The sequence below is a fragment of the Pseudomonas sp. 910_21 genome (assembly GCF_052850735.1).
Genome location: NZ_VXCY01000007.1, coordinates 1 through 112,395, shown reverse-complemented (window position 1 = coordinate 112,395; position 112,395 = coordinate 1). Strand labels below are relative to the sequence as shown.

Here is a 112,395-nt window from a genome sequence, read left to right as displayed (position 1 = left end):
TGCAGCGCATGGAGGCCCTGTACCAGCGCTCGCAACAGAACGGCCTGAAGGTGGAACGCCTGGACGCCGAGCAACTGCGCCAGCGTGAGCCGAACATCGTCGGCCTCGGCGGGCTGTTCCTCGACGCCACCGGCATCGTCGACTACCGCGAAGTCTGCGAAACCATGGCCCGGGTGATCCGCCGCGACGGCGGAGAAATCTGCCTCAGCCAGACCGTCACCGCGATCCAGGAGAGCGCCGACAGCGTCATGGTCAACAGCCATGGCGGCAGTTGGCAGGCGAAGAAACTGGTGGTCTGTGCCGGGCTGCAATCGGATCGCCTGGCGACCCTGGCCGGGGTCAGGATCGACCACCAGATCATCCCCTTTCGCGGCGAGTACTTCCGCCTGCCGGCCTCGAAGAACAACATCGTCAATCACCTGATCTACCCGATCCCTGATCCGGAGCTGCCGTTCCTCGGGGTGCACCTGACCCGCATGATCGACGGCAGCGTCACCGTCGGCCCCAACGCGGTGCTGGGTCTGGGCCGGGAGAACTACAAGAAGTTCTCCATCAACTGGCGTGACGTGGCGCAATACGCCAGCTTCCCCGGTTTCTGGAAAACCATCTGGCAGAACCTGGGTTCCGGCACCACCGAGATGAAGAATTCACTGTTCAAGTCCGGCTACCTGGAGCAGTGCCGCAAGTACTGCCCGTCCCTGGAGGTCTCCGACCTGCTGCCCTACGAGGCGGGGATTCGCGCCCAGGCAGTGATGCGTGACGGCAGCCTGGTGCACGACTTCCTGTTCGCCCAGACCCCACGCATGTTGCACGTATGCAACGCCCCCTCGCCCGCCGCCACGTCGGCGATCCCCATTGGTTCGATGATTGCCGACAAGATTTTCAAGGCCGACTGAAACACAGCGCATCACGCCTTCACATTCAGCGCTCCGGCACTGTCTGCGGGGCGTCGTGCCGTCGCAATAAACCGCCAGCCCCGCTCCAGGGCCGGCAGGGCAAGACCCGCGTCAACTCGACAATAAATACAATGATCCAAGAGGATGTACACAATGAGCGCAGTTGAAACCAGCAGTACTGCAGCGGAAACCCCACAACAAACCAAGAAACGCCTGCGCAAGGTGGCGGCGGCCACCATCTTTGGCTCGATGCTGGAGTGGTACGACTTCTACCTCTACGCCACCATGGCGGCCATCGTTTTCTCGAAGATCTTCTTCGATAACAGCAACCCGAAAAGCGCCACGCTGATGGCCTTCTCCACCTTTGCCATCGGCTTTATCGCCCGTCCCTTCGGCGGCATCCTGTTCGGCTACCTGGGGGACAAGTTCGGCCGCAAGCAGGTGCTGGTGCTGACCTTCTGCCTGATGGGCGTGTGCACCGCGCTGATCGGCCTGATCCCCAGCTACGCCTCCATCGGCATCTGGGCGCCGATCCTGCTGGTGGCGATCCGCATCATCCAGGGCCTGGGGGCCGGCGCCGAACTCTCCGGCGCTGCGGTCACCTCCTATGAACACGCCAGCGAAGGCAAGCGCGGCAGCCAGGGTGCCTGGCCGGCGCTGGGGCTGAACCTGGGCCTGCTGCTGTCGTCGCTGACCATTTACCTGCTGACCATCAACGGCAACGACTTCCTGCTGGCCGGCGGCTGGCGCATTCCCTTCGTGTGCAGCATCGTCCTGGTGGCGGTCGGCCTGTGGGTGCGCAACAGCATTCCGGAAACTCCGGAGTTCAAGGAGCTGAGCAAGGAGAGCCAGAAGGCCAAGGCCTCGCCCCTCAAGGCGCTGTTCAAGAACGACCTCAAGGGCCTGGCGGTGGTGTTCTTCGTCGCCATTGGCTACAACGCCCTGAGCTACATCTTCAAGACCTTCTCCCTGGCCTACCTGACCCAGTACAAGAATGTCGATGTGCACGTCACCTCGCTGTCGGTGACCATCGCCAGCCTGATCGCCATCGTCGCCGTGCCCTTCTTCGGCTGGCTCTGCGACAAGTGGAGCAGCAAGACCGTGCTGATTCTGGGCGGAGTGTTCTCGCTGCTGTTCGCCTACCCGTTCCTGGCCCTGCTCAACACCGGCGAGAGCCTGATGATCTACATCGCCATCGGTGTCGGTACCGGCATCCTGGCGCCGATGATGTTCGCGCCCCAGGGCTCGTTCCTCAGCCGCCAGTTCCCCACGGCCACCCGTTCCTCGGGCTTTGGCACCGGGCGCGAGATCGGCACCGCCATTGCCGGCGGCCTGGCGCCACTGGGGGCCCTGTCCCTGGTGACCGCCTCGGCCACCCACTCCACCGACGGCGTGGTGATCATTCTCGCGGTCGCCGCCGTGCTGGTGATGGTGTTTGCCCTCTTCGACCAGGGGCGCAAGCACTCGGCGTTCAAGAACTGACAGCCCGTTGAGCCGTCCGCAGGCCATCCTGGGGCAGCTCAGGCCAGCAGCACCTCGATCCCCAACTGGCGATAACCTTCGACATCCATCTCGGGCACTTCCCGCTCGGTCACCAGCCGTTGCAAGCGGTTGCACGGCGCCACCACAAAGGGCTCCATGGCGCCGAGCTTGTCGGCGGTGGTCACGGCAATCACCTGGGCGGCACTGTCGAACATCGCCTGCTTGATCGGCACTTCGTCGAAATGCAGGGAGCTGATGCCAATCTCCGGGTGAATCGCACAGACCCCGGTGAACATCAGATCGGCCTTGATCCCCTGGATCATCCGTAGCGCTTCATGGCCGCTGGCGGACAGGGTCGCCGGATTGAGCTGGCCACCCGCAAGGATCACCTTGACCTTGGGGTATTCGGCCAGGGCCACGGCAATCATTGGCGAGGCAGTAACTGCAGTCAGGCTGATATTGGCGGGCAGGGATTGGGCGATATGCAAGGTGGTGGAGCCGGAATCGAACAGCACTGTCTGGCCGTCCCGCACCCATTGCACGGCAAACTGCGCCAGGCGCAGTTTCGCCTCACTGGTTTCGCCCAGCCGGGTGAAGTAATCCTTGCCGCTGTCCTTGGGCCGCGGCAGCGCACCGCCATGGACCCGTTGCACCAGGCCATTGGCATCCAGCTCGGCGAGGTCGCGGCGGATGGTGTCTTCTGAGACCGCAAAGTGCCGGCTCAGCTCGGCGGCCATGACCTTGCCGTCACGTTCCAGCAGTAGAAGGATCTTTTGTCGACGCAGGGAGGGCAGCTCGGCTGCCGGGTGCAGGTTTTGCATGTTCTTGCCCGTTTTTGCCTGTTTTCGCGAGATTAGCCATGCCCTATCGCGAACACAAGCAGGCGCGGTCAGGAGATCAACTGTGGGGGGCGCGCGTTGTACAGCGCCGCCTCACCCAGGCGCTCGCGCACCAGTGTCTGGGCCTGGCGGGTCATCTGATCCAGCTGGCGGTCGCGCTTTTTCTCCGCTTCCAGCATGGCCTTGCGCCCGTGCTGGGCCAGCAGGTAGGTGTGAATCTGCCGTACTTCCACCGATTGGTAGATCGGTGCCACATCCAATACCGCCAGCAAGCCATCGCTGCCATGGTCTCGGGTATTCATCAGCACTTGCGGACCGCGGGCGCCCAGCACCTGAAAGCCCAGGGCCTCGAAACACTCCACTTTGGCCACGTGACACGCCAGCTCGGCATGGGGATAGCGGGCACGCAGCGTCTCCAGCATCTGCCGGGCAATGCCCTGGCGCCGATGACTTTGCAGCACCGCCATGTAGGCCACGGCGCAGGCCTGGGGGTCGTCCTTGACCGGCAGATACAGGGTAAAACCCAGCACCTTTTCGGGGTCCTGGCTGTCGCTGGCCACCAGCAGTTCCACCTCGATATTTCGCGAACCGTCCATGGCCTGCAGGTACAGATGCACCTCGTAGCCGACGCCGTACTGGTACAGGTTGTACAGCGGGTTGCTCGGGGCAATGGCCACCGCGCTGATGTCGCTGATGTAGTCCACGACCATTTGCTGGATCTGGCTCTGGATGGCTTCGGGCGGCGGGGCTTGGAACAGGGTGATGCTGGACATCGAGGCAGTGACTCCGAGGATTGAGGCGTGCCCGCAACGGCGGGCGCGGCAATCATACCGCGTCACGGGAAGGCACAGGCAGACAACAAGACGCTCGAGTCGGGCTCAAGCCTCATTGAGAAAGATAAGGAGATGCTGCTGCAGAGATACCGGCAAGACCGGCCGGTTGCGACGACATCAGGGATATCGCCGCACCCATGCAAGATACGGCTGCACGATGGCAGCCGCTGTGCCCCGTCCGACGAACGCGGACGGGGCCGAGGCTTACAGCGCCATGTCGGCCGCTGGGTTGCTCTGTGGCTTGGCCATGCTGGCCGGAGCCTGAGGTGCAGCACCCTTGACCGGTGGAGGCGTGGTCAGTTGCAGCACTTCGGCGGTGTAGGCCCATTCTTTGGCCACACGCTCAGGGCTGTCGTTCAGGGCAGTGCCGTAGCTCGGTACGATCTGGTGCAGTTTTTCCTGCCAGGCCGGGGTCGCCACTTTGTCCTTGAACACCTTCTCCAGCACGCTGAGCATGATCGGCGCGGCGGTCGAGGCACCTGGGGAAGCGCCCAGCAGGCCGGCGATGCTGCCGTCCTGGGAAGCGACGATCTCGGTGCCCAGTTTCAGCACGCCGCCCTTCTCTTCGTCCCGCTTGATGATCTGCACGCGCTGACCGGCTTGCCACAGGCGCCAGTCTTCTTTCTTGGCGTTGGGGAAGTATTCCTTCAGGGCGTTGAAGCGGTCGTCATCCGACAGCATCAGCTGGCCGGCCAGGTATTCCACCAACGGGTACTGTTCGATACCAACTTTGGTCATCGGCCAGAAGTTGTGGGTGGTGGTGCTGGTCAGCAGGTCGAAGTACGAACCTTCCTTGAGGAACTTGGTGGAGAAGGTGGCGAATGGGCCAAACAGGATGACCCGCTTGCCGTCCAGCACGCGAGTGTCCAGGTGCGGTACGGACATCGGCGGAGCGCCCACCGAAGCCTTGCCGTAGGCCTTGGCCAGATGCTGCTCGGCAACGCTGGCGTTCTCGGTCACCAGGAACGAGCCACCCACCGGGAAGCCGGCGTATTCGTTGGCTTCAGGAATGCCCGACTTCTGCAGCAGGTGCAGGGCACCGCCGCCGGCGCCGATGAACACGAACTTGGCGTCGGTTTCGGTTTTCGAACCGTCTTTGAGGTTCTTGTAGGTCACGCGCCACGAGCCGTCTTCATTGCGCTCGATGTCCTGCACTTCGCTGGACAGCTTGAGGGCAAAGTTCGGCTGGGCCTGCAGGTGGGCGACGAACTGGCGAGTGATCTCGCCGAAGTTGACGTCGGTGCCGATCGGGGTCCAGGTCGCAGCGATCTTCTGCGCCGGATCACGACCTTCCATCATCAGTGGAACCCACTTCTTGATCTGCTCGGCATCTTCGGAGTACTGCATGCCGCTGAACAGCGGGCTGGCCTGCAGGGCCTCGTAGCGGGCCTTGAGGAACTTGATGTTGTCATCGCCCCAGACGAAGCTCATGTGCGGCGTGGAGTTGATGAACGAACGCGGGTTCTTCAGAACGTCGTTCTTGACCTGCCACGACCAGAACTGGCGGGAAATCTGGAACGCTTCGTTGATCTCGATGGCCTTGGCGATCTCGATCTTGCCGTCCTTGCCTTCCGGGGTGTAGTTCAGCTCAGCCAGCGCGGAGTGACCGGTACCGGCGTTGTTCCAGCCGTTGGAGCTTTCTTCAGCCACGCCATCCAGGCGCTCGACCATCTCCATGGACCAATCGGGCTGCAGCTCATTGAGCCAGACCCCGAGGGTCGAACTCATGATGCCGCCACCGATCAGCAGCACATCCACTTTCTTTGGCTCAGCCGCGTGCGCGGACGTGAGGCCTATCGACATCGCCAGCCCGATCAGGGCCGTGTTCACTTTCTTCAACATTCTGTAGTACCTACGATAGAACGCCATCCGCCGCCCCATCCTCGATCCTGCGAACTCAGTGCATTGCGAAACAGGCATTTCGCAGGTCCTGGATGAACGCATTCAAAAGAACTGGAGGGTGGGCACACAAGGCCGACGAGACTGGCTCGACCTCAGTTTTATATCGCTCCGGCGCTGACTTCTTGTCGTTTTTGGCTTCAGCTACTTGAGTGACACTTGTTTCTCAGGACACGTCACGGGACGCAAACCAACGGGCAATAACGCCCCACTCCTTTCACCGACACCGGACTGGGCTCGACGCACAACACTGACACCCGTCTACACGGGGCCAGCAGGACAAAGAAGGGTCGGGGTCAACCAAAGGAGGTAGACGAACACTGCCTGACATTGCATTCGGCGAGTTTGCCCAGACACTCCCGCACGCTTGCAAGGACCCGATCAGGCCACTTGAAGCAAAGCATAGGGGAGGTATTTCTGCACAAACGATGAACCGATTCAGCGCAAGAATATCATTACGGCATCAGCCTGTCTTGGCCGGAGCGGCTGCCCCGGCCCTCGGAAAAACCGCGACGCACTACGACACTCGCCACAATCAATGCGTCACAAAGACGCTGGCCGGCCGCTACGCCGCGGCACTGCACTGAGCCTTGGCGGTCAGCAATGGCACAGGCATCATGGCCGATCGCAAGACCTGCCAGACCATCGTCAAGGACAAGAAGAACAACCATGCACGAGACTTCCCTGCAAGACACTACCGCCCCCGAGGGCGTCTGTTTCGGCTGCGGCAGCAGCAACCACCACGGCCTGCACATCAAGAGCCACTGGCATGCAGACGGCGTGCACGTGGTCGCCGAGCACCTGCCCGATGCCAAGTACTGCGGCTGGCCGGACCTGGTCTACGGCGGCCTGATCGCCATGCTGGTGGACTGCCACTCCAACTGGACCGCCATGGCCTACCACTACCGCAACGAGCAACGGGAACCGGGCAGCCTGCCGCGCATCGATTGTGTCACCGGCAACCTGGGCATCAAGTTCATCAAGCCCACCCCCATGGGCGTGCCCCTGACCCTGCGGGCCAAGGTCGAGGGCGAAGTGGGGCGCAAGAGCCGGGTGATCTGTGAGGTGTATGCCGGCGATGTGCTTACCGCCATTGGCGATTCGGTGTTTGTCCGGGTCGATACCGGACAGTTGGCCGCCGCCGCTCATGGTCGTGAAAGCTGATCGGACAGCAGCCCCGCACCTGAGATTGGCAGGCGTGCCGAGCCACTCCTGCCCCTCCATAGCGCCATGACCGGCGAGGACTTCAGCGCTCACAGACAACGATTGCGGTCCTCCGGCGCGCCCCTGCACTATTGAGAACGATTCACACTCACATCTCGGCAGGCAACGGTGCATTCATCTTCGAGCAACAAGCTGGGCTTCTTTTTCAGCGACCATCACCGTTGGCTGCTGCAGCATATTCACAGCCGCCTGGGCAACCGCGCCGACGCCGAAGACACCGCCGCCGACACCTTCTGCCAGTTGCTCGCGGCCGAGGTCGACCCGGACAGCATCGAGCAGCCACGGGCCTACTTGTCCACCATCGCCAGGCGATTGATGTTCGATCGACATCGCCGGCGCCAGCTGGAACAGGCCTATCTGCAACGCTTGTCTGCCCTGCCGGAACTGCTGGCACCCTCCCCCGAGGAACAGTTGCTGCTGGTCGAGGCGCTGGTGGCCATCGACCGGGCGCTGGACGGTTTGCCACTGATCGTCAAGACCGCGTTTCTCTACAGCCAGCTCGATGGCCTGAGCTACGTGGCCATCGCCCGCAAGCTGGAACTGTCCGAACGCACCGTCAGCCGCTACATGAAACAGGCCTTGCGCCAGTGCTACCTGAGTGAGCTGGCCCTGTGAGCCGGCAACCCCTGGACCCGCTGACCGAACAGGCCATCGACTGGATGGTGCGGCTGCGCGCCGGCGACCCGGACCCGCGCCTGGAGCAAGCCCTGGCCACCTGGCTGGCCAGTGACCCGGCCCACGCCCAGGCCTGGAATCACCTGCAAGAACGGCTTGGCACCTCATTCAATACCTTGCGTGCTCTCGACCGACGCCTGCCGGGGCAGGCTGGCGAAGCCCGACAACTGTTGCTCAGCCCCCACCGCTCACGGCGCCAACTGTTGCGCGGCCTGGCCGGACTCGGCCTGCTGGGCGGCGGCCTATGGCTGGGAGCCCAGACTCGTTATGGCGAAACCCTGCTGGCGGATGTCAGCACCGGCCGCGGCCAGCGTCGGGACGTCACCCTGGCCGACGGCAGCCGCCTGAGCCTGAACGCCGACAGCGCTGTGGACCTGCGCTTCGACGACCAGCAACGGCTGGTGATCCTGCGCCATGGCGAGTTGCTGATCCAGGTTGCCGCCGACCCGCGGCGGCCACTGCGAGTGCGCACCGCCCAGGGCCAGGTCCAGGCGTTGGGCACCCGTTTCCTGGTGAGCCAGGAAGCCGGCGCCACCCGGGTCGTCGTGCTGGAGCACTCGGTGCGGCTGCGCCTGCTGACGGGCGATGAACGCGACCTGCAACAGGGGCAGGCCGCCCTGCTGCACTCCGAACGTATCGAACTGCTGGAGCAGGATCAGCGCTATCGCGGCGACTGGCTCAACGGTCGCCTCAACGTACTGGATGACTCCCTGGAGCAGGTGATCGCCGCCCTGCGCCCTTACTGCCGGGGCTACGTGCGGGTAGCCCCGTCGGTCGGCCATCTACGGGTGCAGGGCGTGTTCCCTCTGGATCAGCCGGAACGGGCCCTCAGCGCCCTGGCGGAGACCCTGCCGATCAGGATCGATCGCTACAGCCCCTGGCTCACTCTGATCCGCCCGCGGAACCGAGAATGAGTATTTTTTTGAAAATCACTCTTATTTGTGTCCGGTTTTCATTTCTCATCCCACCTATCTCCTGACACGCCAACACAATCAGGAGAATTCCGTGCGCAACCCTTGGTTCCATGTCCTTCCCGCTGCCTTCGCCGTGGCTGCCCTGAACAGCCAGGCCCAGGAGCAGCTCCAGTCGTTCAACTTGCCGGCGGCCCCCCTGGCCGTGACGCTCAACGCCATCGCTGGCCAGAGCGGCGCCGTGCTGGCCCTGGAACCGGCGCTGGTGCAAGGCAAGCAAGCCCCAGCGGTGATTGGCCGGATGACCGCGCTGCAGGCCATGCACAGCGCGCTGGTTGGCAGCGGCCTGCAACTGAAGCTCACCGTCAGCGGCCACTACAGCGTCGAGCCGCTACCGGCCGACGGTGCCCCCGTGCAACTGGGCACGACCAGCATCATCGAGAGCGGGTTCGACACCACCACTGAAGGCTCCGGCTCCTACGCCGCACGTGCAGTGACCATCGGCAAGGGCACCCACAGCCTGCGGGAGATTCCCCAATCGATCACGGTCATGACCCGCAAGCAACTGGATGACCAGGGCCTGACCGATCTCAAGGCCGCGGCCAACCAGACCACCGGCCTGGTGGGCGTGCAAGGGGTGGGCAAAGGCATGATCCTCTCCTCCCGCGGCTTCCAGATCGACGACTGGCAATACGATGGCGTGCCGATCCCGCGCAACACCTATTCCCTGGGCAACTGGGCGACCCAGGACCTGATCTTCTTCGACCGCCTGGAAGTGCTGCGCGGTGCCTCGGGGCTGCTGCAGGGCACAGGCAGCCCGGGGGGCGCGATCAACCTGGTGCGCAAGCGCGGCCAGAACACCCCGACCGTGACCCTGACCGGCAAGGCCGGCTCGTGGGATCACTATGGCCTGCAACTGGACGCCGGCGGCCCACTGAATGCCGCCGGTACGGTCCGCGGGCGCGTGGTGGCCGATGAGGACCAGAGCGATTCGTTCATCGACAAGCAATGGAGCAAGACCCACTCACTGTACGGGTCCCTGGACTTCGATCTGAGCGACGACACCACCCTGGGCCTGGCTGCCAGCCGCTCCGAGGCCGAATCGCGGCCGATGCTCCGCGGCTTGCCGCGCTATGCCGACGGCAGCACGGTGAACCTGCCGCGCTCGACCTACAGCGGCGCGCGCTGGAACCACTCGCAGATCAACGTCACCACGCTGTACGCCGACCTGGAGCACCGCTTCAACCAGGATTGGACCTTCAAGGTCGGTGCCGTGCGCATGAGCGAAAGCAACGACTCGATCCAGCAACGCATCCAGACCACCCTTGAGGGCGTCAACCCCGACGGCAGCGGCTTGCAGTACGCCGACTGGGTCACCGACTTCGACAACACCAAGATCGGCCTCGACATGAACCTCACCGGGCGCTTCGAGGGCCTGTCCATGGAGCAGGAAATCACCCTGGGCGGCAACTACTCGAAACTGACCACTGACGACGTCTTCGCGCGCACCTTCAACAATGGCGGCAACATCTTCGCCATCGACCACGATCGGCCGAAGATCAGCTACGACAGCCTGCTCAATACTCCCGGCGGACGCGGCACCCACAGCCGCTACGATGTCCGCCAGAAAGGCCTGTATGGCAGTTGGCGGATCAAGCCCATGGATGACCTGACCCTGGTGCTGGGTTCCCGGGTCAGCTGGTATGACTACCGCTACGACGCCACCAACTACCAGGCCATCAGCCACAAGGGCACCGCGGACGATCCGTCCACCATGACCGACAGCGGCGAAGTCACGCCCTACGCCGGCATCGTCTACGACCTGAGCCGCGAATGGTCGGTGTATGCCAGCTACACCGATGTGTTCGAGCCGCAGACCGCACGCACCGCCAGCGGCTCGGTGCTGCAACCGGTGATTGGCAGCAACTATGAAGTCGGCCTCAAGGGCGAACTGCTCGAAGGCCGGGTCAACACCTCCCTGGCGCTGTTCCGCTACGACCAGAAGAACCGTGCCGTACAGGACACCGCCTCGGGCTACGCCTGTGACGGCTGGTACTGCTCCACCGCCTCGGGCAAGGTGCGCAGCCAGGGGCTGGAAGCCGAAGTCAGCGGCGAAGTGGTCGATCGTTTGCAGCTGTTCGCCGGCTACACCTACAACACCACCACCTTCCTTGAAGATCCGAAGGATCAGGGTCGAGTCTTCAGCCAATGGACTCCCAAGCACATGCTGCGGGTATGGAGCGACTATCGCCTCGACGGCGACTGGAGCCGGGTCAGCACCGGCCTGGGCTTCACCAGCCAGAGCCACACCCTGGGCTATGAACGCAGCTACAAGGTGCCGGGCTACACCGTCTGGAACGCCCGCATCGCCTATCAGTTGAACGACGAGGTAAGCCTGGCACTGAACGCCTACAACCTGTTCGACAAGCACTACTACATCTCTGGCTACAACCAGTTGGATGGCAACAACAACTTCGGCGATCCACGCAACTTCATGCTCAGCGTGAAGTACACACCGCAGTTCTGAATCGGCCGTGTCGCAGCGCCCCTCCCTGCGGGCGCTGCAGACAGCGCCGGGCTTTTGTATGATCCGCCCTCGCCCCGCCCCTTCCTGAGGACGTTTCATTTGAGCATGGACATTCAAGACATCCAGCGCAGCCTGGCAAGACCCGCGCTAAAACTCGTCGCCGGCGGCTTTCGCCCCACCCAGGCCATGGATGAAAGCTGGCTGGGCCGCGTCTTTCTGTTTCGCGAAGACGAAGAGTTGCCGCGCAACGGCGCCGGTGAAACCCTGCTGCCCTTTGCCCAGCTCTATCTCCCTAGCCTGCCCTTTCACAGCCCGCTGCTGGAAGGCGTGCGGGTGCTGAGCGTGTTTGTCGCCAACCCCTTCCCCGAACCCTTGGAACCCATGGGCGAACGCTGGCTGATCCGCGAATACCGCGACGACGAGGTACTGGTGCACAAGGAACTGGCGGCTCCCGGAGCCTTCCTCAAACCCCTGCCGATCAAAGCCGAAGCCGTGGCCGAGGACTTTCCGCTGTGGGACGGTGGCGGCATCCCCGATGAGGTGGAGCAGGCCATTCTCGACTTGGAACGCAGTGGCCGGATCGAGTGCTACTACGACCTGATCAGCCACTGCTATGAACACAAGCTGGGGGGCTATCCGTCCTACTGCCAATCGGGGATCGATGCCGGGGACGGTTTCGAGTTCGTGATGCAGATTGCCTCCGACGCCAAGATCGGACTCAACGTGGTGGACGGCGGCAAACTGATGTTCTGGAAGCATCGCGACACGGGGGAATGGGCGCTGTACTTCGACTTCTATTGAGACCCGCCGGTGAATAGCGATTTCATCCTGCAACGGATGAAAAGCCCGGGCGCCGGGTGCATCATGAGCGCTGTCATTTTTCGGGAGATCTTCATGCCCCTGCGTCCATTGCTCTTGCCCGCCGCCGCTCTGGCGCTGGGCCTGCTGGGTTCGGCCAGCGCCGTGGCCGATGATCGGTCGCAGTTGATCGAATCGATCAACGCCTACCGCAGCCAGCCGCAACGTTGCGCCAACCAGGCCTCCTCGGAGCTGCCGCCGCTGGCCAGCGATCCGCGCCTGATCCTGCCGGTGGACAACGTCGGTGACCTGCAACAGGCCCTGGCACGGGTGGCCTATCCCATGGTCAATGTGCAGGCCATCAGCCTCTCCGGCCCCCGGGACGCCCAGGCGGCGATGCAGGCGGTGCGCGAGAGCTTCTGCCAGGTGGTGCTGGACCCGCAGTTCGTCGATATCGGCGTCAATCGCCAGGCCAACCAGTGGCGCATCGTCCTCGCGCGACCGTTGCTGGCCGCCCGCCTCGGGGATTGGCAAGCCGAGGGCCAGCAATTGCTGGCACAGATCAACAGCGCCCGCAGCCAGCCCCGGCAATGCGGCGGCCAGAGCTTTGCCGCCAGCGCACCGCTGGCCTGGAATGCCACCCTGGGCAGCACCGCCGAAGCACACAGCCGGGCCATGGCCAACCAGAACTATTTCGATCACAAGGACCATGACGGCCGCACCCCGGGCGATCGCGCCGAACTGGCCGGGTATGCCGGGCAACAAGTGGGCGAGAACATCGCCGCCGGCCAGGACAGCGTGCGCAAGGTGCTGGACGGCTGGCTGGCCAGCCCCGGGCACTGCGCCAACCTGATGAACCCGGCCTACCGCGAGCTGGGAGCGGCCTATGCGGTGGACCCGAAAAGCGATGCGGGCATCTACTGGACCGCGATGTTCGGCGCGCCTTGAGGCGCCGGCCTGTGGACCACAGCAGCCGGCAAGCCCTGGACAGGGTTCGAGCCCGGCCATGAACGCAAACGCCCCGAGCAACCGGGGCGTTTTTTTTCAGCCAGTGGTGACCTTACTGGTTGGTCGCCACCTGCCCTGCATCACCCTGGGTCACCAGTGCCTTGAGGGATGCGTCGAACTGCTTCAGCGCATTGACCTGCAGCTCGGTCTGCTGGTTGATCTGTGCGGCAATCTCCGGCGCCGCCTTGCCCCGGACCCAGACCGAAGGCAGCTCCTTGGCCTGGATGCCTTCGGCCTTGCCGATGTATTGCAGGTTGGCGTCATAGAACTTGGCGATGAACCGCGCCTCCACCTTGCTGTTGCCCTTGGTCACCAGCTGGTTGTAGGTGTCGAGCATGACCACCACATCGGGCCGGGCCTGGACCACGGCATCGAGGCTGTCATACAGAGTCACGCTGGCGAAGTGTTTCTGCAACGACGCCATCAGCCAGTTGATCGCCCGTTGCGGGTCGGAACTGTCGACGAAAGCGGCGCTGATACGCGGATCAAGGCCGGCATTCTTCGCCCCATTGAGGGCCACCGAATGGTAGTGCTGCAGATACTGCAGGGTGTTGACGGTATTTTCGCTGTACAGCACCGCCGCCGATTGGGCGTGCTGCAGATTGGCAGCACTGTCGGCGATGGGCAGGAAGTGACAGGACATGTCGTCGGCAGCGAAGGCTGTCGCAGAAGCACCGGTTCCCGCGATCAAGACAACCACAAGGGTCAATAGAGTCGAGATTCTCATCGGGTGTTTCCTTCTGCAGCCAGCACGGTGTAAGCGCCATCTTCCTCCTTTGCTGGAAAAACGGAACCTGCACTTTTTGATGATAACTATCGATTGCAGCAATGATGTAAAAGGCCTGGACACCTGAGCTGCTTTTGCATCGATCGCCCGCGCCAAGGACTGCAAAAACAGACTCTGCTTTACCGTTCCCGTCGATACTGGATAATGGCAACTCGCCATAACCGGGCAGTATTCCTCTTCCGTGAGGTCCGCTGGAAAAACTGTCTGACAAACGCCTGCAAGAACGCATGATCCAACTACGGAACAAGGAGCCAGTACCGTTGATGTCCTCTCAAGATTCAATCGCACCGTCGACCCGCACCCAGAAACTCACCTCATTGATCACTCGGGGAATGGCGGGCCTCGGGGTCGTACTGAGCGCTCTGTGGGCCCTGATTACTTATGCGGTCCCCGATCCCAGCGTCTTCGGTTTCAGCTTCATCAGCTGGAAAAATGTAGTGTTGCTGGTCAGCACCTTCCTGTTCCTGGGGGCGGTATCCCTGGGCTGGCAGATGCGCAATCTCACGCCCCTGCTGAGAGGCGTGCTGCAGTTCGGCCTGGCCTGCATCCTCTCCTTCGGCTTTTTCATCCTCGGCACCGAGTACGCCAAGCCCTCGTTCGAATTCGCCAAGCTGCAGGCCAAGATTGTCGAAAACGAAGGCAACAACCTCCTGGGCCGACGCATTGAAGTATTGGATAACGTACGTTTCGAACTGGAAGGCTGTGAAAACATCGGCCGCTTGCCGACCTGCTCATTCGAGCTGACCAACCTCAACCTTGATCGCAATTTCAGTTTCGACAATGGCACTCGCCTGTTCGACGAATCCGGCGGGCCACTAACTTTCAACTCCATTCGGGTGGGTCAGGTCGAGTCCCATTCCTGGCTGGACTTCCAGCTGATTCGCAATGTGCCGACCCGGGTTACCCTGATCTTCCAGCAAAGTAACAACAAAATGAGCAGAACCCCGGCCATCAAGCTGGTATTTCGTGATGGCAACAATGACCCGCTGACCCTCAAGTTCAGCGACGTGACCATGCAGTAAATCGACCTCGACCAACCAGCCGGTGCCTGAACACTCGATAAATCAGGAACCGTCAGCGGAGCCCCGGATGAATACCTCGCACCTGGACACCTTGCGTCGCACCATCGCTGAATGCCCCATCAGCCCGCCTCCGGAACCTTGGAAGCTGGTCACTGAGCGAGCCGCGGGCAGCCTGCTGGAAGTCGGTTTCGATCGTGATTCTGAGCTGTTGCTGGTGACCTCCAGTTCAGGACGAAGTGTCATCGACTGCCTGACGGGTGAAAAAATTGCCCGGGACTATACGCAGGACGTCGAAAGCAACCGTTACCTCGAGGCCCAGGGGATTGGGCCTCTAGCGGGCAAGTCCATTGCCATGTCGGGTATCAATGGCGGCAGTCTGCCCCTGGGTAGCAACGACGGCTGGCAGGTCGAGAGCGTCTCCCTGGCATGGCCCGAACATCACCTGCTGCTAGTGGAGCCTGGATCTTGGCTGTATGGCGTCCAGATCAATCGACCGGTGGTTTTCCACAAGCTGGCCATTGAAGCCGGATACAGAGCTTTTGGCTTTTCCTACAGCGGCCGCACGCTGATCATTGCGTCGTCCTGCGATCTGAGGGTGTATCAGCGCAATGCCTTCTAAGCGCTACTGACAATTGCCAACCTAGCGCGACACTTGCAGTCCCAAAACCGCCCAGACGCAGCCTGGAAATTTTGGCTTACAGCCTGGTGCTGCCCCCTATAGAATCGAACCCCCTTTTTCTGCAAGACGAGTCCGAACCATGGATGCTCACTCGATATTGACCTACACCCTGGTGGCGGCGATCGCCATCGCCAGCCCCGGCCCTGCCACCCTGGTGGCACTGCACAACAGCGTGGCCTACGGCGCCAAGTCGACTATCTGGTCATCCCTGGGCAATATCAGCGGGCTGTTCTGCATGTCTGCCGCGGCCATGCTCGGCCTGGGGGCGCTGATCGCCAGTTCCGAGTGGATTTTCAATGCGGTGAAGATCGTCGGTGCCGGCTACCTGTTCTACCTCGGTGCCAAGCAGCTGTTCAGCAAGAGCCAACTGCTGAGCCAAGCCAGCGCAGACAGCACCAAGGTCGGCAAGCCGCCGCGCCTCAAGCTGTTCAAGTCGGCCTTCCTGACCGCCGCCACCAACCCCAAGGCGACGATTTTCTTCACCGCGCTGTTCCCGCAGTTCATCGACCAGCACGCGGCGCTGCTGCCGCAGTTCTTCATCCTGACCCTGATCTTCATGGCCCTGTCGCTGATCTCCCTCAGCGTCTATGCCGTGCTCGCTTCCCGGGCCAAGGGCGTACTGACCCGGCCGGCACTATCCAAATGGGTCAATCGCGTGGTGGGTTCCACATTCATCTTCTTCGGCACCACCATCCTGGCGATGCGTCGGCAAACGGTCTGAGCCCTCGGACGCGATGCAAATAGACCTGCTCAAGAAATCGCTGCTGGGCCACTGGGAAACCGCTGCCGGCGTGCTGCAATGCGAATTGCAGTTCGGCAGCCGCCTGGTCTACGTCCAGCACCCCAGCAACGAACCGCCCCAGCGCCGGCTCGCGGCCGCGCAGCAAGGGGTGCAGGCCGCCTGGGACGACATCCCCCTGGCCCTGGCCTTTGCCGAGCGCCTGTGCGTGCCCGGCATGCGCAAGGTCTGGCAGCTGTATGCACGAGGCCTTTTGTCGTGCCCGCCGCTGGAGGTCTACTCGATTCATTTCGAGATCAACAGCCCTTACCCGTCCTACACCATTTCCCAGAACCCGGATTTCGACTGGGAGGCCAGCCTGATGGTGGAAGACGAGCTGGGACAGGAGCACCGTCTGTCTCTGGCCGAATACGAACCTGTGGAAGACTTCTGGCTGAGCGTGCAGCGCCTTGGCGCCGGTCAATTCCAGAGCGATACCTGATCAGCCCTTCTTTTTCTGCAAGGCCTTGAGCCGCGCACTGGCCCGCTGCACGGCGGCCATTTTTTCCGGGCGCTTCATGCGCTTCCATTTGCGGATGTCCTCCTTGGTCCGTCCGCAACTCACGCACAGGTCGCCGCTGAGCTGGCACAGGGCGATGCAGGGATTGTCGATTTCCTTGGCCATGGCTCAACCCCGTCCCGGACGCAGGCGCTTGAGGCGTTGCCCCCAGTCTCCGGCGCTGACCCTGCGGCACTGCTCCTCGCTGTCGAAGAACACATGGGCGGCCAATGAGTCCAGGCACACCTGGGCCTCGTTCAATGCCCGGGCCGTCAACTCGATCATCAGCGTGCCCTGGCCCGCGGCCAGAGCACGCTCCTTGTGCGCCTGGGTGTCGAAGACCCAGACCACCACCAGGCTGGCGGGAAAGGCCGCGTAATCCGCCTCGTGGGTCAGCCAGGCAAACCCCTCGATCTGCGCCTTGGCGCTTTCGCAAGCCTCGGTCAGGGTGACGGCCAGCAGACGCTCCATGGCGGCCTGTTGGCGTTTGTTCAATGGCATGACGACCCTCGAGAGGCAAAAAAGGCCGCACACGATACCTCAAGCTTTTCGCTCAGGGCGCATCTTTGCGTCTAGGCTTGAGCCCTCCTCCATACCTTCAAGGAAGAAAGGTCATGTCACGACCCTCACTCACGCTGCTCCTGGCCGCCATCCAGCTCGCCTGCGGCACCGCCATGGCCGCCACAGGCGCCCCGGAGGCGGATGCCATCTGGTTCAACGGCCCGATCATCACCCTCGACGACAAACACCCCAATGCCCAGGCCGTAGCGGTGAAGGACGGCAAGATCCTCGCCGTGGGCGAGCGCAAACAGATACTGCAGAACCAGGGCCCGACCACGCAGATGCTCGACCTCAAGGGCTCCACCCTGCTGCCGGGCTTTATCGACCCCCACGGCCATGTATCGATGGTGGGTTTCCAGGCCGCCAGCGCCAACCTGCTGCCACCGCCGGACGGTGCCAACAACACCATTCCCAAGCTTCAGGAAACCCTGCGCAACTTTGAACAGCAGTCGCCGATCCCCAAGCAGTTCGGCGTGCTGTTCGGTTTTGGCTATGACGACTCCCAACTCCAGGAGCAGCGTCACCCGACCAAGGACGACCTGGACGCCGTGTCCAGGGACGTGCCCATTGCCATCGTCCACCAGTCCTCGCACCTGGGGGTGCTCAACAGCAAGGCCCTGGAACTGGCGAAGATCGACGCCTCGACCCCCAACCCGGAAGGCGGGGTGATCCGCCGGGTCGAGGGCAGCCAGGAGCCCAACGGCGTGCTGGAGGAAAACGCCTTCTTCAACGCCTTGATCAAGATCTTCCCCAAGCTCACGGCCGACCAGGCGGTGGACATGCTCAGCGCCGGGCAACAGCTGTACATCAGCTATGGCTACACCACCCTGCAGGACGGCCGCTCCTCGCCGGACCAGGTCAGGACGGCGATCAAGGCCGCCGGCGACGGCAAGCTACTGGCGGATATCGTTTCCTACCCCGACATCCTCACCCCGGGCACCAAGGAACTGCTGGTCGCGCCCTGGTATCACCCGAGCAACCAGCCGGTGAGCTACGACCGGCACTTTCGCATCGGCGGGGTCAAGCTGACTCTGGACGGCTCGCCCCAGGGCAAGACCGCCTGGCTCAGCCAACCCTACTTCAAGCCGCCCCAAGGCCAGGATGCCAGCTATGCCGGCTACGGCGTGGTCAAGGACGACCAGGCACTGGCCATTTACAAGGAGGCCCTGGCCAATCGCTGGCAAATCCTCTCCCATACCAACGGCGACCGGGCCATCGACCAGTTACTGACCTCGATGCGCGCCGCAGAAAAAGCCTACCCCGGGGTCGATGTACGTCCGGTGATGATCCATGGCCAGACCCTGCGCCAGGATCAGGTGGCCGAGCTCAAGCAGTTGAAGATCTTCCCCTCGCTGTTCCCCATGCACACCTACTACTGGGGCGACTGGCACCGCCAATCGGTGCTGGGCCCGCAGCGTGCAGAAAACATCTCACCCACTCAATGGGTGCTCAAGGCCGGTCTGAAGTTCACCACCCACCACGATGCCCCGGTGGCGCTGCCGGACTCCATGCGGGTGCTGGCGGCCACGGTCAATCGCACCACGCGCAGCGACTATGTGCTGGGGCCGGATCAGCGAGTGACGCCTCTGCAAGCGCTCAAGGCCATGACCCTGTGGTCGGCGTACCAGCACTTCGAGGAGGACCGCAAAGGCTCCATCACCCCCGGCAAACTGGCGGACTTCGCCGTGCTCTCGGCCAACCCGCTGACCGAAGCGCCGGAAACCCTGAGCGAAATCAAGGTGCTGAAGACGGTCAAGGAAGGCCGGGTGATCTATGAGCGGCCGGCCAAGGTGGCGCTATTGCCGCCGCCGCTGGGCATGCATGGCGATCCGTCGCTGCCGGTGCCCCAGGGCATCAAGGCGGTCGCCCAGGGTGATGGCGACCTTGGACCGGCACTGGATGTGATCTACGACCAGCTGGCACCCGCGCAGCCTTGAAGCCACTGCGAGACGGCCCCTTGTAGGCACACGCGTGCTCGAGGAGCTGCGCGTGCCGGTTGAATGCACTGCTCTCGGGTTCATCGCGAGCAAGCTCGCTCCTACAGGAGCTTGCTGCCCAGGGCGCTGGACAGGACTTCGTCGTGTCCATAGATATCCGGCGCATAGAGCAGCTGCCCATGGCTGTCGGCCTGCACCGTCCAGTAGCTGAGCAGGATCGGCACCGGCCTGGCCAGGCGGAATTCATGGGTCAGGCCGGTGGCCAGCAAGTCGTTGGTGCGCAACCGCTCCGCCGGGCTCAGCAACCAGTCCCGCAGTTGCAGCGCCTGTTCGACCCGCACGCAGCCGGAACTGAAGGCGCGAGGCCCCTTGCTGAACAGCGCCTGGCTCGGCGTGTCGTGCAGATACACGGAGAACGGATTGGGAAAGCGGATGGCGATGCGCCCCAAGGGGTTGCGCGGGCCCGCCCCCTGGCGCAGGAGGATATTGCCCGGGCGCTCCCAGTCGACGTCCTCGGGCGCCAGGGGCTGGCCATTGGCATCCAGCACCTGCAGGTTCTGCCGATTGAGGAAGCCCTGATCACGGCGGATTTCCGGCAGTTTGTCTTCCTTGAGAATGGTCGGCGGCACGGTCCAGGTGGGGTTCAGGGTCAGGCGCGTGACCTGGGACTTCAACAACGGCGTCTGGCGCTCGGCACGCCCGACCTGGGTGCGGGTCTGCCACACCACCGCATCGTCCTGATAGAAGGTCAGTTGCGCGGCCGCGACGTTCACCAACACGATGTTGGGTTCGAAATCCTGGGCCAGCCAGCGCAGGCGCTCGAGGTTGATGCGCAGTTGCTCGCGGCGCTGGGCCGGACTGATGTTCAGCTCCTTGAGGGTGCCCGCGCCAATCACGCCATCAGCCTGCAGGGAATGACTGAGCTGGAAATTTTTCACCGCGCTCACCAGGTCACTGCTGTAGGTATTATCGGCACTGACCTCGGGGTTTGGCAGAAAGCCGCCCAGGTACAGGCGCTGGGCCAGCTCCGGAACTCGCTTGTCCTGCATGTCCGGACGCAGCAGCGGGCCACCGGCCACCGCCTGCCAACTGGGTAATGGCTGCTGGCGTTCCCGGACATACACCTGGCGCAGGTTGCGGTATTGCTCAAGGTTCGGACGGGCCTGATCGAAAGCGCCGGCGAGGTTTTCCAGCCCGGGGACGGCCATCGCCAGCAACGCCGCCTGGCGATCGTCCGCCAGCGGCTGGGCCCGCCACAAGGGCTCGAAGCGGTTCTGTGACAAGCGACCGTAGTGCAGGTCCTGCAGGGCTTGCAGGTACTGATGACTGATCGCGATATCGGTGCACAGCCCATCCCCTGCGGTGCTGCTCACCGGCAGCCGGTAGCGCCCCGGGTCCAGGCCGTCATCGATCACTTGGGCCAACTGCGCCTGCAGGCCGGCCAGCCGGTGCTCGGCAGACCACACTGGCTGTTCGCCGGTCTGGCGGTAGAACGCCTGCAACAGCAGTTGCGCGGAAGCATCCAGGCGCGGACTCAGTGCCGGGCAAGCCACCGCCAACTGGGTCAGCGTCAGTTGCATCGGACTGGCCGTCGCCAGCGCAGGGTCCTCGGCCAGCGCGACCAATGGCGCAGCGAGCAGGCACAGGCTCAAGTAACATGCGTTTTTTTTGAACAACTGCTTTACTCCAATCCGTGGCCTTCAGTGCGTTGGCCAACCGTTACGGCAGATGGGGAACAATCAGGCCTGGGATCTAAACATATAGACCAGACTGCCGGGGGAACGACAGGACGTCAGGAGCCAAAGTGATCATGGGGACGCTTTATACATGTTGAACTTCTTGTGCCGACTCTGCCTGGCGACTATCGCTCTGGGCGCCCTTTGCAGTCCTTCCTTCGCCGCCAGCAAACCCGCCCCCGCGCTGTACAGCAGCCTCGCTCACGCCGCACCGGAACTCAATCCCCAAGCCTTGAAAAGTGCCCTGAATGCGATGCAATGCGCGGTCAACAGTGGCGCCCGGCAAGCCCGGCACCTGGCGGTGATCGACTACTCGCAACCGTCCACCGCCCGGCGCCTGTGGATCTTCGACCTGCGCAGCAAAAAACTGGTCCTGCGGGATCTGGTGGCCCACGGACAGAAGTCCGGGGAAAACTTCGCCACCCAGTTCTCCAATCGCCTGGGCAGCTATCAATCCAGCCTGGGCCTGTTCCGCACCCAGGAAAGCTACGAGGGCAGCCACGGCTACTCCTTGCGCATGGACGGCCTGGAGCCCGGCTTCAATGACCGGGCCCGGGACCGGGATATCGTGATCCATGCCGCCGACTACGTGAATCCCTTGTGGAGCCAGCGCCAGGGCCGCATCGGCCGCAGCCAGGGCTGCCCGGCGGTGCGTCCCCAGGTAGCGCGCCAGGTGATAGACAAGCTCAAGGATGGCCAGTTCATGTTTTCCTGGTATCCGGACCAACGCTGGCTCAAGTCCTCGGCCTACCTCAACTGCCAGCCGCGGCAAGTGGCAAGCATCCTCGGCAGCAATGGTGGCTGAGGGCTCAGGATCACCCAGGTGCAATGTCGAGCAGCGAGCGCGCCCCTAACCGGGTTAGACTCGCCGTTCGTCTCCTGACCACCTGAAGCCGCCCCATGACGCCACCCGCAATCGACCTGTTCCCCGACTTCATCCCGGCCCCCGATGCCCTGTTCAGCCACCTCAAGGACAGCGTGCTCTGGGACGAACGCATGCGCGCGCGCAAGACCGCCAGCTTCGGCGCGCCCTACGACTACTCGCAGATCACCTACCCGGCGGTGCCGATGCCTGAGGCCCTGGAACAACTGTGCGAGCCCATCGAGCAACGGCTGGGCTTTCGTCCCAACAACTGCCTGCTCAACTTCTATCCGGACGGTCAGTCCTCCATGGGTTTCCACTCCGATGCCAACGAGCAACTGGTGGAAGGCACCGGGGTGGTGATCGTCTCCCTGGGCCATCCGCGATCCATGGTCTTTCGTCATAAGGAAACCGGCGTCACCTTCGACTACAGCTTGGCCAGCGGCTCGCTGTTGCACATGTCGGACGAGTTGCAAAAGCACTGGCTGCACGCGATTCCAAAAGCTGCGGACGCCGGCGAAAGAATCAGCCTGTCGTTTCGACTGCTCAAGGTGCAATAGTGCTGGACGCGGTCAGGATCGACCCTTGACTCGCGTCCCGCCCCATCGACAATGCCCCCCTTGTGCTAATCGCTCTCCAAGAGGCCCCATGCAGTTGCTTCCCTGGTCCTACCCGTGCCCCGAAGGTTTTACCCTGCGCGGCCTGCGCTCCGAACCCTCGGGCAAACCGCTGCTGCACTTTCTCCACGGCAACGGTTTCTGCTCCATGGCCTATCGCCCCCTGCTGGTGTTGCTGGCCGACTCGTTCGACCTGTGGCTCAGCGACGTCCAGGGCCATGGCGACAGCGATCATGGCGGCCCGTTCCTGGGTTGGAACCGCACCGCGGAGCTGGCGGCCGAGGCCTTCGAGGCCGGGCTCAAGGCCTACGGTGACGTGCCCCGCTACGCCGTAGGCCACAGCTTTGGCGGCGTGCTCACCAGCCTGATCGTCGCCGAACGACCCCAGTTGTTTCGCAAGGCGGTGATGCTCGACCCGGTGATCTTCAGCCCGTCGATGATCAGTTCACTGAGGCTGCTCTCGGCCCTGGGCCTCAACCGTCGCCATACCCTGGCACGCAAAGCCGCTGCCCGCCGCCAGCATTGGCCGGACCGCGCATCGGCCAAGGCCGCCCTGGCCAATCGAGGCATCTTCAAGGGGTGGAGCGACGAGGCCCTGAGCGCCTACGTCGAGCACGGTCTGAAAGACGACGGCCAAGGCGTGGCGCTCAAATGCTCCCCGGAACGCGAGGTGGACATCTTCAGCACCTTCCCGCGGCGCCTGTGGCGATCCCTGCGCCGGGTGCAGACCCCGAGCCTGGTGATCCACGGCCGCGACAGCTACCCCTACGTGGCCCGGTCGATCAAGCGCTGGACGGCCATCAACCAGCATCTGAGCAGCCAGGTGATCGACGGCCAGCATTGCTTCATGCAGGTGGACCCTGCAGCCAGCGCACGCGCTATCCAGGGTTTTCTCCAGAACGAAAGCCACTGAAACCCGGGTTCCTGCCGACCCGGTGACATGTCATCGTGCTATCATCGCCCGGTTTTCCAGACCGGGCCGTGCATCCCGTCACCTCTGGAAACCCTGGATAAGGCGCCGCCCAGACGCGCCTGCCACCCGCCTTGTGTGCAAAAGACCGTCGGCGCCCTGGAGCCCTGCTCCACTGTGCGCCGCACCGATGCAAACCGCGATGCCTGTCGCCGGTTGTACTTTTTGCCGCCACAAGGAACACAGTCATGCTCTTGAGAACGATGAACATTTCCCGCCGCGCAGGGTTCAGCTTTGCCCTGATCGCCCTGCTGGCACTGGGTCTGGGAGGCTTCTCCCTGCTGGAAATGCAACGCATGAACCAGCAATCCCTTGAGGTCGACCAGAACTGGCAGCCTTCGATCGTTGCCGCCAACGCCGTAGCCCTGACCAGCACCCAGATCCGAACCCTGACCCTGCGCATGCTGGTGGTACGTGATAGCAACGCCATCCAGGCGTTGCTATCGCGTATCACCGAGCTCGACGAACAACTCGACGCGCAACAGAAAGTCTATGAACAGCTGATCAACGTGGAGCAGGAACAGGCGGCCTACGAGCGTTTTGTCAGTGCCAAGGCGCTGTACATCAAGGACCAGCACCGGGTTGTCGAACTGATGCGCCAGGGTCACAAGGCAGCGGCGATCGACATCGTCGACGGCGGCCCGTTCCTGGCCAATGCCGACACCATGCTCAAAGAGCTGCTGACCATCATCGACGTCAACACCCGGGGTGGCATTGCCGCTGCGGCGCAAAGCAACCAGGTGTTCCAGGGCGCCGTGGGCATGGTCCTGCTGATCATGCTGATCGTGGTGGCCCTGACTATCGCCCTGGCCCTGCTGCTGACCCGCAGCATCGTGCGTCCCCTGGGCCAGGCCGTGGCCGTGGCGGAAACCATCGCCAGCGGCGACCTCGGCCAAAGCATCCAGGTCAGCGGCAAGGACGAACCGGCGCGCCTGCTGCAGGCCCTGCAAACCATGCAGGCCAGCCTGCGGGGCACCCTGCAGCGGATCGCCGACTCCTCCAACCAGCTGGCCTCCGCCGCCGAGGAACTGCATGCGGTCACCGAACACTCCAGCCAGACCCTGCACCAGCAAAGCAATGAAGTGGAACAGGCCGCCACGGCAGTCAACGAGATGACGGCCGCCGTGGAAGAAGTGGCGCGCAATGCGGTGAGCACCTCCGAAGCCTCCCAGGAAACCGACCGCACCGCCCATCACGGCCGCGAACAGGTGCAGCACACCGTGGACTCCATCGGCCAACTGGCGGCAGACGTGACCCAGACCTGCGAACGGGTCGAACACCTGGCAGTGGACGTGCGCAATATCGGCCAAGTGCTGGAAGTGATCCGCTCGATTGCCGAGCAGACCAACCTGCTGGCCCTGAACGCGGCCATCGAAGCGGCCCGGGCCGGGGATGCCGGACGGGGGTTTGCCGTGGTCGCCGACGAGGTGCGGGCCCTGGCCCATCGCACCCAGCAGTCGACCCAGGAAATCGAAAGCATGATCAACACCATCGAGGAAGGCACCGAGGGTGCCGTCAGCGCCATGCGCACCAGCAACGAGCGGGCGCACCTGACCCTGGAAGCCGCCCGCGCCTCGGGGCTGGCCCTGGACCAGATCACCCAGGCCATCACCGCGATCAACGAACGCAACCTGGTGATCGCCAGCGCCAGCGAGGAGCAGGCCCAGGTGGCTCGGGAAGTGGACCGCAACCTGATCAACATCCGCGACCTGTCGACCCAGACCTCGGCCGGGGCCAACCAGAGCAACGCCGCCAGTCAGGAACTGTCGCGGCTGGCGGTGGACCTGAACGGGCTGGTGACCCAGTTCAAGCTCTAAAAAAAGCAGCGGCAAGCTTCAAGTTCAAAGCTTGGAACTTGCGGCTTGCGGTTTGCGGCTTTAGAACGCGTAACGGCTAATCACTTGCCGGACCTTGGCCAACGCCTCGGGCAAATCGGCCAGGTCCACCGAACCCAGGGCCAGGCGAATGGCGTGGGGCACCGGCCCGGCGCAGACAAAGGGCTCGGCGGTGGACACCGAGACGTTCTCGCGCAGCAACGCCATGGCCACCTGATCGGCGCGCACTTCCTCGGGCAAAGGCAGCCAGAGGAAGTACGAGTTGGGGTGGCCGATATGCTCCAGTCCTGCCAACAGTTCCCGAGCCAGACGCTGACGGGCCTGGGCGTCCTGACGTTTTTCCTGCTCCAGGCGCGCCACGGTGCCGTCCTCGATCCAGGCACAAGCCATGGCGGTCATCACCCCGGGGGTGTTCCAGGTGGTGGCGCGGATCGCGCGTTCGAGCAAGGGCGCCCGGTCTGCGGCGGCCACCACGTAGCCGACCCGTAGCCCGGCGGCCACGCTCTTGGAAAACCCCGAGATATAGACCGTGCTTTCCGGAGCCAGGGCCGCCAGCGGCGGCGGTGGATCGTCCGCCAGATAGGCGTAGGCCGCGTCCTCGATGATCAGCAACCCATGCTGACGGGCCAGGGCCACCAGACGCTGGCGCCAGGCCAGATCAAGCACCCAGCCCATGGGGTTGTGCAAGGTCGGCATGGCGTACACCGCCCTCACCCGCCGGCGCTGGCACAAGCGCTCTAAGGCATCGAGGTCCGGGCCTTCTGCCGTCAATGGGATGGCCAGCAACTCCAGTCCATGGGCATCCGCCACCACCTTGAACCCCGGGTAGGTCAGGGCATCGGTGGCCACCACGTCGCCGGGCTTGAGCAGGGCCATGACCGTGGTCGCCAGGCCGTGCTGGGCACCGCTGACGATCAGCACCTGTTCGCCCTTGACCGCCAGCCCGCGACCCGCCAGGTGCTGCGCCACCGTGGCCCGCTCATGGCTGCGGCCGGCGTGGGGCTGATAACGCAGCAGGGCCTCCAGGTCCCCGCAGGACGCCAGCTGACGCAAGGCTGCGCGCAGCAACTCTGCCTGCCCGGGCAAGGACGGGTAGTTGAAGTTCAGGTCCAGGGTTCCGGCCGCCGTGGCCTGCTGATCCACGCCCTGCCCGGGCGGTAGAGCGGTTTCCCGGACAAAGGTGCCACGCCCGGTTTCGCCGCTGATCAAGCCCATGGCTTCCAGCTCGGCATACACCCGCGAGGCGGTCACCAGCGCCAGCCCTTCGCTGGCCGCCAGTTCTCGATGAGTGGGCAGGCGCGTGCCTGGGGCCAGCACACCGCGACGGATATCGGCGGCAAAGACATCGACTAACTGCTTGTAGCGGGCGCGGGCCATTGACGCTGTATCCATGACAATTTTTTGATTGTGCTGATTTTCAATCCTAGGATGAGCTGGACGCAAGCCCCAGCCCGGGCCTGCCCCTGCCAACCGTAGTGAGCACTTGTTGAATGGAACGCACATCGCACCTGCAATCCCCGCCGCTGGAAAAAACCGCCGGCGGCTGGCTGAACGGCTTTATCGGGGTGCTGATCTTCAGTGGCTCGCTACCGGCGACCCGGGTCGCGGTGCTGGAGTTCGATCCGCTGTTCCTCACCTTTGCCCGCGCCACCATCGCCGCGGTCCTGGCCCTGTGCATCCTGCTGCTGTTCAAGGAGCGACGTCCGAGCAGGCAGCAATTGCTGCCCCTGACCATCGTCGCCCTGGGCGTGGTGCTGGGCTTTCCCTTGCTGACCGCCCTGGCCCTGCAGTACGTGACTTCGGCTCACTCCATCGTGTTTCTCGGCCTGCTGCCCCTGGCCACCGCGGTATTCGGCGTATTGCGCGGCGGTGAGCGACCGCGTCCGGTGTTCTGGCTGTTCTCGGTGCTGGGCAGCCTGCTGGTGGTGGGCTATGCCCTGTCCCAGGGTCTGTCGGCGTCGCCCAAGGGCGATCTGCTCATGCTCCTGGCGGTGCTGGTGTGCGGCCTGGGTTACGCCGAGGGCGCCCAACTGTCCCGAACCCTGGGGGGCTGGCAGGTGATCTCCTGGGCCCTGGTGCTGTCGTTGCCGGTCATGGCGCTCCTGACCCTGTTCAGCGCCCCGCCCTCCTTCAACGGCATCAGCCTGCCCGCCTGGTTCAGCCTGGGTTATGTCTCTTTGTTCAGCATGTTCATCGGTTTTGTCTTCTGGTACCGCGGGCTGGCCCAGGGCGGGATCGCCGCCGTCGGCCAACTGCAGTTATTACAGCCGTTCTTCGGCCTGGCCCTGGCCGCCGGCCTGCTGCATGAACAGGTCAGCCTGGGCATGTTCGGGGTCACAGTGGCGGTGATCCTGTGCGTGGCCGGGGCGAAGAAGTTTTCCAGATAGAAGCCAGGTATCAGTGGCAGTGGCTGAGCTGCCCTGCCACTGATGGCGAAGGGAAATGAAACCGGAGCCGCGAACGGCCCCGTTTATGTCGGAGAGATAGTGGCAAGCGCACCGATAGCGATGGTCAAGGCTAAAAATCCAAACAAGAAAAACGCCATCTTAGTCATCAGGCCTCCTGAACATTAGGTTTGCGGTGCAGCGGACCGGGTCTCCAGCCAGGAGACCAAGTGGGCGCGCCATTTTCGAACCTTGGCTGTTCTGATAACAGATGCAGATGAGCGAGAAAAATACGGATCAGAGCCTGCGTTCCCGTCGCGCAACACTCAGGCTTGAGCCTGTAACAGCCACTATCGACGGGCCAGTTTGTAGCGCACACAGTCGTCGTAAAAGCTTTTGCGCAAGGCTTCGGGCCGGATCCGCGATGAGCTGTCGTAGGTCTGTTCGGTGATCCCCAGGGCCAGCATGCGCATCCAGCCCTTGCTGAACTTGTAGGCCTGGATCTTCTGCCGCGCCGCGTACAGTGACACCCCGGACAACTTCAGCTCCTGAGCCCTGGCGGCGGTACCCGCGCCCCAGCTGCAGACATAACGGTCATTGGCCTGCAGCTTCCCGGCCTGGGCCATCCCGGCCCCGCCCAGCAGGGCGCAGGAAGTCAGCATTATCAACACATGGCGCATTTATCGGTCACCTAACCACCTGAAAATAAAGTGATTTTGCCGATACCTCGGCCAGTGCGGGGCCAGCAGATTGCCTTATCGATCAAGGCAAAGTGCCTGCCACTGCTGGCCAGTCATGCGGGACAGGCGCACCGCACTATGCCAGCGGCCCGCCGCTGGGGGGCGCACGCCCGGCTTCGGCCAGCAGCCACTGGCGCAACAGCGCGACATTGGGTCGCTCCAGGGCCGCTGCCGGATAGACCAGATAGTAAGCCAGATCACTGGCCACACCCTGGGCAAGCGGCGCCAGCAGGCAGCCCTCGGCCAGTTCCCGGCGCACCAGCGAGCGGCGCACCAGGGCAACCCCCAGACCCGCCTTGGCAGCTTCTATGGCGCCATTGCTGTCGACGAACACCCGGCCCCGGCTGCCGTCGATCTGCCCGGCCCCGGCCGCCGCCAGCCACAGCGGCCAGTCGTGACGATGCTCATCGTGCAACAACGGCAGCCCTGCCAGCTCGGCGACCGTCAGGCCGGCGTCCTGCCCCAGCAGCTGCGGGCTGCACACCGGGGTCAACTGGTCATCGAGCAAGCGTTCGCTGAGCAGCCCCTCATAGCGGCCAAAGCCGTGGCGCACCGCCAGATCGACGCCATCGCGGGCCAGGTCCACCTGGCGGTTGCAGGCGCTGATCCGTACATCCACCCCAGGTGCCTGCGCTTCGAATCCCGAGAGCCGCGGCACCAGCCACTGTGTAGCGAAACTCGGCGTGCAACTGAGCACCAGTACCTCCAGACGCCCACGCCCGACTATCTGCGCCGTGGCCTCGCGCATCATCCGAAAGGCCGTGCGCAAGGTCGCGAAGTACTCCTCACCGGCCGCGGTCAGGATCAAGCGCCGGGGGCGGCGCAAAAACAGCGCGAGCCCCAGCACCGCCTCCAGTTCCTTGACCTGCAAGCTGACAGCCCCCGGGGTGACATTCAGCTCCCTGGCCGCCAGGGTCACGCTCAGATGACGCGCTGTGGCTTCAAATGCGCGCAGTGCCGCAAGGGGCGGCAAGGCCATGCTCATGATTTAGCCCTCCTCAACCATGGAGCGAAAAACGCTCGTTTGTCCGCGGTCGCAACTCGCAGAATAATTCGACACGGCAGTCATTCAAATAGCCACGGCGTCCGTGCATCGACGAGCAGGACTCAATCATTGAAACACGCGGGAGTAAGCGGCATGACCAAGCAAAAAGTCATGGGAGTGATGGAATGGGGGCAATTGCTGGTGCTATCGATCCTCTGGGGTGGCTCGTTCTTTTTTGTCGCGATTGCCGTCAAGGAGCTGCCGCCACTGACCATCGTCATGCTGCGGGTGAGCCTGGCCGCCCTCGCCCTGCTGACGCTGATCCGTATCCTCGGCCTGTCACTGCCCCGGGACCGACGAGTGTGGCTGGCGTTCTTCGGCATGGGGCTGCTCAACAACCTGCTGCCCTTTTGCCTGATTGTCTGGGGCCAGACCCATATCGCCAGCAGCCTGGCCGCCATTCTCAATGCCACCACGCCCCTGTTCGCGGTACTGGTGGCCCACGCCCTGACCACCGATGAAAAAATCAGCGGCAACAAACTGGCAGGGGTACTGGTCGGCTTTGTCGGGGTGGCGATGATGATCGGCCCCGACGCCCTGGCGGGCCTCGGGGATCATCTCGGGGCACAGTTGGCGGTACTGGGTGCAGCACTGTCCTATGCCTTCGCCGGAGTCTTCGGCCGGCGCTTCAAGGCCATGGGCGTCGCCCCACTGCTCAGCGCCAGCGGTCAGATCTGCGCCTCCAGCCTGCTGCTGATCCCCCTGGCGCTGCTGCTGGAGCGGCCCTGGAACCTGCCACTACCGAGCCTGGCCACCTGGGGCGCGCTACTGGGAATCGCCCTGTTGTCCACCGCACTGGCCTATGTGCTGTTCTTTCGGATTCTCTCCAGCGCCGGCGCCACCAACTTGATGCTGGTGACCTTCCTGATTCCCATCAGCGCCATTGTCCTGGGCTGCCTGGTGCTGGGCGAGCAGTTGCACACCAGGCACCTGCTGGGCATGGGCATGATCGCCCTGGGCCTGGCAGCCATCGACGGCCGGCTGCTCAGGCGCTTCAGGGCACGCAAGCAGGCACCGTTGGACAGCGACAGTTTTCTCGGCAAGGACATTTGATAGCGGCCGGTATTCCGGCGAGGAATGCACGGATAAAAATCGCGCATTTTATTTATCGCCCGGGATCTCTTAGCGTGTGCACTCCCCTCCTGGAGATCCCACCGTGACCGCCTCCCCCCGCCCTCGCTTGTACGTCGATGCCCAGTTCACCAGCCCCTACGCCCTGTCAGTGTTCGTGGTGTTGCGGGAAAAGGGCATCGACTTCGAACTCATCCCCCTTGACCTCGATGCCTGTGAAAATCGCGCCCCGGACTATGCCCGGCTGTCCCAGACCCAGCGGGTGCCGACCCTGGTACATGACGGCTTTGCCCTGTCCGAATCCTCGGCCATTGCTGAATACCTGGAGGAGCTGTTCCCCCAGATACCCGTCTATCCCCACGACCGACAACAGCGAGCCAAGGCCCGCCAGGTCCAGGCCTGGCTGCGCAGTGATTTGCTGCCGATCCGCCAGGAGCGCTCGACCCTGGTGGTGTTCTATGGCTGCAAGGGCGAGCCCCTGTCGCCGTCCGCCGAAGCGGCGGTGGGCAAGCTGATCGATGCCGCGCAAGGGCTGTTGGCCGATGGCCGTGAATGTCTGTTCGGCCAATGGTCGATTGCCGATGTCGATCTGGCACTGATGCTCAACCGCCTGATCCTCAACGGTGACCCGATGCCCGCGAACCTGATGGAATATGCCCGGCGCCAATGGCAACGGCCGGCGGTCCAGGAGTGGCTGCAGTTGCTGCGGCCGGCGCGGTGACGTTCATTCCGGCTGACGCAGATAGGCAAACATGTGCTGGGCATAATCGGCCTTGCCCAAGGGCACGCCGTGATGCCGCAGGATGTTGTAGGCCGTGACCAGATGGAAATAGAACTGCGGCGTCGCCCAGTTGCGCGCGAATTCCTCGCCGGTCATATCGAAGGCGATGCCAGTGTGCAGCTCGATGGCCACGGCCCGTTGTCCGCTGCTGTCGATCAACTCACGATCCACTGCCGCCAGAAACGCCAGGGTGTCTTCGATCAGCGCCTTGGCCTCGGCCATGGTGGCCGGTGCCTGCAGCACGGTCACCGGTTGTCCGCCAAGGCGCTGCACCGCTTCCCGGGCCTGGGTGCAGGCGAAACGCACCTGGGCCGCCAGGTCATGCATGTCCGGGGCCAAGCGCGATTCCAGCAGGACCTGAGGATCGAAACCCAGCTCCCGAGCACGTTCCTCGCCCTTGGCCAGCAGACCGCTCAGCGCCCGCAGCATCTGGGCGAAACAGGGAACGGTGATGGTGTAGATCGACATGCAGCTTCCTCGCAGAGTAATGGGCCCCCAACGGCACCCCTGGCAAAACCGACTGAATCCTAGCAGATCGCCGCCCCGCCTCCGGGGCCGGACAATGCCAGAAAAGTACCCGTGCGCCGATCCGGCTGGTATGGTGCGCCCCTTGGAAATACACCGTCCGACCCTGAGGAACCTGACCTTGAGCAGTGAAGCAAAAATGACCGGTGACCTGTTCGAAGTCGACAAGCGCCTGGCCCTCAAGCCCATCGTCGACTTCAACAGTTACCTGCGCGCCGCCTTCGCCGACGGCCCCTGCACCTGTGGCCGCTGCGTCGCCAGCCAGGGTGACGAAACCGGCTACGCGTACCAGCACAGCTTCAACTTCGCCGGCCGGATCGCCCACCGCCGCTTCGCCTCCACCGCTGGCAGCGACGTGCTGCTAGCCCTGAAGAAGGCCTGGCTGTCCTACACCAAGGCCGAGCTGCAAACCAGCGGCAACCTGGACCTGGCGACCGTGAAGGAATTGGTCGAGCCCGAGCTGCACAAACTGCTGGTGCCGCTGTTCGTGGCCAGCGGCTTGACCCGTGACGTGGATGGCCAGTTGCAGATTCAGGCGCAAGTGGCCGCCTGAGCCTCGCGCCTTTGCGCTGATCGTCCACCACCGCCCTTGCGGCGATGGCGGACGTTACCCGTAAAACGCTCAGCACCTGGCTGCCAAGGGCTCATGGGCAAGGACGGTTCAAGCCCTCTGAACCCCCTGCCCCGTTCGCCCCTGTTCCGTGCGGCTAACCCGGCGAATCCGCAGTATCGAGCGCCACCCGGCGCGGCCGACAAATGCGCAACGTACTGGCCAGGGTTCCAAACTGGGGACAGGCACTCCAGTCCTGAATGCTGCCAATCACATAGACCCGCGCCTTGGCACGGGTCAGCGCAACATTCAGCAAGTTGGGTTTCGACGATGCCCAGTGGCGACTGCCACCGCCTGCATCTCCTGGCGCAGACCCCAGGACAATCAGCACGATGTCCGCTTCCTTGCCCTGGAACCGATGCACGGTTCCCCAATCCACTGGCCAGTCTTTCTTGCTCATGTGAGCGCGTTTGAAGACGCTGCCACACTCTTGGGCGACTTTCCTGAAGGGCGAAATGACGAACACGCTGGCCAGCTTGCCATCGCCGTTGGTGGGCCAGTTGGCGCGCATCTTGAGCAGCACGGCCTCGAGAAAGTCCATTTCCTCGGCGACCACTTGCCCATCACTCGAGCTGCCCTGCACATCCAGCCAGGCACTGTCGCCCAACAGGCAATTGATCGATGCAGGATGTGTATTGGCCTGCACCATCTGCCCGGCGTAGGCGATATCGTTGGCGACCTTGAACATCGGATCGATACAGCGTCGGTGGGCCCGCAGGGGCAAGCCCGTCCAAACGGCTGTCTCCTGAGAATCGGGGCGACCGATCCAGGCGCCAAGGGCCATGGTTTGATCCGCCAGGGTCTGGGCCGACTCGGTGGCAGGCGACCACTTTACGTCCACCCCATGACGCCGACGCAGCTCGGCGACAATGGCACCGGGCACCGTCATGACCGGTTCGATTTGCAGCGGATCACCAATGATGACCGCGCGTTGACTGCGCCATAACGCCCCGGCTACCGATTGCACAGTGGCCTGCCCGGCCTCGTCGATCAACAGCCAGCCAATCGACTCTCGCCCAAACCCGGCGAACAGCCGATCAAAGGAAGCCAAGGTACTGGAGACCACTGGCACGGTAAAAAACAGGATGTTCCAGAGGATGCTCAATTGGTGTTCCTGAACCGGCTCCGGGGTCTCGCGCATGAGCATTTTCTTGAACGCTCGAAGGTTGGCAATGGCCTTGCCATGACTCGCCAACAAGGTGGTCTCGTGCAAACGCAGTGCGGCCAGAAACAACTGGGCGCGCAATGCATCGAATTCAGGGTTCACCCAGACACTGGCCAAGTGACGCGAAGCAGCGTCCTGCTTGAAGAACTCGCTATCAGGCACCTTGGCCCCGGTCGCCTTGAACTCACCAACCAAGCGCTCCAACTCATGCCGGCGCTGCTCGTATTGCCGGAGCTCCTGCTGCCATTGGGCCTGGGTACTCTCCAGAGTGGCACGCTCGCGTTCAAAGCCGGCGCGGCAGACCTCAAGCTGACACTGCGCCTGGATGAACGCCTGCTTGCAGCGTGCTGATTGCTCAATCGCGTCTTGCCATGCCTGCGCGGCATCAGCCCTGGCTGTGCGCAGGCGACGACTCGACTCGGCCCAGTCCCGACAACGCTGAGTGACGAAACCCAAGGCTCGCAAGCAGCGATCCCACAGAGGCAAGAGGCTGTCGCCCTGCTCCGCCTGCAAGCGATCATTGGCAATCTGCTCCTGCAAGCGTGCCCGCTGCTCCTGGTCCTCGGCCTGCTCCAGTCGGACACGAGACTGGGACAACCCGGCATCCGCTGTCGACAATCGCCCCTGCCATTGAGCCGGCAACTGCTGCAGACGCACCCGCCCCTCATCGATCTGGCGTTGCTTCGCCGCTTCCTGCTGACGCAGCATCGCCGAGTTGGCCAGCGCCTCCAGTACCTTGGAAAAGGTTGCCTGTTGCGCCTCGACCAGCCCACGCAACCGCAGGAACTCCTGCTTGGCCGCCCGCCACTGTTGCTCCGCATCGGCCGGTGGCGTCTCCAGCAGCGTCTTGATATCGGTGGGCTGGCCCGGCGTGTAAGGCTCCTTGTGATAGTCACGGAAAAAAGCATTGGCAAACTTGCGCCGGTTGTCACTGTTGCCCAACGCTGCAGCAACCAGCCCCCAGGCCTGTGTCTTGATGTCGGCCGCGGCGAATACCTGGGCCGCGACCTCCTGGAAGTACCCGGCGTCCAGGTGTTCATCCTTGGCCAGCTTGGACCGCGCAGGCAGCTCCCGGGTGATGTTCTCAACCGCCGTGTTGTTGTTGCTGGTCACCACGATTGCTGTGCCGTCGACAATCGATGGCAAGAGCGGGTAAACGCTCATGCCGCCAACGGTGGTTTTTTTCTCGAACGCGCTCCAGGGGTGATCGAGCCGGGCCAGCGCAGAAGCGCGCTGGACCACGATGTCCGCAACCACATCGCAAAGCAGGGTGGTCTTGCCGGTTCCCGGCGGGCCGTTGACCGCGATCAGTCCCCGGTCCTTGTGCAACTGAGCGCTGATCTGACCCACAGCCGCCTGCTGCGCCAACATCAGATGGTGCTGGCTGGAGGCAGGCCAGCGTCCCAAGGTCAGCTTGTCGGGGGTAATGCAACTGACCATCGCCCCATGCCGCGTCAGGATGTCCTGGCGCTGATCGCTTGCAGAGCAAGGCCCCAGATACTGGTTCAGGGTCTTCCCCAGGGACTGGCCGCTGTCGGCGGCTTTGATCAGGCGATCAAGATCGTTCAGGTAAAACGAATTGAGGAAGTCGATGTCGCTCTCTGCCTTGTCCGGCTCATTGCCCTTGCGCCGCCGACGCAAAGTCGACTTGATCACCACCTTCAGAGGAAAGTCCAGAGACACCGCCCTGAACAATGCCAATGCAAGGTTCAGTTCTTCGTTCAATTCGTCCCAGGCCAATGGCCGGGTCAAGGTTGCATCGCTGGCTGCACCGCCCGTATCGCCGCCCTGTACGCCCTCAATCTCTGGCTCGACAACCGCCACCGCCGTCACTTCCGGGCAACGTTCCTTGAAGGCTGCGGCCTGTTCCTGAATGTCGTCGTGCAAACCATCCAGTGTTTGCCGCCTCAGCAGACGACGCATACCCAGGGTGAAGCCCGCCGGCACATAGGAGTCCGCCAATCGTTGCCCCGAGCCATTGACCACAAAGGCGGCAATCCAGCCTTTGCCATTGAGTTGCTGAAGATCACCTTCACTGAGGCGAGTCTCGGGGGTCACTGCTTGCAACAGGACCCTGGCCCAGTCGCGCGCCTCTGCGACACCGAGAAAAACCGCATGACTCCACTCTTCACTGTCGCTGGACAGCAACGAGTCGCGGTGGCCCTGCTCCCAGGGCAGCCTTTGACCGGGCTGGAAATAGGCCACCTTGTTGCGGGGTTTGGACTCTCTGTCGGGAGGACTGGGAATATTGAAGATTTCCACGTCCCGCCAAAAACGCAGTACATCGATGGCACTGTTGTTACTCATTGCATTCCCTCGCACAGCTGTGCATTCCATTGTCTGTCTCATTCCTATCCGCTCGGGGAGCCTGGCGCTCTCCAACCGACACGCCCTGGCGCAGCGCCTCGCTATAGCCGGACGCCCTGATTGCCAGTGGGGAAGCGTGGGGAAATACGCCGGCGAAAATAAAGGCACAATAATATCATCTAGCGTCGCAACGGCTTTCGCCGATCAGCCAATGCCTCACCCGCCACTCCCCGCTTGAGCATCAGCGCGCATTTGTACATCCTCCAGGTTTCGACCTGATAGCCCAGCCCCCCTTGAGCACCCGACGGAACAGGCTGTCGCACCGCAGGCCCTGAAACTTTGGAAACCCTCACCATGCAAACTCCCTATCAAGGCAGCTGCCTGTGCGGCGCAGTCACTTACCGAGTGTCCAGCGCATTGAAAGCCGTCACCCACTGCCACTGCCGCAAATGCCAGAAAGGCCACGGCGCAGCCTTTGCCTCCTATGCCAGCGCGCCACATTCTTCGATCGATATCCACAACCCGGCAGCCAGCCTCAAAAGCTATGAGTCCTCTCCGGGCGTTCTGCGCCAGTTCTGCTCCCAGTGCGGCGCCTCATTGTTCTGGCGCGATACCCAGGGCGATTTTTCCGAGTGGATGTCGATTGCCATCGCCACCCTGGATACCCCCTTTACCGCGCCCAAACAGAAACACCTCTGCGTGGCCATGAAAGCCCCTTGGCACGAGATCTGCGATCAGTACCCGCAAGTGCCGTGACCGCTCGATCCATCACTAGCGCGCCGCCACATTCTTGGGTTTGTAAAACCTGAAGCTGCCGATCTCGGTGGTCTTGATGTAGGCCCTGGACCAATCCGGCGAGACGCTGCGATCGTGAAAGTACAGGGCGCCACCGGTACGGTCCTGGAGCTGCTGGTTCAACGCCTTGCGCGCGATCTCCTTGGCGATGGTGTAGCGCCCCTCCTCTTCCACTTGGTCCGGGCGACCGTCGCACCACCAGGAAAACTGGCATGGGCTCTTTTCCGAACCCTGCTTGACCACTTCACACACCGTCCCGGGAAAACCCTCATGGCCCAGACGGTTCAGGACTACATTGGCCACCGCTTCCATATCGGCAGACTCCCCTCCTTTGGCCTCCCAATAAATGGTTCGTGACAGGCAGGTAATGGCGTCGTCCACCGGGGCCTGGCCTGCGGGGTCCACCGCCTGGACTTCGGTTTTGGTGATGGGCGCGACCTGGGGCTCGGCCTTCGGACTCTCTTTGTCCGCAGCCTTCTGCTCCAGAACCTGGGCCTTGTCCTCGGCGGCGGCCTGGGCAGCAGGTTGCGGGTCGCCGGCCCAGGCCTGGGCGGCGCACAGTATCAAGGTGAAACAGATAACCCGTGCAATGAGGCGCATGATCGATCCTTCCAGCTAAATACAAAGGGCCCCCATACCAGCACTGCCCCTGGCCGAACGGCGCGGCGGCGCATTTCAATCATCTGACCGGGCCCGGTACGTTGACGCGTCGATGGGGGCGAACGGGTCATGGGGCCCATATTGAATCGACCATGGGCCATGGGAATCATTCCCTGTGGCCAGCCACGCCCGGAAAAGCGCCGGTGAAGCCAGAATGGAAATGTGCTGGTAATGATAAGAATTCTCATTAGAATGCCCACCCATTCACGCTGAGCCGTATCAGGTAGTGGGGACAGTGGGCGATGGAAATCGGAGACGACCAGCAACAACTCAGCGCGCTGTTCATTGCGCAGCGCGGGGGGCTGATCCGCATGCTTGCGCGGGTGGTGGGGTGCGCCAACCTGGCGGAGGATCTGGCCCAGGAAACCTACCTGCGCGTGGCCAAGGCGCTCAAGGCCCGCCCCATCGAGCACTTGCAGCCGTTCCTCTACCAGACCGCCCAGTACCTGGCTTTCGATCACCTGCGCAGCCAGCGCAGCAAAAGGCGCTTCGAGTACCAGCCCACAGACGGCAGCCAGCTCAGTGAAGTGCCCACCGGCGCCCCCGGCCCGGAAAGCCACGTCCAGGGGCAACAGCAGTTGCACTTGCTGCAACAGGTACTGGCGACCCTGCCCAAGCGCCAGCAACAAATCCTGGTTTTGCATAAACTGCACGATCTTTCGCAAAGCGAGATTGCCCAGCGCTTGCAGGTTTCCCTGAGCACGGTGGAAAAAGACCTGCGCCATGCACTCAATGCCTGCATCAAAGCCACCGACCGGCAGAACCCTGATGACTGAACACCTCACAGCCCTTCCCGGCGACGCCGTACGCGAGCAGGCGAGCGACTGGTTCACCCAGCGTGAGGCCATGACCCACAACGTGCTGCTACGCCAGCGTTTCGAACAGTGGCGCAACGCCGATGAGCAGCACGCCCAAGCCTACCGGGCCCTGGAGAACCTGTGGAACGCCAGCGCCTTCGAGCAGGCGCTGGAACACCTGGCGCTGAACCTGGACCTGCCGCCCGCCCCGGCCCCGGCACGCAGGCAACGTCGCCCCCAGCGCTGGCTGGCCACAGCTGCTGTGTTGCTGGTGATGCTCGGCGCCGGTTGGGTCGGCGACCTGCCCATGCGCCTGCAAGCCGATCACCTGAGCGCCGTCGGCCAGGTCGAGCGCTTCGATCTGGCCGACGGTTCCCACGTTGTCCTGGGCAGCCACAGCGCCATCAGCAGCGACTTCAGTGCCGCTCACCGGCGCATCCGCCTGCTGCGGGGTGAACTCTATGTCGAGGCTTTCCATGACCCGTCCCGGCCACTGACCATCGAGGCCGGCAGTGCCACGGTGACCGTGGTCGGCACCCGGTTCAGTGTCAGTCGTCACGCCGATGGCGTGACCGTGGCCGTGCGTGAAGGCCGGGTGCGGCTGGCCGACGACCAGGGCGAGCAGAGCCTGCTGCAGGCCGGCAACTGGCAGCAACTGCAGGACCATCACCTGCGCCCCTTGAACCCCGAGGGCGGTGAGCGGCAAATGGCCTGGGTCGACGGCCGCCTGTCCTTCCAGGACGCGCCCCTGGCCCAGGTGCTGGGGGAACTGCGGCGCTACTACCGGGCACCGATCCTGCTGTTCAACGCCAGCGCAGCGCAGCAGAACGTCAGCGGCAACTACCGGCTCGACGACCCCCATGCCATCGTCCAGGCCCTGAGCAAAGTCACCAACACCGAGCTCACCCGCCTGCCGGGAGGCGTCCTGGTCCTGCGTTGAACACCCGACCGAGGGAAGCTGAAAAAAGTTTTACGGCTTTCCCGAAGTCAACCCGTCAGGGTGTTTGCTTTTGCAAATCATTCCTATTTCGTACGGGACTTCCATGCACCTGACAACACTCACCCCTGCCCGCAGCCTCCTGGCGCTGGCCATCTGCCTGGCCTGCAGCCCGGTGGCGGCCGTCGAGCCCGCTGCCGCCCCCGGTCATCAAGCGCCGAGCGCCCACAATTTTTCCATCGCCCGCCAGTCCCTGGCCAATGCCCTGGATCAACTGAGCACCCAGAGCGGATTGCAGATCGCCTACTCCTCGGCGATGGCTCAAGGGATCGAATCGGCGGGGGTCAGTGGTCGTATGAGCGCGGAACAGGCACTGAGCACACTGCTGGTGGGCACCGGCCTGGGCTTCGAACGCAATGGCGCCAACGCGGTGCTGTTGACCCGCCTGCCCCAGAGCAGCCAGGCCGTGGAACTGGAAGCCACCCAGATCGTCAGCAACCAGCTGGGCACCGTCACCGAAGGCAGCGGTTCCTACACCCCCGGCACTATCGCCACCGCGACCCGGATGGTGCTGACCCCACGGCAGACCCCGCAGTCGATCACCGTGGTCACCCGGCAGCACATGGAAGACTTCGGCCTCAACAACGTCGACGACGTGATGCGCCATACCCCCGGGATCACCGTCTCGGCCTACGACACCGACCGCACCAACTACTACGCCCGCGGTTTCTCGATCAACAACTTCCAGTACGACGGCATTCCCTCCACCGTGCGCAACGTTGCCTACTCAGCCGGCAACACCCTCAGCGACATGGCGATCTACGACCGGGTCGAAGTGCTCAAGGGCGCCACCGGCCTGCTCACCGGCGCCGGCTCCCTGGGCGCCACCATCAATCTGGTGCGCAAGAAGCCCACGGCCCAGTTCCAGGGCCACGCCTCCCTGGGCATGGGTTCCTGGGACAACTACCGCAGCGAGCTGGATGTCAGCGGCCCCCTGACCGAAACCGGCAATGTCCGCGGCCGTGCGGTCGCGGCCTATCAGGACAAGCAATCGTTCCTCGACCACTACTCGCGCAAGACCTCGACCTACTACGGCATCCTCGAATTCGACCTGTCCCCCGATACCCTGCTGACCGTGGGCGGCGACTACCAGGACAATATCCCCAAGGGCTCCAGCTGGTCCGGGACCTTCCCGCTGATCAACGCCACCGGTGGGCACAACAGCATGTCGCGCTCCTACAACAACGGCGCGACCTGGAGCGGCTGGGAGCAATACACCCGCACCGCTTTTGCCATGCTCGAGCACGACCTGGGGAACGGTTGGGTCACCAAGCTGCAACTGGACCACAAGATCAACAGCTACCACGCCGAACTCGGCTCGATCCAGTTCGACGAACCGCAGACCAATGGCACGGCCAAGGTCAACGCGCAGAAATACACCGGCGACACCACCAGCGACTCCGCCGACCTGTATCTCAGCGGCCCCTTCAATCTGTTCGGCCGCGAGCATGAACTGGTGCTGGGTGGCTCCATTGCCAACTCGCGCTGGACCGGCAAGGGCTACTGGTCCCCGGACTTCCTCGGGGCCAACGGCAATGTGGTGGACTTCTACAACTGGCACGGCAAGATCGAGCGGCCCATCTGGGGGCTGCCGGCCCAGCGCACCGACGATACCGTGCGCCAGACCGGCACTTACATGACCACCCGCCTCAACCTGATGGACGACCTGAACCTGTTCCTCGGCGGGCGGGTGGTCAACTATCACCTGACCGGGCTGACACCGTCCTACAAGGAAAGCGGACGCTTCGTGCCTTACGTCGGCGCGATCTACGACCTCGACGAGCACTTCTCGGTCTACGCCAGCTACACCGACATCTTCATGCCCCAGGAAAGCTGGAACAAGGACCGGGACAGCAAGCTGCTCAACCCGGACGAAGGCCAGAACTATGAACTGGGACTCAAGGGCGAGTTCTTCGAAGGCCGCCTGAACAGCAGCCTGGCCTACTTCGAAGTGCACGAGACCAACCGCTCGGTGCCGGACGATGCCTACAACAACCAGACCCCGACGCCGGACAACTACGCCTTCAAGGGCGCCAAGGCCGTCACCAAGGGCTACGAGCTGGAGATTTCCGGTGAGCTGAGCCCCGGCTGGCAAGTGCAAGCCGGCTACACCCACAAGATCGTGCGCGATGACGAAGGAGCCAAGATCTCCACCTTCGAACCGGAGAATCAGGTCAACCTCTACACCAGCTACAAGCTCAAGGGCGACCTGGACAAGCTGACCGTCGGTGGCGGCCTGCGCTGGCAGAGCGTGGGTTGGTACTCGGTCTACAACGCGCCGCGCAAGATCAACGAAGACATCTCCCAGGATGCCTACTGGCTGGTGGACCTGATGACCCGCTACCAGATCACCCAGAACCTGTCGGCGACCCTCAACGTCAACAACCTCTTCGACAAGTCCTACTACACCAACGTCGGTTTCTATAACTCGGCGGCCTACGGCGAACCGCGCAACTTCATGCTCAGCACCCGCTGGGACTTCTGAAACCGTGGCCATGCCGGGCGACAGGGCCCGGCATGGCCCGGCATGGCCCGGCATGGCCCGATTCGATCCGGACTTGAGGGTATTGCACAACCGGGTCCGGACGCTTAGAACCGGTACCCCAAGCCCAGCATGTACACGAATGGATCAACGTCCACATTGACCTTGGAGCGGACCCCGAGGTTGCCATTGCTCACATAGGCATCGGTTTCAATGTCGATATAGCGCATCTGCGCGTTGAGCATCAGCCGGTCGCTGAGCATGTAGTCCATGCCCACCTGGGCCGCCCAGCCCCAGGAGTTGCTGGCGTGGAAATTGTCGAAGCCTGCGGCTGCGGCCCATCGCGACCGAGGCCCGGTCAGTCCAGCAAACCGGCGTTCTTCAGCAGTTCGCCCAAGCCCTGGGGAACCAGCGGCGTGTGCTCAGTGAAACTGGCGCTGCCATGCCAGCGGGCCACAAAGGGCGCGCCGTCGCTTTCCTGGGCCTCGAGTTGGCAGCGCTGATAGACACTCGAATCCTCGAAACGGGCGTCGTACACCTGGACGATTTCATGGCCGGGTTTGCCGTCGTACACAAACAGACTTTCCAGGGTGCCGATCAGCCGCAGGTTGTTGATCGACTGCCCCAGCTCCTCCTGCACTTCGCGAACAATGGCCTGGGCACTGTGCTCACCAAAATCGATCCCGCCGCCCAGAGGCCGGAACAGCATCTGTTGCTTGTCCGCATCCTGGAACTGATTGACCAGGATCTTGCCCCGGTGGTGAAAAACACAAAGCGCCAGGGCGCGGATACGGGGTTCAGCCAAGGGATGAAGTCCATTCAAGGGGGGCAAGGCGCGGCATTAGAGCATGGCGCGAGGAGCATCAGCCAGCGTAGAAATACTTTACCGCCAGCGTCGGCACCTCCTCCATCGCCGACCACAACTGCTCGTCCAGCTCGCCACCGATCAGCTCATATTGCTCGTCACCGAGCAGCTCGGGAATGTCCCACAGCCGCTGCAGTTGCGGGTGATCTTCAAGAGGCCCGATCAACTGCCGCTGGCGGCTGACCACGGCGTGGGTGCTACCCGCGCCAATGGCAACCAGCGCCTTGAGCGCCAGCTCGCAACTGCGCTCGCCCCAGTTGCAGAAGAACTGCAGGAAGCCCCCGTTGTAACCGTCCGCTTCCAGGCGCCACAGCGCCACGATGGACTGATCGTCCTCTGGCAATTGCTCCAGTTGCCACTCCAGAGCCTGCAGCCGCCCCATGGATTCCCGGCACAGGTGCTCCCAGATCCAGTCGAAGGCATCGACGTGCAGATCCGCGTCTCCCAGGTGCGGCCAAGACACCGAGATCCCATGAGGGTGGATCCGAAAGTCCGCGCGCTGCTCGGGCGTGGCGGTTTGCAGCCGACTGTACCGGCTCAGGGGTTGACGCAGGACCAGGCCGTCGGCCCAGCCCAGGCAGAGCGCATCATCTTCAAAGCCGACCTGGAGGATGGGAGGGAATTTCAAAACACTACCTATTTTTTCCTGAAGGTCTTGGCCTTGGCGTTTTTCATCTGCTCGTGTTTGGCGATGCGGGATTTTTCAAGCAATGAAAAGACCGTGCTGAACACCACAATGGCCAGGATCAGGAAAAACAGCCCTATTACCACAATCGCCATCAAGGAGTTCCCCGGTTCTGTTTGTCCGTTGCCATCTTGGCTTCCATCTTGTGCAAGGTTTCATCGAGCCGGCTTCTGCGCTTGCGCTCTCGATAGTCGGAGGCGAGCTTGCCCATCAGCCCCGACGTACAACTGACGACGATGGCACCCGCGGCAATGAACAGGCCCCGGACGACTTTATCCGACATAGCCGTAAGCCTTGTTCAGCGCCTTGTAGAAGGCTTTTTCCAACTTGCCGTTGTCGAATGGCTCGCGACGGTGATGCTCAATCAGCTCGTTGCGCAGCCGCTGAATATCCCTGCCATGCTCGGCAAGACTTTGCCCGCTGTGGGCAAAGTCGTAACGAAGGCGCTCCAGGTGCACGATGGTCGCCAACTGAGCCAGATCGGCCGCAGTCAGGCTCATGCTCTGCTTCAGCGCCTGGGCAACCTGCTCCACGAGATCGGGAGAGCAGTACTCGTCCGACGACTCGAAGTGGTATTCGGTATCGGCATTTTCGGCATGATCGATCATTGGCATTGAACTCTGATCCAGTCATCGAAGGTGGTGGTTTTGTCGTCAAGCAGGCGGATGGACCGCTCGTAGTCCATCACCACCCGCTGGTGCTGACGATGGGTAATCAAGGTCGACTTGCCGGCATTCCAGAGAAAAGGCCCGGCAATCAGGTAGTTCATCTTGCCCGTGCGCCCCCCTGCCCCGGCGACCAGCAGCAACATCTGGATCATCAACCCCGTGCCATAGGCAATGGTGCTCATCAGTGCCAGGTGCAGGTCCTTGTCCTCCGGGGACACCTCGGACTTGTAGAACGCGATGGCGTGCCGTCCGCTCAACAGCAGCTTGATGGTGGCGTAGGAGCTGATATCCGCCGCGTTGATGGTACCGAACTCCCTGCCCAGGGCATCCATCAGCGGGTTCGAGGCGCTGTAGCCGGAGGCCTTGCTTTCATCCTTTACCCACTGGGTGAACAGGGAACTGAACGGCAGGGGCAGACCATCCTTGGTGGGAAGGTCGCTGAGGCAATGGGTCAGGATATGGGCAATCGCCTTGAGGTGCTTGAGCACCGGGCCCGCGCCCGGGTATCCCGCCTCGATGTAATCGACGACCAGAGAATAGAGGGTCTTGCCGCCTACGGACTCGCCACCGAAGGTGTAGTCGTCAGGCAGCTTCTGGAACACATTGAGGTCATGACCGAAGATGTAGCGATGCTTGGCGCCGGGGCGATAATCGAGGGGGCTGGTGGTGCCTTCCGGCTTGAAATACCCATGCAACTTGAGGAACAGCTCCTCCAGCTTGTCGGCGTGCAGGTTGGTCATGTACGCCGAGACCACCCCCGCAATACCGATGCCCACCGCACCGCTGATCTGCGCCGCCGTCAACGTGCTGTAGCCGGTATCGACCTCCAGCTCAGCCAGCAGCTCGGTAAAGTTCACCGGCCCCACGGCGGCGATGGCACGCTCTTGAAGGCTCTGGCCCGGGCGGCTCTGCTCTAGCTCCAGCTCGCCACGATGAAGTTTGCCCAAATAGGTCAACTCCGTGGCTTTCTGGTCCCAGTACTCATCCGAGGGTCCGGCAAACACGGTTGATAAGCGACTGAGCAATCGACGCACGAAAAATCCCTTGATCGGCAGGGTAAAAGTGGCGCAACGCTATCATATTTGCCCCCTCGAAGTATCTAGAAGACCGCAGGGACATCAAATTCAACCGGGGCCCGCGTTCTTGCGCTGGAGCAGGCGGTTGCAGGCCGTCAGCAGCATCCCGCTCAACAGTCCGATCAGCAGGAACGGAAAGAGACCATGGGTCAGCAGCGGCACCCAGAAACCCAGCCCTGCGGACCAGCCCTGAGGATTGACCTTCAAGCCCTGTGCCCCGGACAGCAGCCAGACCACCAGGCCACTGAGGCCGCCACCGATCACGTAGCGCCAAGGGGTGACCAGCACCCGCTCCACCAGCCACAGCATCGGCCAACAAACCAGCACGCTCAGCCACGCGCCGATCAACCCGCCGAAGAAAAACATCGGCAGGCTTTCCTCGCCCTTGGGATAGAGCGCCGTAGCGATGCTGCCCAGAGTCAATGCACCTGACAGAGGAACCATCAACACCCGTGACCATCCCTGGCGCTCTGGCCCTTCACCGGTAACCGGCAATGCCTCGATCCCGCGCACCACCAGAGTAAAAAGCCCCCCCAGCGCCAGCCCGCCCAGCACCGCCAACAGCAAGTGCCTCGTTGAAGCCCCCAGCAGAACCGCGGCCGCCAAGGCCTGCACCAGGCTGCTGAAAAAATGTCGACCGGGCAGCGCCGGGCAACGTCGGTCGCCCCATAGCAACAGAGGAATGCCCAGGACAATGGCGATGAGACTGCCATACAGAAACCCGGAGAACAGCTGCGAAGCGTGCCAGCCATTGACCAACCCCTTGGTGACGGCATAGACCAGCCCACCGCACAGGGGTACTGCAAACAACCGGAGTTCGGCATTGGGCTTCATTGGCTTGCACCTGGAAAATTGGCAGGGTCCCGGAGCTGAACAAGCGAGGGCTTTTACACAACGGTGGTGTAGTAATCCACCATAGGATAAGGGTTGACCGGCATTCGCAGCGCAGGTGGCGCATAGAACAGCAACGAGGTATACAGCAGGACGAAAACTCAGCACCACACTCACTGTCGAAGATCACGGACCGATGCTATCCGCACAACAAGCCTGCAATGCCGTACTTGCCCTCCATGACGGCACCCTCAGGGATGGAAAGCCCGAACGCTTTGCCATTCAATCCTGCGAGCTGTCCGCGAAGGGTGATTACTGGGCGGTGTGCAGCAACAGCGAGGACTATGTGGTGCACGGCATGACGCAATACTGCTATGTCGGCGTCACCGCCCATCTGGTCAATGTACTCAGCGGAGAAATCGAGACGGTCGCCAACTGCTTCAGTGTTGAAGAGTATCTGCAAGACAAGTACGACCTGCGAGCCGCAGCAGGCCAGTGCTATGTCCTGACCCCGGCATTCGATCGTGCCGATAAACCTGCAATGATCACTCTTCGACAAAAGCTGGGCTGCTCCTATCCCGAGGTCATCCGGTTGCTCTCCGATGAGCAGCGTCACTGGTTCACCGGCATACGCCGGCACCTTGAGGTGGCACAGCAACTGCTCGCACAACAGAACATCGCGACCTGTGTCGAGAGGGTTCCTCAAGCGGCCGGGGCGGTTGCCATTGGGGTCGAAACCTGGCACCGGGATGCCGCCCTCAAGGCATTACGCGACAGGCTGCATTGATCGACCACTTCCAACTCCTGAAAAGCCGCTTCTAACGCCCATGAAAATCTACCTCGACGACGAACGCCAAACCCCGCAAGGCTGGATTCGCACCTACTGGCCGGACGAAGTCATCGCGCTGCTGAAAGCCGGCGGTGTCGAAGAGATCAGCCTCGACCACGACCTCGGAGATGACCAGCGCGGTACCGGTTACGACGTGATCCTGTGGATCGAAGAGGCCGTGGCCCTGAATGGCTTTCGTCCACCGCGCATTCACATCCACTCGGCCAATGCCAGCGCCGTGGAAAAGATGCGCGCCGGCGTGCAAGCGATCGATCGACTGGCCCGCAACAACGGATGCCGCCAATCAACCGACAATGCAGGCATCTGACCCCATGAGCGGCAACCTGTATGGCTACATCCACTGCTTTGACCCTTCGCCGGCTGCCGAAGCGCACAATCGCGCGGTGCTGCAAAGCCTGCCACTGACGGGGGCGCAGATCACCAGGGCGCTTTTCAGCGTGCTGCCAAACAGCCGGGGGCATTGCTACTTCGGGCATATGATGCACTTCGCCACCTCCCCCAAAGCCAGTTACATCTTCGATGATTCGTGGCTAGACGAGTACGAAGCCCTGCTGCAGCGCCTGTTCTGGGACAACTCGGAGGTGGTGCATACCTATTGCGGCGAACGTCGGACCTGGGACTCGAGTAAAACCCACGGGCTCGCGCAACCCACAGGCGTGAACATCAACAACAGGAAGGTCTTTCCCTCCTACCACGACCTGCAAGCCGTCGAAGACCGCGATGTACCGGCGCCCGGCAACCGCTGAAAGGCCGCCCGCCATGCCCCCATGACTACACAAGGAGCACGTGATGCCACTGAGTCCTCAACAAGCGAAAACACTGGCCGATGCGGTAGCAGGCTATGCCTTCCCCACTGCACATTTTGACTTCGCCAGCCAGACGCCGGTTGTTCGGCTGTCGATGTCCGAACTGGAAACCCGGATTCGCCAACAACTGCTTAGCGACTCACCGGACACCGTCAAGGACGGGCTATCGAATGTTCTCTACTGGGGATTCACCCAAATGGGTGGTTTGGCCAATGTCCGTGTTGGCCGCTTCCGCTCCGGGGTCGAAGACGTGCAGATCGAACAGGCAGCGGCGCTGTTCAAGGAACAACCGCGTCCGGCACTTTACGAGATCGCCAGCCTGAAGATGCCCGAGTTTTCCAGTGTTTCGTTTGTCAGCAAGATCCGCATGTTTCTCGACCCGATCCAGTCGGCCACCCTGGACCTGCAGATCATGAAAATCCAGCAGGTCCACAGCGATACCGTCCTGGCGGCAATCAAACAGGACCCGACCCGGATTCGTATCAGCAAAGCCAATTCGAACGCTTACGAAGGCTGGTGCGAACGCCTGGCCGACATCGCTCGGACCTACTTGCCCAATGCCCGTGTCGCCGATGTGGAGCGTGGTTTCTTTCAGATGATTCAAGACAACAAGGTCGCGGCTGCAGCCGCCATCCTGAGAGAAGCCTGAAGCTCGGGCCAGCTGTCGACGACTGGAGCCGCCCTGCACTTGGCCAAGTGCAGGGCGGCAGTTCACCGCACGCTACGCTCCGCCCACAATAACGAGCACTGCTGCAGATCATGATGGGCCCCCAGCCAATACCCCGCCTGCCGTGAAAGCCCTTCGCGAACAAACCCCATCCGTTCCAGCAACCTGAGGCTCGCCAGGTTCTGCGGGTGCACCTGGGCCTCGATCCGATTCAACGCCATGTGGGCAAAGCCCCAGTCGAGGATGGCCTCCAGCGCCTCGGTCATCAGCCCCTGCCCTTGCGCCGCACGCCCCAGCTCGAAACCGACGGCGCAGCTGCGCCACGGGCGGTTCCATTTGAACAGGCCGCAGGTGCCCAGCAGGCCGGGTTCGGACTGGCGCTCGATGCCCCAGCGAACCCCGGGGTTGGGCAAGGTCCGCCAACTGGCGAACTGCGCCAGCAGTTGCTCGGCCTGCCGGTAATCAGTCATGGGGTCGGTGCCGAACCACTGCATGGCATCGGCATCGCTGTGAATGGCGAACAGTGCAGGGACATCGGCCGGGCACAGTTCGCGGAGAATCAAGCGCGGGGTACGGATAACGGGAAAGTCGCTCATATCGCCCCCCGCCCTAGCCTGCCAACGGCTTGCGCAGGATGTGCGCATACTCGCCCTTGATCTGCTCGAAGCCGTACTTGTGCTCCAGGCGCTTCACGGTGAAGTGCCCCCGGGCCATGTCCTGGTAGAAATCTGTGAACAGCGCATTGATGGTGGCCCCGGTAAAGGCGCCGATCACCGGCACCGCCTGGGCCGCGAACTTGCTGGAGATGGTCACGCCGTAACGGCTAGCGACCTTCTCGATCAACAGCGCCAGCCACTTGCCCACCTGCCCCGGCGACAACCTGCCAGCCGCGCCCACCCCCTGCTTGGCGGCAATCGCCGCCAGCTCCTTGGACAGTTGCTGCATGGCCTGGGTGGTGAAACTGCGGGTGAGGTAGTAGCCGGTCTCCGTGGCGTCATCGGCCTGGCTGTTGCCGCCCATGGCGAACACTTCGATGCAGGCCTGCTTAGTGGCCAGGTCGTTGAGGTCGAAGCCTTCGCTGCGGGCCACATCGGCCACCGAGCGCATCATGATGGTGGTGGAGATGGGCAACTCGACAAACAGCGCGGCAAAACCAAAAGCGCCGCCCACCGCGCCGGAAGTGGCGGCATAGACTTTGTGCAACAGCGTCGACGCCTGTTTTTTCGGCGTGTTTTCCAGGCTCCACAGTGCCGCGTCGGCGGAGGTACGCAGCGCGGCCACCACCGCATCGTTGATTTTTCCGGACACCCAGTTGGGCAAAGCCTTGACCGCGCTTTCAATGGGCGAGCCCAGCACGCCGGACAGGCGCGCCGTCAGCGAAGGTGATTCCAGCAAGCCAACGGCACGCTTGAGGTCCCTATAGTCCTGCGGATTGTCTTTGATATTCACCTACTTCTCCTGCCAATAAATCGCCCACGACATGCACGGTAATGGGTTTGCAACGCTCGGGAAAGTGAGGACGGGCCCAGCCTGCCCGCGAAAAGACGGCAACGTCCTCTCGCGGGCAGGCACCGGGGCATAGCAGTCAATCCTGCAACCAGACCCGCACTTCCCGTACCGCGCCTTCAATGAACACCAGGTTGGCGACCTGCCCGGCCTCGATCAGGTCCTGGCGAGCCCATTGCAGGGACTCCAGCAGCGGCCCGCGCTCCACCAGTTCGACTCGTTCCACCGCGGCCTTCATCGACTGCCGGGCATCGGACTTGGCCTTGCGAATGGCGGCCAGCGCGGCACTGACCGCCTCCAGCAGCGGCTCAACAAAGCCTTCGGCCACCTGCGCCTCGGGCCACTGGGCACGGTGCACCGAACCCGGCTGCCAGCAACGCCAGACCTCCTCACAGACAAAGGGCAGAAAAGGCGCAAACAAACGTTGCAGCACACTCAAGGCCGTGGCCAGGGCATTGCGCGCCGAGTGCCCTTCGGGCCGATAGGCACGACGCTTGACCAGCTCCACATAGTCATCGCAGAACCACCAGAAGAAGCCCTCGATGCCCATCAGCGCACTGCTGTAGTCGTAGCCCTCCAGCGCCGCCTGGGCCTCGCCAGTCACCGCCCCCAGGCGTTGCAGCATGGCCCGATCCAATGGCTGGTCGACGCGGCCTTCGGGGTCTCCCGGAACCGCGAAGACCAGCTTCGACAGGTTGAACAACTTGAGCGCCAGGCGCCGGCCGATCTTCATCTGCTGCTCTTCAAAGGCGGTGTCGCTGCCAGGACGCCCGAGGGCCGCCCAATAGCGCACACCATCGCTGCCGTATTGCTCCAGCAAGGCTTGCGGGGTGACCACATTGCCCCGGGACTTGGACATCTTCTTGCGGTCCGGATCGAGGATCCAGCCCGACAGCGCCACGTGCCGCCAGGGCACGACGGCCTGTTCGAAATGGCTGCGCACCAGGGTCGAGAACAGCCAGGTACGGATGATGTCGTGGCCCTGGGGTCGCAGATCCATGGGGTAGACGCGCTGCAACAGATCCTCGTCCTCCTCCCAGCCGGCGGCGATCTGCGGGGTCAGGGAACTGGTGGCCCAGGTGTCCATGATGTCGCGCTCGCCGATAAAGCCATGGGGCTGGCCGCGCTGCGCGGGCTGATAGCCCGGTGGCGTGTCCAGGGTCGGGTCCACTGGCAGTGAGGTTTCCTCCGCCAGGATCGGTCTGGCGTAGTCCGCTGCGCCCTGGGCATCCAGGGGATACCAGAACGGAATCGGCACGCCGAAGACCCGCTGCCGGCTGATCAGCCAGTCGCCATTGAGGCCGCCGACCCAATGCTCGTAACGGCTGCGCATGAACGGCGGATGCCAGTCCAGCCCCTGACCGCGTTCGAGCAACTGCCGGCGCAGCGCCTCGCTGCGCCCACCATTGCGCAGGTACCACTGGCGCGTGGCGACAATCTCCAGAGGCTGATCGCCCTTCTCGAAGAACTTCACCCCGTGACGGATCGGTCGCGGCTCGCCGAGCAAGGCGCCGCATTCGCGCAGCTGCGCCAGCAACAGCTTGCGCGCCTGGGGCAGGCTGCGCCCCGCCAGGGCTGCATAGGCCTGGCGCGCGAGCGGCGTGGACAGCCAATCGGGCGCCTGGGCCAGCAGCCGACCGTCCGGCTCGATGATCGAGCGGGTGGGCAACTGCAGCTCGCGCCACCAGAGCACATCGGTCAGATCGCCAAAGGTACAGACCATCGCCAGTCCGCTGCCCTTCTGCGGGTCGGCCAGGGCGTGGGCCAGCAACGGCACCTCGACCTCGAACAACGGCGAGCGCAGGTGTTGGCCGAAGCGTCCCTGGTAACGCGGGTCATCCGGATGCGCCACCAGCGCCACACAGGCCGCCAGCAACTCGGGCCGGGTAGTGGCTATGGGCAAATCCTCACCCTCGATGCCCTGGAACAGCAGGTCGTGATAAGCCCCCGACACCTCCCGTTCCTCCAGCTCGGCCTGGGCTACGGCGGTCTGGAAGGTCAGATCCCACAGGCAAGGTGCCTGCTGGCTGTAGAGCTCGCCGCGCCGGTAATTGCGCAGCAAGGCGCGCTGGCTGATCCGCTGCGCACGCTCATCGATGGTGGCGTAGGTCAGGCTCCAGTCCACCGACAGTCCCAGTTGCCTGAACAAGCTGCGAAAGGCCTGCTCGTCGATGGCGGTCAGCTGGTGGCACAGCTCGACAAAGTTGCGCCGGCTGATCGCCGCATAGTCGGCGCGCCGCTCGGCGACCCGGACCGGTGGCTGGAACTGCGACTGGTAAGGCGCCTGGGGATCGCAGCGCACGCCGTAGTAGTTCTCGACCCGGCGCTCGGTGGGCAAACCGTTGTCGTCCCAGCCCATGGGGTAGAACACGGCCTTGCCGCGCATGCGTTGGAAGCGCGCGATGATGTCGGTGTGGGTGTAGCTGAACACATGGCCGACGTGCAATGAGCCCGAGGCTGTGGGTGGCGGTGTGTCGATGGAGTAGACAGCATCCCGAGAGGCACTGCGATCGAAGGCGTAGGTGCCTTCGTCCAGCCAGCGCTGGGACCAGCGTGTTTCGAGGTATTCAAGCGAGGGTGTGGCGATGGGGCAAAGCGTTGGGGTTACACGTTTAACGGTGACATAGCATCCTCCTGTTATCACCCGGTGGCGCCGCAAGGGTGGGCGCCGAGGGGAAATTTATAGAGGATCGCGCCGGATTAGTAAATTGCCCGAGCGCCGTTTTTTTGCAGCTGCGCTCAATCGAACTGCAGCTTCGCGGCCCATGCCGGGTACTGGGTTTGCAAGCGCAGCAGGCATTGTTCCATCTGTCGCGCATCGTCCGGCAAGCGCCGGCAGAGGCTGTGCCAGCCCCTGATCCGCAGCTGCAGCGGCATGTCCACCAGACCGGAAATCGCATCCCAGAAGGCATCCCAATTACAGCCATACCACTGGGGAAAACCCAAGGCATCGCGCAAGGCCAGGTGCAGTTCACGGGCCGTGCCCAGCTCACGCACATCAATTTCCAGCCACTGCAGGCGCGTCATGTTCTGTGCCTCTGCTCCGGTTCATGGGCCGCCAGCATAACCGATGCCATCGCCTGAGGACGCTTGCGCAAGCGGTTCAGCCAACCCAGCACGACAGCGTTCACGGCAATCCCTTGCCAGCTTCGGCCAGCCCCTGCCACTGCCCTGCCCCGGCAACGCCACGGACACCGCATGGAACTGCACAGGACAAGGCTGCTGGACCATGGCCCGACTTTTGCTCCGCTTGCCGCTACCAACCAGGGAGTCGTCACATGACAGGAAGCATCTCAAGTACCACGTCACTCGTCGCTATGGGCCTCAAGGGAATCACCCGGGCTTTGGAGAGTGGCACCATGAAGTCCATGAAGATTCAAGTCGAAAATGCAACTCCGCAAATCCAGGCGCAGATCGACGCCAACTTTCGTGAATCGCAGGCTTCGGACGCAAAGCTGATAGCCCAATACAGAACCACCCCGACCTGGGCGACCTTCGACGACAAGAGCAACAGCGTCGAACTGCCCGATGTGGCATCGCTCGACAAGAGCGACGCCACCCACGTGCTCAAGGGCCTGCAATACCTGATGGAAATCGGCCGCCTGGACGGCAAGACCCTCATCGCCAGGAACGCGGGGCAGTCCACGGACAGCCCCTTGCTCTACCAGGATTGGCTGCAGGCCAGGATCGGCGTTGATGCCCATGCCTGAGTAGCACAAGCCGCTCAGCGGCCGGCCTCGCTGAAGCCACGGCGTAACCTAGTGACTGATGTACTGCTGGGTCTTGCTGTCATAGACATAGGTGAGGTTGTCGGCCGCCACCAGCGGACGGACTTTTTCCGGCCCCTGGAAGGTGGTGCCGCTGACCTTGACCTGCACCTGCGGCAGCGACTCCTGGCCAGCGACGAAACTCAGCTCACCGTCGCTGCCGATGCAAGGCATCACCGCGCCGTCGTCGCAGGCCGCCGAATTGTCCTCGCCGGTGCGCACCTGGCCGACATGGGCCCAGATCCAGCCGTCGTCTTCGGGTTTCTTGTTCGGATTGAACACGAACAACGTATAGCCCTTGGTGACGATGCCGTCCTCAAAGGTGGCCGTGGGCACCGCCAACAGCAGGCGCCCATCGGCAGTGCGGTGTTCCAGGGCCTGGCGCTTGGTGTCCACTTCCTCGGGCTTTTCCCGACCGCCAAAGAAGCCGATCTTGCGCTCGATACTGAGTATGGAATAGGCCGGCGTCTGGCCTGGATGGGTAAGTTCGAAGGTGGCATCGGCCAGCCGTACCTGGACGTCGGGCGCGGCAAAATCCTCGCCCTGGCGGGCGGCGCTGTCCCGGGTGTGCCAGACAAATGCCGCGTAATAATGCTTGCCGTCGAAGTCCAGCTCCTTGCCGTACCAGAACGTGGCGGTGACACCGTCCTCCAGCTCCACCTCCTCATTCGCGGCGGGAACCTCGACGTTCTGCATCACCGCCAGCACCGCGCCAGGGGGAATCGGAGCATCCTTGGCCTGGACCAGCGCTGGCGCCGCCAGGGTAAATGTGGCCAACACCAGACCTGCCAGGCCTTTGCCCAAGCAGCCTTGCATGAGCGAACCGGCCTTGATCGTGATTTTCATCGCTTGAACATCCCTGTGAGCCTGTAGAGAACCGCGGACCATGTCGGCGGCGTCGTGCATGACGCGACGATCATAAAGGCAGGCTTTCGGCACCGACAAGATGCTGGCAAATGGCAAGTGTGGGTAGGCATTCCAGGCCTGGATTGCGCGGTGACCCACAACGCGCATTTGACCTTCCACGACTTGCATAAAACATATGGATTTCCGTATATTCGCTTTTCCATATATTCAAGCCGCCACCATGATGACGCCTTCCGAAGTATTCAAGAGCCTTGCCGACGAAACCCGCGCCCGCGCCACCCTGCTGATCGCGCATCAGGGCGAACTGTGCGTCTGCGAGCTGATGTGCGCCCTGGACGACAGCCAACCGAAGATCAGCCGCCATCTGGGCCACCTGCGCAGCAGCGGCCTGCTGCTGGATCGCCGCCAGGGGCAGTGGGTTTATTACCGCCTCAATCCTGACCTTCCCGCCTGGGTGCACCAGATCCTGCAAGTGACCCTGCACGCCAACGCCGACTGGCTCCAGGACAACGCTGCCCGCCTGCAGAACATGGATGGACGCCCGGTCCGCGCCGCGGCCTGCTGCTGAATCGGCAAACGAGTGAACCTTTGATATCCGCCGCAGCGGAAGGAGCAATCCATGCGAGTGCTGTTCATGTGCACGGCCAATAGCTGCCGCAGCATCCTCTGTGAAGCCCTGTTCAACCATCTGGCGCCCGAGGGATTTGCGGCCCTGAGTTCCGGCAGTTTTCCCAAGGGCCAGGTGCTGCCCCGCAGCCTAGCCACCCTGGAGCGGGCCGGCATCACCACCGCCGGCCTGTACAGCAAGGGCAACGACGCTTTCGCCGACAACCCGCCCGATATCGTGATTACCGTGTGTGACAAAGCGGCGGGCGAAACCTGCCCGGTGTACTTCGGTCCCGCGCTCAAAGCCCACTGGAACCTGGAAGACCCCTCCGACGTCCGCGGTGACGAAGCCAGCGTCGACGCCGCCTTCCGCGCCACCCTGGCGCACATTGAGCAGCGCTGCCAAGCCTTCCTCAACCTGCCCTTCAACCATCTCAGCCGTGAGCAACTGCAGCACGAACTGAACCGTATCGGCACACTCTGAGCCGGAGGACACATGTCAGAACACCTGTCAGAACAACTGCCCAACCTCGACCTCTCCCTGTTCGATGGCGAGCACGCCAGGCCCGAGCACAAACCTCGCATCCTGCTGCTGTACGGCTCGACCCGGGAGCGCTCGTTCAGCCGCCTGCTGGTCGAAGAAGCCGCGCGCCTGCTGCAGCACTTTGGCGCCGAAACCCGGATCTTCGATCCGTCCGGATTGCCGCTGCCCGACGACGCTCCCGTGGACCATCCCAAGGTTCAGCAACTGCGGGATCTGGTGCAATGGTCCGAAGGCCAGGTCTGGTGCTCGCCGGAGCGCCACGGCGCAATGTCGGCGGTGTTCAAGGCACAGATCGACTGGATTCCCCTGGAGCTCGGTGCCGTGCGCCCAACCCAGGGCAAGACCCTGGCGGTGATGCAAGTGTGCGGCGGCTCGCAGTCGTTCAACGTGGTCAATCAGCTGCGGGTACTGGGCCGCTGGATGCGCATGTTCACCATCCCCAATCAATCCTCGGTGCCGAAGGCCTACCTGGAATTCGACGAATCCGGACGGATGAAACCCTCGGCCTACTACGACCGGGTCGTCGACGTGATGGAGGAGCTGGTGAAGTTCACCCTTGTGCTACGGGACCAGCACGCGTTCCTGGTGGATCGCTACTCGGAACGCAAGGAAAGCGCCGAGCAACTCATGGCCCGGGTCAACCAGCGTTCGATCTGAGAGCACGATCCCCGGGCCCTATCGCTGGGTCCCAGACGTTGCGGCCCACTTGAAGCGCCGGCTCAAGCCAGCAACTCGCTGATCCATTGCGTCTGGCGGACGATCTCTTGCACCTTTTCCTCGGGCACTGCCTGAGCCTGGGCGAAGCTGGCCAGAGTACGCTGCTTCAGCCGCAGCAGGCGCTGCCACTTGGCCAGGAACGCCGGGCTGCGGGCCTGCATCTGCAACGGGCCGAAGTACAGTTCCCGGGCGCTGTACTGCACCGGCCCGAGACGCTCGGCGACGATGATTTCGTAGTCGAAGCGGTTCTCTCGCAGCACTTCCTCGGCCAGGATGCGGTAGTCATGTTCCATCAGCCATTGGCGCAATGGCTGCTCGCCGCCGTTGGGCTGCAGGATCAGACGCTCCTCACCGCTCAAGCACGCCTGGCCGCCGTCGAGGATGTCACGGATAGTCTCGCCGCCCATGCCACAGATACTGATCGCCGTGATTCCATCTGCCGGTTCGATCGCGGCCAGACCGTTGGCCAGGCGCACGTCGATCTGCTGCTCCATGCCGCTCTCGCGCACCGCGCGCTGGGCCGAGCGGAACGGCGTCAACGCCACCTCCCCGGCCACCGCCGCAACGATGGTGCCGCGGCTGACCAAGGCCAACGGCAAGTAGCCGTGATCCGAGCCGATATCAGCCAGGCGCGCACCGGCCGGCACATGCGCCGCCACACGCGCCAGGCGCATGGACAATGTCTGTTGCTTCAACTGCTGCCCCTTTTCACCACCAAGGTCCGGCACCTTGGGCCGGATCGGGGGGCGATTCTGGCGAGCAATGTCGTGCTTTTCAAATTTATGCGACCGGAACCTGGGATGCAGTGCAGAAAAGGCCCGCTCCGGACGGGGTCGAGAGCGCCGTCCTCCATGGCGGGTTTCTGAGCAGGAGCAGACCTTGGTTGCTGGCTGCATGCACCCTGGTCAGTGATAGACTCCCTGCCCATTTGGAAGCTGAAAAAATGCTCTGTCCAGAATGTGAACAAGGCGAAGTGACCAAGGTTAAAGTGCGGGCAACGCAGGAGATTCTGTACGTTTGCCAAGAGTGCGAGTCGCTGTGGCTCACTGCCGAAGTCATTGGCACCGAGCCGTTCAACAGTTTCACTTCCTACATGGAGGAACTGGGTTTACCGCCGCTTTGGAGCTCGCTGTATGTCCTTGAGCCAGAAAAGATCACCGGCCGTCAGGCACGAAAATACCTGCGCTCGGTCGGCTCGATCTAGGTTGGTCGAGCCAAAACGACGATAGCCTCCCCCACACTCAGAAGCGCAAGAGATGAACTACCAACTCTGGATGGAACCGGATGACTGCCAGACCTTCTGTCTGAGCGGCCCACAGGGAAACACCGCACGCAAACTGCTTCACCCCGACGCCCAGCTTGTGTGGGAAGTTGAAGCCCACAGCCACTTCGAAGCAATGACCCAGTACTACGCGTACATGGAGTGGGGCGAATACAAGACCGACCTTGCCGAACAAGAGCAAACGTAGTGGGCGGCATGCTTTGGCCCAGGAGCGTCAGGCGGACTGAGCGTCGGCCCAGGCCTGGTTGCTTCGATGGCGACCCAGCCCCAACGCATCGAACTCATCCTCACCGACCTTGGCCACGACCCCGATCCGGCGCAAGGCGCGACTGATCGGAGAGTCCGGCCAGGGGCTCATGTCGTCCTCCTCGTCGCCGATGTTCAGCACCACCTCGCCTTCAAGCCAGACAACGGCGTCTTGCCCGCCTGTACCGCCATGGAAGTAGGTCGCGGCATAAACAATAGGACCTCGATCCGAGAGCTGCGCCGCCAGCTCGGCAACACCGCACGCCAGCTCACCCGAGAAGGGGCGTACGGCGGACAGCCGCCCCTGTGCTCGTCCCTGGAGTTGCACCTCGAGCGCCTCGGTCACCGGGATCAACGCCAACCCTTGGCACAGCGGACACAGCACCGCGGACGGCAGCTCAGCCCGCACTTCGGCCAGTACCTCGAGCGGCCCGATCAGGGTCTGAATCCAATGCATGTTGTCCGTTCCCTTCTCTTGTGGTCGGCCCCTGGAGGGTCAATGCCATCGATTCGGTATCGACCTTCGCGTTACAGCCTTCGATGATGTCGTCGCGAGGAGCGAAGTCGACGATATAGCGCTGGCCCGGGCGCAACTCTACATCACGGGCCGCAAAGCCGCACGGGGCGGCACCGGTGTCCGGGGCCGGATAATCCGCAGCTTTTTTGCTCGTTTTCGAAGAGCACAGGTTTTTCGTGCCATTGGTGACTGCTAGGCTTGGCGGTTTTTCAGCAGGGACTGGCTCATGCAGCGCATCGTGATTCTGGGTAATGCGGGAAGTGGCAAATCGACCCTGGCCCGTGAACTGGGTCGCCGCCTTCAGTTGCCGGTCGTACACCTGGACAGGCTGTTCTGGGAGCCCGGCTGGGTGGAGGCGGACAATGAGGTTTTCCGCAGCCGAGTCCGGCAGGCCGTCTGCGGGGATGCCTGGATCTGTGAAGGAGTTCCTGAAATTCCTGAGTTTCGTGTGGAATTTCGATAGGGTAAACCGCCCGGGCATCGAGGCTGTACGCCTGGCTATCGGGCCACAGGTTCCTGTCGTTCACCTGCGCAGTGCCCAAGCGGTTGGGGCATTTGTGCAGGACTTGTCCGCCACGGCCCAAGGCAGCTTCAAGTTGCAAGGATAATGCTCGCCGCAGTTGCGAGTTGTTGTGTCTTCACCCACCACCAGGAAAATCATGGACATTCGATTGACGCAAACCAGGGACTGGATGCTGTTGAAGCGCGTTCGTCTCGCGGCACTTCAGGACACCCCTACTGCCTTTGGCGTGAGTTACCAGACTGCCGCCCACTACAGTGACCAGCAGTGGCAGGACCGCGCCTCGTCAACCGGTAGCCAATTCTGGCTGGCCTTCAAGGACCAGCAGCCGGTGGGAATGATCGGTGCCGCAGTCAGTGCCGAGAACCGCTACAACTTGATTGGCATGTGGGTAGCCCCCGACGCACGGGGCAGCGGCGTGGCCGCAAAGCTGGTGGACGCGGTGAAATCCCGTGGGCGAGACCAGGGCCATGAGTGCGTGTATCTGGACGTCGCCCCCGAGAACGCAAGAGCCGCACACTTCTATCTGAAGCAGGGATTCGCCTTCATCGATGAATGGGAACCCCTGGAAAGCCATCCCCAGATCAAGGTGCAGACCATGCTCTGCCCCCTGTAGAACTGACCCGGCCACGCCTCTACTGGCCAGAGGCGTGCTCCGCCCGAGAAAAGATAGCGTCGCGCAGGTCGGCCAGATAAGGATCCATCGGGCTTCAAGCGGACGGATCAGCTCTCAGTGACAACCACAGCGTCGTCATTGGACTCGGTGGCCAGCTTCGCCCGATCAGCCTTGCTGATGTACTTGGACTTTTTTTGCGGAGCCAGTTTGGCACTGGCCTTCTTGGCGTGGGCCTTCAATAGCTGCTGGATTTTTTTACGGCGATTCATGTGGGGCTACCCGGCTTTTTAAGTGCCGACATGATATCAGCCGCCGCTCGGCGGGGCTGGTAACTCTTCGCCAATCCACTGACCGTTGGAACCCAGCAATGAACCCTGACTCGTGCAACGGGCAAGTATTTCTGCTGGCAATACCCGCCCTTCTCGGGGATTGCCAAGCATGCTCAGAAGAGACCCCCGCCCAAACTAGAGAACAATCTCCAATGGGCAGCGAGGCACTTCTGGGGGCGCTCTCAAGTGAACTCGGCACAAGGCACGATCGATTCCATATCAGGCTCCGCAGGCAAACTCTGGCGACCGTTACTTCAACTTATAGTGATACCGACACTCGGTGAGTGGTCCATTTCCACGCTGGGTCTAAAAGTTTCCTCCATTGGCCCGGGATCTATTGCGGCCCTTCCCGACAGATCGCAATGGGCCGGAAGCTACCGCTCAAGAGCATGAAAAACCTATCGTCCCCCGTTGTTTCGTGAACAACCGGTAATGCCAGGTGAGCTCCACATCCCAGCGAAACAACCATGGTCTCCCGATCGAAACGCTGGAATAATGGCCTCAAGTCGATGCCTTTAGCCTATCCAATGCGCAGCGATACTTGACCTTGGCGCTAGCCTTGAAGGCCAATTAACAAAGGGAAGCCTCATGTATTTTGATCATGTAGAAGAGCGTGAAGAAAACGGATCTTTTTATATCGTCGCCATAGATGCGCAAAGTGGAAGTGAATATCTAGTTAATAATCTCGCAGTAATCCAGACCTCGGCGAGCAGTCTTGAAGGTTTCAAACTTGCCATATCCACTCCTCCTGACAAGTATGTGTACAGGGGAACTTTCCAATCAAAAGAACAAATGGAAAGGTTCTCAAAGGAAATCACAAAATTGATCATGAGCGCAGACTTTAAAACAAACAGCATCTTCCGCACTTAAAACAAGGCAGAGCTGGAGCAGCAAAAACATGACCTTCACCAATGAAATGGCCGGCGCCTTTGCTGCCAGCAATCCGCTGCCGGCCCTGCTGCAGCAAACCCTTCAATGGCTGGAAGATCACGGTTGCGTGCGGACCCGGCGCGATGGGGTGCGCTATATGACCCTGCACCCCGAACCTGAATACAGCGCTATCGCCACTACAGCTTTCTACCTGCCAGAACCTGCCCGAAGCGCCTATTGGACCGCCAGCGATGATCCCGAGGTGAACCAACGCCTGGTGATATTCCTGCGAACTGGCGCAGACGGTTCCTGGGCCGGGCTGTGGCGGGACGACAATGACCGGCAACGCATGGTCCACTTGGGCTCGGGTTCAGGTTCGCTGATGCTCTGCGTGCTGACGGACACCACGCAAGACCTCTTGCGCCTGCTGGCCATTGGTTACAACGAGCTGTGCTGGCCAGAGCAATTTGAGTGCACGCCGGAACAGGTACGTGAGGATGAATACGCCGATGACGACTACCCGCCTCCTCCCCTGCTGTTGCGAAGCTATGTTGAACAGCGATTGGGGCTGAGCATTCCGCCGCGGGCATCGGCGATAGTCCCCACCACCGTCAGCATGGACGCCGCGGAATCGGACGATCCGTTCTGGAACTGGCTCAAGCGTGTCAGAGGGGAGTGATCGACTCCCCTCCTACCCCTCTCAGAACTTCGCCTGCATCCCCACCCGCAGCGTGCGCCCCGGTGCCGGCATGAAGCTCTGCGCCAGCGGGTCCAGATAGTAGCGATCCGTAAGGTTTTGCAGCGACACATTGAGGCTGGCGTCTTCCTTCAACTTGTAATTGAGGAACAGATCGAACAGCGCCACTTCGCGGTAGTTCAGCTGTGGCGTGGTGGGACCGGTCTGCCAGGGCTTGTCGGCGGTGACGGTGGGCCCCGAGGTGTAGGTAATGCGCGTGCCCAGGGTCAGGCTCTGGTCGAAGAAGCGCAGGCCGGTGGTCAGGTTGCCGGCAAAGCGCGGCGGGTTCTGGGTGTTGGTGTAGGAGCCCATGAAGCTGCCCGGGGTGCAGTCCGGGGTGGCGGCGGTTTTCTGGTAGGGGTTGCTGGTGGCTCGCAGGGTGGCGGCGAAGGCCGCATCACAGGTTTCAGTCTTCAGGTAGTAGGTGGACGACAGGTCGGCAAACATCCGTCCGGCATCGTAGTGGGTTTGCAGTTCCAGGCCACGGGTGGTGTAGCTGTCGGTATTGCTGAAGCGCATCAAGCCCCACAGGCCCGGGCTCGGATCGTAGTAGCGGGTGATGTAGTTCTTGATGCTGTTGTTGAAGTAGGCGAGCTTGATCGCCGCCGAATCGTCCTCCACGAACAGCCCCTTGTGCAAGGTGCTGGCACCGATCTCCCAGTTGCTCGAACGCTCGGGCTTGAGCCCCTTGCCCGGCGTGGTCTGCTGCACACCGCGACCGGTCTCGAACAGCGAAGGCATGCGAAAACCCTGGGTGTAGGAGGCATAGACGAAGGTGTCTGGCAGCACTTCGAGATTGATCCCGAAGGCCGGAGCAAAGGCACCACCGCGGTTGCTGTCCTTGCCCGAATAGTTGAACCCGGTGACCACCCGCCCCACTTGCGAGTCGCCAACCTCCGTCTCGGTCGCGCCGTATTGGTTATAGGGCGTGCCCTCGAACGGGAAGTTGGTGTTGTTGAAGACAATCGCGTTGTTCAAGCGTGGGTCGGTCGCATCGGTGTACAGCCCGTTCTGGTCCGGGAACCACATCAGGTAGCCATAGTCACCCGGCTTTGAGACGGTCACGTACTTGTGTTCTCGCTCCTCTTTGCGCGCAGTCGAATAGGCGACATGGTCCTTGCTGTGAAAGTGGGTGTAGCGACCGCCGCCCCACAGCGTCAGGCTGTCCACCGGTTTGTATTCCAGCTTGCCGTTGAAGCTGAACTCTTGCCGGGAACCCTCGCGCAAGCTGCGGTTGGCGTTGATGTCGTCCTGGGTGGTGACCACGCCTTTTTGCGGGCGCAGTTCCTCCAGCTGAAACGAGCCGCCCAGGTCCAGTTTCAAGTCGCCGTAGTCGGTGGTAAAGCGCGACGTGTTGGCCAGCCCCCCACCCGTGCGGCGGTTGGCCTGGCGGCTCCAGGAGCGGTCCGTGCGATAGGCCTGGGAGGCCGGTGCCGACCATGCGCTCAGTTGGCTGGTCTGCGCATCGGTCATCCACAGGTCGGCAGTCAGGTCCACCAGCGGGTTGTCCGAGGGCAGGTAGTTGTAGCGCGCGGTGTAGGTGTCGATCTGGGTGTGGCCCAGGGGGTACTGGTAGATGCCACCGGTGCCGAAACGGAAGATGTCCGAGGGCATGATCTCGCCGATGCGCCCGTCATAGCGGCGATAGCCGAGGTCGAAGGTGTGGCCGTCCGCCGGACGCAGGGTGGTCTTGAGCAGCCACGATTCGGTCTTCGACGAGGAGTTGAGCACCTCTTCCCCGGCGTTGTAGGTGGTGGCCACGCTGGTCTCTTCATCACCGTAGCGGTCAAAGGTGCGGTAGCGATCCTGGCCCTTCTTGCCGGCGAAATAGTTGCCCTGGTTGCGATGGGCGTAGGCCGCCACCACATCGAAAAACTCATGGGTATAGGCGAACGCGGCGCTGCCGGCCTCCGCGTCCGAGCCGAACAGCCCGCCACGGCTCTGGTGCGGTTCCGAGTACAGGTCCTCGGTCTTGGAGTGGGGGTCGCGACGGGCCGGAGCCACACCGTTGTTCCAGACATCGCCCTTGAGCCGCAGGCCGACATTCTGACCGTCCTTGAGGATGTCGCCGACGCCAAGAGTGCGCATCTTTACCGTGCCGCCGATAGCGCTGGAAGTCAGGCTCGGGCCCTTGTCGATGGCGATGTCGCTGATCATGTCCGGGTCGATGTAGCTGCGTTGCTGGGTGCCGGCATAACCGCGATAGACATCCAGCGCCTGTTGCGAACCGTCCACCGTCACCGCCACCCGGCTCTGGCCCTGGATGCCGCGAATGTTCACATCCAGGCCGCCGCCATTGCGGCTGTCGCCGACCTGCACCCCAGGCTGGCCCTTGAGCACGTCGCCCACCGACACCACGCCGAAGCGCTGCATGTCGTCGGCGGAGATGTACACCGACGAACGCGGCGCCCGGTACACCTCCTCCTCGTCAGGGTTCTCGCCCTTGATCTTCTGCGTCGGCAACGACACCGCATCAGAGCGCAGGCGCAAGGCATAGCCGCCGTCGGCCTGGCGCACGTAGCCCAGGCCGGTGCCCGACAACAATTTGTTCAAGCCCGCTTCGGTATTGAAATCCCCTTGCAGGCCCTGGCTGGTCTTGCCCGCCGTGAGCAGCGCACTGCCCGCCATGCTGATCCCCGCTTCGGCGCCAAAACGCGACAGCACCTGGTCCAGGGGACCGGCGCCGATGCTGTAGTGACGCTCGCCGGCAGCCAGCACCGTCTCGCTGTAGAGCGGTTGCAGGCTGAGCAACAGCAGGCCGAAGGTATGGGTACGCAAGACACGAGCGGGGAAAATCATGCAAGGCTCCTAGGGATCGAAACCCACCTGTGCCGGTGGGTAATACCTGAAGGCCAAGCCAGATCGAAAAAACTATCGCGCGAGTGAAAAAAAATTTTCAGGCCGGCACCACAGTCACCCAATAACGGGTTCTGCGCTCGATGCGCACCGGCAGGGTATTGGCCACCAGGGCCAGGGCGGCATCGGTGTCGTCCAGTTGAAAACTGCCGGTCACCCGTAAAGCGGCAACAGCTTCGCTGCAACGTAAAAAACCCGGGCGATAGCGCGCCAACTCAGCCAGCAACTGATCCAGGCGCATGCGCTCGGCGGGCAGGATGCCGCGCATCCAGGACTGGGCCAGAAACACATCGATGGCACTGGGCCGCCCTGCTCCCCGGCCATCGACTCGGGTTTGCCAGCCAGCCTGCAATGGCAGCGGGGTCGACTGCTGCCGGGCACTGACCTGCACCAGCCCGCGCAGCACGGTCACCTGAGTGCCCTGGCGATCATGGCGCACCAGCAAATGGGCGCCGCGGCTGTACAACAGCGCATCCGGTGTTTGCAGTTGCAGGGAGGCCGATCCGGCCGGGGTATCCAGCGCCAACTCGCCCTCGATCAACTGCACGCTGCGCTGCCCCGCACTCAAGTCCAGGTTCACCGCACTGGCGGTGTTCAGCCACAACGACCCGCCGTCCGCCAGGGCCCAACGTCGCCGTTCACCGATACCGGTGCGATAACGGGCCAAGGCTGAACGCACCAGGGTGGAGTCCGCCCCCTGCCAGGAAATGCCGCCCAGCAGTCCCAGCGCCAACAGGCACTTGAGCACTTGCCGCCGCCGTTGTGGATCGGCACCCGCCGACTGCAAGGCCCGGCGCGCCGTGGCATCGGCCAGCAGATGAGCCCCCGGCTGCAACATCAGCGGCAAACGGCTGACCCGCTGCCAGGCGTACTCATGCTCGGCACTGGCCTCGCGCCACTGCTGCAAGGCCTGGTGGTCCGCAGCACTCATCAGCCCGGACTGCATCTGCACCAGCCAATCGATGGCGCTGTCCCGCACCCGGGGATCGACCGCCGCGCCGCTCATTCAAACAGGCTCGCATAGCAGACGCTGAACGCCCTGCCCATGTCCCGCTGCACCTGGGCCACGGTCAAGCCCAACTGCACGGCGATCTGCGCATAGGTCAAGCCATCGAGCTGGGACAGAAAGAAAATCTGCCGCACCCGCGACGACAAGCCCACCAGCAGCGAATCCAACTGCAGCAGGGTCTCGATCATCAGATGCCGCTCCTCCGGCGAAGGCTCCTCCCCCATCGGCCGCGCCGCCAACGCCTCCAGATAGGCCCGCTCGATGGCCTGACGGCGCCAGCGATTGATCAGCAAGCCATTGGCGATGGTGGCCAGAAACGCCATGGGCTGGCGCAGCTCACGCACATCCTCCTGGGAGCGCAACACGCGGATAAAGGTGTCGTGAGCCAGGTCCTCGGCATCGGCGCTGTGCCCCAAGCGCCGATGCAACCAGCCGCGCAGCCAGCCGTGATGGTTCGCATACAACTGGGCGACAGGCGAGGAAAGGCTGTGGTTGTGCATGGGAGATTCGCATTAATGATAATGCTTCTCATTTTATGGTTTGCGAATGGGAGTTGTACAGCGCGGCACGTTGCGATTGCCGTAAAGGGCCAGGCCCGACTCCACAGATCAGGCCACTGGGATCAGGCGCCAAGCGTGCATTGCAGAGCGTTTGAGGGCTTGTCCGGCCTTTCCCGCAGGCAAGCTCCATCAAGTCTTGCCGCCGCGGCGGATCAGGATGTCTGTCGATCGATATCGCGACGAAGAACCACAGCCGTGGTGATGTCCTCGACGGATTCGTGACTGGCTACGGCATCCCGGACTCGGTTCAGATCATCAATGGTGCGTGATTCAGTCTCAATCACCAGGTCGAGCTGGCCACTGACCGAGGAGATGCGGCGCACCTGCGAGTGCTGGGCCAGAAGGTCCAGCAGGCTGATGGCCGGCGTGCGTTTCAGGCACACCAGAAACATGGCGCGAATCACATTGGCGTCGATTTCGCCGATATCCGCACGATAGCCTCTGATCACCCCATTGCGTTCAAGGTTGAGGACGCGCTCGCTGGTGGCACTTCTGGACAGTCCGATTCTCGCGGCCAGGGCCTTCAGGGCAATCCGCGCCTCTTTAGACAGAATGTCCAGTATTTCGCGATCTTTCGCGTCCAGGTCGCGCATTGAAACTCCTCAAATTGACTGCCGAGTTTGTGCCGGTCGATTCCGACAATATGCAGGCCAAAGCCGACCGCATACCTACTGCCCTCGAAGATTTCGCATGCCAAGCTAACTGAAAAAAATAACTTGGAAAACCATTACCATGACCGACCTTTGCCACCCCGCCCCGCAGTTCTCGCCACGCGATGCCGAACACTTGGCTGAGCAGCTTTTCAATGTCATCGCTACGGCTTCGCCTCTGGACGGCGAGCGAGACTGCAACTTCCGGTTGAACACAGCAAGCGATGCGGGATGGATTCTGAAAGTCGTCAACTCCAGCGAACCACCCATTGAAAGCGCGCTGCAGACCGCCATCCTCAGCCATCTGGCCCATCACAGCCCCGAGCTTGGCGTGCCGCAGCTGAAGAAAAGCCTGACCGGCGACTGGCTCGCCTCGGCAATGGCGCCCTCTGGCGAAACCCACGCGGTGCGCCTGGTGAGCTGGTTGCACGGTACTCCGCTGGCCGAAGTCCAGCGCACGTTCGAACTCATGCGCAGCCTGGGTCAATCATTCGCCGACATGGATCATGCACTTCAGGGCTTCATGCATCCCGGCGCGGTTCGCGATCTGGAGTGGGATCTGCGATACGCCGCACGTTCCCGAGCCCGCCTGCATTTCGTCAAAGACCCCGACAGACGTGCCATTCTGGAGCGCTTCATCGATGATTTCGAAACCCGGGTCGAACCCAGGCTTGCGCGCTTGCGCACCCAGGTCATTCACAACGACGGCAATGACTGGAACATCCTCGTCGACCCGCAGAACCACCAGCAGGTCTCGGGCATCATCGATTTTGGCGATGCCGTGCACACGGTGCTGATTGCCGAAGTCGCCATCACTTGCGCCTACGCCATTCTCGACATGCAAGACCCCATCGGCGCGGCCGCCGCTCTCACCGGCGGCTTCCATGAGCGCTACCCACTGCAGCCGCAAGAGCTGGACGTGCTGTTCAATCTGATCGCCATGCGCCTGGTCATCAGCGTCACCTTGTCGGCCTCGCGCCACGAGCAGACCCAGGACAATCCCTACCTGGCCATCAGCGAAGCCCCGGCCTGGCGCCTGCTGGAAAAGATGGATCGCATGAACCCGCGCCTGGCGACGGCGATCCTGCGCAAAGCCTGTGGTTTTGACGCGATAGAAGGTGCCGGGGCCATTCGCCGCTGGGTGGATGAAAACCGCCAGTCCTTTGCGGATATCGTGCATCCATCGGCGGCGACCCTGAACAAGGCCATTGTGCCGTTCGCCGATGCTGCCCATGAAATGACCATCGCCTCAGCCGAGCAGCGCCCGGCAGAGGCCACCCGGTGGTGGAATGATTTCTCTGCTGAACATCAGGTGCCGCTGGGCATCGGGCCATGGGGCGAAGCCAGGACCATCTACACCGACAGCGCCTTTGAATCTCGATTCATTGAAGGAGAGCGTCGGATCATGCACCTGGGTGTCGACTTGATCATGCCGGCCGGAACGCCTCTGTACACACCGCTTGCCGGTGTGGTGCAGAGCGTCGAGGTCGAGCCTGAACCGCTGGGCTATGGCGGCTTGATCATGCTCAAGCACTCGCCGGCAGGCTGTCCGCCCTTTCTGACCCTGTGGGGGCACATGGCCCACGAAGCGCTGACCCGCCTCAAGCCCGGGGACCGTCTTGAGGCCGGCGCGCTGGTGGGTCACATGGGCGCGGATACGGAAAATGGCGGCTGGCTGCCCCATGTGCATTTCCAGATGTCCACCGACACCCAGTTGCAAGCGAGCGAGTTCATCGGCGTCGGTGAGCGCGCCTATCTTGAGGTGTGGGCCGACCTGTTCCCGGATGCATCGACGCTGGCCGGAATCCCCGCGGAAACCTACCACCAGGAAGGACGAACCAAAGCGCAGATCGTGGCCAAGCGTAAGGAAATGCTGCTTCCCAACTTGTCGATTTCCTACTCGGACCCGATCAAGTTCGTACGCGGTGATGGGGTCTGGTTGATCGACAACTTTGGCCGCGCCTATCTGGACTGCTTCAACAACGTCTGCCATCTCGGCCACTCCCATCCCGATGTGGTGCAAGCCCTTTCGCGCCAGGCTTCACGCCTGAACACCAATACCCGTTACCTGCACGACAACATCGTGGAGTACGCCGAGCGACTCACCGCAACCTTGCCCGAAGGCCTGGCGGTCGCCTCCTTTGGCTGTTCAGGCAGCGAAGCCAACAGCCTGATGCTGCGCATGGCGCGCAATCACACCGGGCGCAACGATGCCATCGTGCTGGATTGGGCTTATCACGGCACGACCCAGGAGCTGATTGACCTCAGCCCCTACAAGTACAAGCGCAAGGCCGGCAAGGGGCGTGCAGCGCATGTATTCGAGGCGGCCGTGCCGGATGCCTACCGCGCAGCGGATGACTGGCCATTCGAAGAGCTGGGCAAGCGTTTCGCGCAAAGTGTCGCCGAGCAGATCGACAGCATGCGCAAGCAGGGCCGAGCCCCGGCATTCTTTTTGGCGGAGTCCATTCCCAGTGTCGCCGGGCAACTGTTTTTCCCGGAAAACTACTTGCAGGAGGTCTATGCAATGGTTCGTGCCGAAGGCGGTCTGTGCCTGGCCGATGAAGTCCAGGTCGGCTTTGGCCGAGTGGGCAGCCACTGGTGGGCCTTTGAAACCCAGGGCGTGGTACCCGATGCTGTGTCCATGGGCAAACCCATTGGCAACGGCCATCCCATGTCGGCGGTGGTGACCACACGCGAGATGGCCGACAGCTTCAACAACGGCATGGAGTACTTCAATACCTTCGCCGGCAGCCCGGTTTCATGTGCCGTGGGGCTCAGCGTTCTCGATGTGATTGAGCGCGACAACCTGAAACTCAACGCGTTGACGGTGGGCAACTATCTGCTCGAAGGCTTTCGCAAGCTGCAGCAGCGATACGCGGCCATTGGCGATGTACGCGGACTGGGGCTGTTCCTCGGGATCGAACTGGTCACTGATCGCAAGAGCAAATCTCCGGCCACGCAACTGGCCAAAAAGGTCGCCGATGGTGCCCGGGAGCGCGGCGTTCTGATCGGCACCGAAGGCCCCTATGACAACGTTCTGAAAATGCGCCCATCGATGATTTTCAGTCACAAGAACGCCGACTTCCTGCTTGAGGTGCTGGACGAAAGCTTCCAGGCTGCCCTGCGCTAGAGCGTCCGGATCGGCGCGCGAGTGACAGCCTGCGCGCCCGGCCGACATAGTGTCGGCCAACTCCGGCAATGTGTCCGGCTGGCGGACACCTTGCCTGGTGCTTTCCAGAACGGCCTATGCAAAGCTTTTCCCGAGGCCTGGGTGAAGAGCCCAAAAACAATAATTAATAATTCTTCAAAGGTGCCATCCAATGCTAACCAGAACGCTCAAGGGTCTGCTTGCTGCATCCACCGTCGCGGCCGCGGCGCTCCTCTGTCCTACAGCCGTTCAGGCAGATGACTTGCAGTCGATCCAGGAGTCCAAAGAGATTCGCATCGCCATGAGCGGTCAATACTCGCCCTTCAGCTTTGCCAACGAGCAGAACCAGATCGTCGGATTCGACGCCTCCATCAGCGAAGCCCTGGCCCAACGGCTCGGGGTGAAAGTGAGCATTGTCACCACGCCCTTCGACGGGATCATTGCCGGGCTCCTGGCCAAGAAATATGACGCCATCATCGCCTCGATGACCATTACCCCGGAGCGCCTGAAGGCCGTGGATTTCGTTGGCCCCTATTACCACGCCGGCCGCACCATCGTGGTGAAAGAGGACTCGCCGATCAACAGCCTGGATGACCTGAAGGATGTGACGGTGGGCGTTACCCTTGGCGACGCCCACGACAAATGGGCCAGGGCGCGCGGCAACCTGAAGGTGAAGACCTACAAAGGCCTTCCCGAAATGCTGGTCGACCTGGAGGCCGGGCGCCTCAACGCGCTGGTGATGGACAGCGTTCCGGTGCTGGTCGCCGTCAAGGAAACCGGGCAGAAAGTTCGCATCATCACGCCACCCGACAGTGACGGCGGCGTTGAAGGCATGGGCATTGCGCTGCGCAAGCACAACCCTGAACTCAAGGCTGCAATGCAGCAGGCGCTGGACGATATGCTCGCCGACGGCAGCTACGAAAAGATCTCGATGCAGTGGATCGGCAAAGACATTCGCTGACTCAGCTGCAGCCTGGCTCGACCTGTCGTCGGGCCAGTCAATCCGACTTTTCCGAGCCTGCCCATGGATCTGACACTTATACAGCGCACCCTGCCGTTCTTTCTGGAGGCGGCCTGGATCACGGTGCAAGTTTCGCTACTGGCACTGGTGCTGGGTTTGCTGGTGGCAATCGTGCTGGTTGCTGCCCGACTGTCCGGCTTTTTCCTGCTTCGATGCCTGGCCAGGGTCTACGTCAGCGTTTTTCGCGGCACGCCCTGCCTGGTCCAACTCTTCCTCATCTACTTTGGCGGCCCGCAAATCGGCCTTGAGCTGGAACCGTTTTCCGCTGGGGTCCTGGGCCTGGGCCTGAACATCGCGGCCTACATGGCCGAATCCATTCGTGGTGCGATCAGCAACGTCGATCCCGGTCAGGTCGAAGCCGCACGTTCAATCGGTTTCGGCAAGGGCCAGACCCTATGGCTGATCACACTTCCGCAAACCGCGAAGCTGATGATCAGGCCTCTGGGCGTCAATGCGGTCGCGCTGATCAAAGGCTCGGCCCTGGTTTCGACCATCTCCGTGGTTGAACTTTCCTACACGGCGCAGCGCTTTATCAGCTCCACGTACAAGCCGTTCGAGATATTCATGGTGTCGGCCATTTTGTACATCGCCATGGTCTACACGGTCAGGCTGATGGTTGACCACCTCGATAAACGCTTCGCGGCAAAGTGAGACGCCTCAATGCCAAGCCTTGACCTGAGTATCGTGACACCCTATTCCGAGCTGCTGGCGACCGGGCTCTGGTGGACCATCGTCTTGTTTCTCTGCTCCAGTGTATTGAGCCTGATTGCCGGAATAGCCTTTGCCCTGATCGTTCTCTACACCCCCAAACTGGTATCCCTGCCCATACGTTTCATGACCTGGCTGCTGATGGGTACGCCACTGCTGCTGCAGCTGTACGTGATCTATTACGGCCTGGTGCAAGTGGGGATTGATATCCCGGCACTGATGGCCGGCATCATCGGCCTCAGCCTGCACTTCGCCGTCTACAACGCCGACGTTATTCGTGCCGGGGTGATGTCGGTCGACCCCGGGCAGATTGAAGGTGCGCGCTCCATTGGCCTGAGCCGCAGTCAGACCCAGCGCTACGTGATTGTCCCGCAAGCACTGCGCAGCACTCTGGCGCCGCTGGGCAACAACCTGATTGTCCTGTTAAAGGACACATCCCTGGTGTCCATCATCGGTATTGCCGAGCTGGTCTACAGCGCCCAGCGCGCTGTGAGCGAGACCTATAGCCCGTTCGAATTCTATTTGGCCGTCGCGGTGATTTATTACGCGGTCAATCTTGTTCTGGAAGCCGGCCTGCACCTTCTTGAAAATAAGGTAGAGATGTCACGATGACCACAGAAAAACTCATGGTTGAAGTCAAGGGTGCGCGCAAGGCTTATGGCGCACTTGAAGTGCTCAAAGGCATCGATCTGTCTGTCTCGCGCGGACAGATCATCGCCATCATCGGCCCCAGTGGTTCGGGCAAAAGCACCCTGCTGCGCTCAATCAATCACTTGGAAGTGCTGAACGAGGGTGAAGTCTGGCTAGAAGGCGAACACGTCAACCGGCCCTTGAAAGGTCGCGCATTCGAACAGCACATCAATAGCGTGCGCCAGCAGATGGGCATGGTGTTCCAGCACTTCAATCTGTTCCCGCACTTGACCGTGCATGAAAACATCGCCCTCGGACCGATCAAGCTCAAAGGGTTGAGCAAAACAGCGGCTCGCGAACTGGCCATGGAGTACTTGGCCAAGGTGGGCCTGGCCAACAAGTTCGACGAGTACCCTTCTCGCCTGTCCGGCGGACAGAAGCAGCGCGTGGCCATTGCCAGGGCCCTGGCGATGCGCCCCAAGGTCATGCTGTTTGATGAGGCCACCTCGGCGCTGGACCCGGAGCTGGTGGAAGAGGTCAACCAGGTCATGAAACAACTGGCCGCCGAGCACATGACCATGTTGATCGTCACTCACGAAATGCGCTTTGCCGGTGAAGTGGCCGACCGGATCATCTTCATGGACGGCGGGGTGGTGGTCGAGGAAGGAGCGCCGCAAGAGATCCTGCAAAACCCGACTCACGAACGAACCCGATCATTCTTGAAAAAGCACCTGCACGCCTAGATGAGTTGCGCTCGCCCCCTGTCGAAGGTTGTTTTGCGTCAGGGGAGCTGTGTTTTCCGAGCACTTGCCGACCTCTCTGTTCGTGGCCCGCGGATGCTGGCACTAGCGGGTGATGGTGCCTTCACGGCAAACAGATCCAGCCAAGCGTCATCGAACCACAGTCAGTAAACTGCGGGCCGGAACTGGATGAGCGAGAGAGCGTTGTATGTACATAGGTGAACTTGCCACGTTGTCGGGATGCACGCCCAAAGCCCTGCGTCTGTATGAGCAACTGGGCCTGCTGACCCCGCAGCGCCGTGGCAGTTATCGGCTGTACAGCCCCCATCACTTGACGCTGGTGCAGATGATCCGCAGCGCCCAGGCGGTGGGGTTCAAACTGGCAGAGATGAGCGAGTTGCTGGCCGCCAAGCACCATCAGGCCCCCTTCCCCCTGGCACTGGCCAATCAGGGTATCGAGGCCAAGCGCCTGGAGTTGCAAGCGCAGATCCAGGCCTTGCAGAGCCAGGAGCAGCAACTGACGCAGTTGCAACAACAGATCAACCAGCAGTTCGCCCCCGCAGCAGTGCCGAGTGCTGCGCCAGAATCAGCGCAGCAATAGATGGGCAAATGCCTCCCTGAGGGCGTCATGGGGTGAGCGCGGCTGGTAGCCCAACTCGTTGATGGCCTTATCGATGCAGTAACGCTGGCGCACCCCATAAAACATCCGCACCTGGCTCAGCAGCAACTCCGCGGGCTGACCGGTGTAGCGCGCCCGCTGTTCTTGCAGCCAGGCGATCAGCAACAACAAACCCTTGGGCGCGCGGCGCGGTAGCCGATATTCGGGGCAAAGCGTGTTGAGCGCTGCGATGACCTCGGCCAACGATGAAGACTGTTGATTGGCCAGTAGGTAGCGCTGGCCCGGGCGACCCTGCTCCGCCGCGCGGATCAAGCCATCGGCCACGTCACGCACATCGACAAAGTTGAAATGAAAATTCGGGTCCAGCACCAGCTTGCGCCCCAGCACCGCCGCCAGAAATCCCATCGTGTCCGTCAGCCGCGTGGCATGAGGGCCGATGATCGCCGAGGGCAATACCGCCACCGTCGGCAGGCCATAGGCCTGGGCCATGTCCCAGGCGGCGCGCTCAGAGAGAATTTTCGACCGGTAGTACGGGTTTTGCTGATCGCTGTTCCAGCTGTTTTCATCCAGGCGCTGACCGTTGTGCCCAACCGCTGCCACGGAGCTGACATAGACCACACGCCGGACCCCGGCCTCGGCCGCAGCGCGCAGCACATTACGCGTACCTTGCACGTTGGCCTCGACGATCTCGGCGTAGGGATTCCTCGCCCAGTGCTTGAACACGGCCGCCACCTGATACAGCACCTCTACCCCTTGCAGGGCCTGACGCAGAGAGTCAGGGTCTTGCAGCTCGGCGCGTACCTTCTGGCAGTCGAGGCCGTTCAGGGCGGAGCTTCGGTCCGGGTCACGCACCCCGGCGCGCACCTGTTGCCCGCGAGCCAGCAGCGCCCGCACCAGGGTGTTGCCCAGATGCCCATTGGCACCGGTGACCATCGATACTCTACTCATGGATTGCCTTATCCGCTGACGGCGGAAGCTGAAACAGACAAGACAGGATGCGGGTTGTCCCAAGGGACAGAGTCAAGCACTGATCTCAGACACCGTTGTAGACGAGGACACAGCCCCTTCCCTGCCTGCCTATTCGGCGCACGACACGGTGCCGCGCCCCGATAGCGGCATTTTGATAGCAATGTCCTTGTGCCGTTGTTTATGATGCAACCCATGCTCGGGGCGACAATATTGGCTATACGCCCATGAGCCACTGGAAATGCCTGCATGAAGACTGCGACACGGATCAAGCCCCTCGATATCACCGGAACGCTTGCGAATGCCGCCTCCAAAAGCACATCACTGGAGCCTTGTTGGACATGTACCCCACTGGAACTCATCTGATTGTCGGCCGAGGTCTCTATACCCATCACGGGATTTTTGTCGGCAGGAATCGCGTGATCCACTACTCAGGCATGGGTTCGGGGCTTCATAAGGGATGCATCGAGTCGACCTCCCTTGCAGACTTCCTGCAAGGCAAGAACGCCAGGATCAAGACTTACCGGAAAGTCTATTTCAGGGGGCCCGATATCTGCCGTCGGGCCCGATCCAGACTGGGTGAGGATCAATACAATCTTGTGTTCAACAATTGCGAGCACTTTGCCAACTGGTGCGCCACCGATCGACACACCAGCGAACAAGTCAGAGTCGCCAAACAGCGTCTGGGCGCAGTTGCCAACAGCCTGCTGATGCACCACGCAGCCAGACAAACGGCAGAGCAAACCACCAAGGTCTTGCTCACCCAAGGTGGCGCCGCCGCTGCACGCAACATGCTGGCCAGAAAGGCCGCCAGCACCACCGCGAGCCAAGTAGCGCAGTCATTGACCAGCCAAGCCCTGGCCAAGGGTGCCGTCAGTACCGCATCTGGTCTGGCCGCCGCTGGCGGTACCTCCAGCTTGACCGCTGCAGGTCTTGGCGCCCTGGGGTTCGCTGGAGGAACAGCCCTGGCCCCCGCACTAGCGACCGCAGCAGTGGCCGCAGGCGCGGCGTATCTGGTGGGCAGCCTCTGGGATTGGCTTACGGATTGATCGTGGCTGGTCGGATGCTCATCAACGCCTCGATAAAATGCGCCGTGCCCTGCTCTTTTCCTATGGTTGGTACTCAGAAAAAATCAGCAAGAAACCCGAAAAACGCAGCACCAACGCCTGCTAAACTCCCGTCCCCGAACCCACTTGAAGGTGACCACAGCTTCCGGTCGCCCATTGAAAGGACTCTCCCATGAACAAGCTGACCTACAGCCTTTTTGCCTCAACACTGGCCCTGTCCGTTGACGTTGCCCATGCCGCCTCCGTGGCCGAAGTCTTCACCGGCGACATGCTGGGCACCAATCAGCGTTACTTTGAATCCGTCGCCGGAATCCCTCGGGAGTCCTTCGGCGATGAACACAAGTTCAAAGTCCAGGGTTGCGACATCACCGCCACGGTAGAGGGCGGCAAAGTCAGCAAACTGCGCATGGAACTGACGCCCAGATGCCAGGCCGACCTGACCCAGTTCGTCGGCACCTACGCCCCGGCGCCAGGCAAACCTCTCACCGTCGGCGCCTTTACCGAGTCGTCCGGTGGCGGCCTGAGCTACAGCGCCAGTTGCCTGAGCATGTGCGGCAATGCCGCCGACCCTTCGGTCTATGCCCACTGGGAAGGCCCCCACGCCGTGGATTTCAAGGAAGTGCTGCTGGAGGTGGTGCTGGTCTCCGATGCCGCGCTCAACGCCGCCGACCAGTGGGAATCGCAGATGCGCAAAGCAGAAGGCGAAGACTACGTGATGGAAACACGCTTCAACTGCGACCGGAAATACGACGCCGCCGCGCAGAAGGCCTTTGACAAAGTGCAGGTCAGCGCGGTCACCATCGGCACCGGGCTCAAAGCGTCCGGTTGCTGACATTCAGCCCAAGAAGCCACACAGCAGCCGGGAGTGGACAACGACCGGCTGCGACGCTGCTGCCTCCACTTTCCACCCAACGCCCCCAGAGAACGCCCAAGGGAGGGAGATGAAACCCTTGTCCTCCCATGCAGGCACGCGCCGGCCATGGTACGTAAAGCTGCTCTGGATACCGCTGCTGTTTGGGCTGGTCACGCATTGGGACTTTGCGTTGCCAAGGGTGAATGTGCACTACTCCCAAGCCGGCCGGGATGAGCTCAGGTACATCTGGAATGTCCAGGATCGGATTGATAAAGGAGCAATGCTGCCCGGAGGCGGCGCAACCGGTCATGGCGCGCTCTTCCCGGACGATGAGTTCTTTATGGAGTTTTCCTGGTGGAGCAAGAACACCGGGCGTAATCACTGCATCAGCATCACCCCGCAATGGCCCAACACCCATATCTACCTGAACGCCGACGGCGACATCGACAGGCGAGAAAAGAGCGCAACCGATGGGCACCGGTTGGCGGAGTGTCGATGGGATCGGGCCAAGCCTTAGGTCGAGATCACGGGCGCAGCGGCAGCCTGTGTGACCTGTAACCATGGTTTTTGGGCCGGCGATGCCCCGTCATCTGTTTACGGTGACGGCTTGAACTGCAGAATGGCAAGGCACGTGCGAAGGCGAAATACTCGCCCCTCCACTGGGGTCCGTTCCTCAGCCGAGGCGGTCGATGGCGCTTGCAAGATTGACGCGGGCTTGCTGTTCGAATGCATCGAAGTACGGTGCGGTCGTATAGATGCGCCCGCGTGCCAGGAAGCCCTCCAGGACCTGACGCCGCTTTCGGCGGTACACAAACAGAGGCACATATCGGTACTCGCGACGGACTTGGCGGTCGTACTCCTCAAACCGCGCGGCCGATGCCCCAAGGATCGCCAGATCCGTGTCCACCAACACGGCCTCGTCTGCCGACGCTGGAGCGCCGTCGTGTCGCGTCACCATGATCAGGCCGTAAAGCCTGCGTCGGATTTCATCGCCCAGGCCGCTATCGCGTGCCACGTCGTCCAGCCATTGCGCACTGCGCAGCTCGTTGTCGCTGCGAAGTGGGTCGTATATGGCGTCATGAAACCAGAGTGCGAGGTCGACTTCAGCGGGGGCATGGCAGTCAGCGTTGATGAGGCGGCGCACCTGGAGGCATTCCTGCAAATGCTGGCAGTTGTGGTACGCACGGTGCGGCTCGCGGTAGCGTCGAACGAGCTCTTCGTAGGTTTCTCGCGCCGGGCATCCGACGCCAAGCTCCGCCCAGAGGCGAGCCCAGGCGGCGAAATCCACACCGTCAGGCACCTCGGGGGCGCTGTGCGCGCCGACCGGGAAGAGGCTGCTCCCTTCAGGCGTTCCCCTCATCGCTCCTCCTCCCCATCAATGTAACGCTCGACCCAGGTGCTCAACGTCGGTGCGGCGAAGGCCGTCGGCAGCAGTGGCCGCGCCGTGGTGGACAGCGTGAACGCCCCCTGGATAAAGCAGGTAATGCCCGCCACCAGCGCGTCGAGCCCTTGGGCGCGGCGTCCGCGTTCGGCGAATCGCTGCCGGAGCAAGCCCTTGAGGAGCTTCATCTGCGCCGCTAGCACAGCCTGATAGACCTCGCGCACGTCTGGGTCGTGGGCCGACTGCTCGCCGATCATCACCCATGCCGCCACCGCATCGGGCTGCGCGTCCGCACCATAGGCAAGGTGTGCGGCAATGTAGGCCTGAAGCCTTTGCTCCGCCGTCTGGGCCGCAGCGGCCCGGGACTCGTACCGTTGATGGGCGTAGCCGGCCAGTGAGTCGACCAGTGCCACCAAAATCTCGCGCTTGTCCTTGAAGTGGTAGTGCACAAGGCCAGGCGCTAGCTCCGCATGCCGGGCGATGGCCGCTATGGTTGCGCCTGCGTAGCCGGCCTTGGCCATGACGGCCTGGAGTGCCGCCACGATCTGGCCGCGTCTTTCATCAGTGTTCGAGCGCCGTGCCATGTCACCTTTCCAATGTTGGTTGCGCGACCAGCTTAGCATTGACATCGACCCCGTCGCACCCTAGCTTTGCAAATATTGGTTATCAGACCAACTTTGGAGATCACGATGAATTCCTTCGCTGAAAAACTGATGGTGGGGGCCACTGCTCCGTCGGCCTCGGTCGAACTACCGCTGGGTGACCGGGTGCGGTGTGTCCTGGTCCACGAGTTTCTTGCGGCCAGCGAGTGCGAAGCGTTGATAGAAGCCACGGAGCAGTGCGGGTTCGCCAGCGCAGGGTCTGACTATCCGTCCTCCTACCGCGATAATGACCGGATCGTGGCAGACGACCCAGCTCTGGCCGGGCGACTCTTCGAACGCTTGAAGCACTGCGCCTTGCGAATGCCGAGGCTCGGGACGGTGATCGATGAGGACGGCTGGCGTCCGGTCGGCATCAATGAGCGGCTGCGCTTCTGCCGCTACCGGCCCGGCACCCAGTTCCGCGCCCATCAGGATGGTGTACACCATCGCCAGCGCCAACAGTCACGCCTGACCTTCATGATTTATCTTAACGACGATGCATTCAGCGGCGGAGAGACCGTGTTCTTCGAGGGACGGTCCGCAGCCATGTCGAACCGGGATTCCACGCTCAGGCTGCGCCCGCGAAAGGGCAGCCTGATCGTATTCGATCACACCCTCTGGCACGCCGGCGCCTTAGTGGACGCTGGCCAAAAATACGTCATGCGCAGTGATCTGATGTACGAGCCACAGCAATCCTTGCAAGTCGATGGTCCCTTCCAGCCGGGCCATCACGGGTACGTATGGGCGCTTGCCGACCTGGGCGACAGGGGCTTTGCAAGCGCCGGGCGTGACGCAACCATCCGGCTGTGGGATCGCGAGGGCCGGTGCTTAGGTCAGCTTGACGGACATACACAATCCATTCTGGGTCTGGTGGACGTGGCGCCTGGCGAGCTTGTTTCTCACTCGCGGGATCGTACGGTCCGGCATTGGTCCTTGGCGACCGGCGAGTCAACGTTGGTCGGCACATCGGACTCGGCCGTCCTGTCCTCGGCAAAGTTAGGCGCTGACCGCCTCGTGACCGGGGCTGCTGACGGTCGCCTGACAGTCTGGAACCTGGCGACAGGTGCCACGGACAGACGTCAGGCCCACGCCTGCTGGGTCTGGGCGATCGCGCCTATGGGCAACGGCGGTTTCGCCAGCGCATCGGAGGACGGAACCGTCAGGCTGTGGCAACCCGAGGAGCGGGACTGCGTACAAGTGCTCGATCTGGGCCGCCCCCTAAGGACGCTGGCGAGCTGGATCGACGCCGATGGCAGCGTCACCTTGGCCGTTGGTGATCTCGACGGCGCGGTGCACCTGCTAGCGACCGAACCGATGCTGGCGCTCCTGGATTGCCTGGCCGCTCATGACGGGCCTGTCCGACGCGTGCGCTTCGAGGCGCGACACATGCTGCTGACCTGCGGCGAGGATGGATTCGTCAGACGCTGGAACCTGCCCTCACGGCAGGGGGCGATCATCGGCTCACACGACAACTTTGCAACCGATGTGCTCCCCACCCGCGCCGGTGGCTGGATCAGCTGTGGGTATGACGGCCGGATATTGGTGCATGGCGACAAGGGCTAGGGTTCAGGTGGGCACCGTCGCCGACTCCGTGTCTACCTATTGGCCGGGGCCGCTTTCGGCTGTGGACTCAACGTATAGGTTGCCACTTGCTCTGGTGCATTAATGTACAAATGCTGAGGGCGAGTGTTCTAGATGCGTGGGCCGTCGGGGCGCAAATCAATGAAGCGGTTAAGCTTCAGAGGTTGGTCGCTACCGCGAAAGTAGACGTCGGCCTCGACAATTGAAGTTCCATTGGCCAAGTCCTTCATCTTGAATCTTGACGCGCGGTCGCGAGTCTCTCTTGTTCTGAGCGCTTCAGGCCAAGTGTTTTCGAGGCGGTAAACTACCCTGTCCACGTGCTCCATGACGACGTCTGGCGCCATAACAACCACCTCAAACTGGTAATACGCTCGACCGTCGCCACCGTACAAACGTGTTCCTGTCTCCGAAAAGAAGCTCGTGTGCAGCAGGGCGATGTTTTCCAGCGTTACATTCTGCTCCTCGCTGGGCACAGGAATCTTCCGCGCTTGCTCGGGAAGACTCTGGATCTCAAGAAAGCTTCCAATTTTTAAGCCGGCCCCTCCCTTGATTCGCTCGGCTATCTCTAAGAAAAGTCTTTCGACGTACGGCTGGAATAGAACCATTACTACAAGGACGATAATCGGCCATATGAGGCTTGTAATAATGCTGACAACTGGCACGGTCATTCGCTCAGGTGGAACCAGGAAGAGCGCGTGTACAAACAAAACTCCACATAGTGCAATGATCGCAGCCTTACGCTGCCGAGCCCTTGCCTTCAACTTGCCCTTATCTTCCGGCGAACGTGTGCTATCCATGTGTTGATCCTCCTGTATTACCCCCGAAAGCGTGCTACTGCCGTGCAGCGTTCAATTGGCCGTGAACAAAAAACGGCAGAGTCCGTCTGCAACTAAAATCAGGTTAGGTGAGGAAGTGGATGAGCGGATTTTTTTTATGGAACGTGCGTGCGCCACATCTGTATGACATCTCCCGGAACTGAAGGCCCGGTGGGCAAAGAGACACGCTCAAAGTTAAAAACGGCCAATAGCGGACGTTTAGAGTAGAGAAATAAATCTGTCCGTGTTTCTTGTGGCGACCACTACAGTTCAGCTTTCATGTAGAAACGCGGGTTTCGATTTTTACTTGGGCTCTTCACACCGCCTGGGCCGGAAGCAGACAGCTGTAGAGATGGGATTCGATAGCCGAGTTAAAGGGCCACCCTGCCTTTCTGCGCCTTTGGTCAACAGGTCGCTGGTATGATCCGCGTCCGGAGCCGCCTGCTGGAGGCGGTGTGTTTGAGCACAGGAAGTCCCATGAAAAGAATGCTGTTCGGTGTGTGTCTGCTTTCACTGGCCGGTTGTGTCAGCTCGCCCGATACCTCCTTCACCCAGGCCACCCCAGGTTGCAAAGCGGCCACCTCTGAGGTCAATGGGAAACCGGTCACCACGCAGTTCTGCATCAAGACCATCGCCTTCAAACCCTCACAATACCGAGTCACTGTTAACGATCAGGTGCTGTTCACCGGTACCGACTACCAACGCGTCGCCTTTACCAAAACCATTAAGGAAGGTCCGGCCAAGGGCACATGCAACGAGCTGATCGAATTGCAGGGCTCCGGCTCGACAACAGTGCCATTGAACGAGTTGCCCACCGAATTGGTGGCAGGCTGCCGAATTACGGCAGACGCGGCCGGTAACGCCCAAGCCTTCAGCAAAGACGACGCCTGCGACAAGGTGTTCTACAAGTCGCTGGCGCCGTTGCTGGGCAAGGTGATGCCGGCTGAAGTGGCCCGCCAATGCAGCGTGACGGTGGGCGAGCAGAGCGTGTTTGACCAACACTTCGACTTGTAGAAGAAGGGACTGGAGCAGAGGCAGGACAGCGGGCACCGAATCGATCGCTGGAAAGCATCCCGCTCAAGCAAAAAGGCGACGCATTGGTCGCCTTTTTTGTTGCTTCATTACTCAACCAGGGGTTAAGCCGGATCAGCCTGCCCCAAAGTTCTATCACCCAAGGTACGCAGCAGATCGAAGCCGTCACTGAGCAACAGGCCGATGGCAAAGCGGATCTGTGAGAGGTCCTGCGCACCAGAAGCGCAGTCGAGGATTTCCAGCAGGTTGCGGGCTGCGCCGATGCGTTGCTGAGCGCAGGTATACAGATCGGCCAACGAGGCGTTGGCGTCCAGGTAGAGGACGGGATGGTCGGTGTCGTTGCGGGTGAGCGGGATGGGGTTGCAGACGTGCGAGCTAGTCATTGAGTTGTACCTTCCTTAGTTTAATTGACTGCCACTTTTCGCCGCGAAACGAATAAGGGTGGCAGCTGTGCGCGGGTTCGCGGACCGGAAACTAAGAAACCGGCACACCCGAAGGTGTCCCACACACAGCCGCCATAGCACGATGCCAGGCAGCAAAAAGCGCCTACATAGTGATGGGCGCTTTGTGCGCTTAGTTTTTCCAGACCGCGACGTCCGGTCGCCGATGTGCGGCGACGGGGCGAACTATAGATGGAATGGTTTGCAGCATGCAAGTCTGCATAAAGGAATATTAATTTTTAGCTATTTCAAATACTTACCGATCGCCCCTACAGCATCTAAAAAGACAGTGGAATTATAAATGGCGATTTGCTACTTTCAGTTTCACCCTGCGACCATATGCAGTTCGGCTAGATAGAAAGACCGAGTTTTAGTGATTCAGGGCTGGAGTTTTCCTTTAAGTATTAGAACCTTAGGAAGAAAAAATGACAGACAGAAGACCCCTGAATCCAAATGTAACTGTTCCTAAACCTGGCGGCGGGGAGCAGCCGCGATCTAGAAACAATGATGGTCAAGTACGCGACAAGCGTAGCGACGCTGGAAAACCTAGAAAAAAATAACCCCCCTAGAAAGCAGCGGATCACCAAATTTCAAAATTTCGTGATCCGCCTTATATTTACATACGGCACCCTTTAGAACCATCAACCCCACACCATAAAACTACAGATACCATACAAAAAAACACCTCACTCAAATCAAAGACTGAATCATATTAGTCCAAACAAAAAACACACATCATATTTAAAGCCGAGATATTCATGGATAGAAATTATCAAAAATACATCGATGACGTAACACTTGACATCAAATCCTGCATTCAGGACATGGCATGTCAACCAATACTCTTCATAGGCTCAGGCTTTACCAAAAGATATTTAAACGGCCCAAACTGGGAGGAGCTGTTAAAGTACTTACTGGAAGAATGCCCAGACATAGATCGAAAGTTTGCATACTACAAACAAAGGTACGCGGACTATGTAGAAATTGGTTCCATCTTCGCTGAAAAATACAATGACTGGGCATGGAGTAAGGGAGATCCTCCCTTTCCGAAACATTTGTATGAAGAAGGAAACACTCCGGAAATTTATTTAAAGCACACAGTCTCTGAATTTTTTGAAAAACTAATTGAAAACGAAAATAAAAATCTCACTCAAGAAATAGAACTTTTAAAAACCATTCGACCACACTCTATAATAACTACAAATTACGACCGACTACTTGAACAAATCTTCCCAGAATACTCGCCTGTTATTGGTCAAAAAATATTATATGCAAACCACGCAAGCATAGGTGAAATATTCAAAATACATGGCTGCGCCTCTGCCCCTGAAAGTATAATCATTACAAAAGATGACTATGATGACTTCATAAAACGAAAAAAGTATCTTAGCGCCAAACTCTTAGCTTTTTTTGCCGAACACCCGCTGATATTCATCGGATATAGCGCCGAAGACCCCAATATAAAAACAATACTTTCTGATATTGACGAGATCCTTTCTGAGGATGGAAAATTAATTCCAAACATATACATACTTGAATGGACAGACGCAGAGTTAAATAATGAATATCCACGCCGCGAGCGCCTAATCCCGGTTTCCGAAAATAAAGGCGTCATCATAAAAAGCATATTAGCGAATGATTTCTCATGGGTTTACTCCGCATTTAGCTCACATGAAACACTAAACAATGTCAACCCTAGATTACTGAGAGCACTACTTGCTAGAACTTACGAGCTTGTTAGATCAGACATCCCTCGAAACCCAATACAAGTTGACTACAAAGTGCTTGCCAATGTATCTGAGTCAGAAGGTGAACTCGCGAAACTTTATGGAATATCAGATACTTCTGACGGACTTTCATTCAATGTCAACTTCCCTCACACACTAACTTCGATAGGCCAAGCTCTTGGATATAAATTTTGGCACAAGTGCGCACAATTTATAAAAGTAATTGAAGAAACCACAGGAGTTGACATAAAGTCCTTCGACAACAAATATCATTGCGCCATATTAAATCGAGAGCAGGTTCAGTCTCACAGATATTCAGAAGCCTTTAGAGAGCTTATAGAGAAAGTTAGAAACGGACTGGATTTTTCCGAAGAGGTAAAAAATGAAGCACGAATGAAAGGACGATAAGTACATGCAACACTAACGAACACAAAACAACTTAAGACCACCAAAGCAGTACTACAATTTGTAAGAGCCCCTTATGAAAGACTGGAAGCAATATCAAGAGAATACTGCCATTTACTTTCGCTCTCTTGGTCTCGAAGCATCAACAGATGTAACAGTCCACGGTGTTAGAACAAATCATGACATAGACGTACTGGTAAAATCGCATCATGCAGGATTTAATATTACATGGATTGTTGAATGTAAGCTTTGGAAGACCCCAGTTAACAAGCTTCACGTACTAGCACTTAGAGAAATCGTCTCAGACTTAGGAGCAGACAGGGGGATTTTACCTTCAGAGACAGGATTCCAAAGTGGTGCCATTGAAGCTGCAAACCTAACAAATGTGCAAACCACATCATTAGCAGAGATCAGCGAAAGCGCAAAATCCACGATATATGGCATGCGACTAAGAGACCTTTATGATCGAGTCGGAGTTTGCAAGGATCGATATTGGTCAATCTCAAAACATGATCGAATTAAATATGGATTAAGAACAGAGTCAGCAGACTATTCAAGCGTGCGAATAATTGAAATGTGCACCGACCTACTAACAAAGTCATTTCGCGGCACATATCCATTCATTAGCGAAGCCGCTGAGAGCTCTTACATTTTCGGGCCCGCAAAAAAATTTAATTCCCCAAAAGAAGTCTCGGAAATCGTTGAAAAAAAGTATCGGAAGTCGAAAAAAACCTAGATAGATATGACACTCTCACTCAATCTATAAAACCATAATTACTTATTAACACGCGCACGAAAAATAGTTTGCCAGAGTATTCACAATATAGAAATTCCTCCTACAACCCCCAAAAACTATACAAAAACTCAGCGGGTTAGATAGCGCGGCGTGCCTTCTGATAGCTTTTCAGGGACCTGTCATAGGAGCAGGCACAACTCTACTCAATCAGGGAGCGATGGCATCAGTAACGCCCAAGCCTCCAGATCTCAGGTATAGCCACCAACTCAAACTCTCTCAGAGAGTCCTGCCTCACTGGCGTAGTCCAATACTTAGCCCATTCCACAGGCTAGTCCCGCCCGCATCACGCGACCGAAAGCCTCGCGTAAGCCACCAAGTCTTTGGGATAAACCATCGAATCGATCGCGCAATCTTCAATTCCATACAAAAAAGCTATAGCAGCCGCCTCAAACGCCCAATACCCGCAATAGCTGCCTTCGTCCCCTTGCAGGTGGCTGTCGTGCCAGGGTGCCTGTTCGAACTCGGGGTACCAGTCGTCACAGTACTGCTGCAGAAGGTCGCTGGCTTCGGCCGGGTCGTCGGCGTAGATGGCCTGTATCAGCGGTGTGTAGACATCGTGGTACCAACGGTCCACGTCATATCGATCGGGCAGCAGTTTGCACAGCAGGTCCTCGTAGAGGGTGTCGTCCCCGGCGTAGCCCGCCGGGTCGATCAGGGCCACGAAGCGTTGGAGCAGGTCGCTGCGGTGCAGCAGGATGCACAGGCTGAACACCTGGACGCACTCTTGGTACTGGTCGAGCCAATCGTCGATCGCCAAGGGGGTGATGTTCGGAATCTGGTTGTATTCGGCCAGTTGTTTTTGCAGGTGTTCGTAACTGTCCACCAGGGTTTCCAGCAGGGGAATCAGCAGGTCGATGCTGTGGCCGGCGGTGTAGCGGATGAGGATTTCCTTGAAGATCCACTTCTGGAAATGCCGGGCCCTGAGGGACTTTTCCTGTGCTTCGGAGTCGGACTCAAAGGTGTGTTCGGCAAAGAATTCCACGCTGTGCTGGTAGTTGCTGAAGAAGTTCTCCAGGCGTGCGGCGCTGAGGAATGCTTGTCGTCTGTCCTTGATCATTTGTCGTCCTTGTTTGCCCGACGCCCGCTCCAGACCCTGTCCGCAAGCGTGGTTACGGCAGTCTCCGGGGCGTGGGCCGGTCTAAAAAACAAAGCCCGCGACACAAGGCGCAGGCTGGATAGGGTTGCAACAGGTCGAGCCGGATCAGTCACCCAGCCACTTAGAAGTTCGCCGGGGTGTTGGCGCTGATGATTTCCGCCTCATCCTGGCCAATGTTGCGAAAGCTGTGGGGCAAGGTGGTGGGGAAGTAATAGCCATCCCCCGGGTTGAGCACGCTGACTTGACCGTCCACGGTCAATTCCACGGTGCCGCGGGTTACCAGGCCGCACTCTTCGCCTTCGCTGTGCACGATGGCTTCTTCGCCGGAGCTGGCGCCGGGGGCGTACTGCTCGCGCAGAAAGCGCATCTGCCGGTTGGCCACCGGGGCGCCGATCATCAACAGGCGCAGGCCGTCGCGACCCAGATCGGGCTGTTCGTTGGCGCGGAACACGTATTGGTGCTCCCGGGGTGGCTGGTCGAAGGTGAAGAAGTCGGCCAGGGACATGGGGATGCCTTCCAGCAGCTTTTTCAGGGAGCTGACGGAGGGGCTGACGCGGTTCTGTTCGATCAGGGAAATGGTGGCATTGGTGACGCCGCTACGCCGGGCCAGCTCGCGCTGGGAGAGTTTGTAGCTTTCGCGAACGAGTTTGAGTCGGGTGCCCGTGTCCATAACAGCCTTATGTGAGAGGAACTTAAGGGTATTTTTGCGGCGGTTGGGTCGCGAACTTCGCGATTTGGCTGCCCCTGGAGCCTGAAAAGGCGGCTATTTAAACATGTTTGACAGGCAAGCTGTAAAGACTGGCGATGGGCGTGAAGGCTGGGTGATGGAGTGTCGGTTTTCCGGGGCTTTGCGAGGCTTTTTCCGGGGCGGGTCAAGGGCCGGAGCTTCGCGAGCAAGCTCGCTCCTACAGGAGTGGGGGCTGTAGGAGCGAGGTGGCGTCAGATGCCGAAGCGGTCGCGCAAGGCGTAGTACGCGGCGCCCATGGCGGTCAGTGGGGCCTGGAAGGTGCGGCCGCCGATCATCGGCATGTGTGGCAGGGAGGCGAAGGCGTTGAAGCGCTCGGCGTCGCCGCGGATCATTTCGGCAATCAGCTTGCCCGCCAGGTGCGAACAGGTAACGCCGTGGCCGCTGTAGCCCTGCATGTAGTAGGCGTTCTTTTCAATACGGCCGAATTGCGGCATGCGCGACATGGTCAGCAGGAAATTTCCGGTCCAGCGGTAGTCGATCTTCACGTCCTTGAGCTGGGGGAAGGTCTTGAGGATCTTCGGCCGGATCAGTTGCTCGATGTCGTCCGGCTCCCGGGCGCCGTAGACCACGCCACCGCCGTACAGCAGGCGGTTGTCGCCAGTGAGGCGGAAGTAGTCCAGCAGGTAGTTGCAGTCTTCCACGCAGTAGTTGTTGCTGATCAGGCTGCGGGCCAGTTGTTCTGGCAACTGTTCGGTGACCACGATCTGTGAACCGCAGGGCATGCTCTTGCGGGTGACGCGGGGGTCGAGGTCTTGCTGCAGGTAGGCGTTGCCGGCGATCAGCAGGTATTTGGCGCGCACCACGCCCTTGGCGGTGCGAATCACGTTGGGTTCGCCGTAGGTGATTTCCACCGCCGCCGACTGTTCGAAGATCTTGCCGCCCAGGCCGATGATGGCGCTGGCTTCGCCCAGGGCCAGGTTCAGCGGATGGATGTGGCCGCCCTGCATGTCCAGCAGGCCGCCGATGTAGTTCTTGGTCCCGACTTCGCGGTCGATCTGCGCCTTGTCGAGCATCTTCAGGTTGTGGTTGCCCAAGCGTTCCCAGTTGCGCTTCTGTTCCGCCAGGCCCTTGAGCTGCTTGTTGTTCAGGGCGGCGAAAATGCCACCGGGGCGGTAGTCGCACTGAATGTCGTAGTGCTGGATGCGCTGACGGATGATGTCGGCGCCTTCGAAGATCATGCTGCCGAGCACTTCGGCGCTTTTTTCGCCGTAGCGTTCTTCGATCACGTCGACGTCGCGGCTGTAGGAATTGACCAATTGCCCGCCGTTGCGTCCGCTGGCGCCGAAGCCGACCTTGGCCGCTTCCAGCACGGTGACGCTGTAACCGGCTTCCGCCAGGAACAAGGCCGAGGACAGGCCGGTGTAGCCGGCGCCGATCACGCAGACGTCGCACTCCACACTCTCTTCGAGTTGCGGGTAGTCGGTGGTCTGGTTGCGGGTCGCCGCGTAGTAGCTGTTCACGTAGGTTTGCATGAGAAATTCCCCAGCGGGTACGGGCCCAGGCCCGCCGCCGCTGTTGTTATAAGAGTTAGAGCTTGATCCAGGTCGCTTTGAGCTCGGTGTATTTGTCGAAGGCGTGCAACGATTTGTCGCGGCCGTTGCCGGACTGTTTGAAGCCGCCGAACGGCGCGGTCATGTCGCCGCCGTCGTACTGGTTGACCCATACGCTGCCGGCCCGCAGGCCACGGGCGAAGCGGTGGGCGCGGCTGAGGTTGCTGGTCCAGACCCCGGCCGCCAGGCCGAAGATGCTGTCGTTGGCAATCTGCAGCGCCTCTTCTTCCGTATCGAAGCTGATGAGCGACAACACCGGTCCGAAGATTTCTTCCCGGGCGATGGTCATGGCGTTGGTCACCCCATCGAAAACAGTCGGCTCGACATACAGGCCGCCTGTGCTTTCCAGGGTGCGGACACCGCCGGCCAGCAGTTGGCCGCCCTGCTCCTTGCCGATCTCGATATAGCGCAGCACGTTGTCCAGTTGGCGCTGGTCCACCACGGCGCCGACCCGGGTTTCGGGGTCGAGGGCGTGGCCCGGCTGCCACCCCTTGAGGGCCTCCACCAGCAGCGGGATGAACTGCTCGCGGATCGAGCGTTGCACCAGCAGGCGCGAACCGGCGGTGCAGACTTCGCCCTGGTTGAAGGCAATGGCCGCAGCTGCCGCTTCTGCGGCTTCGCGCAGGTCCGGGGCATCGGCAAACACCACGTTGGGGCTCTTGCCACCGGCTTCCAGCCACACCCGCTTCATGTTGCTTTCGCCGGAATACACCAACAATTGCTTGCCCACGGCGGTGGAGCCGGTGAAGGCCAGCACGTCCACGTCCATGTGCAGGGCCAGGGCCTTGCCGACGGTGTGGCCGTAACCCGGCAGGACGTTGAACACGCCCTGGGGGATACCGGCGTCTAGGGCCAGCTGGGCGATGCGGATCGCGGTCAGCGGCGACTTCTCCGACGGTTTGAGAATGAACGAGTTGCCCATTGCCAGGGCCGGAGCGAACTTCCAACTGGCCATGATCAGCGGAAAGTTCCACGGCACGATGGCCGCCACTACGCCCGCCGGTTCCCGGGTCACCAGGCCCAACTGGTCGTGGGGTGTGGCCGCCACTTCGTCGTAGAGCTTGTCGATGGCTTCGGCGTTCCAGCGGATGGCGTTGGCCGTGGCCGGAATGTCGATGGCCATGGAATCGCCAATCGGCTTGCCCATGTCCAGGGTTTCCAGGAGCGCCAGTTCTTCCTGGTGCGCAAGGATCAGTTCGGCGAAACGAAGCAGAATGCGCTTGCGCTCGGCCGGGGCCTTGCCCGACCAGACGCCACTGTTGAACGCCTGGCGCGCCACAGCTACTGCACGATCGGCATCGACCTGATCGGTGCTGGCGACGTTGGCCAGAAAGCGCCCGTCCACCGGGCTCAGGCATTCAAAGGTGGCGCCACTGGCGGCGGCGCAGTACTGGCCGTCGATAAAGGCACGGCCTTCGAGGCTGAGGGACTGGAAGTGCTGCTCCCAGTCGCTGCGGGATTTAGTCATGGCAAATACTCAAGGCAGGCAGTGACACGGTCATCAGACCGTGTGCAGGTACCAGTTGTATTCCAGGTCGGAGATGGAGTTTTCGAACTCCGCCAGCTCGCTTTCCTTACAGGCCACGAACACGTCGATGTACATCGGGTCGATGTACTTGGCCATCACTTCGCTGTCGTCCAGTACGCGCAGGGCGTCACGCAGGTTGGTGGGCAGGCTTTGTTCGTTCTGCTCGTAGGAGTTGCCTTCAACCGGCGCTCCCGGATCGATCTTGTTCGTCAGACCATGGTGAATACCCGCCAGCACCGAAGCCATCAGCAGGTAAGGGTTGGCGTCGGCGCCGGCCACCCGGTGCTCGATACGCACCGCATCGGCAGAACCGGTGGGTACGCGCACGGCCACGGTGCGGTTGTCGATGCCCCAGGTCGGCGAGTTCGGCACGTAGAACTGTGCACCGAAACGGCGGTAGGAGTTGACGTTGGGGCACAGGAAGGCCATCTGCTGCGGCAGAGTGTCGAGCACGCCGCCGATGGCATGGCGCAGGGCTTCGTTGGTTTGCGGGTCTTCGCTGGCGAAGATGTTGTTGCCCTGCTTGTCGAGAATCGAGATGTGCACGTGCAGACCGTTGCCCGCCTGGCCCGGGTAGGGCTTGGCCATGAAGGTGGTGTCCATTTCATGGTCGTAGGCGATGTTCTTCACCAGGCGCTTGAGCAGTACTGCGTAGTCGCAGGCTTTGATCGGGTCGCTGACGTGGTGCAGGTTGACTTCGAACTGCGCCGGGGCGCTTTCCTTGACGATGGCGTCGGCAGGAATGCCCTGCTCTTTCGCGCCTTCGAGGATGTCTTGCAGGCAGTCGACGTACTCGTCCAGATCGTCGATCAGGTAGACCTGGGTGGAATGCGGACGCTTGCCGGAAATCGGCGAACGGGGCGACTGCGGACGGCCGTTCACGTTGTCCTGGTCGATCAGGTAGAACTCCAGTTCAAAGGCCGCGCAGATGGTCAGGCCCATCTCATCGAACTTGCTCACCACCTGGCGCAGCACTTCGCGGGGGTCGGCGAAGAATGGCTGGCCTTCGATCTCGTGCATGGTCATCAGCAGTTGCGCGGTGGGGCGCTTCTGCCAGGGCTCGACGCTCAGGGTGCCGGGGATCGGGTAGCAGATGCGGTCGGCATCGCCGATGTCCAGGCCCAGGCCGGTGCTTTCCACCGTGGAGCCGTTGATATCCAGGGCAAACAGCGAGGCCGGCAGGTTGATGCCCTTCTCGTAGACCTTGTGCAGCGCGGTGCGCTCGATGCGCTTGCCGCGCACCACACCGTTCATGTCTGCAATCAGCAGATCGACGTAGAGAACCTCGGGGTGTTTTTTCAGGAAGGCATTGGCTTCATTGAGTTGAATGGCACGCGGGGGGACCGACATGATGCACCTATTGTGTTAATTATTATGTTCACTGCTGTGACACGCCAGCAGTCAACCCGAAAGAAAAACCGGAGTCAATAGCCAACAGCAGGCGCCATTCGTCAATTATTTTGCCTCACGAAAGACCAATACACCCCGAGATCCGCGCCATTCGCGGCTTTCAAGCGAACAATGTTTAGAATTTTTTACATGGAAGTTGTTAATTAAAATCAACGAGGATAAGCTCTGGAAAAACTCGTTCCAGCGTGAATTTCGAGGTGATAAAAATGGCATTCAAGCCATTGATCGGCGTTACTGCGTGCGTCAAAGAGATCGGCCTGCACCCCTACCACGTCAGCGGCGACAAGTACTTGCGTGCTGTCAGCGTCGCGGCCGAGGGCCTGCCCCTGATCATTCCTTCCCTGGCGGATCTGATCGATATCGACGATCTGCTGCACAACATGGACGGGCTGCTGTTTACCGGCTCGCCGTCCAATGTCGAACCCTTCCATTACCAGGGCACGCCCAGCGAGCCGGGCACCGCCCACGACCCGCAGCGCGATGCCACCACCCTGCCCCTGCTGCGCGCCGCCATTGCCGCTGGCGTACCGGTGCTCGGCATCTGCCGTGGCTTCCAGGAAATGAACGTGGCCTTCGGCGGCAGCCTGCACCAGAAGGTGCATGAACTGCCGGGCTACATGGACCACCGTGAAGCCGACGATCCACGCATCGAAGTGCAGTACGCCCCGGCGCACCCGGTGGCAATCCAGCCCGGCGGTGTGTTCGAGGCCATGGGCCTGGCCGGCGAGATCCAGGTCAACTCGATTCACAGTCAGGGCGTCGACCGCCTGGCCCCCGGCCTGCGGGTCGAGGCCGTGGCCCCGGATGGCCTGATCGAGGCACTGTCGGTGGAACACAGCAAGGCCTTCGCCTTCGGCGTGCAGTGGCACCCGGAATGGCAGGTGCTGTCGAACCCGGCCTACCTGCGGATCTTCCAGGCCTTTGGCGACGCCTGCCGACAACGGGCTGCGCAACGGCGCTGAGCGCCGATCGAAAAACCCAGGCATTCAATAGGATTCACCACGCCCTGCCCCACGGCGAGCGCGCCTGTGCGCGCCCGACGTCCGGCGTGAGCAACACACGGCAAGACCACAACAACAAATAGCGTCAGGCCGCCAGGGAGGCAGCGCCGAATCAGCCCGCACCCCCTGCGGGCTGGCAATCAAACTTTAAGCCCGGCCGAATTGGCCAGGCTGCTGACACCTGTTGGGAGTTTCACATGGCAAACGCCTCCAGCACTTACCGCAAGGCCCTCGAAGGCACCCCGAGCCCGCAGAAGGTCTTGGTCAAGATCGACCGCGTGACCAAGAAGTTCGATGAAACCGTGGCCGTGGACGATGTCTCCCTGGAGATCCACCAAGGCGAAATTTTCGCTCTGCTGGGCGGTTCCGGCTCCGGCAAATCCACCCTGCTGCGCATGCTCGCCGGCTTCGAGCGCCCCACCGAAGGCCGCATCCTGCTGGATGGCGTGGACATCACCGACATGCCGCCCTACGAGCGGCCGATCAACATGATGTTCCAGTCCTACGCCCTGTTCCCCCACATGACCGTGGCCCAGAACATCGCCTTCGGCCTCAAGCAGGACCGCCTGCCGGCCAGCGAGATCGACGCCCGGGTCGAGGAAATGCTCAAGCTGGTGCACATGACCCAGTACGCCAAGCGCAGGCCGCACCAGCTGTCCGGCGGCCAGCGTCAGCGCGTGGCCCTGGCCCGCTCCCTGGCCAAGCGCCCCAAGCTGCTCTTGCTGGACGAACCCATGGGCGCCCTGGACAAGAAGCTGCGCTCGCAGATGCAGCTGGAACTGGTTGAGATCATCGAACGCGTGGGCGTGACCTGCGTGATGGTGACCCACGACCAGGAAGAAGCCATGACCATGGCCCAGCGCATCGCCATTATGCACCTGGGCTGGATCGCCCAGACCGGCAGCCCGGTGGACATCTACGAGGCCCCGGTGAGCCGCCTGGTGTGCGAATTCATCGGCAACGTCAACGCCTTCGACGGCACCGTCACCGAAGACCTGGAAGGCTACGCCATCATCGACTGCCCGGACCTTGAGCAGCAGATCTACGTCGGCCACGGAGTCAGCACCTCGGTGCAGGACAAGTCGGTGACCTACGCCATCCGCCCGGAAAAGATGCTGGTCACCACCCTCAAGCCCGACACCCGCTACAACTGGTCCAAGGGCAAGGTGCATGACATCGCCTATCTGGGCGGCCACTCGGTGTTCTACGTCGAGCTGCCCGGCGGCAAGATCGTCCAGTCGTTCATGGCCAACGCCGAGCGCCGTGGCTCGCGGCCAACCTGGGACGACGAAGTCTACGTCTGGTGGGAAGACGACAGCGGCGTGGTACTGCGAGCATGAGTACCTCGACCATGAGCACTTTCAATCAGAAGCTGTTCCGTATGCTGCCCAGCGGTCGCAAGCTGGTAATCGGCATCCCTTTCCTCTGGCTGTTCCTGTTCTTCATGCTGCCGTTCTTCCTGGTGATGAAGATCAGCTTCTCGGAAGCGGCCCTGGCGATTCCGCCCTACTCGGAGATCTACAGCTACGCCGAGCAGAAATTCCAGCTGCTGCTGAACCTGGGCAACTACGCCATGCTCGCCGGCGACGAGCTGTACATCTCGGCCTACCTGGGTTCGCTGAAAGTGGCGCTGCTCAGCACCCTGATGTGCCTGGTGGTGGGTTTTCCCATGGCCTATGCCATCTCCAAGACCGGCAAGGAAACCCAGAACGTCTTGCTGCTGCTGATCATGATGCCGACCTGGACCGCGATCCTGATCCGCGTCTACGCCTGGATGGGCATCCTCAGCAACAACGGCCTGCTCAACAGCTTCCTGTTGTGGACCGGGCTGATCAGCCAGCCGCTGGAAATCCTCAACACCAACACCGCCGTCTATATCGGCGTGGTCTACGCCTACCTGCCGTTCATGGTGTTGCCGCTGTACGCCAACCTGGTCAAGCATGACCAGAGCCTGCTGGAAGCCGCTTCGGACCTGGGTTCGAGCAACTTCAACAACTTCTGGAAAATCACCGTACCCCTGGCCAAGAACGGCATCATCGCAGGCTGCATGCTGGTGTTCATTCCGGTGGTGGGCGAGTTCGTGATTCCGGAGCTCTTGGGCGGTCCGGAAACCCTGATGATCGGCCGCGTGCTGTGGCAGGAGTTCTTCAACAACCGTGACTGGCCGGTGGCCTCCGCCCTGGCGGTGGTGATGCTGGCGATCCTGATTATCCCGATCCTGCTGTTCAACCGCAGCCAGGCCAAAGAGATGGAGGCACGGGCATGAAACGCTTCGAATTTTCCAAACTGATGCTGGTGCTGGGCCTGCTGTTCATCTACCTGCCGATGCTGATCCTGGTGATCTACTCGTTCAACGCCTCCAAGCTGGTGACGGTGTGGGGCGGCTGGTCGATCAAGTGGTACGTCGGCCTGCTGGACAACCAGCAGTTGATGGGCTCGGTGATGCGTTCCCTGGAAATCGCTTGCTACACCGCCATTGCCGCGGTGGCCCTGGGCACCCTGGCGGCCTTCGTGCTGACCCGAGTCACGCGCTTCAAGGGCCGCACCTTGTTCGGTGGCCTGGTCACCGCGCCGCTGGTGATGCCGGAGGTGATCACCGGTCTGTCACTGTTGCTGCTGTTCGTGGCCATGGCGCAATTGATCGGCTGGCCCATGGAACGGGGCATCGTCACCATCTGGATCGCCCACACCACATTCTGCGCGGCCTATGTAGCCGTGGTAGTCTCCGCGCGCCTGCGGGAGCTGGACCTGTCCATCGAAGAAGCGGCCATGGACCTGGGAGCGCGACCGTTCAAGGTGTTCTTCCTGATCACCATCCCGATGATCGCGCCGTCACTGGCGGCCGGCGGCATGATGTCCTTTGCCCTGTCCCTGGATGACCTGGTGCTGGCCAGCTTCGTTTCCGGCCCGGGCTCCACCACCTTGCCGATGGAAGTGTTCTCGGCGGTGCGCCTGGGGGTCAAACCGGAGATCAACGCCGTGGCCAGCCTGATCCTGCTGGCGGTGTCCCTGGTGACCTTCCTGGTCTGGTACTTCGGCCGTCGCGCCGAAGCCGCCCGCAAGCGGGCGATCCAGGAAGCCATGGACTTCACCGCCAACGAATCCTGGCAACCGCCGGCGGCGAAAAAACCTGCTGTACCCGCGCCGGCAACGGCCTGACGGCCTCTTCGCCAGCAAGCTGGCTCCTACAGGGTCTGCACTGTCTCTGTAGGAGCGAGCTTGCTCGCGAAAGTCTCCACCCTGATATCCACCTTGCACACGCAGCAATCTGCACAATAAGAAATGGAGTTGTAGTGATGAAAATGCCTGGCAGGATACTGCTCGCCAAAACCCTGCTCTCAGTGTCCTTGATGGGCGCACTGGTGACCGGCGCTCAAGCCAACGACAAGGTGCTGCGCGTCTACAACTGGTCGGACTACATCGCCCCGGACACCCTGAAGAAGTTCGAGGCCGAAACCGGTATCCACGTCACCTACGACGTCTTCGACAGCAACGAAACCCTGGAAGCGCGCCTGCTCACCGGCAAGTCCGGCTACGACATCGTGGTGCCGTCCAACAGCTTCCTGGCCAAGCAGATCAAGGCCGGGGTCTACCAGGAGCTGGACAAGTCCAAGCTGCCCAACTGGAAGAACCTCAACCCGGTGCTGCTCAAGAACGCCTCCGCCAGCGACCCGGACAACGCCCACGCCTTCCCCTACATGTGGGGCTCGATCGGCATCGGCTACAACCCGGACAAGGTCAAGGCGGCCCTGGGCACTGATGCCCCGACCAACTCCTGGGACCTGCTGTTCAAGCCGGAGAACGCCGAGAAGCTCAAGGCCTGCGGCATCAGCTTCCTCGACTCGCCCACCGAGATGCTCCCGGCGGCCCTGCATTACCTGGGCTACCCGGTGACCAGCAAGGACAAGGCGCAGATCCTCGAAGCCCAGGAGCTGTTCATGAAGATCCGGCCTTCGGTGACCTACTTCCATTCGTCCAAGTACATCTCGGACCTGGCCAACGGCAACATCTGCGTGGCCGTGGGTTACTCCGGCGACGTGCTGCAAGCTCGTTCCCGCGCCGAAGAGGCCGGCAACAAGGAGAAGGTCGCGTTCAGCATTCCCAAGGAAGGCGCCGGCAGCTTCTACGACATGATGGCCATCCCCAAGGACGCCACCAACGTCGACAACGCCTACCTGTTCATGAACTTCCTGATGCGCGCGGACATCATCGCCGAGGTCACCAACAGCCTGGGCTACAGCAACGCCAACGCGGCAGCCACGCCACTGGTGGACGAAGCGATCCGCAACGACCCGGCGTCCTACCCGCCGCAAGATGTGCTGGCCACCCTCTACGCGGTGCCGGACCAGCCGATTGCCATCCAGCGCGTGATGAACCGCGGCTGGACCCGGATCAAGCTGGGTAAATGATTCAAGGTGCCCGCCGCTGGCGGGCACGGCTCGCCTTTTTCCGTTCATGTCGCGCCTTACCACCGCGACACTCCTGCGAACGGCTTCACCCGGCTCCCTCGGTTGGGGTGAATCCTTGGCGCCTTCGGGCGCCTTTTTTGCTTTCCCTGCCGCCGCAGGCTGCGAACGGCTGGGGCAACACAAGGGCCTGCGACCGCTTTTCGCAACCTCGCTGACACGCGGCAGCGGCTACTGCGCGATCGACTCCGCTGGCTTTTGCTGCCATGGGGCGAATATCAGCAGGCTGAACAATGCCAGCCCCCAGACACTCAAGCCGCCGTACAGCATGACCCAGCCAAAGCCATGGACCAGGGCCGCCTGCGGCGTACCTTCCGCCAGCCACGGCAAAGCGTCCAAAGAGCCGCTGCCAGAGGCAATCTGCTGCGCCCAACCCCGCAGTTGCCCGGCATCCAGCGCCCCACTCAGGTGACGCCGCAGGTAGGCGCCCACCCCCGCCACCAGGATCAAGCCCATCAAGGCAATGTTCAGCGCCAGGGAAATCATCCGCGCACTCATGTCGATCCCCGAGGCCATGCCGGCCTGATCGGCGGGCACCGACCCGGTGGTGGTATTGGTCACCGGCGTATTGCAGATGCCCAGACCGATCCCCGCCAGCAGCGCGCCGGGCAGCATGAACACACCGCTGCTGGCGGCCCACTGGCTGGCACCAAACATCGCCACAAAGCCCAGGCCGATGCCGGACAACCCCAGAGGAATCACCCAACCGGCCTCGAAACGCAGGGCCAGGCGTTCGCCCACGGGCGGCAGGATCAGGGTCGGCAAGGTATAGGCCAGCAGCGCCAGCCCGCTGTGCAGGCTGTCGTAGCCCAGGGCACCGTGGAAGTAGATCGGCAGGTAGATCATGAACGGCCAGAAGCTGAAATTCATCCCCATGGAACCGAGCAACGCCCCGGAAAACCGGCGGTTCCTGAATACCCCCAGCTCGAACATCGGTTGCCGGCTGCGGCGCTCGGCACGGATAAAGGCAGCGAAGCAGCCCAGGGTCGCAAGCACCACGGCCAGGGCGCTGAAGCGGCTCAGGGTCGGGCCCTGGGTCAGCACAAAGGTCAGGCCGAACACCGCCAGCGACAGCAGCACGATGCCGGCGCTATCGAGCTTGCCGCCCCGTGCCTGACGGGCCTCCTCGACCCCGGCCACGGCAAGTCCCAGGGTCAGCAGCGCCAGCGGCCCGTGCACCAGGAAAATCCACGGCCAGCTGGACAGCGACAGGATCGCTCCGCCAATGATCGGCCCGAACCCCAGACCAATGCCGAACACCACGCCCCACGCGGCGAAGGCCCGGCTGCGCTCACGGCCCTGACGAAACTGCTGGGACAGGATCGCCACCTGGGTGATCAGCATCGCGCCCCCGGCCAGGCCTTGAAGGGCCCGGCTGGCGATCAGCACCGTCATGTTCTGGGCCAGACCACAGAGCAGCGAGGCCAGGCCGAAGGCGACGATGCTGAGGACAAACACCCGCTTGCGACCAAAGCGATCGGCCAGGGCGCCGGTGGCCATCAGCACCACGGTGCAGGCGATGGTGTAGGCATTCATGATCCATTGCAGGTCGGTAAAGCGGCCCTGCAGACGGTCTTCCAAGGCCGGGAGAATCACCGGCACGCTGGAGATTTCCAGGCCGAACATCAGCGCGGCCAGGCAGACCGCCGCCAGGGCCAGGGTGTTGCGTGAAGAAGGTTGAGGCATCGAGGGTTGTCCGCAAGTGGTGTCGCCACCCGTCCCGGGGCGACTGAGGGGTCAAGTCTGGGCAACGCCACTCAATGACGGAAATGATTAGATTTTGTAGGATTGAGCAATCTCCATCATGAATGGCAGCCTGCCTTGAATATCGATCCCACCCTGCTGCGGGCCCTGGTCGCAGTCCATGAATGTGCCGGCTTCACCCGCGCCGGCAAGCGCCTGAACCTGACCCAGTCGGCGGTCAGCCATCAGATCCGCCGTCTGGAAGAGCAACTGGGCCGGCCCCTGCTGCTGCGCACCACCCGGCGCCTGAGCCTGACCGAAGACGGCCAGGAAGTGCTGCAGCACGCGCAACAGATCCTCGCCTCCCTGGACGCCCTGGCCCGGCGCTTCCAGCCGTCGCGGCTGAGTGGCGTGGTGCGCTTCGGGGTGCCCGAGACCTTTATGGGGGAGCGCCTGCCGCCACTGCTCTGCCAGTTTTCCCGAGCCTTTCCCGAGGTGCGCCTGGACGTCAGCGTCGGCACCTACCTGGACCTGCGCCAGATGCTCAAAGCCGGGGAACTGGACCTGGCGGTGGTGCTCTCGGAGCCGGGGCGGCGCGACAGTGGCACCGTGCTGCGCAGCGCCCGGTTCGTCTGGGTCGCCGCCGAGCACTTCGACCTGGCCCCGGGCACCTCGCTGCCCCTGGCCCTGGCGCCGGCCCCCTGCGTCAATCGGCAGATCGGCCTTGATGCCCTGGGCGAAAGCGCCGCCAGTTGGCATGTGGCGTTCAGCTCGCCAAGCCAGGAAGGCATTCGCACGGCAGTGCTCGCCGGTCTCGGAGTCACCGTGCAGATGGCCAGCGACCTGCGCCCGGGCCTGCGCATCGTCGATGGTGAATACGGCCTGCCGGGGTTGCCCGGAGCGCGCTTCCTGCTGGCCTGGAGCAGCGGCGAAAAGACGGCGGCGGCCCTGGAGTTTGGCCAGTTGCTGCTACAGAACGCCGAGCCGGCCGCCAGGGGGGAAAAAGCCGCGGTCCGCCAGCAGGCTTAAGTGGCAAGCAGCCATTGCGTTGGCGGAATTCAGTCCGCGTGCCAGCCAATTCCGTCGTTCAATGGCCGGCACAGGTCCCTTCGACCTACTGGCAACTTCGTGCGTGTTTTTGCTGATTCCGGCCCGAGCAGCGCGGATAACCGCCGAATCCCTGCGCGCTGCCACCTGGCAATGGCAACCCTTGCCCAGCGGCAACTGGCCGCTGCACAACAGTAAGTTCTGCGCCCCAAGAAGTGGTATTTTTTGCCGCTTCTGGCGTGGCTGATCGGCATGCAGCCCAAGCCGCCAGTTCTACAGGGAGCCGTATCGATGAAAACCGCTGTTCACCCTTGCCCACTGCCCAGTGACTCCAGCATCGCCGCCCTGGCCCCGGGCGCGACTTTCATCGACTGCCGCCGCACCCTGGCGACCGACGCCGAACGCAGCGCCATGCGCCACCTGCTGAACCTGATGAGCCAGACCCCGGCCTGGATCGACCGCATGATGGGCCTGCGCAATCGCGTGGTGCAGCTGTTCGGCCTCAAGGACCTCGGACGCCTGACCCGCATCGACCTGGCGCGCCCCGACGAGGATTACCAGCCCGGCGACCGGGTCGGCATCTTTACCCTGATCTCCCAATGCCCCGATGAAGTACTGGTGGTGGACCGCGACAAACATCTGGACGTGCACCTGTCCCTCAACCGCCAGCCGCTGAACGCCGAGGGCCTGCGCCCGGTGGTGCTGTCCACCGTGGTCCATCCGCATAACGGCCTGGGGCGCCTGTACATGCTGCCGGTGGCCCCCTTCCACCGGATCATCGCGCCCTTGACCCTGGCCACTATCAATAACCGCTGAGCCTTCATCCCCCCAAGGATCTTGCCGTGCAGACACCTGATTTCGATGTTGTCGTCGTAGGCCTGGGCGCCATGGGCGCCGCCACTCTCTATCAACTGGCCAAGCGCGGGGTGAAGGTGGCGGGCATCGACCGCTTCGCCCCGCCTCACGACCAGGGTTCCAGCCATGGCGACACTCGCATCACCCGCCAGGCGGTGGGTGAAGGTGCGGCCTATGTGCCCCTGGCGATCCGCTCGCAGCAGATCTGGCGCGAACTGGAAGGCGAACTGGACGTGCAGCTGTTCGAGCAGTGCGGCGTGCTGGTGATGACCGCCAGCACCGACCCACAGCGGCCGGCGGACGCCCGGGATTTCACCGACAACAGCATCGAGCTGGCCCGACGCTATGGCATCGAGCACCAAGTGCTGGACGCCACCGAGATCCGCCGGCGCTTCCCGCAGTTCGCCCCGCTGGATGACAGCGCCCGGGGCTATTTCGAACCCGGCGGCGGTTTTGTCCGACCGGAGCGCTGCATCGACGCGCAACTGACCCGGGCCCGGCAACTGGGCGCGACCCTGATCACCGGCCAGACGGTGCTGGAGCTCAAGTCCGCTGCCGAGGGGGTGGAGATCATCAGCGCCGGTTCGTCGATCAGCGCCCGGCGAGTCATCGTCAGCGCCGGCATGTGGTCGGCGCAACTGCTGGGGACACCCTTCGACTCGCTGCTGCAGGTCTGTCGCCAGCAGCTGTACTGGTTCCGCCTCGATGAACCGCAACACTACCCGACGCGCTCGCCGAGCTTCATCCTCCACAGCGCCGACGATGTCGACACCTGCTACGGCTTCCCGCCGATTCCCGGCGAAGGCAGCGTGAAGATCGCCACCGAGCAGTACAGCGCCAGCAGCCAGCCGGACAGCCTCGACCGCCAGCCCAGCGATGCCGATGCCCAGCGCCTGTTCCGCGACCTGGTGGCGCCGCACATGGCCGGGCTGGCGCCGGAACTGGTGAAGGCCAGCGTCTGCGCCTACACCGTGACCCCGGATTCGGGCTTCATCATCGACCGCCATCCGCGCCTGGCCAACGTCACCGTGGTCAGCGCCTGTTCCGGCCATGGCTTCAAGCACTCGGCGGCGATTGGCGAAGCCCTGGCCCAGCAACAGGTCGAGGGCCGCAGCGAAATCGACCTGAGCAGCTTTTCCCTGCAGCGCTTCAACTGACGGCAACGGCCTCCAAATGGGGGCCGCCCTGAAAAAAACCTCCAGGCTGACGTTTTTCGCCGTTTATCTGCCGTTTTCAGCCTTGCCGGTTGGCCCAGTCTCTACGATTCTTTAGAAACCCCTCAGGGCGGCGCATCGCCGCCCCACGTAGAACCATCGGAGCGCCCCATGAAGAGCGTCGCAGAACTGCTGAAACTCAAGGCCAAGCACAACCAGCAAGTGCACACCATCGCCCCGCACCAGATGGTGCTGGAAGCGCTGATGCTGATGGCCGAGAAAAACGTCGGCGCCTTGCCGGTGATGGAAAACGGCGCAGTGGTCGGGGTCATCAGCGAGCGCGACTATGCGCGCAAACTGGTGCTCCACGGCCGCTCTTCAGTGGGCACCCCGGTGAGCGCCATCATGAGCTCGCCGGTCATTACCGTGGACTCCCACCAGAGCGTGGAAACCTGCATGAGCATCATGACCGACAGCCACCTGCGTCACCTGCCGGTGGTGGAGAACGGCCAGTTGCTGGGCTTGCTGTCCATTGGCGACCTGGTCAAGGAAGCCATCGCCGAACAGGCCGATCTGATCCGCCAGCTGGAGCAATACATCCGCGGCGAATAGGCCCGCTCCCCGTAGTCGGCTTGCCGGCGAACAGGCGCGCTAGCCCTGCACCGCCCTGGCCGACGCCTTCGCTGGCAAGCCAGCTCCTACATAAGCCCCACAAAATTGCACAGCCCCCCGTAGGAGCCGGCTTGCCGGCGAAAAGCCCCGCAAGCCCGGCACCGCCCTCGCAGACGCTTTCGTTGGCAAGCCAGCGCCTGCAACAGTTCGGCGCCATCAACGTGGAGCAGATCCAGCGGTGCTGGTTTTTTCACACTCTGAAATAGTAAATCCCGCCACGTACGGCTCCGCCCCTAACCGCCGCCAGACGCCTGAGCACGGGCCCTCAGCCCAATCTGAAGAACACCCAGGCCAATTCGCAACTCGGCGAAAACTGAATTCCCCCCACGAATAAGAAACGTCTTGCCTGCCACTCTTGTTAACATCGCGCACATTTGTGTGAAGATTTAATGACAGGCAGGTTATTTGTGAAGTTGATCCGTCGTTGCCTACAACACCCTCTCGCTCCCCTGTGTGCCTTGTTCAGCCTGCTGTTGCTGGTGCCAATGGGCGCGCGCCTAGCCCTGGGCTGGTCCAACCCGCTGGGGTACCTGTCCGACCTGGCCAGCGCCAGTCTGCTGACCCTGCTCTTGTACCGCCGCCCCTGGTGGCTGGCGCTGCCAGTGCTGCTGGTCTGGGCACTCTTGACCCTGGTCAGCGCCGAGCTGGTGAGTGCCGTGGGCCGCATGCCCAACCTCGCCGATCTGCACTACCTGGTGGACCCGCAATTTGTCGGCAATTCCACCGGCGGCGGCCTGACCCACCCTGAGCTGGGGCTGACCCTGCTGCTGGGGCTGGTGCTGTGGCTGGTGGTCCAGCGCAGCAGTCGCGCAGTGAAGGCCCCGGCACTGCCACGCACACTCTGGATTCTGCCGCTGGGCTTGTTCCTGGCCCACGGCGCCACCCAGTACCTGAAACCCAGCGAAGCCGATCAGTGGCAGCTGTTCAATCTGCCCCACCAGGCCCTGGCCACTGCCACCGGCCAGGCACAGATGCGGGTCGAAGACTGGCTGCAAGGCGATGTCGCCGATGTGCCGCCGCCCATGGCCGGCCTGACCCGTCTCGACCTCGAAGGCCAGCCGCTGCTGCCCAGCGCCGGTCGCGCGCGCAACGTGCTGATGATCACCCTGGAAGGCATTCCCGGGGCCTATATCCGTACCAACCGCGAGGCCCTGAACAGCCACTACCAGGAAGACCTGATGCCCAAGCTCAGCGCCTGGGCCGAACGCGGCATGAATACCCCGGACTACGTGCTGCACAGCCACCAGACCATTCGCGGCCTGTACGCCATGCTTTGCGGCGACTACGACAAGCTCGACAACGGCACCCCCAAAGGCGTGGAGATGCTCACCCAGAGCCAGCGCAACCAGGCCTGCCTGCCCGCGCAGATGCACAAGTTCGGTTTCAACACCCACTACCTGCAAGGCGCCGGCCTGCGCTTCATGGCCAAAGACAAGATCATGCCGCACATCGGCTTTGACGCGACCCATGGCCTGGAGTGGTTCAAGAACGACAACTACTTGGAGTTCCCCTGGGGCAAGGACGACAAGGCGTTCTTCGAAGGTGCACTGACCTACGTCGATCAGTTGAAGAAGAAAAAACAGCCTTGGATGCTCACCCTGCTCACCGTCGGCACCCACCAGCCCTACTCCGCGCCCGAGGACTACCTGGAGCGCTATGAGACGCCGAAGCAGGCGGCGGTCGGCTACCTGGACGACGCCATCGACCAGTTCCTCAAGGGCCTGGAGCGCAAGGGGGTGCTCAAGGACACCCTGGTGATCATCACCTCCGATGAATCCCACGGCATCGACGGCGTGCGTCTGGCCTCGTCCTGGGGTTTCAACCTGACACTGGCCCCGGACCAGGACCTGCTGCCCCATCTCAAGTCCGGGACCTACGGCCACGTCGACCTCAGCGCCTCGGTGCTGGACTACTTCGGCCTGCCGGTGCCCGCCAGCCTCAGCGGCCGCTCGCTGTTTCGCGACTACGCCCAGGGCCGGGAAATCATGTCCTACACCAACGGCAAGCTGCGCTACCACGACGGCCAGGGCACCTTCACCGAGTGTGATTTCCAGCAACGCTGCCGCTACTACGCCAGCCCCGGTTTCATCGCCGACAGCGCCAGCCTGCAAGGCCAGTACGGCGGTCTGCGGGCCCGGCAGATCAGTGCCCGGGCCGCGCACCTGGATCGCAGCCTGCTGCAATCGCCACTGAACCAGCACTATCAGTTCGGCAGCCCGGCGATCATCCCGCTGCAGGCGCAGATCAAGGATGACTGGGCCGACAACCTGATCGGTGCCCAGTACCTGGAAATGCCCAAGGGCTCCCAGACCCGGGTGCGCTTCACCGTGCGCTCCGCCGACCCGCAGCAGAACGCCTACATCCTGCTCAAGGGCAAGGAACTGGAACAGGACGTGCCCCTGGGCCTGCCGGAAGAGATGCTGGTAACCCCCGACCAGCCGTTGCAGATGGACTTCAGCTTCGACAACCCGGAAACCCGCAAGGCCTTCTCCTTCCACCTCCTGGGCTACGGCCTGGGTGCGGTGGAAGTCAGCGATTTCAGCGTGATCACCGAGTTGCCGGGGCAACCTGAAAGCGTCGATCCCGAGGAAGACAGCAACGCCCACTCCAGCTGAACCCTGCCGCACATCGAGCAGCGCCCTTCAGGGCGATGCTCGATGTGCCCCTGTGCAAACCCCGCAAAAAAACTTTCCTGTACATGAAACTTTTTTTGTACAGAAAAAGTCGGACCGTTGATGTCATTTAAACATCATTGAGCTATCACGCTGCGTCTTCGAGGCACGGCCTTGTGAAGCATTCAGTCAACGGTTTAGGAGCGGTCCTTCCTATGTTTTCCAATCTGAGCATTTCGCAAAAGCTCTATGCCGGTTTCGGCGTCGTCCTGCTGATCCTCCTGCTGCTGGTGCTTGCGGCCCTGCGCGGCTTCGATCAGGTCAGCAGCAGTGTCAAAAGCAACATCCACAGTTACCAAGTGCTGAGCCAGTCCGACGCCCTGCTGCGCAGCCTGATCAACATCGAGACCGGCATGCGCGGTTATGCCCTGACCGGCCGCGACAGCTTCCTCGAACCTCTGGAGCAAGGCGAAAAGGCCTTTACCGACGACTACGCCCGGATCAAGAACAGCACCGCCGACAACCCCGAACAGCAGGCGCGCCTGGAGCGACTCAAGGCCCTGCACGACCAGTGGCTGCAAGACGACGTCCAGGGCAACCTGGCCCTGCGCCGGGCGATCAATGCCGGGAGCCAGCCTGCAGCAGCCATGGCCGCGCAGATCAGCGCCGGCCGCGACAAGGCCAAGATGGACGCCATGCGCCAACTCACCAGTGAGTTGCGCGAAGCGGAAAAAAGCCTGCAGGACGCTCGCAGCCAGGCCATGGACGCCGCCAAGTCTTCCGCCCTGGCGGTCCTGATCGGTGGCGGTTTGCTGGCGGCGGTGCTGGCCATGCTCGTTGCCTGGTCGCTGTCCAGCAATCTGGTGGGACGTATCCGCCAGGCCGTGGAGGTGGCCAAGGCCATCGCCGCCGGCCGTCTCGACAGCAGCATCAGCACCACGGGCCGCGATGAAGTGAGCAACCTGCTGCAAGCCTTCGCCGCCATGCAGGAGCGCCTGCGGACCATGATCAGTCAGATCAAGCTGGGGGCCGACCAGTTGGTCAGTGCCTCCCAGAGCATTTCCAGTGCCTCGTTGCAGCTCTCGGCCTCGGCCCAGGAACAGTCCCACTCGGCCTCCTCCATGGCCGCCACGGTGGAAGAGCTGACGGTGAGCATCAACCATGTGGCAGACAACGCCGGGGATGCCCACGCCCTGTCCAGCGAGTCCGGGCGTCAGTCCGAGGAAGGTGGCAGCGTGATCCAGGACACCCTGGGCAGCATGCGCCTGATCGCCGAAACCGTGCAGGCTTCGGCCAGTCAGATCGGCGAACTGGGCCAGCACGCCGAACAGATCTCCAGCATTGTCAGCGTGATCAAGGGCATCGCCGAACAGACCAACCTGCTGGCCCTCAATGCGGCCATCGAAGCCGCCCGGGCCGGGGAACAGGGCCGTGGTTTTGCCGTGGTCGCCGATGAAGTGCGCCTGCTGGCCCAGCGCACGGCCAATTCGACCCAGGAGATCACCGAGATGGTCGACAAGATCCAGATGGGCACCCGGGAAGCGGTGAGCAGCATGGACGTCGGGGTCAATCAGGTGAAGAGCGGCGTCGAACTGGCCCAGCAGGCCGGCGAGGCCATCGTCAACATCCGCACCTCGTCGGGCAATGTGGTGCGGGTGGTGGACCAGATCTCCCTGGCCCTGCGGGAACAGACCGCCGCCAGCCAGGATGTGGCGCGCAATGTCGAACGCATCGCCCAGATGTCCCAGCAGAACAGCCAGGCCGTGGAAGAAACCACCGAAACCGCCCGCTCCCTGCAGCAACTGGCGCAAAACCTGGAGCAGCAGGTGAACGTGTTCAGGCTCTAGGACTGGCGTTGGCACTGCCCGACTCAAGAGCTCGGGCACGCACCAGCAGCAGACTCAGCACCGCCCCCAGCAGCAGGACCGCGATCAGCATCAGCCAGGCGCTGGCAAAATCCGCCGCGCCTTGCTGCACGGCACCGAACAGCACCGGCCCAAGGGCGAACCCGGCGAAGAAGCCCGCCGAGAGCAGACCCGAGGCGGAGGCCGGGCTGCCAAAGGCCGGATCGCGCAGCAGCATGCTCATGGCGATGGCATGGGTGGCCACGGCGGTCAGGCCCATGCCCAGGGCGCCGAACCACAAGGGCCAGTGCGCCTGGGGCGTGGCCTGGGCAGTCACCGCCAGGGCCAGGCTGGCCAGGAGCAATAGCGTCAGCAGCAGCCAGGATTCCTCGGCCATACGTGCCGCCAATGGCGTCAGCAGGGTCCGGGCCAGGATGCCCATGACCCCGAACCCGGCGACCATGGCCCCGGTCTCGCCGACCGCCACCCCTTGGCGAGCCGCGAATACCCCAAGAAAGGTCACGAAGGACGAGAGCACCAGGCCGACACACAACTGCACGCTGAGCAGCAGCGTCAGCCGTGAATTCGGCCGGGGAATCTCCAGGCTCATGGTCTTGCCCGCTGCGCTGCCCGGCGCCACCTTTGGCCCCCACAGGGCCAGCAGCAAAGTCGGCAGGAGCAGGCAGGCCAGGGCTGCGCGCCAGCCCAGAGACCCGGCCAGAGGCGGCAGCAACAGGCCGGCGATCAGCGCGGACAGTTGCACCCCGGACTGTTTCAGCCCCACCACCGCGGCCTTGCTGCGGGCCTCGACACACTCGGCCACCAGCAGATTGGTCACCGGGTTGGCCAGGGCCTGGGCCACTCCGCAGATCGCCAGGGCCAGCAGCAGCCCGGCAAATCCCGGCAAGCTGACCAACAGGCCATACCCCGCCAGGGTCGCCCAGAACAGCAAGGCCAGGCCTCGTCGGATGCCGAGCCGGTTCACCAGCGGCCCGGCCCACAGGGACAGCACTGCCGCCAGGCCAAAGGCGCTCATCACCAGCCAGCCCAGCCAATGGGGCGCCACCCCAAGATCGGCGATCAGCAAGGGCCCGAGGGTGCCGATGGCGTAGAAGATCAGCATCGGCAGGCCCATGGCACAGACCAGTACCACGCGCAGCCAGAGCCCCCGGGGACTGGCAGTTTTCAAGTTCTGAGGGTTCATTGCTTGCTCCTTTGCAGGTGGGGCGCCGCAAGATTGCAACGCTCACCCCAGCGTGGGAAACAGCTTACTTTTTAGCGAGAATGCTTATCATGCGTGTTCATATGGGAAACGGATCCATTCCCATGGCAAACGCAGAACATCCATTGCAGGAGCGCGAACATGGCCGTTGCACCCGGTTCTTCCCAGTCCTATCGCTTGCCGTGCCACGCACCACGCGAGCACAGCCAGGCCCCGGGCGGCGGGTCACGCCAGCAGTTGCCCCAGGCCCTGGGCGATTGCCATTTCGAGAGCCTGCCCCTGGCCCCGGACCTGACCCTGGTGCGCTCGCGCTATCACCCCAATCGCCCCTTGATCGAAGAGGCCAGCAGTTGCCACGCCGGCCGTCTACTGGTGATCACCTGTGCCCTGCAAGGCACCTCGGGCTACCTGGACGCCAAGGGTTCGAGCCTGGCGTTTCGCGCCGGACACACCACCGTCACCGCCTTCCAGGCCAGCCGGGGCGAACGCCGTTATGGCGCCAATGAAACGGTGGAGCAACTGCGCCTGCTGGTGGGCGAAGCCCTGCTCCAGCAGTATCTGGGCCCCGCCCGGGCTCGCCAGTTGCTGGGCCAGGACGCCTTGCAGCTGTTGGCCTGCGGGCCCACTTCCCGGGCCAGTGCCGGCCATCTCAGTGCCCTGGCCCAACCCTTGGGCCGGCAGCCGCCACCAACGCTGGAGCTGCACATCCACGCCCTGAGCCTGCTGTCCTTGCAATTGCAGGCCCTGGCCCCCGCCCCTGTCGCCCCGGGCAGACGCCTGAAGGCCGCCGATCTTGAACGGCTGCAGCAGGTGCGCGACCTGATGTTCGAGCAGATGCACCAGCCCTTGAGCGTGGCTTATCTGTGCGCCGCTGTGGGTCTCAACGAGTTCAAGCTCAAGCAGGGCCTGCGCGAGCACTACAACACCACGCCGCAACGCATGCTCCTGGAAATCCGCATGGGCCATGCCCATCGCCTGCTGGAAGGCGGCTGCCAAGTGGCCCAGGCGGCCTATCAAGTGGGCTACCGCTTTCCCGGCAACTTCAGCGCGGCCTTTACCCGGTTCTATGGCAAATCGCCCAAGTCGGTGTTCGGCCCCCGGCGCTGAACCTTGGGTAAAACACTGGCGCCGCGAAGGCTTTGCGTCTATTTCTGGTAGGCGTCCCTGGCCACTGGAAACGAGTGCAGCCCATGATCGACCACCCTACTGCCCCACCGTTCGAGCAACTCGCCGCCGCCATGCACGGCAAGCCTTTCATGGTCCTGACCGGGGCCGGCATCAGCACCCCGTCGGGCATCCCCGACTACCGCGACAGCGAAGGCGTGCGCCGTGGCAAGCAGCCGATGATGTACCAGGAGTTCGTCAGCCAGGCCAACGCCCGTCGTCGCTACTGGGCCCGGGCCATGCTCGGCTGGCCGCGCATTCGCCAGGCCCGGCCCAATGCCGCGCACCAGGCGTTGGCGCAATTGCAGGCAGCCGGCCGGATTGCCGGAGTGATCACCCAGAATGTCGACACCCTGCACGATCAGGCCGGCAGCCTGGAAGTCATCGAATTGCACGGCAGCCTGCATCGGGTGCTGTGCCTGGACTGCGGCCAACGCAGCCAGCGTGATGCCATCCAGCTGCAGTTGGAGGCGCACAATCCCTACCTGGCCGGCGTCGACGCGGTGCAGGCGCCGGATGGCGACACCCTGCTGGACCCGGCGTTCGAGGAGCGCTTCCAGGTGCCCCGTTGCCCCTACTGCGACGGCGACCGCTTGAAGCCCGACGTGGTGTTCTTCGGCGAAAACGTCGCCCAGACCACCGCCGCCCGGGCCTTGGGGGCGGTGCACGAGGCCGCCGGCCTGCTGGTGGTGGGTTCATCGCTGATGGCGTATTCGGCGTTTCGTTTGTGCCGAGCGGTGGCTGACCAGGGCAAGCCGCTACTGGCCATCAACTTCGGCAAGACCCGCGCCGACGAGTTGCTTGACCTCAAGCTCGGCGAGCCCTGCGACCGACTGCTGCCGCTGCTGGCCGAGCGCCTGCTGCGCTAAGCCTCAAAGCATTGCCACGCGCAGGCCGAGGTTTTCCTCGCGCAGGATGTCGAACAGCGCCTGGGCCGCGGTGGACAGTTCGTCCCCCGGCTTGGTCAGTACGCCGATGGCCCGCTCCACCACCGGCTCGTCCAGAGTCAGGCAATGCCCGCCCAGCTCGCGCATATGCTGGGCACACAGCGCCGGCACGGCACTGACGCCCAGGCCGCTGGCGACCATGCGTCCCACGGTCGCCAACTGATGGCTTTCAAATTCCACCGGCAACTGCACGCCCCGGGCCCGCAGGTGATCCTCCAGCATCACCCGCACCATGGACGGCCGCTGCAGGGTGATAAAGGGCTCCTGCAACAGCGTCTGCCAATCGATGCGGCTGCGCTGCGCCAGGGGCGAATCCTTGGCCACCACCGCCACGAAACGGTCGACGTACAGCGGGGTGAACTGCAGGGAAGAGCTGTCCTGAGGTTCGAAGGCCACCCCCAGCTCCACCTCGCGGTCGCGGACCATTTCCAGGACCTGCTCGTTGACCACGTCGTTGACCGTGACGTTGACCTGGGGGTAACGGGCGCGAAAGTGCTTGAGGATCGGCGGCAGCAGGTTGCCGGCAAAGGACGGCATGGCCGCCACGGTCACCCGCCCGCGTTGCAGGGTGAAACGCTGGCGCAGTTCGTCCTCGGCGTTGTCCCAGTCGGCGATCAGCCGTCGCGCCAGAGGCAGCAGGGCCTCGCCTTCCGGGGTCAGGGCGACGTTGCGCGTGTTGCGGGTAAACAGGCGCCCGCCCAGGCCTTCTTCCAGGGCCTTGATGGTCAGGCTCAGGGCCGACTGCGACAGGTGCAGGCGTTCGCAGGCCAGGGCAAAGCTCAAACTGTGGGCCACTGCCAGAAAGGCCCGTATCTGTTTAACCGTCATCTGTCATCCTCAGGAGAGCAGCGGCAAGCTATAAGCTTCAAGCCGCAAGCTTGGAGCTTGGAGCTTGGAGCTTGGAGCTTGGAGCTTGGAGCTGATTATGCTGTTTTTCAAATCAATCAACCTTAAAAATCAACTTAACAAATCAATCCCGCAGCGCAACACTGATCCGCAAACGGCTGGCCAGCCGCCAACGAACAAGAAAGAGGATGGTGCAAATGGCAGGTTTCGATAAGCGCGTGGCGTCCTACGAGGAAGCCCTGGAAGGTCTGCAAGACGGCATGACCGTGATCGCCGGCGGCTTCGGTCTGTGCGGTATCCCCGAGAACCTGATCGCCGAGATCAAGCGTCGCGGTACCCGCGACCTGACCGTGGTGTCGAACAACTGCGGGGTCGACGGTTTCGGCCTGGGCGTGCTCCTGGAAGACCGCCAGATCAGCAAGGTGATCGCCTCCTACGTCGGTGAAAACGCCCTGTTCGAGAAACAGCTGCTCAGCGGCGAAATCGAAGTGGTACTGACCCCCCAAGGCACCCTGGCGGAAAAAATGCGCGCCGGCGGCGCCGGTATCCCGGCCTTCTTCACCGCCACCGGCGTCGGCACCCCAGTGGCCGACGGCAAGGAAACCCGCGAATTCAAGGGCCGCACCTACCTGATGGAAGAGTCCATCACCGGTGACTTCGCCATCGTCAAGGGCTGGAAGGCCGACCATTTCGGCAACGTGGTCTATCGCCACACCGCGCAGAACTTCAACCCCCTGGCGGCTACCGCCGGCAAGATCACCGTGGTCGAAGTGGAAGAAATCGTCGAGCCGGGCGAGCTGGACCCGACGCAGATCCACACCCCCGGCATCTACGTCGACCGGGTCATCTGCGGCACCTTCGAGAAGCGCATCGAACAGCGCACCGTGCGCAAGTGATCGCCCTTCCCTAGCCCGACTAAAAGGACAACAAACATGGCTCTTACCCGCGAACAAATGGCTCAGCGCGTCGCCCGCGAACTGCAGGACGGCTTTTACGTCAACCTCGGCATCGGCATCCCGACCCTGGTGGCCAACTACATCCCCGACGGCATGGAAGTCATGCTGCAATCGGAAAACGGCCTGCTGGGCATGGGCGCCTTCCCCACCGAAGACGAAGTCGACGCCGACATGATCAACGCCGGCAAACAGACGGTGACCGCACGCATCGGCGCTTCGATCTTCTCTTCCGCCGAATCCTTCGCGATGATCCGCGGCGGCCATATCGACCTCACCGTGCTGGGCGCCTTCGAAGTGGACGTGCAAGGCAACATCGCCTCCTGGATGATCCCCGGCAAGCTGGTCAAGGGCATGGGCGGCGCCATGGACCTGGTGGCCGGTGCCGAGAACATCATCGTCACCATGACCCACGCCTCCAAAGACGGCGAATCCAAACTGCTCAGCCGCTGCAGCCTGCCGCTGACCGGCGCCCAGTGCATCAAGCGCGTGCTCACCGATCTGGCCTACCTGGAGATCGAGAACGGCGCCTTCATCCTCAAGGAGCGCGCCCCCGGGGTCAGCGTCGAGGAAATCGTCAGCAAGACCGCCGGCAAGCTGATCGTGCCGGACCACGTGCCTGAAATGCAGTTCGCCTGAGGAGCCCC

General features: G+C 62.0%; 111 protein-coding genes and 4 pseudogenes (1 of these 115 only partly in view). 69 read left to right on the top strand and 46 right to left on the bottom strand.

What is annotated here, in order from left to right; genetic code table 11:
* Both lhgO and FW796_RS21990 read left to right on the top strand, forming a co-directional pair.
* Nucleotides 1–896 carry the 3' portion of an L-2-hydroxyglutarate oxidase gene (gene lhgO, locus FW796_RS21995; RefSeq protein ID WP_346636116.1) on the top strand. The gene continues 298 nt to the left of window position 1, outside the view, so 896 of the gene's 1,194 nt are visible here — the last part of the coding sequence; the start codon falls outside the window, past its left edge; the stop codon is at nt 894–896.
* 153 nt (nt 897–1,049) lie between these two features.
* Nucleotides 1,050–2,378: an MFS transporter gene (locus tag FW796_RS21990; protein ID WP_346636115.1), complete on the top strand. Its 1,329-nt coding sequence runs from the start codon at nt 1,050–1,052 to the stop codon at nt 2,376–2,378.
* A gap of 38 nt (nt 2,379–2,416) precedes the next feature.
* Here FW796_RS21990 and FW796_RS21985 read toward each other — a convergent pair whose 3' ends face one another.
* The 3 genes from FW796_RS21985 to mqo form a co-directional block, all read right to left on the bottom strand.
* On the bottom strand, nt 2,417–3,199 hold the full coding sequence (locus FW796_RS21985) for a DeoR/GlpR family DNA-binding transcription regulator (protein WP_346636114.1): 783 nt from the start codon (nt 3,197–3,199) through the stop codon (nt 2,417–2,419).
* A 68-nt stretch (nt 3,200–3,267) separates the two neighbouring features.
* On the bottom strand, nt 3,268–3,990 hold the full coding sequence (locus tag FW796_RS21980) for a GNAT family N-acetyltransferase (RefSeq protein ID WP_446440022.1): 723 nt from the start codon (nt 3,988–3,990) through the stop codon (nt 3,268–3,270).
* A 264-nt stretch (nt 3,991–4,254) separates the two neighbouring features.
* Nucleotides 4,255–5,892, bottom strand: a complete 1,638-nt coding sequence (gene mqo / locus FW796_RS21975; protein WP_404939383.1) for a malate dehydrogenase (quinone) — start codon at nt 5,890–5,892, stop codon at nt 4,255–4,257.
* A gap of 726 nt (nt 5,893–6,618) precedes the next feature.
* Between mqo and FW796_RS21970 the strand changes: the two genes are divergently transcribed.
* The 6 genes from FW796_RS21970 (at nt 6,619) to FW796_RS21945 (ending at nt 13,032) form a co-directional block, all read left to right on the top strand.
* Nucleotides 6,619–7,113: a PaaI family thioesterase gene (locus FW796_RS21970; protein ID WP_404939381.1), complete on the top strand. Its 495-nt coding sequence runs from the start codon at nt 6,619–6,621 to the stop codon at nt 7,111–7,113.
* A gap of 168 nt (nt 7,114–7,281) precedes the next feature.
* Nucleotides 7,282–7,788 (top strand): sigma-70 family RNA polymerase sigma factor, encoded by a 507-nt coding sequence (locus FW796_RS21965; RefSeq protein ID WP_346636110.1) that lies wholly within the window; start codon nt 7,282–7,284, stop codon nt 7,786–7,788.
* A complete protein-coding gene (locus FW796_RS21960; protein ID WP_446440021.1) occupies nt 7,785–8,762 on the top strand; it encodes a FecR family protein in 978 nt (325 codons plus the stop codon). Before FW796_RS21965 ends, FW796_RS21960 begins: the two co-directional genes overlap by 4 nt.
* Before the next feature lie 91 nt (nt 8,763–8,853).
* Nucleotides 8,854–11,286, top strand: coding sequence for a TonB-dependent siderophore receptor (locus FW796_RS21955; RefSeq protein ID WP_404939377.1), 2,433 nt, complete (start codon nt 8,854–8,856; stop codon nt 11,284–11,286).
* 105 nt (nt 11,287–11,391) lie between these two features.
* On the top strand, nt 11,392–12,087 hold the full coding sequence (locus FW796_RS21950) for a hypothetical protein (protein ID WP_346636107.1): 696 nt from the start codon (nt 11,392–11,394) through the stop codon (nt 12,085–12,087).
* Nucleotides 12,088–12,180: 93 nt separating this feature from the next.
* Nucleotides 12,181–13,032: a CAP domain-containing protein gene (locus FW796_RS21945; RefSeq protein ID WP_346636106.1), complete on the top strand. Its 852-nt coding sequence runs from the start codon at nt 12,181–12,183 to the stop codon at nt 13,030–13,032.
* A 112-nt stretch (nt 13,033–13,144) separates the two neighbouring features.
* Here FW796_RS21945 and FW796_RS21940 read toward each other — a convergent pair whose 3' ends face one another.
* Nucleotides 13,145–13,819: an ATPase gene (locus tag FW796_RS21940; protein WP_446440020.1), complete on the bottom strand. Its 675-nt coding sequence runs from the start codon at nt 13,817–13,819 to the stop codon at nt 13,145–13,147.
* A gap of 323 nt (nt 13,820–14,142) precedes the next feature.
* On the opposite strand from FW796_RS21940, the gene FW796_RS21935 reads away from it, so the two are divergent.
* The 4 genes from FW796_RS21935 (at nt 14,143) to FW796_RS21920 (ending at nt 16,800) form a co-directional block, all read left to right on the top strand.
* Nucleotides 14,143–14,901 (top strand): hypothetical protein, encoded by a 759-nt coding sequence (locus FW796_RS21935; protein ID WP_446440019.1) that lies wholly within the window; start codon nt 14,143–14,145, stop codon nt 14,899–14,901.
* A 67-nt stretch (nt 14,902–14,968) separates the two neighbouring features.
* Nucleotides 14,969–15,520, top strand: a complete 552-nt coding sequence (locus tag FW796_RS21930) for a hypothetical protein (RefSeq protein WP_446440018.1) — start codon at nt 14,969–14,971, stop codon at nt 15,518–15,520.
* A 139-nt stretch (nt 15,521–15,659) separates the two neighbouring features.
* Complete coding sequence (locus tag FW796_RS21925; protein ID WP_404939371.1) at nt 15,660–16,301, top strand: LysE family translocator; 642 nt, start codon at nt 15,660–15,662, stop codon at nt 16,299–16,301.
* 13 nt (nt 16,302–16,314) lie between these two features.
* On the top strand, nt 16,315–16,800 hold the full coding sequence (locus FW796_RS21920) for a hypothetical protein (protein WP_446440017.1): 486 nt from the start codon (nt 16,315–16,317) through the stop codon (nt 16,798–16,800).
* Here FW796_RS21920 and FW796_RS21915 read toward each other — a convergent pair whose 3' ends face one another.
* Nucleotides 16,801–16,983 carry a DUF1289 domain-containing protein gene (locus FW796_RS21915; RefSeq protein WP_102879910.1) on the bottom strand — a complete coding sequence of 61 codons (183 nt, stop codon included), beginning with the start codon at nt 16,981–16,983 and terminating at the stop codon, nt 16,801–16,803.
* Between the two features lie 3 nt (nt 16,984–16,986).
* Nucleotides 16,987–17,358, bottom strand: a complete 372-nt coding sequence (locus FW796_RS21910) for a hypothetical protein (RefSeq protein WP_346636101.1) — start codon at nt 17,356–17,358, stop codon at nt 16,987–16,989.
* A 113-nt stretch (nt 17,359–17,471) separates the two neighbouring features.
* Between FW796_RS21910 and FW796_RS21905 the strand changes: the two genes are divergently transcribed.
* Entirely contained in the window at nt 17,472–19,355 is a 1,884-nt protein-coding gene (locus tag FW796_RS21905; protein WP_404939367.1) for an amidohydrolase, read from the top strand.
* A 101-nt stretch (nt 19,356–19,456) separates the two neighbouring features.
* Here the strand turns inward: FW796_RS21905 and FW796_RS21900 are convergent, their stop codons facing one another.
* The gene (locus FW796_RS21900) at nt 19,457–21,031 is read right to left on the bottom strand and encodes a L,D-transpeptidase family protein (protein WP_446440016.1); all 1,575 of its coding nucleotides are present in this window, start codon (nt 21,029–21,031) and stop codon (nt 19,457–19,459) included.
* A 151-nt stretch (nt 21,032–21,182) separates the two neighbouring features.
* Between FW796_RS21900 and FW796_RS21895 the strand changes: the two genes are divergently transcribed.
* The 5 genes and pseudogenes from FW796_RS21895 to FW796_RS21875 all read left to right on the top strand — a co-directional run bounded on the left by FW796_RS21895 (nt 21,183) and on the right by FW796_RS21875 (nt 25,357).
* Complete coding sequence (locus FW796_RS21895) at nt 21,183–21,896, top strand: murein L,D-transpeptidase catalytic domain family protein (RefSeq protein ID WP_346636098.1); 714 nt, start codon at nt 21,183–21,185, stop codon at nt 21,894–21,896.
* A 95-nt stretch (nt 21,897–21,991) separates the two neighbouring features.
* The gene (locus FW796_RS21890; RefSeq protein WP_446440015.1) at nt 21,992–22,513 is read left to right on the top strand and encodes an alpha-ketoglutarate-dependent dioxygenase AlkB family protein; all 522 of its coding nucleotides are present in this window, start codon (nt 21,992–21,994) and stop codon (nt 22,511–22,513) included.
* A gap of 88 nt (nt 22,514–22,601) precedes the next feature.
* Entirely contained in the window at nt 22,602–23,483 is an 882-nt protein-coding gene (locus FW796_RS21885) for an alpha/beta fold hydrolase (RefSeq protein ID WP_346636096.1), read from the top strand.
* A 245-nt stretch (nt 23,484–23,728) separates the two neighbouring features.
* Nucleotides 23,729–24,499: pseudogene (locus FW796_RS21880) on the top strand (MCP four helix bundle domain-containing protein); the annotation flags it as partial.
* A complete protein-coding gene (locus FW796_RS21875) occupies nt 24,494–25,357 on the top strand; it encodes a methyl-accepting chemotaxis protein (RefSeq protein WP_404939976.1) in 864 nt (287 codons plus the stop codon). The pseudogene FW796_RS21880 and the gene FW796_RS21875, both read left to right, overlap by 6 nt.
* A gap of 60 nt (nt 25,358–25,417) precedes the next feature.
* On the opposite strand, the gene FW796_RS21870 is transcribed toward FW796_RS21875, so the two are convergent.
* Nucleotides 25,418–26,752 (bottom strand): aminotransferase-like domain-containing protein, encoded by a 1,335-nt coding sequence (locus FW796_RS21870; protein ID WP_404939361.1) that lies wholly within the window; start codon nt 26,750–26,752, stop codon nt 25,418–25,420.
* A gap of 113 nt (nt 26,753–26,865) precedes the next feature.
* On the opposite strand from FW796_RS21870, the gene FW796_RS21865 reads away from it, so the two are divergent.
* Nucleotides 26,866–27,762, top strand: coding sequence for a DMT family transporter (locus FW796_RS21865; RefSeq protein ID WP_446440014.1), 897 nt, complete (start codon nt 26,866–26,868; stop codon nt 27,760–27,762).
* 347 nt (nt 27,763–28,109) lie between these two features.
* Here the strand turns inward: FW796_RS21865 and FW796_RS21860 are convergent, their stop codons facing one another.
* Together FW796_RS21860 and gcvA are read right to left on the bottom strand one after the other, a co-directional pair.
* Nucleotides 28,110–28,439 (bottom strand): hypothetical protein, encoded by a 330-nt coding sequence (locus FW796_RS21860; RefSeq protein ID WP_346636092.1) that lies wholly within the window; start codon nt 28,437–28,439, stop codon nt 28,110–28,112.
* Between the two features lie 136 nt (nt 28,440–28,575).
* Entirely contained in the window at nt 28,576–29,484 is a 909-nt protein-coding gene (gcvA, locus tag FW796_RS21855; protein WP_404939359.1) for a transcriptional regulator GcvA, read from the bottom strand.
* A 153-nt stretch (nt 29,485–29,637) separates the two neighbouring features.
* On the opposite strand from gcvA, the gene FW796_RS21850 reads away from it, so the two are divergent.
* Nucleotides 29,638–30,597 carry a DMT family transporter gene (locus FW796_RS21850; protein WP_446440013.1) on the top strand — a complete coding sequence of 320 codons (960 nt, stop codon included), beginning with the start codon at nt 29,638–29,640 and terminating at the stop codon, nt 30,595–30,597.
* Between the two features lie 103 nt (nt 30,598–30,700).
* Nucleotides 30,701–31,336, top strand: coding sequence for a glutathione transferase (gene yfcF / locus FW796_RS21845; RefSeq protein ID WP_446440012.1), 636 nt, complete (start codon nt 30,701–30,703; stop codon nt 31,334–31,336).
* Nucleotides 31,337–31,339: 3 nt separating this feature from the next.
* Here the strand turns inward: yfcF and FW796_RS21840 are convergent, their stop codons facing one another.
* Nucleotides 31,340–31,864, bottom strand: a complete 525-nt coding sequence (locus FW796_RS21840) for a DUF1993 domain-containing protein (RefSeq protein WP_446440011.1) — start codon at nt 31,862–31,864, stop codon at nt 31,340–31,342.
* Between the two features lie 130 nt (nt 31,865–31,994).
* On the opposite strand from FW796_RS21840, the gene FW796_RS21835 reads away from it, so the two are divergent.
* On the top strand, nt 31,995–32,474 hold the full coding sequence (locus FW796_RS21835; protein WP_446440010.1) for a hypothetical protein: 480 nt from the start codon (nt 31,995–31,997) through the stop codon (nt 32,472–32,474).
* Between the two features lie 154 nt (nt 32,475–32,628).
* Here the strand turns inward: FW796_RS21835 and FW796_RS21830 are convergent, their stop codons facing one another.
* The gene (locus FW796_RS21830) at nt 32,629–36,003 is read right to left on the bottom strand and encodes a DEAD/DEAH box helicase (RefSeq protein WP_446440009.1); all 3,375 of its coding nucleotides are present in this window, start codon (nt 36,001–36,003) and stop codon (nt 32,629–32,631) included.
* A 354-nt stretch (nt 36,004–36,357) separates the two neighbouring features.
* Here FW796_RS21830 and FW796_RS21825 point away from each other — a divergent pair, with 354 nt between their 5' ends.
* A complete protein-coding gene (locus FW796_RS21825; protein WP_446440008.1) occupies nt 36,358–36,759 on the top strand; it encodes a GFA family protein in 402 nt (133 codons plus the stop codon).
* A gap of 15 nt (nt 36,760–36,774) precedes the next feature.
* Here the strand turns inward: FW796_RS21825 and FW796_RS21820 are convergent, their stop codons facing one another.
* A complete protein-coding gene (locus FW796_RS21820) occupies nt 36,775–37,398 on the bottom strand; it encodes a cell wall hydrolase (RefSeq protein WP_446440007.1) in 624 nt (207 codons plus the stop codon).
* A 302-nt stretch (nt 37,399–37,700) separates the two neighbouring features.
* Between FW796_RS21820 and FW796_RS21815 the strand changes: the two genes are divergently transcribed.
* The 3 genes from FW796_RS21815 (at nt 37,701) to FW796_RS21805 (ending at nt 41,737) form a co-directional block, all read left to right on the top strand.
* Nucleotides 37,701–38,234, top strand: coding sequence for an RNA polymerase sigma factor (locus FW796_RS21815; protein ID WP_346636085.1), 534 nt, complete (start codon nt 37,701–37,703; stop codon nt 38,232–38,234).
* Nucleotides 38,227–39,195 carry a FecR family protein gene (locus FW796_RS21810; RefSeq protein ID WP_446440006.1) on the top strand — a complete coding sequence of 323 codons (969 nt, stop codon included), beginning with the start codon at nt 38,227–38,229 and terminating at the stop codon, nt 39,193–39,195. The genes FW796_RS21815 and FW796_RS21810 overlap by 8 nt, the downstream gene beginning before the upstream one ends.
* A gap of 103 nt (nt 39,196–39,298) precedes the next feature.
* A complete protein-coding gene (locus tag FW796_RS21805) occupies nt 39,299–41,737 on the top strand; it encodes a TonB-dependent siderophore receptor (protein ID WP_446440005.1) in 2,439 nt (812 codons plus the stop codon).
* A 104-nt stretch (nt 41,738–41,841) separates the two neighbouring features.
* Here FW796_RS21805 and FW796_RS21800 read toward each other — a convergent pair.
* The 8 genes and pseudogenes from FW796_RS21800 to FW796_RS21765 form a co-directional block, all read right to left on the bottom strand.
* Nucleotides 41,842–42,072: pseudogene (locus FW796_RS21800) on the bottom strand (OmpW/AlkL family protein); the annotation flags it as partial.
* A 20-nt stretch (nt 42,073–42,092) separates the two neighbouring features.
* On the bottom strand, nt 42,093–42,539 hold the full coding sequence (locus FW796_RS21795) for an NUDIX hydrolase (RefSeq protein ID WP_446440004.1): 447 nt from the start codon (nt 42,537–42,539) through the stop codon (nt 42,093–42,095).
* Between the two features lie 58 nt (nt 42,540–42,597).
* Nucleotides 42,598–43,227: a DMP19 family protein gene (locus tag FW796_RS21790; protein ID WP_446440003.1), complete on the bottom strand. Its 630-nt coding sequence runs from the start codon at nt 43,225–43,227 to the stop codon at nt 42,598–42,600.
* An 8-nt stretch (nt 43,228–43,235) separates the two neighbouring features.
* Nucleotides 43,236–43,379: a hypothetical protein gene (locus FW796_RS21785; protein WP_446440002.1), complete on the bottom strand. Its 144-nt coding sequence runs from the start codon at nt 43,377–43,379 to the stop codon at nt 43,236–43,238.
* On the bottom strand, nt 43,379–43,567 hold the full coding sequence (locus FW796_RS21780) for a hypothetical protein (RefSeq protein ID WP_346636079.1): 189 nt from the start codon (nt 43,565–43,567) through the stop codon (nt 43,379–43,381). The genes FW796_RS21785 and FW796_RS21780 overlap by 1 nt, the downstream gene beginning before the upstream one ends.
* Entirely contained in the window at nt 43,557–43,898 is a 342-nt protein-coding gene (locus tag FW796_RS21775) for a hypothetical protein (protein ID WP_446440001.1), read from the bottom strand. Before FW796_RS21775 ends, FW796_RS21780 begins: the two co-directional genes overlap by 11 nt.
* A complete protein-coding gene (locus tag FW796_RS21770; protein ID WP_346636077.1) occupies nt 43,889–44,899 on the bottom strand; it encodes a hypothetical protein in 1,011 nt (336 codons plus the stop codon). The genes FW796_RS21775 and FW796_RS21770 overlap by 10 nt, the downstream gene beginning before the upstream one ends.
* Before the next feature lie 177 nt (nt 44,900–45,076).
* Nucleotides 45,077–45,862 carry a hypothetical protein gene (locus FW796_RS21765; protein WP_404939337.1) on the bottom strand — a complete coding sequence of 262 codons (786 nt, stop codon included), beginning with the start codon at nt 45,860–45,862 and terminating at the stop codon, nt 45,077–45,079.
* 193 nt (nt 45,863–46,055) lie between these two features.
* Here FW796_RS21765 and FW796_RS21760 point away from each other — a divergent pair, with 193 nt between their 5' ends.
* From FW796_RS21760 to FW796_RS21745, 4 genes are read left to right on the top strand one after another with little or no spacing between them, the layout of a single operon-like run.
* Nucleotides 46,056–46,646, top strand: coding sequence for a hypothetical protein (locus FW796_RS21760; protein ID WP_346636075.1), 591 nt, complete (start codon nt 46,056–46,058; stop codon nt 46,644–46,646).
* Between the two features lie 40 nt (nt 46,647–46,686).
* Nucleotides 46,687–47,016 (top strand): cyclic-phosphate processing receiver domain-containing protein, encoded by a 330-nt coding sequence (locus FW796_RS21755; RefSeq protein WP_253165886.1) that lies wholly within the window; start codon nt 46,687–46,689, stop codon nt 47,014–47,016.
* 4 nt (nt 47,017–47,020) lie between these two features.
* Nucleotides 47,021–47,455 carry a hypothetical protein gene (locus FW796_RS21750; protein WP_446440000.1) on the top strand — a complete coding sequence of 145 codons (435 nt, stop codon included), beginning with the start codon at nt 47,021–47,023 and terminating at the stop codon, nt 47,453–47,455.
* A gap of 43 nt (nt 47,456–47,498) precedes the next feature.
* Nucleotides 47,499–48,164, top strand: coding sequence for a hypothetical protein (locus FW796_RS21745; protein ID WP_404939331.1), 666 nt, complete (start codon nt 47,499–47,501; stop codon nt 48,162–48,164).
* 62 nt (nt 48,165–48,226) lie between these two features.
* Here the strand turns inward: FW796_RS21745 and FW796_RS21740 are convergent, their stop codons facing one another.
* The 4 genes from FW796_RS21740 to FW796_RS21725 form a co-directional block, all read right to left on the bottom strand.
* Nucleotides 48,227–48,778, bottom strand: a complete 552-nt coding sequence (locus FW796_RS21740; protein WP_404939329.1) for a GNAT family N-acetyltransferase — start codon at nt 48,776–48,778, stop codon at nt 48,227–48,229.
* Nucleotides 48,779–48,791: 13 nt separating this feature from the next.
* The gene (locus FW796_RS21735; protein WP_123724551.1) at nt 48,792–49,631 is read right to left on the bottom strand and encodes an EcsC family protein; all 840 of its coding nucleotides are present in this window, start codon (nt 49,629–49,631) and stop codon (nt 48,792–48,794) included.
* 136 nt (nt 49,632–49,767) lie between these two features.
* Complete coding sequence (gene valS, locus FW796_RS21730; protein WP_446439999.1) at nt 49,768–52,332, bottom strand: valine--tRNA ligase; 2,565 nt, start codon at nt 52,330–52,332, stop codon at nt 49,768–49,770.
* Nucleotides 52,333–52,427: 95 nt separating this feature from the next.
* The gene (locus FW796_RS21725; RefSeq protein WP_446439998.1) at nt 52,428–52,715 is read right to left on the bottom strand and encodes a barstar family protein; all 288 of its coding nucleotides are present in this window, start codon (nt 52,713–52,715) and stop codon (nt 52,428–52,430) included.
* Nucleotides 52,716–53,047: 332 nt separating this feature from the next.
* On the opposite strand from FW796_RS21725, the gene FW796_RS21720 reads away from it, so the two are divergent.
* On the top strand, nt 53,048–53,398 hold the full coding sequence (locus FW796_RS21720; RefSeq protein WP_346636068.1) for a hypothetical protein: 351 nt from the start codon (nt 53,048–53,050) through the stop codon (nt 53,396–53,398).
* 48 nt (nt 53,399–53,446) lie between these two features.
* Here FW796_RS21720 and FW796_RS21715 read toward each other — a convergent pair whose 3' ends face one another.
* A complete protein-coding gene (locus tag FW796_RS21715) occupies nt 53,447–54,301 on the bottom strand; it encodes a hypothetical protein (protein WP_346636067.1) in 855 nt (284 codons plus the stop codon).
* Nucleotides 54,302–54,542: 241 nt separating this feature from the next.
* On the opposite strand from FW796_RS21715, the gene FW796_RS21710 reads away from it, so the two are divergent.
* Genes FW796_RS21710 through arsH form a run of 3 tightly spaced genes read left to right on the top strand, consistent with a single transcriptional unit; the run spans nt 54,543 to nt 56,129 of the window.
* The gene (locus tag FW796_RS21710; protein WP_346636066.1) at nt 54,543–54,890 is read left to right on the top strand and encodes a metalloregulator ArsR/SmtB family transcription factor; all 348 of its coding nucleotides are present in this window, start codon (nt 54,543–54,545) and stop codon (nt 54,888–54,890) included.
* 51 nt (nt 54,891–54,941) lie between these two features.
* Nucleotides 54,942–55,412 (top strand): arsenate reductase ArsC, encoded by a 471-nt coding sequence (locus FW796_RS21705; protein WP_346636065.1) that lies wholly within the window; start codon nt 54,942–54,944, stop codon nt 55,410–55,412.
* Between the two features lie 24 nt (nt 55,413–55,436).
* Nucleotides 55,437–56,129: an arsenical resistance protein ArsH gene (arsH, locus tag FW796_RS21700; RefSeq protein ID WP_346636129.1), complete on the top strand. Its 693-nt coding sequence runs from the start codon at nt 55,437–55,439 to the stop codon at nt 56,127–56,129.
* A 62-nt stretch (nt 56,130–56,191) separates the two neighbouring features.
* On the opposite strand, the gene FW796_RS21695 is transcribed toward arsH, so the two are convergent.
* On the bottom strand, nt 56,192–56,884 hold the full coding sequence (locus tag FW796_RS21695) for a tRNA (adenine(22)-N(1))-methyltransferase (RefSeq protein ID WP_446439997.1): 693 nt from the start codon (nt 56,882–56,884) through the stop codon (nt 56,192–56,194).
* Between FW796_RS21695 and FW796_RS21690 the strand changes: the two genes are divergently transcribed.
* Nucleotides 56,869–57,393, top strand: a complete 525-nt coding sequence (locus FW796_RS21690; RefSeq protein WP_404939319.1) for a hypothetical protein — start codon at nt 56,869–56,871, stop codon at nt 57,391–57,393. The two genes, FW796_RS21695 and FW796_RS21690, sit on opposite strands and share 16 nt — an antisense overlap.
* Nucleotides 57,394–57,445: 52 nt before the next feature.
* Nucleotides 57,446–57,658, top strand: coding sequence for a hypothetical protein (locus FW796_RS21685; RefSeq protein ID WP_159897905.1), 213 nt, complete (start codon nt 57,446–57,448; stop codon nt 57,656–57,658).
* 27 nt (nt 57,659–57,685) lie between these two features.
* Here FW796_RS21685 and FW796_RS21680 read toward each other — a convergent pair whose 3' ends face one another.
* Nucleotides 57,686–58,174 carry a hypothetical protein gene (locus FW796_RS21680; protein WP_446439996.1) on the bottom strand — a complete coding sequence of 163 codons (489 nt, stop codon included), beginning with the start codon at nt 58,172–58,174 and terminating at the stop codon, nt 57,686–57,688.
* 286 nt (nt 58,175–58,460) lie between these two features.
* Between FW796_RS21680 and FW796_RS21675 the strand changes: the two are divergent.
* Together FW796_RS21675 and FW796_RS21670 are read left to right on the top strand one after the other, a co-directional pair.
* Nucleotides 58,461–58,842 (top strand): annotated as a pseudogene (locus FW796_RS21675) (AAA family ATPase).
* Nucleotides 58,843–58,893: 51 nt separating this feature from the next.
* A complete protein-coding gene (locus FW796_RS21670) occupies nt 58,894–59,370 on the top strand; it encodes a GNAT family N-acetyltransferase (protein ID WP_346636061.1) in 477 nt (158 codons plus the stop codon).
* A gap of 107 nt (nt 59,371–59,477) precedes the next feature.
* Here the strand turns inward: FW796_RS21670 and FW796_RS21665 are convergent, their stop codons facing one another.
* Entirely contained in the window at nt 59,478–59,639 is a 162-nt protein-coding gene (locus tag FW796_RS21665; protein ID WP_123724540.1) for a DUF2986 domain-containing protein, read from the bottom strand.
* A gap of 648 nt (nt 59,640–60,287) precedes the next feature.
* On the opposite strand from FW796_RS21665, the gene FW796_RS21660 reads away from it, so the two are divergent.
* Both FW796_RS21660 and FW796_RS21655 read left to right on the top strand, forming a co-directional pair.
* Nucleotides 60,288–60,569 (top strand): hypothetical protein, encoded by a 282-nt coding sequence (locus FW796_RS21660; RefSeq protein WP_346636060.1) that lies wholly within the window; start codon nt 60,288–60,290, stop codon nt 60,567–60,569.
* A gap of 28 nt (nt 60,570–60,597) precedes the next feature.
* Nucleotides 60,598–61,248, top strand: a complete 651-nt coding sequence (locus FW796_RS21655; protein WP_346636059.1) for a hypothetical protein — start codon at nt 60,598–60,600, stop codon at nt 61,246–61,248.
* 21 nt (nt 61,249–61,269) lie between these two features.
* Here FW796_RS21655 and FW796_RS21650 read toward each other — a convergent pair whose 3' ends face one another.
* From FW796_RS21650 to FW796_RS21635, 4 genes are all read right to left on the bottom strand, one after another.
* Nucleotides 61,270–64,104, bottom strand: coding sequence for a TonB-dependent receptor (locus FW796_RS21650; protein ID WP_404939309.1), 2,835 nt, complete (start codon nt 64,102–64,104; stop codon nt 61,270–61,272).
* 97 nt (nt 64,105–64,201) lie between these two features.
* A complete protein-coding gene (locus FW796_RS21645) occupies nt 64,202–65,167 on the bottom strand; it encodes a FecR domain-containing protein (RefSeq protein ID WP_446439995.1) in 966 nt (321 codons plus the stop codon).
* Nucleotides 65,164–65,670 (bottom strand): sigma-70 family RNA polymerase sigma factor, encoded by a 507-nt coding sequence (locus tag FW796_RS21640; protein ID WP_346636056.1) that lies wholly within the window; start codon nt 65,668–65,670, stop codon nt 65,164–65,166. Before FW796_RS21640 ends, FW796_RS21645 begins: the two co-directional genes overlap by 4 nt.
* 212 nt (nt 65,671–65,882) lie before the next feature.
* The gene (locus tag FW796_RS21635) at nt 65,883–66,323 is read right to left on the bottom strand and encodes an Lrp/AsnC family transcriptional regulator (protein ID WP_404939305.1); all 441 of its coding nucleotides are present in this window, start codon (nt 66,321–66,323) and stop codon (nt 65,883–65,885) included.
* 139 nt (nt 66,324–66,462) lie between these two features.
* Here FW796_RS21635 and FW796_RS21630 point away from each other — a divergent pair, with 139 nt between their 5' ends.
* The 6 genes from FW796_RS21630 to FW796_RS21605 all read left to right on the top strand — a co-directional run bounded on the left by FW796_RS21630 (nt 66,463) and on the right by FW796_RS21605 (nt 73,228).
* A complete protein-coding gene (locus tag FW796_RS21630; protein ID WP_446439994.1) occupies nt 66,463–69,510 on the top strand; it encodes an aminotransferase class III-fold pyridoxal phosphate-dependent enzyme in 3,048 nt (1,015 codons plus the stop codon).
* A 190-nt stretch (nt 69,511–69,700) separates the two neighbouring features.
* Entirely contained in the window at nt 69,701–70,489 is a 789-nt protein-coding gene (locus FW796_RS21625) for an ABC transporter substrate-binding protein (protein WP_346636053.1), read from the top strand.
* Between the two features lie 63 nt (nt 70,490–70,552).
* Nucleotides 70,553–71,200 (top strand): amino acid ABC transporter permease, encoded by a 648-nt coding sequence (locus FW796_RS21620; protein ID WP_346636052.1) that lies wholly within the window; start codon nt 70,553–70,555, stop codon nt 71,198–71,200.
* 9 nt (nt 71,201–71,209) lie between these two features.
* Nucleotides 71,210–71,869 (top strand): amino acid ABC transporter permease, encoded by a 660-nt coding sequence (locus tag FW796_RS21615; protein ID WP_346636051.1) that lies wholly within the window; start codon nt 71,210–71,212, stop codon nt 71,867–71,869.
* The gene (locus FW796_RS21610; RefSeq protein WP_346636050.1) at nt 71,866–72,630 is read left to right on the top strand and encodes an amino acid ABC transporter ATP-binding protein; all 765 of its coding nucleotides are present in this window, start codon (nt 71,866–71,868) and stop codon (nt 72,628–72,630) included. The genes FW796_RS21615 and FW796_RS21610 overlap by 4 nt, the downstream gene beginning before the upstream one ends.
* A 205-nt stretch (nt 72,631–72,835) precedes the next feature.
* Nucleotides 72,836–73,228: a MerR family transcriptional regulator gene (locus tag FW796_RS21605; protein WP_346636049.1), complete on the top strand. Its 393-nt coding sequence runs from the start codon at nt 72,836–72,838 to the stop codon at nt 73,226–73,228.
* Here FW796_RS21605 and FW796_RS21600 read toward each other — a convergent pair.
* Entirely contained in the window at nt 73,214–74,194 is a 981-nt protein-coding gene (locus FW796_RS21600) for an NAD-dependent epimerase/dehydratase family protein (protein ID WP_404939301.1), read from the bottom strand. The genes FW796_RS21605 and FW796_RS21600 overlap by 15 nt on opposite strands.
* A 359-nt stretch (nt 74,195–74,553) precedes the next feature.
* Between FW796_RS21600 and FW796_RS21595 the strand changes: the two genes are divergently transcribed.
* The 3 genes from FW796_RS21595 to FW796_RS21585 all read left to right on the top strand — a co-directional run bounded on the left by FW796_RS21595 (nt 74,554) and on the right by FW796_RS21585 (nt 76,649).
* On the top strand, nt 74,554–75,261 hold the full coding sequence (locus tag FW796_RS21595) for a lecithin retinol acyltransferase family protein (protein WP_446440134.1): 708 nt from the start codon (nt 74,554–74,556) through the stop codon (nt 75,259–75,261).
* Between the two features lie 190 nt (nt 75,262–75,451).
* Nucleotides 75,452–76,111 (top strand): hypothetical protein, encoded by a 660-nt coding sequence (locus FW796_RS21590; RefSeq protein ID WP_446439993.1) that lies wholly within the window; start codon nt 75,452–75,454, stop codon nt 76,109–76,111.
* A gap of 109 nt (nt 76,112–76,220) precedes the next feature.
* Nucleotides 76,221–76,649 (top strand): hypothetical protein, encoded by a 429-nt coding sequence (locus FW796_RS21585; RefSeq protein ID WP_446439992.1) that lies wholly within the window; start codon nt 76,221–76,223, stop codon nt 76,647–76,649.
* Nucleotides 76,650–76,805: 156 nt separating this feature from the next.
* Here FW796_RS21585 and FW796_RS21580 read toward each other — a convergent pair whose 3' ends face one another.
* Together FW796_RS21580 and FW796_RS21575 are read right to left on the bottom strand one after the other, a co-directional pair.
* The gene (locus tag FW796_RS21580) at nt 76,806–77,492 is read right to left on the bottom strand and encodes an HD domain-containing protein (RefSeq protein WP_446439991.1); all 687 of its coding nucleotides are present in this window, start codon (nt 77,490–77,492) and stop codon (nt 76,806–76,808) included.
* A complete protein-coding gene (locus FW796_RS21575; RefSeq protein ID WP_446439990.1) occupies nt 77,489–78,097 on the bottom strand; it encodes a TetR/AcrR family transcriptional regulator in 609 nt (202 codons plus the stop codon). The genes FW796_RS21580 and FW796_RS21575 overlap by 4 nt, the downstream gene beginning before the upstream one ends.
* A 105-nt stretch (nt 78,098–78,202) precedes the next feature.
* Between FW796_RS21575 and FW796_RS21570 the strand changes: the two genes are divergently transcribed.
* Nucleotides 78,203–79,717, top strand: a complete 1,515-nt coding sequence (locus tag FW796_RS21570) for a 2OG-Fe(II) oxygenase (protein ID WP_446439989.1) — start codon at nt 78,203–78,205, stop codon at nt 79,715–79,717.
* 128 nt (nt 79,718–79,845) lie between these two features.
* Here FW796_RS21570 and FW796_RS21565 read toward each other — a convergent pair whose 3' ends face one another.
* Entirely contained in the window at nt 79,846–80,532 is a 687-nt protein-coding gene (locus FW796_RS21565) for a pYEATS domain-containing protein (protein ID WP_446439988.1), read from the bottom strand.
* Between the two features lie 438 nt (nt 80,533–80,970).
* On the opposite strand from FW796_RS21565, the gene FW796_RS21560 reads away from it, so the two are divergent.
* Nucleotides 80,971–81,564, top strand: coding sequence for a hypothetical protein (locus FW796_RS21560; RefSeq protein ID WP_446439987.1), 594 nt, complete (start codon nt 80,971–80,973; stop codon nt 81,562–81,564).
* A gap of 122 nt (nt 81,565–81,686) precedes the next feature.
* Here the strand turns inward: FW796_RS21560 and FW796_RS21555 are convergent, their stop codons facing one another.
* A complete protein-coding gene (locus tag FW796_RS21555) occupies nt 81,687–81,965 on the bottom strand; it encodes a hypothetical protein (RefSeq protein WP_446439986.1) in 279 nt (92 codons plus the stop codon).
* Between the two features lie 815 nt (nt 81,966–82,780).
* Between FW796_RS21555 and FW796_RS21550 the strand changes: the two genes are divergently transcribed.
* On the top strand, nt 82,781–84,157 hold the full coding sequence (locus FW796_RS21550; RefSeq protein WP_346636041.1) for an SIR2 family NAD-dependent protein deacylase: 1,377 nt from the start codon (nt 82,781–82,783) through the stop codon (nt 84,155–84,157).
* 73 nt (nt 84,158–84,230) lie between these two features.
* Nucleotides 84,231–84,890: a restriction endonuclease gene (locus FW796_RS21545; protein ID WP_446439985.1), complete on the top strand. Its 660-nt coding sequence runs from the start codon at nt 84,231–84,233 to the stop codon at nt 84,888–84,890.
* 343 nt (nt 84,891–85,233) lie between these two features.
* Here the strand turns inward: FW796_RS21545 and FW796_RS21540 are convergent, their stop codons facing one another.
* From FW796_RS21540 to FW796_RS21520, 5 genes are all read right to left on the bottom strand, one after another.
* A complete protein-coding gene (locus FW796_RS21540; protein WP_446439984.1) occupies nt 85,234–86,007 on the bottom strand; it encodes a PoNe immunity protein domain-containing protein in 774 nt (257 codons plus the stop codon).
* Nucleotides 86,008–86,167: 160 nt separating this feature from the next.
* Nucleotides 86,168–86,716: a cupin domain-containing protein gene (locus FW796_RS21535; protein ID WP_015635120.1), complete on the bottom strand. Its 549-nt coding sequence runs from the start codon at nt 86,714–86,716 to the stop codon at nt 86,168–86,170.
* A gap of 269 nt (nt 86,717–86,985) precedes the next feature.
* Complete coding sequence (locus FW796_RS21530) at nt 86,986–88,266, bottom strand: NAD(P)/FAD-dependent oxidoreductase (protein WP_404939278.1); 1,281 nt, start codon at nt 88,264–88,266, stop codon at nt 86,986–86,988.
* Nucleotides 88,267–88,321: 55 nt separating this feature from the next.
* Nucleotides 88,322–89,812, bottom strand: a complete 1,491-nt coding sequence (locus FW796_RS21525) for an aldehyde dehydrogenase (RefSeq protein ID WP_015635118.1) — start codon at nt 89,810–89,812, stop codon at nt 88,322–88,324.
* Nucleotides 89,813–89,845: 33 nt separating this feature from the next.
* The gene (locus FW796_RS21520) at nt 89,846–91,222 is read right to left on the bottom strand and encodes a glutamine synthetase family protein (protein ID WP_072452431.1); all 1,377 of its coding nucleotides are present in this window, start codon (nt 91,220–91,222) and stop codon (nt 89,846–89,848) included.
* Nucleotides 91,223–91,488: 266 nt separating this feature from the next.
* Between FW796_RS21520 and FW796_RS21515 the strand changes: the two genes are divergently transcribed.
* The 5 genes from FW796_RS21515 (at nt 91,489) to FW796_RS21495 (ending at nt 96,692) form a co-directional block, all read left to right on the top strand.
* The gene (locus FW796_RS21515; RefSeq protein ID WP_123393014.1) at nt 91,489–92,244 is read left to right on the top strand and encodes a gamma-glutamyl-gamma-aminobutyrate hydrolase family protein; all 756 of its coding nucleotides are present in this window, start codon (nt 91,489–91,491) and stop codon (nt 92,242–92,244) included.
* A 236-nt stretch (nt 92,245–92,480) separates the two neighbouring features.
* Nucleotides 92,481–93,623: a polyamine ABC transporter ATP-binding protein gene (potA, locus tag FW796_RS21510; RefSeq protein ID WP_346636035.1), complete on the top strand. Its 1,143-nt coding sequence runs from the start codon at nt 92,481–92,483 to the stop codon at nt 93,621–93,623.
* Between the two features lie 44 nt (nt 93,624–93,667).
* The gene (locus FW796_RS21505) at nt 93,668–94,549 is read left to right on the top strand and encodes an ABC transporter permease subunit (protein ID WP_172681993.1); all 882 of its coding nucleotides are present in this window, start codon (nt 93,668–93,670) and stop codon (nt 94,547–94,549) included.
* Entirely contained in the window at nt 94,546–95,442 is an 897-nt protein-coding gene (locus FW796_RS21500; RefSeq protein ID WP_092315804.1) for an ABC transporter permease subunit, read from the top strand. The genes FW796_RS21505 and FW796_RS21500 overlap by 4 nt, the downstream gene beginning before the upstream one ends.
* A 143-nt stretch (nt 95,443–95,585) precedes the next feature.
* The gene (locus tag FW796_RS21495; RefSeq protein ID WP_404939970.1) at nt 95,586–96,692 is read left to right on the top strand and encodes a polyamine ABC transporter substrate-binding protein; all 1,107 of its coding nucleotides are present in this window, start codon (nt 95,586–95,588) and stop codon (nt 96,690–96,692) included.
* Between the two features lie 228 nt (nt 96,693–96,920).
* Here the strand turns inward: FW796_RS21495 and FW796_RS21490 are convergent, their stop codons facing one another.
* Nucleotides 96,921–98,435, bottom strand: a complete 1,515-nt coding sequence (locus FW796_RS21490; RefSeq protein WP_446439983.1) for an MFS transporter — start codon at nt 98,433–98,435, stop codon at nt 96,921–96,923.
* Between the two features lie 135 nt (nt 98,436–98,570).
* Here FW796_RS21490 and FW796_RS21485 point away from each other — a divergent pair, with 135 nt between their 5' ends.
* From FW796_RS21485 to FW796_RS21455, 7 genes and pseudogenes are all read left to right on the top strand, one after another.
* The gene (locus FW796_RS21485; RefSeq protein ID WP_446439982.1) at nt 98,571–99,461 is read left to right on the top strand and encodes a LysR substrate-binding domain-containing protein; all 891 of its coding nucleotides are present in this window, start codon (nt 98,571–98,573) and stop codon (nt 99,459–99,461) included.
* Nucleotides 99,462–99,770: 309 nt separating this feature from the next.
* Entirely contained in the window at nt 99,771–100,295 is a 525-nt protein-coding gene (locus FW796_RS21480; protein WP_446439981.1) for a DUF2867 domain-containing protein, read from the top strand.
* 26 nt (nt 100,296–100,321) lie between these two features.
* Complete coding sequence (gene solA, locus FW796_RS21475; RefSeq protein WP_446439980.1) at nt 100,322–101,491, top strand: N-methyl-L-tryptophan oxidase; 1,170 nt, start codon at nt 100,322–100,324, stop codon at nt 101,489–101,491.
* A gap of 168 nt (nt 101,492–101,659) precedes the next feature.
* Entirely contained in the window at nt 101,660–102,100 is a 441-nt protein-coding gene (locus FW796_RS21470) for a CBS domain-containing protein (RefSeq protein ID WP_123724511.1), read from the top strand.
* A gap of 449 nt (nt 102,101–102,549) precedes the next feature.
* Complete coding sequence (locus FW796_RS21465; RefSeq protein WP_446439979.1) at nt 102,550–104,775, top strand: LTA synthase family protein; 2,226 nt, start codon at nt 102,550–102,552, stop codon at nt 104,773–104,775.
* A gap of 212 nt (nt 104,776–104,987) precedes the next feature.
* A pseudogene (locus FW796_RS21460) lies at nt 104,988–105,764 on the top strand (CHASE3 domain-containing protein); the annotation flags it as partial.
* On the top strand, nt 105,756–106,619 hold the full coding sequence (locus FW796_RS21455) for a methyl-accepting chemotaxis protein (RefSeq protein WP_404939968.1): 864 nt from the start codon (nt 105,756–105,758) through the stop codon (nt 106,617–106,619). The pseudogene FW796_RS21460 and the gene FW796_RS21455, both read left to right, overlap by 9 nt.
* Here FW796_RS21455 and FW796_RS21450 read toward each other — a convergent pair.
* Nucleotides 106,609–107,820, bottom strand: a complete 1,212-nt coding sequence (locus tag FW796_RS21450) for an MFS transporter (RefSeq protein ID WP_446439978.1) — start codon at nt 107,818–107,820, stop codon at nt 106,609–106,611. The two genes, FW796_RS21455 and FW796_RS21450, sit on opposite strands and share 11 nt — an antisense overlap.
* A 159-nt stretch (nt 107,821–107,979) precedes the next feature.
* On the opposite strand from FW796_RS21450, the gene FW796_RS21445 reads away from it, so the two are divergent.
* Both FW796_RS21445 and FW796_RS21440 read left to right on the top strand, forming a co-directional pair.
* A complete protein-coding gene (locus FW796_RS21445) occupies nt 107,980–108,945 on the top strand; it encodes a helix-turn-helix transcriptional regulator (RefSeq protein ID WP_346636022.1) in 966 nt (321 codons plus the stop codon).
* An 83-nt stretch (nt 108,946–109,028) separates the two neighbouring features.
* Nucleotides 109,029–109,871, top strand: a complete 843-nt coding sequence (locus FW796_RS21440) for an NAD-dependent protein deacetylase (RefSeq protein ID WP_446439977.1) — start codon at nt 109,029–109,031, stop codon at nt 109,869–109,871.
* 3 nt (nt 109,872–109,874) lie between these two features.
* Here FW796_RS21440 and FW796_RS21435 read toward each other — a convergent pair whose 3' ends face one another.
* Nucleotides 109,875–110,777 carry a LysR family transcriptional regulator gene (locus FW796_RS21435; protein WP_346636020.1) on the bottom strand — a complete coding sequence of 301 codons (903 nt, stop codon included), beginning with the start codon at nt 110,775–110,777 and terminating at the stop codon, nt 109,875–109,877.
* A gap of 215 nt (nt 110,778–110,992) precedes the next feature.
* Between FW796_RS21435 and FW796_RS21430 the strand changes: the two genes are divergently transcribed.
* Nucleotides 110,993–111,691 (top strand): CoA transferase subunit A, encoded by a 699-nt coding sequence (locus FW796_RS21430; RefSeq protein WP_011060621.1) that lies wholly within the window; start codon nt 110,993–110,995, stop codon nt 111,689–111,691.
* 36 nt (nt 111,692–111,727) lie between these two features.
* Nucleotides 111,728–112,387, top strand: coding sequence for a CoA transferase subunit B (locus tag FW796_RS21425; protein ID WP_011060620.1), 660 nt, complete (start codon nt 111,728–111,730; stop codon nt 112,385–112,387).
* Nucleotides 112,388–112,395: the final 8 nt, after the last annotated feature.

Bases quoted from the DNA above. Each gene is read 5' to 3' on its own strand.
- FW796_RS21990 (WP_346636115.1), top strand. From the start codon at position 1,050: ATGAGCGCAGTTGAAACCAGCAGTACTGCAGCGGAAACCCCACAACAA.
- FW796_RS21985 (WP_346636114.1), bottom strand. From the start codon at position 3,199: ATGCAAAACCTGCACCCGGCAGCCGAGCTGCCCTCCCTGCGTCGACAA.
- FW796_RS21980 (WP_446440022.1), bottom strand. From the start codon at position 3,990: ATGTCCAGCATCACCCTGTTCCAAGCCCCGCCGCCCGAAGCCATCCAG.
- mqo (WP_404939383.1), bottom strand. From the start codon at position 5,892: ATGTTGAAGAAAGTGAACACGGCCCTGATCGGGCTGGCGATGTCGATA.
- FW796_RS21970 (WP_404939381.1), top strand. From the start codon at position 6,619: ATGCACGAGACTTCCCTGCAAGACACTACCGCCCCCGAGGGCGTCTGT.
- FW796_RS21950 (WP_346636107.1), top strand. From the start codon at position 11,392: ATGGACATTCAAGACATCCAGCGCAGCCTGGCAAGACCCGCGCTAAAA.
- FW796_RS21945 (WP_346636106.1), top strand. From the start codon at position 12,181: ATGCCCCTGCGTCCATTGCTCTTGCCCGCCGCCGCTCTGGCGCTGGGC.
- FW796_RS21940 (WP_446440020.1), bottom strand. From the start codon at position 13,819: ATGAGAATCTCGACTCTATTGACCCTTGTGGTTGTCTTGATCGCGGGA.
- FW796_RS21935 (WP_446440019.1), top strand. From the start codon at position 14,143: ATGTCCTCTCAAGATTCAATCGCACCGTCGACCCGCACCCAGAAACTC.
- FW796_RS21930 (WP_446440018.1), top strand. From the start codon at position 14,969: ATGAATACCTCGCACCTGGACACCTTGCGTCGCACCATCGCTGAATGC.
- FW796_RS21925 (WP_404939371.1), top strand. From the start codon at position 15,660: ATGGATGCTCACTCGATATTGACCTACACCCTGGTGGCGGCGATCGCC.
- FW796_RS21920 (WP_446440017.1), top strand. From the start codon at position 16,315: ATGCAAATAGACCTGCTCAAGAAATCGCTGCTGGGCCACTGGGAAACC.
- FW796_RS21915 (WP_102879910.1), bottom strand. From the start codon at position 16,983: ATGGCCAAGGAAATCGACAATCCCTGCATCGCCCTGTGCCAGCTCAGC.
- FW796_RS21910 (WP_346636101.1), bottom strand. From the start codon at position 17,358: ATGCCATTGAACAAACGCCAACAGGCCGCCATGGAGCGTCTGCTGGCC.
- FW796_RS21905 (WP_404939367.1), top strand. From the start codon at position 17,472: ATGTCACGACCCTCACTCACGCTGCTCCTGGCCGCCATCCAGCTCGCC.
- FW796_RS21895 (WP_346636098.1), top strand. From the start codon at position 21,183: ATGTTGAACTTCTTGTGCCGACTCTGCCTGGCGACTATCGCTCTGGGC.
- FW796_RS21890 (WP_446440015.1), top strand. From the start codon at position 21,992: ATGACGCCACCCGCAATCGACCTGTTCCCCGACTTCATCCCGGCCCCC.
- FW796_RS21885 (WP_346636096.1), top strand. From the start codon at position 22,602: ATGCAGTTGCTTCCCTGGTCCTACCCGTGCCCCGAAGGTTTTACCCTG.
- FW796_RS21875 (WP_404939976.1), top strand. From the start codon at position 24,494: ATGCAGGCCAGCCTGCGGGGCACCCTGCAGCGGATCGCCGACTCCTCC.
- FW796_RS21870 (WP_404939361.1), bottom strand. From the start codon at position 26,752: ATGGCCCGCGCCCGCTACAAGCAGTTAGTCGATGTCTTTGCCGCCGAT.
- FW796_RS21865 (WP_446440014.1), top strand. From the start codon at position 26,866: ATGGAACGCACATCGCACCTGCAATCCCCGCCGCTGGAAAAAACCGCC.
- FW796_RS21860 (WP_346636092.1), bottom strand. From the start codon at position 28,439: ATGCGCCATGTGTTGATAATGCTGACTTCCTGCGCCCTGCTGGGCGGG.
- gcvA (WP_404939359.1), bottom strand. From the start codon at position 29,484: ATGAGCATGGCCTTGCCGCCCCTTGCGGCACTGCGCGCATTTGAAGCC.
- FW796_RS21850 (WP_446440013.1), top strand. From the start codon at position 29,638: ATGACCAAGCAAAAAGTCATGGGAGTGATGGAATGGGGGCAATTGCTG.
- FW796_RS21840 (WP_446440011.1), bottom strand. From the start codon at position 31,864: ATGTCGATCTACACCATCACCGTTCCCTGTTTCGCCCAGATGCTGCGG.
- FW796_RS21835 (WP_446440010.1), top strand. From the start codon at position 31,995: ATGGTGCGCCCCTTGGAAATACACCGTCCGACCCTGAGGAACCTGACC.
- FW796_RS21830 (WP_446440009.1), bottom strand. From the start codon at position 36,003: ATGAGTAACAACAGTGCCATCGATGTACTGCGTTTTTGGCGGGACGTG.
- FW796_RS21825 (WP_446440008.1), top strand. From the start codon at position 36,358: ATGCAAACTCCCTATCAAGGCAGCTGCCTGTGCGGCGCAGTCACTTAC.
- FW796_RS21820 (WP_446440007.1), bottom strand. From the start codon at position 37,398: ATGCGCCTCATTGCACGGGTTATCTGTTTCACCTTGATACTGTGCGCC.
- FW796_RS21815 (WP_346636085.1), top strand. From the start codon at position 37,701: ATGGAAATCGGAGACGACCAGCAACAACTCAGCGCGCTGTTCATTGCG.
- FW796_RS21810 (WP_446440006.1), top strand. From the start codon at position 38,227: ATGACTGAACACCTCACAGCCCTTCCCGGCGACGCCGTACGCGAGCAG.
- FW796_RS21805 (WP_446440005.1), top strand. From the start codon at position 39,299: ATGCACCTGACAACACTCACCCCTGCCCGCAGCCTCCTGGCGCTGGCC.
- FW796_RS21785 (WP_446440002.1), bottom strand. From the start codon at position 43,379: ATGGCGATTGTGGTAATAGGGCTGTTTTTCCTGATCCTGGCCATTGTG.
- FW796_RS21780 (WP_346636079.1), bottom strand. From the start codon at position 43,567: ATGTCGGATAAAGTCGTCCGGGGCCTGTTCATTGCCGCGGGTGCCATC.
- FW796_RS21775 (WP_446440001.1), bottom strand. From the start codon at position 43,898: ATGCCAATGATCGATCATGCCGAAAATGCCGATACCGAATACCACTTC.
- FW796_RS21765 (WP_404939337.1), bottom strand. From the start codon at position 45,862: ATGAAGCCCAATGCCGAACTCCGGTTGTTTGCAGTACCCCTGTGCGGT.
- FW796_RS21760 (WP_346636075.1), top strand. From the start codon at position 46,056: ATGCTATCCGCACAACAAGCCTGCAATGCCGTACTTGCCCTCCATGAC.
- FW796_RS21755 (WP_253165886.1), top strand. From the start codon at position 46,687: ATGAAAATCTACCTCGACGACGAACGCCAAACCCCGCAAGGCTGGATT.
- FW796_RS21750 (WP_446440000.1), top strand. From the start codon at position 47,021: ATGAGCGGCAACCTGTATGGCTACATCCACTGCTTTGACCCTTCGCCG.
- FW796_RS21745 (WP_404939331.1), top strand. From the start codon at position 47,499: ATGCCACTGAGTCCTCAACAAGCGAAAACACTGGCCGATGCGGTAGCA.
- FW796_RS21740 (WP_404939329.1), bottom strand. From the start codon at position 48,778: ATGAGCGACTTTCCCGTTATCCGTACCCCGCGCTTGATTCTCCGCGAA.
- FW796_RS21725 (WP_446439998.1), bottom strand. From the start codon at position 52,715: ATGACGCGCCTGCAGTGGCTGGAAATTGATGTGCGTGAGCTGGGCACG.
- FW796_RS21720 (WP_346636068.1), top strand. From the start codon at position 53,048: ATGAAGTCCATGAAGATTCAAGTCGAAAATGCAACTCCGCAAATCCAG.
- FW796_RS21715 (WP_346636067.1), bottom strand. From the start codon at position 54,301: ATGAAAATCACGATCAAGGCCGGTTCGCTCATGCAAGGCTGCTTGGGC.
- FW796_RS21710 (WP_346636066.1), top strand. From the start codon at position 54,543: ATGATGACGCCTTCCGAAGTATTCAAGAGCCTTGCCGACGAAACCCGC.
- FW796_RS21705 (WP_346636065.1), top strand. From the start codon at position 54,942: ATGCGAGTGCTGTTCATGTGCACGGCCAATAGCTGCCGCAGCATCCTC.
- FW796_RS21690 (WP_404939319.1), top strand. From the start codon at position 56,869: ATGTCTGTTGCTTCAACTGCTGCCCCTTTTCACCACCAAGGTCCGGCA.
- FW796_RS21685 (WP_159897905.1), top strand. From the start codon at position 57,446: ATGAACTACCAACTCTGGATGGAACCGGATGACTGCCAGACCTTCTGT.
- FW796_RS21680 (WP_446439996.1), bottom strand. From the start codon at position 58,174: ATGCATTGGATTCAGACCCTGATCGGGCCGCTCGAGGTACTGGCCGAA.
- FW796_RS21670 (WP_346636061.1), top strand. From the start codon at position 58,894: ATGGACATTCGATTGACGCAAACCAGGGACTGGATGCTGTTGAAGCGC.
- FW796_RS21665 (WP_123724540.1), bottom strand. From the start codon at position 59,639: ATGAATCGCCGTAAAAAAATCCAGCAGCTATTGAAGGCCCACGCCAAG.
- FW796_RS21660 (WP_346636060.1), top strand. From the start codon at position 60,288: ATGTATTTTGATCATGTAGAAGAGCGTGAAGAAAACGGATCTTTTTAT.
- FW796_RS21655 (WP_346636059.1), top strand. From the start codon at position 60,598: ATGACCTTCACCAATGAAATGGCCGGCGCCTTTGCTGCCAGCAATCCG.
- FW796_RS21650 (WP_404939309.1), bottom strand. From the start codon at position 64,104: ATGATTTTCCCCGCTCGTGTCTTGCGTACCCATACCTTCGGCCTGCTG.
- FW796_RS21645 (WP_446439995.1), bottom strand. From the start codon at position 65,167: ATGAGCGGCGCGGCGGTCGATCCCCGGGTGCGGGACAGCGCCATCGAT.
- FW796_RS21640 (WP_346636056.1), bottom strand. From the start codon at position 65,670: ATGCACAACCACAGCCTTTCCTCGCCTGTCGCCCAGTTGTATGCGAAC.
- FW796_RS21635 (WP_404939305.1), bottom strand. From the start codon at position 66,323: ATGCGCGACCTGGACGCGAAAGATCGCGAAATACTGGACATTCTGTCT.
- FW796_RS21630 (WP_446439994.1), top strand. From the start codon at position 66,463: ATGACCGACCTTTGCCACCCCGCCCCGCAGTTCTCGCCACGCGATGCC.
- FW796_RS21625 (WP_346636053.1), top strand. From the start codon at position 69,701: ATGCTAACCAGAACGCTCAAGGGTCTGCTTGCTGCATCCACCGTCGCG.
- FW796_RS21620 (WP_346636052.1), top strand. From the start codon at position 70,553: ATGGATCTGACACTTATACAGCGCACCCTGCCGTTCTTTCTGGAGGCG.
- FW796_RS21615 (WP_346636051.1), top strand. From the start codon at position 71,210: ATGCCAAGCCTTGACCTGAGTATCGTGACACCCTATTCCGAGCTGCTG.
- FW796_RS21610 (WP_346636050.1), top strand. From the start codon at position 71,866: ATGACCACAGAAAAACTCATGGTTGAAGTCAAGGGTGCGCGCAAGGCT.
- FW796_RS21605 (WP_346636049.1), top strand. From the start codon at position 72,836: ATGTACATAGGTGAACTTGCCACGTTGTCGGGATGCACGCCCAAAGCC.
- FW796_RS21600 (WP_404939301.1), bottom strand. From the start codon at position 74,194: ATGAGTAGAGTATCGATGGTCACCGGTGCCAATGGGCATCTGGGCAAC.
- FW796_RS21595 (WP_446440134.1), top strand. From the start codon at position 74,554: ATGTACCCCACTGGAACTCATCTGATTGTCGGCCGAGGTCTCTATACC.
- FW796_RS21590 (WP_446439993.1), top strand. From the start codon at position 75,452: ATGAACAAGCTGACCTACAGCCTTTTTGCCTCAACACTGGCCCTGTCC.
- FW796_RS21585 (WP_446439992.1), top strand. From the start codon at position 76,221: ATGAAACCCTTGTCCTCCCATGCAGGCACGCGCCGGCCATGGTACGTA.
- FW796_RS21580 (WP_446439991.1), bottom strand. From the start codon at position 77,492: ATGAGGGGAACGCCTGAAGGGAGCAGCCTCTTCCCGGTCGGCGCGCAC.
- FW796_RS21575 (WP_446439990.1), bottom strand. From the start codon at position 78,097: ATGGCACGGCGCTCGAACACTGATGAAAGACGCGGCCAGATCGTGGCG.
- FW796_RS21570 (WP_446439989.1), top strand. From the start codon at position 78,203: ATGAATTCCTTCGCTGAAAAACTGATGGTGGGGGCCACTGCTCCGTCG.
- FW796_RS21565 (WP_446439988.1), bottom strand. From the start codon at position 80,532: ATGGATAGCACACGTTCGCCGGAAGATAAGGGCAAGTTGAAGGCAAGG.
- FW796_RS21560 (WP_446439987.1), top strand. From the start codon at position 80,971: ATGATCCGCGTCCGGAGCCGCCTGCTGGAGGCGGTGTGTTTGAGCACA.
- FW796_RS21555 (WP_446439986.1), bottom strand. From the start codon at position 81,965: ATGACTAGCTCGCACGTCTGCAACCCCATCCCGCTCACCCGCAACGAC.
- FW796_RS21550 (WP_346636041.1), top strand. From the start codon at position 82,781: ATGGATAGAAATTATCAAAAATACATCGATGACGTAACACTTGACATC.
- FW796_RS21545 (WP_446439985.1), top strand. From the start codon at position 84,231: ATGAAAGACTGGAAGCAATATCAAGAGAATACTGCCATTTACTTTCGC.
- FW796_RS21540 (WP_446439984.1), bottom strand. From the start codon at position 86,007: ATGATCAAGGACAGACGACAAGCATTCCTCAGCGCCGCACGCCTGGAG.
- FW796_RS21535 (WP_015635120.1), bottom strand. From the start codon at position 86,716: ATGGACACGGGCACCCGACTCAAACTCGTTCGCGAAAGCTACAAACTC.
- FW796_RS21530 (WP_404939278.1), bottom strand. From the start codon at position 88,266: ATGCAAACCTACGTGAACAGCTACTACGCGGCGACCCGCAACCAGACC.
- FW796_RS21525 (WP_015635118.1), bottom strand. From the start codon at position 89,812: ATGACTAAATCCCGCAGCGACTGGGAGCAGCACTTCCAGTCCCTCAGC.
- FW796_RS21520 (WP_072452431.1), bottom strand. From the start codon at position 91,222: ATGTCGGTCCCCCCGCGTGCCATTCAACTCAATGAAGCCAATGCCTTC.
- FW796_RS21515 (WP_123393014.1), top strand. From the start codon at position 91,489: ATGGCATTCAAGCCATTGATCGGCGTTACTGCGTGCGTCAAAGAGATC.
- potA (WP_346636035.1), top strand. From the start codon at position 92,481: ATGGCAAACGCCTCCAGCACTTACCGCAAGGCCCTCGAAGGCACCCCG.
- FW796_RS21500 (WP_092315804.1), top strand. From the start codon at position 94,546: ATGAAACGCTTCGAATTTTCCAAACTGATGCTGGTGCTGGGCCTGCTG.
- FW796_RS21495 (WP_404939970.1), top strand. From the start codon at position 95,586: ATGCCTGGCAGGATACTGCTCGCCAAAACCCTGCTCTCAGTGTCCTTG.
- FW796_RS21490 (WP_446439983.1), bottom strand. From the start codon at position 98,435: ATGCCTCAACCTTCTTCACGCAACACCCTGGCCCTGGCGGCGGTCTGC.
- FW796_RS21480 (WP_446439981.1), top strand. From the start codon at position 99,771: ATGAAAACCGCTGTTCACCCTTGCCCACTGCCCAGTGACTCCAGCATC.
- FW796_RS21470 (WP_123724511.1), top strand. From the start codon at position 101,660: ATGAAGAGCGTCGCAGAACTGCTGAAACTCAAGGCCAAGCACAACCAG.
- FW796_RS21465 (WP_446439979.1), top strand. From the start codon at position 102,550: ATGACAGGCAGGTTATTTGTGAAGTTGATCCGTCGTTGCCTACAACAC.
- FW796_RS21455 (WP_404939968.1), top strand. From the start codon at position 105,756: ATGCAGGAGCGCCTGCGGACCATGATCAGTCAGATCAAGCTGGGGGCC.
- FW796_RS21450 (WP_446439978.1), bottom strand. From the start codon at position 107,820: ATGAACCCTCAGAACTTGAAAACTGCCAGTCCCCGGGGGCTCTGGCTG.
- FW796_RS21445 (WP_346636022.1), top strand. From the start codon at position 107,980: ATGGCCGTTGCACCCGGTTCTTCCCAGTCCTATCGCTTGCCGTGCCAC.
- FW796_RS21440 (WP_446439977.1), top strand. From the start codon at position 109,029: ATGATCGACCACCCTACTGCCCCACCGTTCGAGCAACTCGCCGCCGCC.
- FW796_RS21435 (WP_346636020.1), bottom strand. From the start codon at position 110,777: ATGACGGTTAAACAGATACGGGCCTTTCTGGCAGTGGCCCACAGTTTG.
- FW796_RS21430 (WP_011060621.1), top strand. From the start codon at position 110,993: ATGGCAGGTTTCGATAAGCGCGTGGCGTCCTACGAGGAAGCCCTGGAA.
- FW796_RS21425 (WP_011060620.1), top strand. From the start codon at position 111,728: ATGGCTCTTACCCGCGAACAAATGGCTCAGCGCGTCGCCCGCGAACTG.